Genomic DNA, 115,343 nt, shown 5'->3' with positions numbered 1-115,343 from the left:
TTATTAGCTTTATTGGCTCAGACTCATCACGTGAATCATGTTTAGAAGTTAATAAAAAACTCGAAGGCTATGGCGCAAAGGTATTCTCTCTTGACCATAAAGAGAGTAGTGAAACAACTTTAGTAGTGCCAAAAGTTCATCCACTTTTGCAGCCACTAGTACAAATTACAGCTTACTATAAAGTGATTGAAAAACTTTCAAACCATCGTGGTCTCAATCCTGATATTCCACCAAATCTGAAGAAAGTCACAGAAACACTCTAAGTAGCCTCTTATTTTCAAATAATGCACCATGATTACATTATTATTCATGGTGCTTATAGAACAAAATAGCGAACTTTTAATATGATGATTAATCAATCACAAGCTTACGCATTATTAGCCCCATCGATCTTCGATGGGGTTATTTTACATCCAAATAGCGCACTTTTAGTTCATAAAGATCGTATTATTGACCTTGTACCTCAAGATATAATCCCTAGTGAATATATACAATACAGGCTTGACGGCACCTTACTTCCAGGATTTATTGATCTACAAGTCAATGGAGGTGGCGGCATTCTTTTTAATGATAAACCCAGCGTTGAAGGCCTAAAAGAGATTCTAAAATCTCATCAAGCATTAGGAACAGCAGCGTTACTCCCTACACTCATCACTGCAGATGATCAAACCATCTTATCGGGATTAAAAGCTGTTCAAACGGGTATTCAGGAGAATATTGAAGGATTATTAGGGATCCATATTGAAGGTCCCATGATTAATCCTAAACGCAAAGGGATTCATAAACTTAGTAATATTCGGACCTTATCCCCGCCCATTATTGAGAAAATCTGCCATCACAATTTCACACGACTAATTACATTAGCCCCTGAAATGGTCTCTTTAAAACTTATTGAAAGACTCTCAAACGCAGGGGTGATTGTCTTTGCTGGGCATACCGAAGCATCACCAAGCTTACTTAACGAAGCAGTTGCAGCAGGCGTAAAAGGCTTTACTCATCTCTACAATGCAATGCCCCAAATGAGCTCTAGAGATCCGCAAACAACAGGATTTGCCGTGCAATCAAAAGAGACTTACGCTTCAATTATTCATGACACTTACCATGTTGACCCCCTTATGGTTAAAATTGCCTACCAAAGCAAACCCAAAGGGACCCTATTTCTAGTGAGTGATGCAATGAGCTCAATCGGTAGCAATCAAACAAGCTTTATCTTAGATGATCAAACCATTTACGTAAAAGAGGGACGCCTAACCAATAAAGAAGGAACACTTGCCGGCGCACATGTTGATATGGCAACATCAGTACTTAATTCAGCCGCACTTTTAGATATTCCTCTAGAAGAAGCTCTTGCAATGGGAACCTCTATACCTGCAAAAATCATTCAATCAAATCAATATGGTTATCTTAAAAAAGGCTATAAAGCTGTTATTAATCAGCTCAAAGATGGTAAAATAACGTCAGTTTCTTTAAAAAAATTCCGCTAAGTAAGGTTATCCCATGAATGGTATTATTCTGATTCTTGTATGTTTAATTGCTGGAAAAGTCGTCACACAGATGATTACCTGCAAGACAGAATTTATCTACTCCCTCAATCGAGTAGCCATTACAATAGCACTACCTGCATTAATTTTAGATAAAGTTCACTCTCAAGCCTTCTCTTTAGAGGCTATTTTTCCACTACTCTCTCCATGGCTACTCTTTTTCCTTACCGTGATACTCGTTTATCTCATACGGATTTTTATCCCCATGTCACGGGTAACAATGGGAACTTTGATTTTACTTGCGGGTACAGCAAACACCTCTTTTGTTGGCATTCCCCTTATTCAGGCGATGATGGGAACGGAAGAATATCTCGGTATTGCACTATGGATTGATCAGTCAAACTTTATTCTCCTATTTACACTAGGCGCTTTTATTGCCGACTTCTATAGTGGTGAAAAAGTTTCTATTACAAAAAATTTACGTGTTTTAGCGAAATATCCACCCATTGTAGCCCTGGTGCTTGCATTTTTACTAAAGCCATTCACATACCCTGAATTTATCAGTTTTACCTTAGAATCTTTAGGCGCCCTCATTACCCCTTTAACAATGATCTCTGTAGGGGCAAGCTTAACTCTCCCTAGCAATAAACGCTTGGTAGGCTACCTCTCTATAGGGCTACTTATCAAACTCATTCTGCTACCACTAGCTGCATTTGCAAGTATTATGTTTATCTACGCATCGCCTAATATCTATATTAATCAGATCGTTTTAATGCAAGCAGGAATGGCACCAATGGTGATTGCGGTAATTATTGCGTTAGAAAAAGGCTTAGATGGCGAGCTCGCTTCCATTATGACTGCAATTGGTATCCCGCTCTCTTTCCTCACAGTTCCGCTTTTCTACTACCTCATTATCTAGTAATAATACTTTACGGAGTATTAAAGTCTGTTGCTTTGACTTTACTTATTAACTGCCAATTTCTCTTTACTTTTAACGGCAAGAGATCATTAAACCGAATAAGAAAATTTTTTATAGTAAAATCGGTTCAAAAGAAGCTAACTCAAATATCGGCACATCAGCTATGAGAAACAAGGAGTTGGTCCTATCCGGCACCTTGCAGACCTGTTTAATACACTCTTTTATCAATTAATGCAAAGCTGGGGCGAATATTTCGCGAACTTTCTAAAACCCCGCACCAGCAATTTTTCTTAAACCAAATTTACTATACTACTCACAAATAGAGGATTACACTTCTCTTCCACTTTTAATATAAACGATCATCACTATCATAAGTTAGGATTTCACATACTCACTATTTTTTGTAAAATCTTCAAAATCAAAGAGATCTGTATCGCATAGTTGTGATAGTCGAATATTCTTTGTCGCACGGAAGATATTTTCAATACGCCCTGGCACCCTAGCCTCCCATTCTTGTAATAGCTTCTTCACTTCTTGACGCTGTAAACCATCTTGTGAGCCACAAAGATTACAAGGAATGATTGGGAATTCTTTGATATCAGAATAAGCTTGAATATCTTCTTCACTACAGTAACTAAGCGGTCTAATGACAATATTATCGGCATCATCACTCCGAAGTTTTGGCGGCATTGCCTTCATCGTGCCACCAAAGAACATATTCATAAAGAGCGTTTCAACAATATCATCACGATGATGACCGAGCGCGATCTTATTAAAACCATGCTCTTTTGCATAAGTATAGAGCGCGCCACGACGTAGGCGAGAACAGAGGCTACACATTGTTTTTCCCGCTTCAATTTTAGAAGTCACAATTGAATGCGTGTCTTGCTCAATAATATGAAAATTAACCCCTATACTTTTGAGATATTCTGGCAAAATATGCTCCGGAAAACCCGGCTGCTTTTGATCAAGGTTAACCGCCATAATCTCAAAAGAGATCGGCGCATGTTTCTGCAAAATAAGCAAAAGATCAAGCATCGTGTAAGAATCTTTCCCACCCGATAAACAGACCATAATCCGATCACCCTCTTCGATCATCTTATAATCCATAACAGCATTACCTAATTGATGACGAAGACGTTTTTGAAGCTTTAAAAAAAAAGTATTTTTTTCCTGATCCATTTCATGCTGATCGATCGCAGTAATATCACCTTGTAGAGGATTATCTTCGATTTTTACAGATGCATTTAAATCTTTAATATTGCCCAACATATCTTTCTCAAACTTCCATCATCAACATTATTAAGACAGGGTATTTTACGCTAGAATGCCCCTAAACGGTAGCAAATCTTTCATAAAAAAAGCTACTCTCAAGGAGTAGCTTCTTAACTAATAATATTCGCAATACTGCTTTTTACGACATAATATCAACTTTAGGTGGCGCACTCATATCTAAAGAAGGATCATCATGTTTAACATCCATTCCTCGAACCGGACGACCTTCCATAATATCTTCTACTTGTGCTGCATCAATCGTTTCAATCTCAAGTAAAACTTCTGCCATCTTATGAAGTTTATCTAAATCTTCTTCAAGCACTTGAACCGCACGCGCATAGTTACGATCGATAATTGCACGGACTTCTTCATCAATCTGTCTTGCCGTAACATCCGAAACGCCTGCGGCATGACCTGATGGCCCACCAAGATAAGACTCATTGCTATCAGCATATGATCTAAAGCCCATCTTGTCAGATAATCCCCACTCGGTCACCATCTTCTTCGCTAAACCCGTTGCATGCTGAATATCACTTGCAGCACCTGTAGTAACTGCATCATAACCAAAGATCATCTCTTCAGCGATACGCCCACCAAACACCATTGCGAGCTTATTTTCAAGCCATTTACGTGGCACACTCACATGATCTCGCTCAGGAAGCGTCATCGTAACTCCTAAAGCACGACCTCGAGGAATAATCGTCACTTTATAAACTGGATCTGATTTTAAGCGATATCCAATAATGGCATGACCTGCTTCATGATAAGCCGTTAACTTCTTATCATCATCTGTCATCTGCATTGAATTACGTGCAGCCCCCATCATGATCTTATCTTTTGCTTCTTCTAAATCATACAGCGTCACTTCGCTCTGATTTTTACGTGCTGCAAAAAGCGCTGCTTCATTGACAAGGTTTGCAAGATCAGCCCCAGAGAATCCAGGCGTTCCACGAGCAATTTGCTCAATATCGACATCACTACTTGCTGGTACATTACGTAAATGAACTTTTAAGATCGCCACACGACCCTTCACATCAGGTAATGGCACCACAACTTGTCTATCAAAACGACCCGGGCGAAGAAGCGCTGGGTCAAGAACATCAGGGCGGTTTGTTGCGGCAATAATAATGACGCCTTGATTATCGCTAAATCCATCCATCTCAACAAGTAGCTGGTTTAATGTCTGCTCACGCTCATCATGACCACCGCCCATTCCTGAGCCACGGTGACGACCCACAGCATCAATTTCATCAATAAAGATGATGCATGGTGCGTGTTTTTTCGCCTGTTCAAACATATCTCGAACACGTGAAGCTCCTACCCCAACAAACATCTCCATAAAGTCAGAACCTGAGATAGTGAAGAATGGCACTTTAGCCTCTCCGGCAATTGCTTTAGCAAGGAGCGTTTTACCTGTCCCTGGAGAACCGACCATTAAGATACCACGAGGAATTTTACCACCAAGTTTTTGAAATCTTCCAGGATTACGTAAGAAGTCTACAATCTCTCCAACTTCCTGCTTTGCCTCATCAGCACCTGCAACATCAGCAAAGGTGGTTTTAATCTGATCTTGCGTGAGCATCTTCGCTTTAGATTTACCAAAGCTCATCGGCCCACCTTTTCCGCCACCACCAGATTGACGCATCATAAAGAGGAAGAATCCTAATAGAAGCAAAATTGGCAATAGATTTAAGAATACAGAAAGGAAAAGACCTTGTGTACGAAGTGATTTCCCTGTGAACTTCACATTTTGGTCCATTAAGCTTTGTACTAATGGTCCATTATTAGTTTCAGGGTTAAACGTTGAAAAACGAACGCCATCGGAAGTCACACCTTCAATGCTAGCACTATTAGCGCCACTCATCTGAACTTCCCGAACCTGTCCATTCTCTACTTGTTTTAAAAATTCTGAATAGGGGATTTCTCTACCCCCGCTGCCGCCAAAGCCCTGGAATAGCATAAATACAAAAATACCTATTCCAAGCCATAAAGCTATATCTCTTCCTTTGTACTTCAAAAGATTAACCTCGATTTTATAGTTGAAATCAATTGTAATGTGTAAACATTCTAATGAAGACTTTTATTCACCCTAGCTTCACTAGATAAGCGAATCTTCTTTTCAGAACTTCGTCTTATTTTCGCTTACTCTTTTTACCAAAAAGCCATATAGAAGTCTATCACGCTTTGAGAGTAATTCCTCATAATCTGAGGGCTTTTTTCTCCTTTTCAAGGAAAAAACTGATTAAATATTAAATGAACACGATTTAAAGAATCTTAAAGCTAGAAAACACTCCCTTTACGAGCCTTTATATCCTTTCGCTAAAAGGTAAATTTCTGCACTTCTCGCTCTTGATGCTTTCGGTTTACGTGTCACAACTTTCGTAAAATTCTTTTGGAGCTCTTTGTAATACTCTTGAAAACCCTCTCCTTGGAAGATCTTCATTAAATAATCCCCGCCAGGTTTTAAATTGCCTTTAATAAAATCTAACGCCAGTTCCAAAAGATACATTGATTTCGGTTGATCAACGCCTTTAATACCACTCATATTGGGTGCCATATCTGATAATACAACATCCACCAAGCGGCCATCGAGCTTTTCTAAAAGTGCTTCTAAAACCTCATCTTCACGAAAATCCCCTTGAATAAAGTCAACACCAGCAAGAGGATCGATTGGTAGCAAATCAAGTCCAATCACTTTTCCGTTATGTCCTACACGATGCATTGCATATTGTGACCAACTACCCGGCGCTGCGCCTAAGTCGACAACCGTCATCCCTTGACGAAAGAGCTTATCCTTTTCATCAATTTCTTGTAATTTATAAATAGCGCGTGAACGCCATCCTTCGCGTTTAGAGCGTAATACAAACTCATCATCCATATGCTCTTTTAACCATCTTGTACTACTTGCGCTTCTTTTCTTTGCCATAATCTCTTATCTCAATACTTTAATCGATAGACTTGATATAAAAAGGCTATTTAATAATAACCCTCTTTCTCAAGATCTATAAAATTCTCTATCACTTTTCTTTATCTATTTATCAAGCCTTCAACGACTCTTTGCACCATTTTAATAGTTACTTATCACAAAGATCTTTAAAGAGAGCCTTGCTAATTCCCTTTAAAACGCCTATTCATTAGCCAATCTCATAACACTTAAATTTTTTACTCTCTCGCCAACAGATACAAAGCTTTTCCTAATTCATAAATAGAATGCTTATCCCTATTTTTTAGGGCAAGATCAATATCACTTTATTGATTCCTAAAATAGATTCCTTTAATAACAATTATAGTCTAATGACTATCGTGCTGATATCTCAATTTTCAACCTATCTATTTTACAAGATCCTCCTACTCTTAAAACCTATTTGATAATCTCCTTACAACTTACGCTTCATAAAAGCCAGTAGGATCTTATAAAGAAGAGAGGGACTTTGTTCTTATACCATTGAGATCACTCTTTCTTCTCTTTAGCACTTTCAATCCGAGCATTAACCTCATGATATTGTAATAATATCGATTTTCCTCGCCCAACAAGATAAAGTGCGCCTGCAAATCCAAAAAGCAATAAAACAGCTAACTCAACGCCTGGTGAGAGATCCATAAAATATAAAATTATCAATAAGGTAATACCGGCAAAGAGCATCCCAAAAGCCAATACCTTCAAACTGTTAAAAAGATGACGGAGCTGCTCATTATGTGATACGCTTGTCTCTTTATTTCGAGAACTATTTTCATTATTCATGACACAAATTAAACTCACAATGGAACACATTAAGTTCCTTAAAGGCAAAGCCCATCATCTTGACCCTGTCCTTATTTTAGGAGACAAAGGGGTTACGGAGAGCTTTATTAAAGAAGCGAACAACGCGCTTTCACACCATGAACTTATTAAAATCAAGCTTGCAGGACGTGATCGCGATGAGAGAGAGTCTATCACAAATGAGCTTGTTACGGCATTAAATGCAACATTAATTCAAAAAATTGGCGCAATGATTATTCTCTTTAAAAGAAATCATGAAGAGCCAAAAATCTTCTTTAATTTCAAATAATGAAGCTTTAAAGCTTATTTAGCGATCAATATCTTACAAAAATAGAGGATTCAAAATCCTCTATTTTTTTGTCCTTTTTAAATGCCCCTTAAGTTCTTTAAAAAACTCATGGATCAATAACACCATAATGATAAAATTTTAATGCTATTGAATACGCTAATATTTTTCAACCTAAGAAAAGATCATCTATTTATCTACTATTGATTAAAGATCTAACATCTCTAATCTTTTTACTAAATCTTTTGCGGGTAAATACCCTGCAAGAATAGAGCCATCACCTAAAAAAATTGCCGGCGTTCCTGAAACACCCATCTCAATTCCTAATTGATACTGATCTTGAATAGGGTTCGTACAACTTGCGGCTTTAGGTGCAGCGCCGCCCTTACCTTCTGCAAATGTTACCGCACCATCTAAGGCCGCTTTTCGATCTGAAGCACACCAAATAGAGACTAAATCCGTATACCCTTGTGAAGCTAAGCCTCTAAATGGGAAACCGATATAGCGGATAGTAATCCCTTCTGCCAAATAATCATCCATTTGTGCATGAAGCCTACGGCAAAATGGGCAATCTGTCGTGGTAAATACCGTCACGACATATTTTTCATTAGGGGCTTTATAAATCACCATATCTTTCTCATCAAGTGTGGCAATTTTCTCTTTGTTTTTAGCATTTACATAGCTTTCGCTCAAATTGATGCCTTTCACAAGATCAATGGCATTACCTTCTAACATATACTTACCATCTTTTGATAAGTAGATCGGGTAGAGACTCTCTTTAACAAATACTTCATACATCCCATCTATAACCGATGGTTGTACTTTCTCAACAGTAACCCCTTGAATAAGGTTATTAAAATGTTCAAGATTCGCCTCAGCTGTCGCAACACCTGATAACCCTATGAGCATTGAACTTGCAAGGAGTAATTTTTTCATAAAAGCCTCTATCTGAAATGATCGTCTCTAATAAATGGATATTCTACTAAATAATAATAGGGTGAGTGTATCTGATTCACTTTCAAAGTAAATAAAATGAATAACTATTTAAACATCTTAATCACTTCAATATCAGATCAATACCATCGAAAATGTCCTATTGAGCAATCTCTCACCTATTCTCAACTAATTTTCGATGGTGACCAATAATCATACTAAAAATCATCACTATCGTCACTTATCCTCTAAGATGACTTATCCTCTAGGATGATTTAACGCATGCAATTTCTTCAAGCGCTCTTTGGCAACATGGGTATAAATTTGGGTTGTTGAAAGACTACTATGCCCTAGCAACAATTGCACAACTCTTAAATCTGCCCCATTATTCACAAGGTGGGTTGCAAATGCATGACGTAATGTATGGGGGGAGATTTCGCCTTGAATGCCCACCTCTAAGGCATACTTTTTAATTACATACCAAAAGGCTTGCCGTGACATCGCAGCACCACGATTACTCACAAAGAGTACATCACTCGATCGCCCCTTTAAAAGCACAGATCTAGCATGTGAGATATATTCACGAACAGCTTCCAGCGCTACTTCACCGATAGGTATTAAGCGCTCTTTATTCCCTTTTCCAATCACCCTCACATAACCGACCTCAAAATTAATCTGGCTATACTCTAAAGAGATCAATTCTGTAACACGAAAGCCACAAGAATAGAGAATCTCTAACATCGCATAATCACGAAGCCCTAAAGGCGTAGTTAAATCAGGCGCATTTAAAAGCGCAACAACATCTTCAGGAGATAATGTCACAGGAAGTGGTTTATGAAATTTCGGCAGCTTTATAGATTCAGCAGGATTATCCTCTCGTAACTTTTCTAAAATTAAAAAGGTATAAAAATGCTTATAACAAGAGAGATAACGAGCTAGACTTCGTGGATTGCTACCTTTTTCTAACTCACCCTTAAAAAACTCCTGTAAATGAGATTCTCTAGCCTCCATTAGACTAACCGCTACAGGCCTTGCAGCTAAATAATCGCTTAACTTATTTAGATCTCGCATATAAGAGTCATCCGTTCTCTCACTAGCCCCTTTTTCAAAAAGGAGCGCATCCCCAAATCGATGAATCATCATCAAATCACTTTTGATCGTCATGACTAGGTACTTTACGCCTCCCGGCATCTATCGCTTATCTTAAGCCAACATTATAGAATCTAATATTAAACAAGAATCTAACGCTAAAATCTCTCTTTCCTGATGTTTCAAGCGGAAATAGTGCAAGACATTATAGCAAACTCCTTTCCTTAAAAGGGGCTTCATTATTTAATCTTGAAATTGCTTTACTAAAATCTATCTATCCTCATTAACTATAGATTTAATCTATGAAATAATACTGTTTTGATGGATTATCGGCTATCATAACCTCATTTCTGAACAATGAATATCACTATTAGCGTATTATCTCTATTAATAGAGAAGATATTCTAATATCTTTAATTAATAACCAATATTTTAAGCGCGCCCAAAAAGTGAGGAGCTGTGGTTAAAAAACTACTTCAAAATGCCGGCATTATTACCGTCATTACATTATTACTCTACTCTTTCTATCTCAACGCTAGTTGGCTGGAATTATGTACAGGATTAGCCTTCTTCTTATTTGGCATGCAAATCATGCAAGATGGATTAACAGCGCTTGCCGGTGGTAAATTAGAGAGAATCCTCGCAAAAAGTACAGGCACTCCAATAAAAAGCCTAATCTTTGGCGCTTGCTCCACAGTTATTTTACAATCAACAACTGTGGTATCTATGCTCATTATCGCCTTTATTAGCGCAAATCTCATCACGCTTGTTGCCGGTATTAGCATTATTATTGGCGCTAACTTTGGGGCAAATGCCGGCATTTGGTTATTAGCACTTGCTGGGCAAAATATCAGCTTAGGGCCTTTTGCCTACCCCATTATCGTTATTGGTATTCTCTCTTCCTTTATGGGAAAAACAGCAAAATCAGCAGGAAGAGTCCTCATCGGAATTGCCTTTATTCTCTTAGCCATTGACCTTATTAGAAATGGATTCTCTAGCTTTACACAAGATTTTGATATTCTCTCCTACGATCTCACCGGATGGAGTGGCACCTTTATCCTTGTGGGGATTGGCTTAGTTCTGACAATCATCTTACAATCTAGCCATGCAACCATTATGCTTATTTTGACGATGGTTTCTTTAGAGCAAATTACAACATCTCAAGGCTTTGCCGTGACTATCGGTGCGATGGTAGGAAGCTCGATCGCCACAGGTATTTTAGGATTTATTGGAAGCGATCGATCAGGAATGCGAGTGGCAGCCTCGCACATGATTTATAGCACAACGACTGGCATTATCATGCTATTACTCTTAAATCCTGTAATCTACCTCATTCATAAGATTGTTCTTATCACCCATATCAATCCGTTATTAGAAATTGCCCTCTTTTATACCTTTTTTAGTATCACAGGCTTTCTACTTTTTTGGCCAATTAAAGGCTATTTAGCAAAATTCTTAGAAAGAGTGATTCCTGCCCTACCAGAACCTCAAAAAATTGTTGATTCTACCGAAGAGTATACAGAAACAGATATTGAGATCGATGCAACACAACCTCGATTTTTACTAGAACCTGCTCTCTCTTCAACTCAAACGGCAACCCACGCAGTAATTCAAGAGCTCAGCTACCTCTCACGCATTAGCCTTGAAGTTATTTGTCATATTCTATTTTTAAAAACCGATGTCTTATCCGCCAAAGAGATCTCTAGCCGTAATATCAATGACTATAATGATCTTGAACCTGTCGATGCAGATTTACTTTATCGTAAACATATCAAGAATCTTTATAGTGAATTACTCACCTTTATCAGCAAGGTGGAATACCATGAATCAGATAGTCAATATCAAGAGATTCTATCAACCTCACAAATCATTGCTTTCAAGCTTGTTTCTGCTGTAAAAAATAGCCACCATCTACAAAAGAATCTGCGCTACTACCTCTCTAAAGATCAATCCCCGGCGCAAGCATTTTATATCTCTTTACGAGAATACATTATTTATAATCTTCGAATTGCCTATGAAATTCACTTTGATCAAAGTGAAGTAAGAGATAATCCTGAAATTATCGAAAAGCTCCATACACTACCGCTTAGTGAACTCATAGAAAAATCACGAAAATTTGAAGGTGAGTTTAGATCAAATGTCTATGCGGCTCTCAAAGAGAATAAAATCAATGGCTTTACCACAAGCTCAATCTTAAATGACCTAAATTATTCCACACAAATTGTTGAAAGCCTCTTTAATATTCTTAAAATTGTCGCTATTCAAGAAAATAATTTGTTACAAAATCTAGATGAGATTCTCCAAATTAATGAAGCGGAGCTTTAAAACCACAATCTTAAAACAAATACCGCCTAGATTGATCTCCTTGGAAATAGGGATTAATCCCGAGGAAAGCCTTTATTTTTCAGTACAAAATAGAGTACAATTGCATATTATGGTAAATAAATACCAATAACTATCTACTTTATTGTTATCTACAATAAAGCAGCTATGTTAATAACCCCTATTATTTATAGTAATGCTATGACAAAAAAATGCACATAATAGTGCCTTATACCTGTGATAGTTTTACTACTTCCTATTTTCTCACACCGATCTATAAGGACGTTAGAATGAAAAATATTACTAAAATGCTTTTAATTAGCTCAATTGCTTTTGCAGGATTAGTAGCATGCTCCGATGAATCGAAAGATTCAGTAGAATCTGCAAAACAACAAGCAGAACAAGTTGCTAAAAATGCAGAACATGAAGCAAAAAAAGTAGAAGAAGCGGCGAAAGAAAAAGCGGAAGCTGAGAAAAAAGCTGCTGATGAAGCTGCTAAAAAAGCGGAAGAAGATGCCAAAAAGCTTGCTGAAGCTGAAAAGAAAGCCGCTGAAGACGCCGCTAAAAAAGCTGAAGATGAAGCCAAAGAAAAGGCAGATGCTGAGAAAAAAGTAGCCGATGAAGCTGCTAAAGAGACAGAGAAAAAAGCTGAAACAATCGCTGATAAAACTGAAGAGTTAACAGATAAAGCAGCAGAAAAGGTAGAAGAAGCGAAAGAAGCGGCGGCTAAAAAAGCAGAAGAAAATAAAGAGAAAATCGAAGAAGCAAAACAAGCAGCGCAAGAAGCAGCCGCTGAAATTGCTGAAGAGATGAAAAAAGCTGCTGAAGAAGCAATGAATAAAACGGTTGAAGAGACAAAAAATGCCGCAGATGCCCTGAAAAACTAATTTTAGTCATGGGATCTTATTAAAAAAGCCTCACAAATTGTGAGGCTTTTTTTATCTTTACTCTATGGGAATTTTCCCCTTAAGTGGCTTGACTAAGCCATCTAAACCATCGACCTTTAGCATCAAGGCAAGCTCCATCAATTGCCCAAGCTCCCCTTTAGGAAAACCTTTATCCGCCCTTGTAAACCACAAAAGATACTCTTCTGGCAGATCAATAAGATAACGCCCTGCATAACGCCCAAAAGGCATCTTAATAGTCGCTAGTTTTAATAGATTTTCTTTACTTAACATTTGGGATTCTCAATCATATAACTTATAGTAAAATCGGTTTAAAAGTCACTGAATCAAATTGCCGTCGCATCGGTTATAAGAAGCGCAAGAATCGTTCTATCCGGCATCGTATAAGCTGATTTGATCCGCTCCTGTTTTACTTTTAAGATGGTTTTTCTTAAACCGAATCGACTATAAACCTATTTCACTATACATACCGCCCCTCAAAACCACTTATTTCCCGATACAAAAATTAGAGAAGATCTCCCCTAAGAGCGCATCAGAGCTAAACTCCCCTGTAATCTCCCCTAAGGCAATCTGCGCTAAACGAAGCTCTTCAGCCACAAGCTCAATCGCAACCTCTTCATGAATCAATCTTAATGCAATAGCAAAATGCTCTAAAACAGCTTTTAATGCCTGAATATGGCGCTCTCTAGCACTAAATTGTCCTTCTTGTGACTCAAAGCCTGCATAATTTAAAATTGCCGCTTTCACAGCTTCAATCCCAAGACCTTGCTTTGCACTAATGGCAATATACTCAGCATGCTCGCCAATTGTATTTCCAGAAATATCTGCTTTATTATGGATATTGATCACCGGAATATTTAAGGCAACAATATCATCATCAATACCGGTAAACTCTTGGGAGTCATCATGCATCCACAGCACAAGATCAGCGCCTGCCATCTCTCGTTTCGCTCGCTTGATTCCTTCTGCTTCAATTTGATCTGTTGTTTCACGAAGCCCCGCGGTATCAATAATATAAAGAGGAATTCCCTCAATAATAATACGCTCACGAAGCACATCTCGCGTTGTGCCTTCAATATCCGTGACTATTGCTGTCTCTTCACCAGATAATGCATTTAAGAGGCTAGACTTGCCGGCATTTGGCTTCCCTGCAATCACAACCTTTAATCCATCTGTTAAAACCTTACCATTCCCTGCTGATTTAAGTAACGCCGAGATCTGATCATTGAGACCATTTAACCCCTTAACAACATTACCATCTGAGATAAAATCAATATCTTCTTCACTAAAATCAATCGCCGCTTCAATATAGACTCGCATCATGACTAAAGCTTCTAAAAGCTCATTAACTTTTTTCGAAAAGTTCCCCGTCAAAGAGTTCATTGCCGCTTTTGCCTGCGCTTCACTTTGACTTACGATTAAGTCGTGAATTGCTTCTGCTTGGACAAGATCAAGCTTCCCATTGATAAATGCACGCTCAGAAAACTCCCCACGTCTTGCCATAATCGCCCCAAGCTCTAAGGTTCGTGAAAGAACTCGATTTAAAACCACTAACCCACCATGGCCTTGAAGCTCAATCACATCTTCCCCTGTAAATGAATTAGGCCCTTGATAATAGATCACAACCCCTTCATCGATTGTCTCCCCTTCTTTACCCAAAAAAGGCGAAAAATAGGCATGTCTTGGCTTTAAGTCCGTCAATTTTGTCATCTCTTTGACAATACGAATCGACTCACTTCCAGAAAGCCTTACAATACCAATCCCACCAATCGCAGTGCTTGTCGCAATTGCAGCAATCGTCTGATCTTTTAACACTTTTAATTCCTTATAAAAAACAATCCCCAATAAAGGGGATTGTTAGTTGTTACTGACAAATTGTCAAAACCTATTTTATCTTACATATTTTATGCTGAATGCTTTTTACTATCTCTTTCAACACGTTTCATAATAAATGTCTGTTGTAAGATTGTGAGTAAGTTGTTTGTAATCCAGTATAAAACAATACCTGCTGCAAACCACATAAACATGAATGTAAATACTACTGGTAACCATTTCATGATCTTTTGTTGCATTGGATCAGTTGGTGCTGGGTTTAAACGTTGTTGGAAGAACATCGTGATACCCATAATAACTGGTAAAATAAAGTACGGATCCATCTTCGATAAGTCATGAATCCAGAGAATCCATGGTGCTTGGCGAAGCTCAACACTTTCCATCAACATCCAAAAGAGTGCAATAAATACGGGGATTTGAATCACAATCGGCCAACAACCACCTAAAGGATTGATCTTCTCTTTACGATAAAGCTTCATCATCTCTTCAGATTGTTTTTGTCTGTTATCGGCATACTCTTCACGAATCAACGCAAGTTTCGGCGCAACGTTACGCATTCTTGCCATTGAGGTATAACCTTTATTAGCAAAGTAAAAGAGTGCTAATTTTACCGTTAAGGTTAAAAGAATAATTGACCAACCCCAGTTCCCGACAAATGAGTAGAAGAATTTAAGAAGCCAGAGCATTCCTGCTGAAATTGGGCTAAACCAACCAAAATCAAGCGTTAGATCTAAATATTCCGCAGTTTCTTCTAATTGTTCTTTTAATTTTGGACCAATATAGTAACGGCTCTCAAAGTTATAGCTTTCACCTGGTTTTACGGTTACCGTTGATTGATCCATCATACGAATAACATACGTATTTTGTGATGAATCTTTAAAGTCACCATATTGAAGTGTTTGAATCACGTTTTGCGTTTGTTTTGTTGCATCAATATCTTTACCAGGAATAGATGCAGCTACAAAATATTGCTCAATCATCGCAACCCAACCGCCTTCACCTCTAAACTCTTTCGGGCGATATTGCGTTACTTCATGACCTTGAGCATTAAATCCACGCTCTTTAGTGGTCATCTTGTCGTAAGCAAGTTTTTCATACTTAAAATCATTATTAGGAAGAGAGAATACACTACCATCAAAACTTGATGCACCAATGGCCGCACCTTTTTGTGCTTTTGGTTTTCTTGTTGCGATCTCACGATATTCACCACCAACCCAAACTTGATCTGAATGGTTTTCAAGTGTTTGTGAGAATCCTACATTATAAAGACCACGAGTAAACTCATAAGTTTTAGTAACTGTTAAACCAGTTGCCGGATCAACGTACGTTAAAGGAACAGTTAAATGCTCAGCATCTCCTAACTCATAGCGATTTTTTTCACTATTAAATACGGCATTTGTATGGTTAGGTGTACCTTCGTGAGTTTGACTTGATAATCCGGTACGAGTGACTTGGAAACGCTCTTGCGTATTATCCATCACTTTATACGGTTTATCTTGCTCTTCAAGGCTCTCTGGATATTGAAGAAGCCCAGCTTCGATAATATCTCCACCTTTCTTCGCAATTTTCATCTCATACACATCGGTAACGACCGTGATGTAATCCTCGACATTCATCGCCGTAGGTACTCCTTGATCACTTCCACCGATCACAGGAACAGATCCATCATTTGCGCCACCTTGTTGACTTCCTGGTACCGTTTGCTCTATCGGAGTGATAGGCGCTGGGTTTTTATATTCAACCCATTTGGTATAGAGAAAGTAAATGATGACAGCCAAAATCAATAAGAGAAAAAGACGCTGCTGATTATTCTGCATAAATAGTTTCTTTAATAAATGTTAATACAAATAGAGAGATCTAAGGTACAGGATCTTCTCCACCTTTACAAAAGGGCTGACAACGGACTAAACGCTTAATTGTCAGCCAGCTTCCTTTAATCGCGCCATAACGCGTAATTGCTTCCATTGCATAGGTCGAACAGCTCGGCTCGAACCGGCACTGATTTCCTACCCAAGGACTCAAAAAATACTTATAGCCTTTAATTAGCCAAATTAATATTGTCCGCATGTTTCGATAATCTTTTCCCAATGACGTTCAAGTGACGTATGAAGCGCCGCTCTATCTGCAACACTTGTCGTACCTCGACTCATAACAACAATATCAAGCCCTTTTAAAGAAGCTTGATGTAAACGAAATGACTCTCGAATGATACGCTTAATAAGATTACGATCAACGGCTTTTTTGAAGTTCTTTTTAGAAACAGCAAGCCCTAGTCTAGGCTGACTCTTCTCATGTGTAAAGTCTTCACCTTCGACTAATCGTTTTTTGACTAAAATTAAAAAAGCGCGATCTTTGAAACATCGATTTTTTTCAAACACAGCACTATAGTCTGCGGCAGTTAAGAGCCGTTTATCTCTTTCAAATCGAAGTTCTTTCATTATCAATGCTCATTACCAAAAACAAAAAGGCGCCTATTATTCAACGATAACAAGCGCCTCGAATCTTTAAAAAATAGACTCTATATAATTATGCTGATAAACGAGCACGTCCACGAGCACGGCGACGGTTGATAACTTTACGACCGTTTTTAGTTGCCATACGTGCACGGAATCCATGGTTACGTTTTCTTTTAATTAAACTTGGTTGAAATGTACGTTTCATCCCTAATTCCTTTATTTATATAAGTGACAATACGCGCAGCCAAACAAACTTTTTCTCTGCGAGTATCAAATTCATACTAAGACAACGGATTATTCTAGCTTTTTCCACTCCAAAGTCAAGAATAATTCATTATCTTCGTGTTCTTAATTTGCACAATATCCGGTCATTTAAGCCAGATCAACTGCTAAAACTAACGAGTTAAACCCGCATCTTCCCGAAGAAGATCTGCTTTATCTGTTTTTTCCCAACTAAATGCCGTCGCCTTCACTAACTGATCACTACCATCAAGATATTCAATTTCATAAGGATTACGTCCAAAATGCCCATAACTAGCAGTCGGTAGATAGATTGGGTGTAAAAGATCTAGCATCGTAATAATGCCATACGGACGAAGATCAAAATGCTTACGAACAAGCTCTTCAATCAGAGCTTCTGGCACTTTATTCGTTCCAAATGTCGTAATTGAAATAGATGTTGGCTCAGCTACACCAATTGCATAAGAGACTTGGATCTCACACTTATCAGCAAGGCCTGCTGCAACAATATTTTTGGCAACATAACGTCCAGCATAAGCCGCTGATCTATCGACTTTAGAAGGATCTTTACCAGAGAATGCTCCACCACCATGACGTGCCATACCGCCGTAAGTATCTACAATAATCTTACGTCCCGTTAAGCCGCAATCACCAACTGGCCCACCAATTGTGAAGCTTCCTGTTGGGTTAATATGGTATTTAGTCTCACTTGTGAGCCATTTTGCCGGTAATGTTTTCTTGATAATCAGCTCCATCACGGCTTCTTCAAGATCTTTTGCCTTCACTTCCTCATCATGTTGTGTTGATAAGACGACTGCGTCAATATGGGAAATTGAGCCATCATTATGATAAGCAAATGTCACCTGACTTTTCGCATCAGGACGAAGCCAAGAGAGCTGCTTACTTTTACGAGCTTCTGATTGGCACTCCATTAAACGATGGGCAAATGTAATTGGCGCTGGCATTAAGACATCTGTCTCATTAGAGGCATAGCCGAACATTAAACCTTGGTCACCGGCACCTTGCTCTTCTGGAAGTTTACGATCTACACCTTGCGCGATCTCTGAACTTTGCTTACCAATAATATTAAGTACACCGCAAGTTTTACCATCAAACCCAACATTAGAAGAATCATAACCAATATCGGTAATAACCCCTCGCACAAGATCCTCAAGATCAACCCAAGCATTCGTGCTTACTTCACCGGCAACAATCGCCACACCTGTTTTAACTAATGTCTCACACGCTACTCGTGCGCCTTTATCTTCCTTGATAATTGCATCAAGAACCGCATCAGAGATCTGATCTGCAACCTTATCAGGATGCCCTTCAGAAACTGATTCAGAGGTAAATAAATATGTCATACTACGCTTCTTTTAAATTTATTAGTAAATACAAACGATCATACAATATTAGGCAACGATTTACCCCAAGATCGCTTTTTGGATTTGGTGATTCTACCATTTTATCCCCTCCATTGCTGAATAAAATCATTATATAAAAGTAAAAAAAGCACCCTTTTTAGGGTGCTCTTCTCAATTTAGATAGATTAGATCTATCTAAATATTTTTTGAGAATGTTGAATCTATCCTCACCATTTGATCGCTTATTTCAAAGCAATTAAACCTTTATCAATCGCGCGGTTTAATGCAGAAATCACGGCTTTTAGTGATGAGCGTGAAGTATTGGCATGAGTTGCTGCGCCAAATAGTGTTTTATTATCGATCTGCATCTCTACATATGATACGGCGTGCGCTGATGAACCTTTACTTCTTGCATGTTCATTATAATCCACGACATCCACATCCCATCCAAAGAGCGTATTGACACCATTAACAAGCGCAGAGATAGGGCCATTTCCAGTTGCATCTAAAGATTTATCACCTAATGGGGTTTTAAGGGTTAACTTCATATGCGTATTCCCTTCTGTATCTTCTTCGATATCAATTGGCGTTTGGATTTCAAGCGCAGGTTTTGCATTAAAGTATTCTGCTTCAAAAATCTGATAGAGACGATCTGAAGTAAGCTCCACACCCTCACCATCTGCAAACATTTGCGCCACTTTACTAAATTCAATCTGTAAACGGCGCGGAAGCTCAATACCATGATCCTCTTCAAGCAAGTAAGTTACGCCACCTTTTCCAGATTGGCTATTAACGCGAATAACAGCTTCATAGGATCTACCAACATCAAATGGGTCAATCGGAAGATACGGCACTTTCCAGAATTGGTCAGGATTATCTTTAATATCTGATAACCCTTTACGAATCGCATCTTGATGCGAGCCTGAGAATGCGGTAAAGACAAGCTCACCAGCATAAGGATGACGAGGATGAACCGGAATATCCGTACAATATTCCACTTCTCTCACAACTGTATTCATTTTGCCAAAGTTTAATTTTGGATCAATCCCTTGTGAGTACATATTCATCGCAACCGTCACAATATCAACGTTACCAGTACGCTCACCATGACCAAATAAACATCCCTCAACACGATCAGCGCCTGCCATTAAACCAAGCTCTGTTGCCGCAACGGCGCAGCCTCTATCGTTATGCGTATGCAAGCTAATCACCACCGAATCACGGCGAGTAATATGATCACAGAACCATTCAATCTGATCGGCATAAACATTAGGCGTTGAAACCTCGACAGTTGCCGGCAAATTTAAAATCACCTTATTGTCAGGCGTTGGCTGATAAACATCACACACCGCTTCTGAGACTTCTAAAGAAAACTCTAACTCTGTATCTGAGAAGATCTCTGGTGAATACTCAAATGTCCATTTGGTATCTGGATACTTTAAGGATTCTGCCTTAATTAACTCTGCACCTTTTACCGCAAGCGCCTTAATCTGCTCTTTATCCATATTAAAGACCACTCGTCTAAAGGTTGGAGATACAGCGTTATAACAATGGACAATCACCTGCTTTGCACCTTTAAGGGATTCAAATGTGCGTTCAATTAATTCTTGTCTAGATTGTGTTAATACCTGAATAGTGACATCTTCAGGAATACGATTCTCATCAATCAATTTACGAATAAAATTAAATTCTGTATCTGATGCCGATGGAAATCCTACCTCAATCTCTTTAAAACCACACTCTACTAAAAGATCAAACATGCGGATTTTTTTCTCAACATCCATCGGCTCAATAAGGGACTGATTTCCATCACGAAGATCTGAGCTTAACCAGCGCGGTGCCTCTGTAATCTCTTTATTTGGCCATGTTCTATTTTGGTAATTAGGGGCTACAAAACGTTGATATTTAGTTGATGGATTTGCGATCATAATTATTTTCCTATTTTTAATACGCTCTGCTCTCGAGCTGTTATTCACTAACAATTTGTGTGTTTAAACGGTTTATTATTCTTTAATGCTGCCAGATTTTAGGCATGCGAAAGATCTCTTTGCCCTTTATTTAGGGTGCAAAAAAGAGAGTCGTAGGCTATATATCAAGGCATGCCAACGAACAATTGTGTCAAAAAAGATATTATTTTCTATAAACGAAACTGGAGCTTTCATTAAAATTACACCAACTAGCAAACTTCAAAAATCTATAAATAAGCAGATTTAGGCTGCAACCTTTGCGGTTACAGCAGAATAAGTCGTAGTTGTAGTAGTGTGTAATTTTTCGTATTCATAAAAAAGACCTTAACCCTTTTTTAAAAAACGGTCAAGGTCTTTTCATCTATTTCGATGATTCTTATAAAAATAAAACGTTCTTTATCTTGAAAAGCTCAAGGTAAACACTGATCTACTCAGGCTTAAATGCATCTGGAAGATCTGCACCGGAACCAAAGAAAAATTCATGCATCTGCTTTTCTAAAAATTCACGTGATTTTGGATCTAACGGATTAATACGATACTCATTGATTAAAATAGTTTGCGCTCTTAACCAATCTTGCCACGCTTCATTAGAGATATTTTCAAAAATTTGCTTCCCTAACTCCCCAGGATACATCTGTCTTGGCATTGCATCCGCTTCTTTCTGCAACTTTACACAAAATACTTTACGTGTCATACAAACCCTTTTAAATCTAATTCAATAAAAATAAGAACCTCACCCTAGCAAAGGTAAGAATTTTTAAATGCCTAGATCCATTATATAGAAGCAGTCAAGAGATTGCAGAGCTTTCATCGCTTTTTTAACACGAGAAAGGCGAGCTTCTAGCTTTAAGAGGTTAAAATGAACACACCTTTCGATATTACCCTTTCAAACAAAACTCTTCCTTTGTGTAGTAAAATCGGATGATAGTGAAATAACTTCAAAACAGGTTGATTTAAAGGCCGGCGCATCGGCTATTAACAATAAAAACATGCTCTATCTGGCATCTTGCAAGCGCTTTTTAATACTGCCCTTATAGATTTATGCAATGCTTGAGGAAATGCTCCATGCCCTTTCTAAAATCCTACCAGCTATTTAAGTCTTGTTTTTCTTAAACCGACTTTACTATAAAAACTACTGAATCGTATAAGCTGATTTGAAGCACTCACTAGACTACTTTGCACTGCTTATTAAACAATAATTGATATATTAGTTAGCCCTACAAGCAAGATTATACTTATCGACTTTGAATCATGAATATCACAAATAGCAAAAAGGCATTACGCTTATTACGTAATGCCTTTCTAATATGGCTGGGCTACCAGGATTCGAACCTGGGGATGGCGGGATCAAAACCCGCTGCCTTACCGCTTGGCTATAGCCCAATCAACTCGGATAATTATACTGTTTATTTTTGCTTAATCAAGCGTAAATAATGTACTAACTGACTCTTCTTCGTGAATTCTTAAAATAGTATTCGCAATGATGTCAGAGATTGAAAGCACACGGATCTTATCACATGCAATTGCCTCTTCACGAAGCGGAATTGTATCTGTCACGATCATTTCATCAAGACCTGAGTTCTCGATATTAAAAATTGCTTTACCTGAAAAAATAGGATGCGTACAGTAAGCTTTTACTGTTTTTGCGCCGCGCTCTTTAAGCACTTTTGCAGCCGCTCCTAATGTTCCTGCCGTATCAACGATATCATCAACAATGATACAATCACGACCTTCTACTTCACCAATGATATTCATGACTTCTGATACATTTGGTGCCGGGCGGCGTTTATCGATAATCACTAAATCAGCGCCAGGGATCTGTTTTGCCACAGAGCGTGCACGAAGTACACCACCAACATCTGGTGAAACAACCGTTACATTAGAACTATCATGCTTCATGATATCTGCTTGGATAACTGATGATGCATAGATATTATCTACAGGAATTTCAAAGAAACCTTGAATTTGATCAGCATGAAGATCAATTGTGAGGACTCTATCGCACCCTACGCTTGTGATCATATTTGCGACAACTTTTGCAGAGATCGGTACACGCGCTGAACGCGGACGACGATCTTGACGTGAGTAGCCATAATATGGAATAACAGCTGTGATTCTTCCAGCAGATGCACGACGAAGCGCATCGCAAGCAACCAAGAGTTCCATTAAGTTATCATTTGTTGGGTAGCATGTTGGTTGGATAAAAAAGACATCCTTACCACGGACATTTTCATTGATAGAGATCATGACTTCTCCATCTGAGAAGCGCCCTACTGTCGCATCTCCTAACTCAAGCCCTAAATGCTTGGCCACCTTATTAGCTAACTCTGGATTGGCGTTACCGGTAAACACCATCATCTGGTCTTTGCTGCTCATTACAAAGAATCCTCTATAAAAGTTTGGGTTTTACAATAGAAAAAAGGTATTGCCGCTAATTGTAATCGTTTCTTTGACATAATCAATACTTAATTACAGTGCAATACCTTTTATATATATGGCTGGGCTACCAGGATTCGAACCTGGGGATGGCGGGATCAAAACCCGCTGCCTTACCGCTTGGCTATAGCCCATCAGAAGAACAACTATTATAAACATCTTTTTAGGTTTGTCTAGCGTTATTTGTGAGCTCTTTTTACTCACCTAGACTTCTGTTTATAAGCTAATCCAACGTGTAGAATGTATCCCATCAAAGGCATTTAATCTCGAGCGCTGAATCAACGAGAACAATTCTAACAAACTTTTTTGAAAAAGCTATGAAACGAACAAAAATTATCCCACTTATTTTAACAACATTAACTTTAACTGCTTGTACCGTCCCTATGTATGAGACTTTAGAGGATGCTGAGAGTTATAAAGTTTTTGGTAGAACTGCCATTAAACACCCTTCTCAAAGCGGGCAAGTAAGCTTTGCAATTGAGCAAGCAAAGAATGAATCGGTCAATATTATTATTCAAGGTCCCTTTGCTCAAGGGCGTGTTGATATTGAGGTGGATGATAAAGAGACTTCTATCACTATCAATGAAGAGACCTTTAAAGATAAAAATCCAGATCGCCTCTTTGCCAATCTTACCGGCATTAATTGGCCTGTCTCAAACACGCAGCAATGGATTAAAGGCCGGACTAATAACGCAAAAACAAGAATTCTTTATGATGAGAAAACAGAGCTTCCAAGAACCTTCGTAGAAGATGGCTGGACGGTTACTTATGAAGAGTGGATTGAGAAGAACAGTATGAAGCTTCCTTTAAAAATGACTTTAACGCGCGGAGATGATATTCGTTTGCGCTTCCTTATTGATAACTGGATTATTCGCTAATGCTCTACTTTCCTGCTCCTGCAAAGATCAATCGCATGTTAAGAGTGATCCGCCGAGAAGAAAATGGCTATCACTATCTACAAACTGTCTTTCAATTTACCGATCTCTTTGATGAGATTGGTTTTGAAGTACGAGAAGATAATGAGATCCGCTTTAATTATGAGCATCTTGATTTCTCAAAGGAAGAGGATCTCATCTATCGTGCAATTACGGCACTCAAACACTATAGCAATAGTGATAAAGGGGTTACAATTGATCTTATCAAAAACCTACCAATGGGCGCTGGAATCGGTGGCGGCAGCTCTAATGCAGCAACAACATTAGTTGCACTCAATGCGTTATGGGAACTAAACCTTAGTCAAACAGCGCTTATAGAGATTGGTAAAAAAATCGGTGCAGATGTGCCAATATTTATCTATGGTAAAAGTGCTTGGGCGGAAGGAATTGGCGAGATTCTAACACCGCTTGAAATAAAGGAAGAAGAATTTACGCTTATTAACCCCGGTATTCATATTTCTACTAAGCTCATTTTTGAAAGTAGCGAGCTCCCAAGAAATAGCATGCTTTTCCCTGATAAGTATTTTGATCAAAGCCGAGCGATTAATGATTGCTTACCGGCAATTTATCATCACTATCCGGCAATGCGTTTAATTATGAATGCGCTTAACGAGCTTAACCTAAACCCCTACATCACTGGCACAGGATCTTGCATATTTGTCCCTAAAATGGATGCTGAGCAATCCTTACTTCTCAGCTCTCTTGCCAAAGAACAAGGCTGGGAGCTCTTGCCATTTAAAAGCCTCAATCAATCTTTACTTTATGAGAATGCGCCAATTGCTTTGTAGTGAATAGAGCTTCATTACTCAACATTTAAATAGACTAAAAACATTAAAAGCATAATGATCGTTAAGCTCATTATGCTTTTTTACTATGGCGAGATTGGTTTAAAATTACTGAATCAAATTGTCGACGAATCAGTTATGAAATGTGATAGATCCGTTATATCCAGCATCATACAAGCTGGTTTGATACATTCTTATTATGCCCGATGCTGACGCTGCCTTTGTGGCAATGCTTCATTACCTTCATCTTGCGGACCAAAGAGGCGATCATCGGGTCTTTCTCCTAAATATTTAGGCCAACCCTTAATGCCGGTACGAAGGAAATCTTCACGCATTACGGCGCGAACCTCATCAATAGTGAGCTTTCTCTCTTGTGTTAAATAATCAAAGATTGCTCTAAAGAGTCTATCTAATGCAATACCATAAGCTCTGCCAAAATGCTTGGAGAGCGCTGCGGCTAATGCTCTAAAATTCTCAAAAGGAAGATCGCCTAAAATTAGCGCCAAACTCTCCTTAAATCGCCCTGAATTCGCAATGCTATCCCAAAATTTTGCAAAACGCTCCATCTCCATCACTTGCACAAATGGCATCTCCCGATTTTTAAGAATCGAGTATGGTGGCTCTTGACTAAAGCTATATTGATATTCACTACTATGGCGAATAATCGGCACGCCTTTTAACCGCTTTAAGATCCCCACTTGAATCTCTTGCGGCTCCCAGCTCCAAAGCTCATTAAAACCCTTGGCAAAACTCTCCAAATCTTCATCCGGCAATCCTACAATTAAATCCACATGCAGATGAACATCTGTATGTTTAGAAAGCCACGAAATATTCTCTTTCGCCGCGACTAAATTGGTTTTACGGGAGATCAGATGCTGCGTTGTTGGATTTAAAGTTTGAATACCGATCTCAAACTGAAGTGAGCCATTTGGGAATTGTAATATTTTTGCTTTAAGCTCTTCAGAGAGATAATCCGGTACTAATTCAAAATGCAGAAATAGCGCTTCTTCTGGATTTTCTGCAAGCTTATCTAAGAAGAAATCTAAAATCGCTAGCGTAAAATCTTTCTTTAAGTTAAAGGTTCTATCGACAAATTTAAATTGACGAAGCCCACGAACATAAAGATCATCCATCGCTTCTAAAAATGGTTCAAGTGGAAAGCGCCAAGCTGTTTTATCTAAACTTGAAAGGCAAAATTCACACTTAAAAGGACAACCTCGAGAAGCTTCAATATAAATAGTGCGATGCTTAATATCCTCTTCATTGTAAAGATAATAAGGGAGTTTAATCTCCTCTAAAGGTGGCTCAATTCCTTTGATCACCTTCGTTTCCCAAGGTTTCTCTTCTACTAATAAAGATTTTGCCAATTGGTAGAAACTCACATCTCCCCAGCCTGTGATGAGATAGTCCACTAAAGGATAGATTTCGGTATCATCATACTCATAAGAGACTTCCGGCCCACCAATAGTGATGATTACCTCCGGCATTAATGCCCGAAGATCTTTTATCAGAGACGTAGTTTCTAAAAAATTCCAGATATAGATGCCAAAAGAGACAATCTTGGGGTTACGGCGATAGATCTCTTCTAGCATCGCCTCTTTATTTTGCTGAATGGTAAATTCCACAATCTCCGCCCGATCTTCTAACTCATGAAGATTTGCCTTGAGGTAACGCAGCCCCAATGAAGCATGAGAATATCGTGCATTGAGCGTAATTAATAAAATATCCATTCCTATCCTTACCTAACCACAATTCATACAAAAATCGCTTCCCTCAAAACTTGATACGGATACCAACCTTTGAGCTAGAAGCGATCTGCTTAATCTAAAGGCTATTATGCCATTAGATTCAAATAGTTTATATTTTTTACAATTAATCGATAAATTGCACTTTACCGCCCGCAAGTGAGCCAACGCGCGCTAATGATTGTACATTAATACCAAGATCGACTAAACGCTGATGACCTTCTTGGAAGCTCTTCTCAATGATAAAGCCCATTCCAGAAAGTGTTGCGCCTGCTTGGTCAATCAGTGATTTCACTCCTAATGCCGCATTACCATTTGCTAAAAAGTCATCAATAAATAAGACATTATCATCTTTTGAGAGATACTCTTCGCTCACACAAACATCATAGGTGCGATCTTTAGTGAAAGAGTAAACAGATGAAAGATACATTTTCTCCATTGTTTTTGGTGTTTTCTTTTTAACAAAAACAACCGGCAATTCAAGAAGATACCCCAGCATAATTGCTGGCGCAATACCACTTGCTTCAATTGTAATAATCTTATTAATTGGAAGATTGGCAAAACGGCGAACAAACTCAACCGCAATAGACTTCATTAAAATCGGGTCCATTTGATGGTTAATAAAGCTATCAACCTTCAATGTCCCATCATCGAACGCTAAACCGTCTTGGATAATTCTGTCGTGGAGTAATTTCATGAAAAACCTTCGATATGCATCTGCATGCTATCTGCTATCTGCTATTTAAGTAATATAATGTGGTTTTTTAGAGCATCCGACTCTATGCCCCACATATAAAAAATTTGTGCAATATTATAGCCTAGATCTAGGAAATCTGCCCGTTTTCTTCTGCCTATGGTGAATGTTTTAGCGATCCTTCATCAATGCAATGCTTAATATCCAAAAATCCCATTCAATTAAATTCACTAGCCATTGCCTAGTAAATCCTTTTTATGATTCCCATTATTCAAGGCCTTAAAAACACATAACAATATCTTTAAGAAAGGTTCCGCTAGTTACTGAATTTTAAGATAAGAATACTCCCCATCAACTTCGATCTCACTTTGATAAGGTAATGCTCTTTCATTAAGATAATGATAATCCTTTTGATACTCTCTGCGTTTTAAGGGATCGATCTGGATCTGTAAGGTCATCTCTTCCCTGCCGGCTTCACAAAGCGTTCCCCCAAAAGGATCAACAACACAGCTTCCACCTGCAAACTGATGTCCAAAGCTATCTTGACCCACACGATTGACAAAGGCTGCAAAGAACTGATTCTCCTGCGCTCTAGCCTTAATTGCCGTGCGATGGGTTTCACCATAAGGATCCATATTACCATTCACAACTAATAATAGATCAGCATCTAACAGCGCATTCGCACGTCCCGATTCTGGGAACTCAATATCAAAACAGATTAAAAGCCCAATGCGGATTCCTCGCCAGTCAAAACTAATAAACTGATCCCCTGGCGTAAAAAGCCCTTGGTCGGTTAGCCACATATGGGTTTTACGGTAAGTCGCGATATGGCCTTTCTCAGGATCGATAAAAACAGCGCTATTATAATAAGCACCATTTTGCGCTTCACAAATACCGGCAAGTACGGCAATACCTTTTGCTCTCGCTTCCCTTTCTAAGGTTTGAATAATATTGCCATTTAGCGTTTGTGAATATTCTGGCGCATTCTCATGGGTAGGAAAACCACTAAAGCAGGTTTCAGGGAATATTATAATATCGCTTGTTGCTTGCGCTTTACGAATATATCCAACCACTTTTGCTAAATTGCCGGCAATATCCCCATCGATAAAAGCAATTTGCGCCAACTCTAATGTCACCATAACTTCCCTTCTCCCTTTTTTATCGAAGATTTTTTATCAAATCCTGATGATTAAACTTCCCTCGATAGTAGCATGTTTTATTGCCTAGAAAATTTCCCCCTATAAATAGTTTTCGACTATAAAAAATAGCCGCTAAATAAGCTTTATTATTATCGCCTTAACCTCAATCTCTTTCTTTTTACCCGTAGCGACTTCAGCGAGAATCCTGATTATCTCGTATAATACTTCTTTTAGATGGTTCAAAAGGAGCATTATGAACGTTAAAGAGAAGGTTTGGGATATTCTCAAAGAGGCCATTTCTGTCAATAATCGTGCGTTTCCGTGGGAGCGCGCAATTGGGGCTGGAATCTCTATGGCGCTACCTATCTTTATCGGAATCTGGCTCGACCAATTACAATATGGGCTTATTGCCGGTCTTGGTGGATTTACCTATCTCTATGCTTTTAGATTACCCTACGCTCACCTCTCTAAACGGCTCTTCTTTGTTGCGATCTCTATCGTCATCGCTTCACTTCTCGGCTCGCTACTAGCACCTTTCCCATTAGCTGTTGCGATTGTCATGGGTTTGATCTCTGCCGGCATGCTCTTTATCTTTAATGCACTAAAATTTATCGGCCCATCTTCAATCTTCTTTGTCCTTATCTTTGCTATTACCGCAGATATGCCGACAACAGATATTGCGGGGAGTTTGATGCGCTCAGGATTAATCGCTATTGGCGCTTTTACTTCTTGGCTAATTGCGATGAGCGGTTTTTTAATCAATCCCCATCGCCCTGAAATCCTTGCCGTAAAACGTGCCTACCAACAACTCATTAAACTTACAGAGAGCATTGGCACATCACAATTCTCTCAAGAAAAATATCGCACCATGGGCGCATTTAAAGAAGCCGAAGAAACACTTATTGCCGGAGAATTACCATGGTCTCCTTCTGAAACTTATACCCGATTACTACATCTTGCACTTGAAGGTAATGAGTATTTTCTCTATCTCATGAACCAATATGCTGATGACAACAGCGCTCCAATCCCCAAAGTCTCCGCATTTTTAAAAACTATTGAAAAAGCTCTTTCTAAAAATTTAAAACATTTAGATAAGCTGCATGAAACGTTAGAAGTTCCGACACTTCCTGATCATAATCTCAAAAAGCATCTTGATAAAATGCGCATCGCACTCACGGATAATATTACAGATCTTAAGCCCATCACGCTTGAGAAACGCTACAGTATTCAAGATATTTTAAGTAATGCCTTTGACCGAAACTCGTTAGTATTCCTTACCGCGCTTCGCTTTGGCGTCATTACGACGCTTGCAGCATTGGTTGCTTATAGCTTTGATTTTACTAGATCTTATTGGATTCCCCTTTCCTGCGTTGCCGTGATGTCCGGCGCATCGATGATTGCCACTTTCCATAGAGCCTTACAACGCTCTATCGGCACAGTTATCGGGATTATTATTGCTAGCTGCATTTTATACTTTAAGCCTTCTGGCTATCCTATCGCACTTTTCATTCTCTTTTTTACAGCAACCATTGAACTCTTTATCGTCAAAAATTACGGATTGGCTGTGATTTTTATTACACCCAACGCACTCTTACTAGCAGAAACGATTACCAGCGGTGAATTCTCCTTCTTTCACTTCTCAACAGCGAGAATCATTGATGTAGTTATTGGAAGTGCCATTGGACTTTTCGGCGTGATTTTAATGGGAAAACGTTCAGCCTCTGTGAGGATCCCCAGAATTTTAATGCGAACCTTACGAAACCAATCACAAATGATTTTGCTACTCTTCTCTAAGGAGCGCCAAAGCACCCAAAGCCAGATTGAAGCTCGCTTAGTAAAAATGCGCACCAACCTTGCCAATCTCACAGCGCTTTATGATGCGGCAATTGGCGAAATTCCGAAGGAACGTGAACTTATCGAATATTATTGGCCGATTATCTACTCTATTGAAAAGCTCGCTTTCCTATTAGAACGCGCAGCAGAAACCTCCAATAGACCAGAACTTCCTGAAAACGAATTAGCATCGCTTCTCTATCTTTTTGAAACATTAGCAAACTCCGCTAAATTCTCTGAAATTGAAGAACTAAAACCAATCCCGGAAATTCCTGGATTTCATAGTATTGAGAGAGAGATAGAGACTTTGCAACGAGCTTTTATTATTCCGCAATAATTAAGGGCTAACAAGAAGCCCTTAACTTCAGTGTCAACGTGGGATAAGGCTTACCGGAGCCATCTAGCTCACTACGTTTGATAACTTCAAAGCCCTGATGCTGATAAAATGCTAATGCTTGCCCATTTTGTTCATTCACATCTAACTCGTTAATCCTTAACTGATCTATTCCAAATCGTAATAATGCTTTACCAATTCCTTGCCCCCGAAATGGATCATCAATAAACAACATCTCGATGCGATTTTCTAATACACCTAAAAATCCGGAAATCTCCCTCCCTTTAGTAAAAACTGCTTTATATAATGTTACTTGCGGAAAATATGCCGGAATTAATTGTTTTTGAATTTCTGTAAAATCATCTTCTTGTAAAAAATCATGGGTTGCTAAAACGGCACTCTCCCAGATTTGTTGTAATCTTGGATAATCCACACTACTTACTTTCTCAATTTGAATCTTCATTGTTTCTCACTCTTTTTACAAAGAACTCATCATAAATGGCGATCAGCTCTTGATTCATTTTCCAATCTTGCCAAGTTGGCATCTGATTACTGAGGATCTTCTCAACGATACTCGCTAATTGAGATTCAAGTTGTTGTAGTGCATAAATCTCTGTAGATAACACTCTTAACTGCTGTTTTAATATATTTAAAATCCCTTCAGGGTATGCTTTTAACGCAATATCAACTTCCTGCAAAGGTATTCCGACTCGACTTAAACAAAGAATCTGCATCAGTTTTAACACATTGTTTTCATCATATAGTCGATAGCCAGAAGCCGTTCGCTCAATAGGTATTAACAGCCCAATATCCTCATAGTGATGCAGTGTTCGCACACTGATATTCGCAAGCTTTGCAAGCTCACCGACTTTCCAATACATTTCACAACACCTCAATAATCTAGGGAGAAGGATAATGCCTCACGTAAGGTGAGAGTCAAGAAAATAGTACTTATAATCTTCCTCCCCGATCATTACTCAATTCAAAGAGCCCGTTGCCGGCACTAAACGCGCAATATCTTGTGGTTTTAAAGGAATATTAAAGGCTTCAATCGCTTTTTGGCAAGATGCTGAAAGTAGAATCTCCCTTACAAAGGATTCCCTGTAAGGATGGCGATAAGCAATTTTTTCATCAAAATTATAGTTAATCGTTTGATCAATACAGAAAAGCTCTACCCTTGGAATTGTCGGATGAAGTACCGTAATTGATGCTTCCCCGTAACTATCATATTTTGTTTCTACCACAAAGATAAAAGGCGTCTCATCTATCAGTTTAGGTAAAACAAAAGGTTCATTAGCAATATAATGAACATCTAAAAAATCTCCAGTAAGCGCATCATCAATAGATTTACTGAGCTCTAGCGCTAAAACATTCACAAACTGAAAATCCTCTACCGTCTCTACAAAATCCCCTTTTGTATCATTGCGGTAGATAATCTGACTCTTATCATCTTTCCCGCGGCAACTAAAGTTTGCATTAGCAACCGGTAAATTAGCCGGAAATGGTATCAAGACTTCCATTTCACCATCACTATCATGATCTTGGCAAATATACTCATTCGCCGAAATATTAAGCGCCATCATCAGTAGTAAAATCATACTACTAAGCCATCTATTCATGCATTATTTCCTAAAATATTAGCCAGCAAAATCACTCGCTAGAAAAGGAGCCCCAAGCCTTATTGATCCCTTGGGAATTTAAAAAAAAATCAACTCCCATCATACGATAAGATCTTGATTTCCTCTCTCAATAAATGACTTCTAATAATTTAAATCAAGCTTTTAATTTCCCGCATGATTATATCCCCTAAATCCAAGGAAGCTAAAATCATGATCGCCTTTCACTACACCAAATTAACTGTGTTAAAACCTTATAACACTCTCGCTCTTGGCATTAAGCGAATCCATCTCAATTTAATAGCAAGTAGTACAACAATTAACGCCAATGCTTCAGATAATGGGAAGATTAACCAGATGCTATTTTTACCAAAAAATGCCGGCACAATCATCAATAATGGCACAAAGAAGATCACGACCCTTAATATCACAATCATCGTCGCATAACGTGCTCGCCCGATCGACTGATAAAACTCTAATAGCACCATATTAATCCCTAAAAAGAGATAACCTATAAAGAAGTAATGAATCCCAAGCTCGGCATAATCAGCAATTACAGGATCTGTAATACCAAAGAGCTGCACAATAAAGGTATTGCCAAAGAATCCTAAAAGCATTAATAAGATCCCTAAAATAGTCGCTGTCATTATCGCTAACTTTAAGAAAACTCCCATTCGCTCATACTGCATCGCCCCATAAAGATAACTAGTAATTGGCTGCAGTGCTGCGCCTACGCCGATAAAAAGCATTAGGAAAACCGTATGTAGATAGTTAATCACCGCATAAGCCGCTAATCCTGAATCCCCCATAAAACGGTTAAAGGTAATATTAAAGAGAATCACCACAAGTGCTGCGGCACCTTCCACTAGAAAACTTGGAAAACCGATGATTAAAATAGCGCTTAATTGAAGCTCCTTAAAAAAAGTTAAGGCGATTCCTAAGTTTCGTTGAGGATTAAAAAAATGCGTTGATAATACGCCAATGCCAATCAAACCAGCAATCACGATCGCATATGCAACGCCTTTCATCCCAAATTCAAAGACGAAAATAAAGAGATAATTTAAAATCATATTCGCAATCGCGGTGACGATCAAACCTGCCATCGCTAAATTAGGATTACCATCATTACGAATAAAAATACTCAAGATATTCTCAATCACAAAGACAACCCCAAAAAGTAAAAGGACATGCAGGTAGTCTAATACAAGCTCAATAATCGTATCATTTGCCCCAAAAAGATAGGCAACTTCTCGCTCAAAGATAAGCCCGATGCCTAAAATCGTACCGGCAACAATCACCGTTAAGAGAAGTGATTGCGTAAAGATGGCTTTTGCCTTTACAACATCTCCTTCCCCTAAAGCAATGGAATAAAGCGTCGCACCGCCCATCCCAATCCATAAAGAGATTGAAAAGATAATTGAATAGATCGGTACCGAAATATTAACCGCAGCCAAGCCTTGCTCGCCTAAACCGTGGCTGACAAATAGGCCATCTACCAGAATGTTCACCGACATTAATAACATTCCAAATAGCGAGGGAATCAGGTATCTCATAAAGAGAGCCCTTGGCGCCATTGTTTGAATTATAGAGTGATTTTCTGTCATTTTCTCGTTCTCTTTAAGATCTCATTTCAAAGGAAAAATATGATAAAGTATCCGGTAACCAGATAGTCAAGTTTTCCTCTTAAAAATGCGCCTTTAAAGGATCCTTATGAAACTCTTTAGTACCGGTGAATTTGCCGAAATTTGCGGCGTTAAAAAGCAGACCTTATTTCATTATGATGAGATTGGCCTACTAAAACCTGATTACAAACAGGATAATGGCTATCGCTACTACTCTTTGCAGCAGGTGGAAGTCTTTACCGTCATTGAAATGCTCAAAGAGATTGATATGTCCCTTGCTGATATTAAGCAATTTCTCGAAATAAGATCTCCCGAAGAGACGATCGCTCTTCTTGCAGAAAAAGAGCGTGTAATGGAGGAAAAGATCCGTAAGATGAAGCAGATTAAACGCTCGATTCGTAATAAACGTGAATATCTTAAAAAGGCGATCACCTTAGATTTTACCGCTATCACCATTGAGCAATGTGAAAGTAAACGTTACATTCTTAGTGATTTTATTGCGCAATATTCAGAAAAACCTGTGGCAAAACTCCTTATGCAATTTATTAATGAAAACAAAGAGAGCGGAGTTGATAGCGGGCACCCCATCGGCGTGCTTCTACCTAAAGATGCGGTACTTGCAAATAATTATGATTACTTCTCCCACTTTTATCTACAAATTGATACCGAAACTCAGGCACAAACACATCTTCTAGATGCCGGAGAATATGTCATTGGTTACCATGAAGGGAGCTATATTCATATTCACAAGGCATATCATAAAATCAAAACCTATCTACTCACGCAAAACTATCAAATTACCGGTGATAGCTTTGAGGAGTACTTATTAGATGAAACGAGCGTTCATGGCTTAGACAACTACGTCACTCGTATTATGATTAAAGTAGAGCCTATCCATCATTAATAGATAAACATTAAAGAACTATTTCAGCTATCTCTCTTTTAACCGCCATAACGGTATTTCTTTGTGGCAAAAAAGCAGCAAATTGAACCAATACAAACTAACCCAACCCCTTGCCAGAAACTAAAGGAGAGTACTTCTCCTAACACTACAGATGAGAAAAGCGTTGATAAAATTGGCGTAAAATAAGAAGCCGTGGCAAGCGTAATCACGCTACCATGTAAAATTCCGGTATTCCAAGCTGCATAACCAATGCCTAATGCAAAACAAGTAAAAAAGAGTGCGGTAATAGATTGCCAACTAAACTCCAAACGGGAAAAATCTAAGCCATAAAGAATAAAATATTGCGTCCATAACGTAATACTGACAAAGATAAAGAAGATCGTCACCGCATTATGCCCTTGTGCTAAACGTGCCGTCACCACACAATAAGCCGCCCAAATCACAGCCCCCGTAAATGCTAAGAGATAACTGAAAGGATTTTCTTTAAAATTTGCTAACATTAATGCAGGGTTAAAACCCTCTTCTCCCCCTAAAACCCAGATAATTCCCACAATCGAGATCATCACGCCGGGAATCATCACCCAAGAAGCGCGCTGTTTATTAAAAAGCACACTTGCCACAATCGTAAAAGTTGGCCACAAATAGTTTAGCATTCCCGCTTCTATCGCTTGCCGAGGCGATTTTGAAAGACCAATAGAGAGTGATAAACAGAGCTCATAACTAATAAAGAGCAGACTGCCATAAATCAAATAGCGCTTCGGAAATCCCTTAAGCTTCGTCATCCCCACCGTTAAAAGCAGTAACACCGTAGAAAACGTATAGATTAATGCCGCACCACCAATCGCCCCAAAATAAACACTCACAACTTTAATCAGCCCAACCATCGAGCTCCACAACACAATCGCCGATAATCCGATTAATGTCGCTCTATTTCTATCCATAGAATTTATCCCAACACAAAAAGCCACCCCGTTATCGCTTCACAACAACAAGATGACTCTAAAAAACAGTAACAGTTGATAATTCAAAGACTTCCCCAGAAAGAGTCGCCGTAACTTCCTTTTGAACCTCGCTATCATACTCCTAAATTGAGATTTTTTTACAAAATATTTAAAAGAATATAATAAGCAAAAAGCCCAAGAATCCTTGAGCACAACGCCGATAGGCTTCCCATCTTATTCCTGCCTCTGTTATGCTATTTGTTCTATCCCTTCAAAACAGATAAAACGATGCTTAATACCTCATTCCAACCGATGTTATCCCATCTCTTTAGTAATATAGTGTTTAAAGAGAATATCGGGCAATGTCCGTTCAGTACAAAAGCGCTTACAAAGTGCATCACCACTGAGATTAACGAGCAATTTACAAAACTCCACCAACAGCACAAAGCCGCTTGTGAAGGGAATATTATTACCCTTTCAGAAATCATTGAAGGCGAGAAAAGACTTACAAAGCCTTACCAAATCGCCATCATCGCTTATCCTGATGAAGTGGCAAATACCGAGAAAAGTATCCAAAGCGAGCATAACCTCCTACTCTTCTTCACCAAAGAAAAAGATTCACTTCAAGATTACCTAGAAACATTAGATCACTACGGCGCAGCCTTAAAACCCCATGCCGTAACTATTGAAGGCAAGCCCGCAACTATTCAAATTCTTGAACAATATTATGACTTTAATGTGGGGACTTTTAATGACTATCGTTAATGAAAAGCCCCTTCATTGTTAATAATCAGGGGCTTCTCTACTAATTGCTAATCATTAAAGGGCGGCTGCCACTCCTTTTTTAACCTCATCAACAATACTCTTAAAATCTAACTGCTGAGCCTCTGATAGATCATGTAATGGCGCGCGCGTACTACCCACTGCAAGACCTTCTAAAGAAATACCGTATTTGATCGTTTGCACAAATTTCCCTGCATTCTCTAAAAAGTCCATGAGTGGCATCATTGCTGTCATAATTTTTCGCCCTTTATCAAAATCTTTCTCGATGACACAAGCTTCATATAATGCAATATGCTCTTTAGGCAAAAAGTTAGAACCCGCACAAACCCAACTCGTTGCACCCCAAGCAAAGAACTCTAAGGCTTGATCATCCCAACCACAAGAAAGCTGTAACTCTGGATATTTAATAGCTAGTTGATGAAGATCGGCTGTATCACCTGCGCTCTCTTTAATAGATTGAAAGTTTTTTGAATTTTTTAAAACGATATCAAAAAACTCTTTCTCCATCTTTACACCCATTCTACCTGGATAGTTATAAAGCATAATCGGTAAATCAGCAGCTTTATCAATCGCTAGAGCGTGCGATGCATTTTCCGCTTGAGTCGGTAAAGCATAAGGAGGTGTTCCTACCAAAATCCCATCAGCTTTAATCTCTTTAGCCATTTTAGCTTGAGCTATCGCCTCATCTGTTCTTGTACCTCCTGTCCCCATAAGTAAGGGAATTTTATTACCAATAACCTCTTTAGCTAAACGCCCTAATAAATAGCGCTCTTCTAAACTTTGCGTAAAATACTCTCCTGTTGATCCACCAATAATAATTCCATGAACGTTAGCATCTAATAAATACTCAATGACCTGACGAAATACTATTTCATCAATCTTACCCTCATTGGTGTAAGGGGTAACAGCTGGGGTATAAATTCCATTAAATTTCATTTTATTCTCCTAAAGTTTAAAGTTATCGTTGCAGCGATGCTGCTTTCTCTAAGCTCATTGACTTAGTTTCTGGTGCTAATAAAATGGAAGAAATTAAACCAATAAAGGTAATTCCTGCCGCAATATACATCGTTTGACCAATACCAATACTCTGTAAGGATATAGGAACAAACCATGTCCCAATGGCAGCGCCCACTCGCGATAATGATGCACCTATCCCAACGGCAAATGATCTAATTTCTGTCGGGAATATTTCGTTGGGATACACAAGCTGTAATACCTGTGCACCCCCAATAAATAGGGCATAAGAACCAAATAGAATAAGAATCAATAATCCACCAGCATCTGAGAAATATCCTAATAATAATAAGGCGATCCCTGACCATAAGAAGCTGTGAATTACCATTAAACGACGCCCCATAATATCGATTAACTTTGTCGCAACAATACAACCAACCACAAACAAAACTGTAATAGCCACAGATCCATAAGCGGCCCAATCACCAGTAATATTCAGGGAATCTAGTACCTTCGGGGCAAATGCATAAACAGCAAAAACAGGAATCACAGAGCAAGTCCAAAAAAGAGAGACAAATAACATTCTCGCCCCATAGCCTGACTTTAAAATCGCACTTAAAGATAGTTTCTCCTCAGAATTTTGAGCCGGTATATTTTTTAATGAGAAGGACGCTCCATAGACTTTTTTAATAACCCTTTCAGCATCTTCGTCTTTTCCTTTACTCATTAACCAACGAGGAGATTCTGGTGTACCAAGTCGCACAACTAATAAAAATAGACCGATCAATGCAGGACTTAATAAGACATAACGCCATGCTGATAAATTCCCACTACTTAAGATTAAGTTACCCACAATATAAGCCAGCGCTGCTCCTGCAAACCATAATATGGTTAGTGCAGCCAATCGAGAACCTCGATATTTTTTAGGTAAAAACTCTACTAATAACGCTCCAGCAACAGGATATTCAAACCCCACACCGACACCGATTAATAAGCGATAAATAAATACCTCTAATCCGGAATTTGCCCAAAACTGCCCAACAGAACAGAGTATAAATATGACTGGCCCGACAAAATAGAGCCTGCGCCTCCCTAGAACACCACTTAACCATCCCCCTAAAAATCCACCAATAAAAATCCCGATTAAAGCGGAAGCTGCTACCATCCCCTCCCAAAAACTATTTAGCTGTAACTCAAGAGTGATATACCCTAGTGCAACACCTATAATGCTTAAAATATAACCATCTAAAACCCAACCGCCCCCTGAACGAACTGTCATTAATTGATGAAAACCATTTAACGGAACATCGTCTATTGAAATCATCTTTATATTATTTTCCCTCATTACATCCTCCTTAAAGTAGTGCCTACACAGCTCTCTCCTTGTCTAAATATCATTTCTGATAATTTTAATTTTTATTAACTATCTAAAGTTTTAAGACAAAAACTTCCTATCAAGCATTATTTAATGCTTAATTCTTTATAAAATTTATTGAAAATAATTTAACTCTCTAATCCCGCTTGCCTTTGTCCCCACCACAAACGCGCATTAACACCCATAGATAAAAATGGCTCCATAGGTAATTTATTAGGCCCTGATGTTTCTAATAAAAAAGGAATTAACTCGTGATTTTGTCCTGCAATAAAATCAGCTATCAATGCCCCTGTGGCAGTTCCTCTTGTAACACCTAACCCATTGCAACAGATAGCTCCATAAATATTAGATGCTAATTGCCCAAAGAAACCTTTATGATTTTGGGAAAGGCCTAAGGATCCACTCCAATTAAACTCGAAGTTAACATCCTCTAATATAGGAAAGCGTCTTTTAAAAGATTCTTCATGCCGCTTAATAAAAGATTCTAACTTTTTAGCATTAGGTTGCCCTGTCGGGTTAAATGAAAAACTATTTCGTATCAAGATTCGATTATCAGCCGTTTTTCTTACCGTACTTCCAAAAGGATCAGCAGGAATTACCCCCCAAATAGATTTTCCACCTAATAAATCAAGTTCAGATACTGTTAACTCCCTAGTTAAACTTGCATACAAAAATACGGGAAGCATACTATTTTTTAAATAGCCAAAATGCATGCCAAAAGCATTATTAGCAAGAATCATCTGATCTGCAGTAATCAGACCACTTGCATGCTCAAGTGTAATTTTCTTACCATATTGAAATCCAGTAATAGCTGTATTTTCATATAACGTAACATTATCAGGTAAGGTATCTGCTACCCCTTTAACTAAAGCCGATGGCTGTAATAAAATTGTCCCTGGGGTAAATAATGCCTTTTTATAAAAAGAGGTGCCTAAATGATAAGGAAGATCTTCTCCATCAATAACTTCATAAGGCTGTCTCATTCTATCTAGCCCTTTCTGATAAGCTTCTAGGACCTTTAAGCCTGATGAGCTAACAGCGGCTTGATATTTACCACTTGCACTCATTTGACAATCAATTTGATACTTTTCTACTAGATCTTTTAAAATAGTCTGCCCAAGAACATTGAGCTTTAAAGTCTTGCCAGCAATCTCTAAATCACCAATATAATCCTCAGCGCCTATATCATGCGGTAAATCGATTGCAAAACCTGCATTTCTACCTGCTGGCCCGAACCCCACTTCTTGAGCTTCAACTAAAACAATCTCATCTTGAGGATAATGCTCAGCTAACCTTCTAGCAATTGAAAGCCCTGTAAATCCAGCCCCTACAATAACCCATTTAGCATTAATATCTCCGGTAAGTGAGGGCTTTACATCTCTTTTTTTACTCGTGTGAAACCAACCACAAGATGGGTCATCTTGCGGAATATAACGTACTCTTTGCATGAAACACCTCCAAAGGTAGTGGCTTATTGTTTTTATTATAATTTCTATATTTATCGTATTTTTAAGCCTAACCGATCCACTTTTAGTTTTTAATAACTACATTTTTATTCCATTAAATATCCATAGATACCACTACAGCTTCAGGCATTACATAATCTGCCATTCTTCTGCGAGATAGATCCCAATGTTCATTAATTAGCATCTCCGCCCTTTTCACATCCTTAAACTCTATAGCTTGAATAATTAAATCATGCTGATGAACGGCTAATTCCATATCATGATTCATTTCTGTTGTTTCTGGAGATTTATAAAAGGTCTTAGCAAGGCGAGCATGATCTATTAACAATCGCTTTAATGTCGGCATTAGATAAGGGTTTCTAGCAATTTCACCAATTTTAAGATGAAACTGATCATTATAAAAAACTCGATCTTCTGTATTATTCTCAGCCATTGCTTTTGTAAATTTTTGCTGAATCACTTTTAAAGAAGCAATATCATCATCAGTGGCATTAATTACTGCTAATTGCGTTGTTGCAATATAGATAAGAGGGGCTGCTAAAAAAAATGCCCTCAATGATTGATAATTCATAGCAGTAACACGAGCAGGTCTATTTACTTCTAGCTCAAGGTATCCCTCTGCCGCTAATTGGCGCATTACCTCTCTAACTGGCGACCTAGAAACCCCAAACTCCTGGCTCAAAGAGACTTCATCTAAAACTGCGCCAGGAGCTAGCTCTAAATTAATAATTCGCTTTCTTAATGTCATATCAAGAATCGTTTTTTTATCCCCAGAGATAGCCACTTCTTCTATTTTTTTATTTGAAAGACTATTCATTTTTCCTCCTGTATACAATTTGTATACACTGAGTATATTCATAAAAAAAAAGAATAGTCAAACTAAAAATAAATTTAACTTAATGATTATAAAATGAAATATTTTATAAGGTGCCTCAAACCATCTAAATAATGAAATATATACAAATTAAACCAAACAATAACTGAACTCACTAATAAGATAAATTATAAAAATCGTCACAATGTCGATATTTAAACAATAAAAATAGCCAATAAAATGCAATCAAAATTATAGAGAATTTATGCAACAAAAAACCCCGTATCATTGATACGGGGTTTTGGACCTTTAAGTTGGTGGGCCTTGCTAGCATAATCGGCACAAAACTGCAAATATCTAAAAGCCAGCAAAACTGGCGTTAGCCATCATTTCTGCTATTCTCTTGTTATGTACTCACTTGGAAAAATGTAGAACTCTATACACATTTGTATACCTATGTTCCCGCCATTTTTCCCGCCAATATTTATATTTCAGGAATTATTATTTTTTAAGATGGCCTATTTTAGAAAACGATCAAATGGATGGCGTGCCGAAATTGATATTACAACAAATGAAGGTCGATTTAGAGATTCTAGAACATATCCAACAAAAGCTGAAGCTTTCGCCTGGGCTGTTCGTCGTGAAAAGGAAATTAGACAAGGCCAAACCGAAAGCCTGGATACTTCAAAAACATTAAAAGAAGCTTTGGAAAGATATCTTGCAGAAGTAACGCCAGGGAAACGTTCCGAAAAAAGTGAAAAATTAAGAATCAATTTCTTTCTCAAATGTGAAGCTTTGAATATCAGTGCTCGCTTAAGTGCTCTGTCCCCTTCAGTATTTAATAACTACATTGAGTTTAGATTAAAAAGCGTTAAGCCGGCAACTGTTAATAAAGAGATGAGCATTCTCCGTGGAGTTATAAAAGCAGCTATAAAATGGCGTTGGATCGAACACAATCCTTTTGATGGTGTTGATAAATTAAAAGAGCCGGCACCACGAAATCGCAGAATATCAGATCTTGAGATCTCAAGAATTTTAGATGCTCTTGGCTATGATGAACATGGTGAACTTGATGAAGCTAGAAAAAGATTAGGTTTAATATTTCTATTTGCCATTGAGACTGGCATGCGTCTTGGAGAGATCTGCAATTTAGATTGGAATAATATCCATCTTAGACATCGCTATTTAAAAATTGAAACATCAAAGAATGGTGATGCTCGCGATATTCCGCTATCAAGCCGAGCTGTGGAGCTGTTAGAAAGAATAAAACCATATTCAAGATCCCTTATCCACGAAAGAACGATCATTGATGAATGCGAGAATGAGTTTACATATACTGCTCAGCCTGTCTTTTTTAAAGACTTTGATGAATCTTCAGATCGTACTTCCGCCCTATTTGCTCGCTATATAAAAACAACGGGAATCAAGGATTTAAGATTCCATGATACCCGCCACGAAGCTTGTACTCGATTAGCTAGAAAAATCGATGTTCTGGACTTGGCAAAAATGATTGGCCATCGTGATTTAAAATCATTAATGTTTTACTACAACCCTACAGCAACAGAGATTGCTGATCGATTAGGATAATTTTGGTCGTAAGATAGGTTTATCAAATTCATATGAATTCTCTTTATGAGTCATATCATAAAATTTAATGCCTCTACCTTTTAAAGCTTCTTCCATTTTAGTTTTTAATTCATCATTCATTCTCAGACCAAAATAAACACCTGTCAAAGCCTTTTTATAATGATAACGAATTCCTTGCCCCTCAATGATAATTCTAAATTCTTCCTCATACGCCCAAGGTTTAGCTTTATAAGACCAAAATTTTTCTAAAATATTTTTAGCTTTCATTCCCCGATCTTGCGGATTATTTGCATCAAAAATCAGTTCTCTTAATTTAAAAGAAGGAACTTCATTTCCATATTTAATCATAAAATTATAAAGATCTTTATTAATGATTAAGTTTTGGAGTAACTTTTCTTTATCATACTCTAAAACATATCCCTTATGACTATTTGCATAATGTGCCCACATCAATATATTGTCATATGTTAGAGATAAAGATAAAATCCCATAACTCTTTAAAACCATTGATAAATTTTCATAGACCCCCTGTTTATATTCATCTATAATTCTCATCCTATCCGAAAAATTATTAGTTTTTTCTTGATAAAATTTCTCTAAAGCCTTCCTGGGGCTATTTCTTTTCCTTAGTTTTTTTAATGAATAACGTAGCGTTTTTTCAAGAGGGTAAACCGACCCTTCCGCTGGCTCCATTAGCTTAAATATCTCATTATCTATAGTTTTAGACTCGCCGTTAAGCATAACTTCAATCATTCCTTGTTCGAAATTGTCTAGTTCTCGTTTTATTTCCTCCTTAGAGATATAACCTTCTGTAGGATCGTTTAAGGCCTCATAAGGAGAAAAATATACTTGATTGTTTTTTACGCAGCTTAAATCTCTTTCAAAAATTTCTTTTTCATTATTTTGCTGATTTAATTTTTTCTGAATCTGATCTTCCGTTAGCCCTTCTGGAATATCTACTGGAGTATATCCATACCGATATTTATACACCTTTCCCATAATAAATTTTATCTCCTTACCAAGCAAAAATTAATCACCAAGATTAATATCTCATAAAAATATGCGATCTAACCCTTTAATTATATTAGAGGATATTTCAAAAGAAGCCACTATAGGCTAAACCCATAGTGGCTTCTTTTTAGGCTAACTCATTAGCTGATAATATTGACGAGCTCCTCAGCCTTACCCGTTAACTTTTCCATGTAAGGATGCATTAGTGCATGTAATTGCTCTAAGGGTAATTTTTCTTGATAGGAGAAGCCAAATAACGCTACGATCGTCTGCAAACTAAGCGCAAGCTCTCGCATATCACTAGCATTTGCATTGAGGCGTGTTTCTAATTGGTTGATTTCCTCAATCGTTTCACTTGGTAGATTAAGGGAGAAGAGTTCAGCTTTAAGCTGATAAAGCGTTTGTGCTCTTTTGTGTGTGTTCATGATAATACCTTTGGATTAATTTTTGAAGTTAATACCCTAATAGAATTAGGTGCCGAGAGGTTCAAAAACCAATCCAAAGTATGGCCGGAGTTATTCCCCTTACGGGTATTGTATTCCTCGCCCTCTCGACGTAGAGAATTTTAGCACAAAAAAACCGCGCTGACGGGGCGAATAATATCCGCTTTGGAATCGGCTTTTGAAGACCTTGATAGAAAGGTAACTTAAATCAATTAAATGGTCAAGTTTTACACATTTATAACTCAAAAAATTGCAATAGGACATTTGGTGCTAGAGCAATGGTCATACCTGTACCCAATACAAAGGCTTGTTCACCATTTTCACAAATAATAAAATCCATATTATCTTTTTTGTGAATATTACCTTTAACTAAATATAATATTTTGTTTAAAAAACCATACAATTTATAAATCTGATCTAATTCAGTATCTTCAATTGTTTTTGATTCATCTTGCTTAGGGTGAGCAAAATTATTACGAAGCTTTATTGCTAATAGAAAAACATCCCTACATTTCTTTAATATCTCACTATTCTTGTCAGCAAATTCAGGGTGAGATATTTCTTTCAAAATACTTTCAAAAAGTTTAGCAGACCTAACATCGTTAGATATTGTCGGTCTCTTCCCTGTAACAGGATCTTGCTTTCCTTTTTCATTATATTTAGACAGTTCTCGAAGCTCTGCTTCTGATGTAAAAAAATTCTTGGTTTGCCATTCAAAATTAGCAATAACTATTAATGAAATGAGCAAGATTCGAAATCTATCTATAATTACAGCTTCATTTCCTGGAAGAAAAATTCGAAATAGTCTATTTTGTTCTATAACTTTCAAAAAAAGCCCATACTCGCAACTTAGATCTTTATCTTTTAAAAACTGTTTTTTAAAATCAATCAACTCCAAAAAAGTTTCTTCCGAAAAATGAAAATCATTATTATCAAACAAAGTTCTTGCTTTAATTAATTGATTAAGATCACTATGCGAATAAGCATTTCTAAAATTAATGATTTCCTCCCTTTGGCTTTCAAGCTGCTTCCTTAATTCCAATTTTTCACATAATGCGACAAAAACCAATAAATAGATTCTACATAAAGAAGAAATAGATGGTTTACCATGTTGATATAAGTTATTTAAATCTTCCTCATACGCTTTTCTAAATGGATCCTGAGATCCTACTCCTAAATCCCCTAATGTCTTAAAAAATTCATCTCCAGATAAAGATATGGTGTAGTTAGTCATTTATCACTCCTAAAAGTACTGCAGTTATTAAAAAAATCAAATAATTACATTATATTATGGTACACATTTTTTAAATAAAATTCTCTCATTATTCTATCTTCCGCATCTCAATATAAGCATCAATTTCCTGCTCAACAAAAAAGACATCTCCACCTGCTACTAATCGCACACGTTTAGGGAAACTAGGCTCAAACATGATGGTAGTCTCTAAATGCTTTTTTGAGATTCCTAGCTTAATAGCCGTATCCGCAAGTTTTATTAAAGTTTTACGCTTAGACATTCTTTCCCCCTACTTACCTGACTCACGCTTAAATACATAGCAGCGCACGGCCTTTTTGTTATGAATTGAATGCACATTTTTATTATCAACAAACTCATAGCGCTTGGAATGCGGTAAAAGCTTACGAAGAAGAGAAACATCACCGATATTGGATCCACGATTACGAGCAATTTCTACAATCTCATTAAGATTCACTGCGATTAAAGCCTGATCTGCAGAGTGATTCACTTTTGCCTGTGTGCTCTCCTCTAAGAACTCATAGAGATGCCAGAATTCCATTACCTCATCTGGATCTTGATCAAGGTCTTTCTCACGCTCTTGTGCGATCTTAAAGATATAATCTCTTGTGCGGTTTCTAAATTCATTGGAGATCTTCAGTAACGTACAGAGCGCATCGAGCATGGCCAGTAACGTTGCGTTATTATCAGCAATCCTTACTGTTTTGATACCTTCTAAATTCATAATTTCATCATGATAACGTTCATATACTTTGGCGTGATGTGCTAATACCTCTTTTTCATGCGTGATCGCATGCATTAAGAAACCTGAAACATCCTCCATTCCTAGACTATTTAAGCGTTGAGAAGCATGGCGACCTTCTGAAGTATGATGATCTCTTGTCATGTGTAGGTAAATAAAACGGCTTAATACCGCCGCTTCCCCATAAATCTTTCTATTTTGTGATACTAAAAGAGATCCATAGAATGGCTCATCACTCGTTTCATTACCGGCATTCATAACACCCGTAGCACGAGGAGATATTCCGTTAAAGAGCTGCTTCGCTTCTGTTAACCAAACAGCTTGTCCCTGTTTTGAGTCTTTATCATCGCCCTGGCCTTCAAGATAAACGGTTGGCATATTGGAGAACTGTCGTAAAGTCCTCATTCTTGCCACTCTCGTTGATGTTGCAGGGTTAATCCCTTCGTAATTTTCACGGCCCATTAATAACCAACAGAAATCTAGCACCGATGTTTTCCCGGCACCGGCTTCCCCTGTAAACTCTAAGAAGGGGAATGATTTATACTTTTCGCGAATCTGCACCGCAAAAAGAGAACCAAAATAGTACGTTAAAACAATTAGGCCTTGTGGCCCATAAGCGCTTAAAAAGTCCTCAGTCCACTCATTTTTATATTCGAGTTCCGGCGAAAAGCGAGCCACGTTCAGCGTTGATTTAATACTAAAATTACCAAAGGTATAATAATCCTCATGGTTTTTAAGATGCACTTGCCCATCTTTAACGGCAAATGTTGGATAAATATAGGCTTTTGCTTCTGGGCAATAGCCCACGTAATCTACTGTATTCACGGTTTCTATCTCCAAAGTTTTATCATCATAAATGCGCCCTAATTGTTTGGGCGAGCCGTCAAAGTTTGCACCCGGTAATGTATCGATGATTCGTGCGCCGAAGTCGGATGCGGATTTAATGTGCCGACCATTAAAGGTGCCGGTTGTATTACCCCGATGATTACTGATCTTGACGTAATATTGAGTTTCATCAGTAATGATCGACTTCTCGGCATAGAGGAAATCGATGAGGCAAGTGGCAATCGGAAATACGGATCCACTTTTGGTAAAAGCTTGTTCTCGGATCTCATCAAGCTCTTCCTCTTTAAGTTCGGTGACATCGCCGGCACCAGTGGCAAGTAGTTTCTCTTCTGTGAGCTCTGATTCAGCCCTTCTTTGCGCTTCCATATTGATATCGCACCAATACGTTTTATGCCCATGCTCTAACCAAAAGCCCTGACCACTGCCATTTCGAGCCCACATAATCATCGCTTTCTTGCTCGGTGTTTTTGCAATCTCAAGCGAGCCGTAATAGCGATAATTACGAAGGTCATCACCTGTTAATCGTTTGGCGATATGCTTATCATTCCAGTCATCACCACTATTTGTTAATGCCGCCTTTACCTTAAAGCCAATATCCTCGGCAAGCTTGACCATCTTCCTTGTGCCAAGTCTGCCGGCACTATTGCTATCAAGCGCTATCACAACCGTTGCAAAGGGATTGTCTTGATAAATCTCCCCTAACGTTTTGCCGGGGAAGTTATGGCAGGTCATGGCTGAAATGGCATTAATACCATTTTGCTGTAAAGCCAAAGCATCAAAGATCCCTTCAACAACCCAGATCTCTTCTGCCTTGGGGTCAAACTTCGGTGAAGTCCAACCATATCCCTTATAAGGGCAATCCTTAGAGAACAGCGCTTTAGGGATACCAATATCCTCAATCACTCTTTCCCAATATCCGCCATTTGGCAGAGAAAAACGTACCGTTGCCGAACTCTCTTTGGATTTATGGTTAAAGGCCGTTGCTTGCTCAAACTCCCCAATCAGCGTGATATTTAATCCTCGCTCTTCCTGCAGATAGGTTTTTGCAATAATTTTAGGATCCGTTGATTCCTGCTTCAGAGCCCTTTCTGTCACCGTAGCGAAAGCTTCAGGGTGAAGATCTCTCGTTGACTGCTTATAACCACAATTAGATTCACGATCACATTGAATAGTCCAAGGGTCATTGGCAAATGCCCAAAGTTCTCGACTGCCACAGGCAGGACAAACGCCATACTTATAGCGCTGTCCTCCCCCTTGTGGCCTCATGTGGTATTGGTTTTGAAGAATATTAATCACATTCTGCCTCGTGATCTCATCCATCTTTCTCATTTACGCCACCTTTAATGGATCGTTTTGTTTAATACTTCTATCGTCTTTTTAGAAACACTTCTTCGCAAGGCTCTGATTTCCTGACGAATTGAGATTAATTCAAGCCAAATAATAAACCCAGGCTTACGCTCAATACGCTTAGCAATATCGTTTTGATACTCTTTAATACGACGATTCACCTGCATTACCTCTGGTAAATCAGTCGCCACATCATTTAATTGTGATAATAAAAAGAGATTACGACGCACATTTCGTGAGAAATCGATAGTGTTTAATAGCTTTTGCATGATGATTCCTTTATACTTTCTTTAGTTGATGTTGCGAGCTAAGTCCGCCAAGATAGAGGCCCGCAACGTTGGTAGAGCCACTTCTTTATAGAAGTGGTTTTTTAATGGGAAAAAGATTAAAAAGCGGATATTCCTGATTAGTCTTGTCACGAGGCACTTCCTTCTTCTTCCCGATGTCACTTTCTAAAATTGATTGCACCAAAACCCATTGCAGTGCATTAATACGCTGATATGTCTGTTTAGACTGATAACCGCTATCTGCTTTTAGCTTCAAATCCAAGGAAGCATCACTTTCCAGATCAAAGCCAACTTTACTAATGGCATCCTCCAAAAAGTGTTCTAACAGTTTTTTCGCCTTAGCTTTGCTCATCATTTCCCCCTTTTACGTCTCTTCTTGTTCGTTAAAATATTTAACCGCGTTAAATAAACAGCTTGTTTTTTAAGTTCTTTCGGAAGAGTAGAAAACCCCTTCTTATTCATTCGTGCTAATTCTCCTTTAGTAATTTTCATCAAATTATCAAGAGAGAGATTTTCTCGATTGTTATCCATAAAAAGAATGGCCTCATCAGCTAAAACTGGTGGATTACTCTCTTCCCATATTAAATAATGCTTTGGTCGCCAATGATTTGGCTCTGCAACTTTAATATAGAGATAGCCATCTTCTCTTTTAATAACAGCACCAACTTCTAGCGTGTTATGTGGTCTATTTCCTTTCTTAAATGATCCTGAATTAGCTCCAGTTAGCCCCACTGATCCTTTGTTCACAGGGATGTGCCCTGCAGGAAAATACCAAGTGCTTTTCGGTCTTAAGAACCCCTTTCTTTTGCAAAACCCACGTATTGCAGTGACGGTTCTATTTTTTTTAAAGTGTTGATTAAATTTTTCAGTGAGCTCTTTCCGTGTCATTTTGCTCTGGTTATTTTTAAGAAATTCGATCTCTTCGGCTGTATATTTCATGATTTATCTTCCAATCCTAAAATGCGCTTTTCAGCTGCGTTATCACCCATACCAAACTCTATTTGTGCTTTAAGTACTAGCGCAGCATTATCAATAATTTTTTCTGAAACTTTGCACATGGAATCAGCACGTTTAATCTCACGCTCAAGTGTTTCACTATCAAGATCTTCATTATTTAAGCGCTCAATCTGCTCAAAAAGATGATCATTAAGATTAACTAACTTGTTCTTCTTACCTTTAAATTGACCATTTGCATTACTCATCATCAGCCTCCGTATCATTGCAACACTCAGTCGCACTGTGCACATCGAGATAAACCTCGTTGCATTCATTACACTGCCATCCTTGAGCTTCTAGTCCGTCACAACAAACAGCTGCATCTATGCTGTCTTGATAAAATGTGCTACATCCAGGGCACTTATATCCCCAAATGCTTGTAATTGAGTTATTCATAATCCACTTCCAATCCTCTATATATTTCTAAATACTCTTGTTTAGTTAATGGCTGTAATAATCCCGCTTCAATTTCTGCTTTAACTTCTTCTGTTGAATCATCACCAGCTGCACCAACTAAATAAACATCTTCTGATTCAGAATTTTCAAATGGTTTAATAGATGAAAATCTTTGCTCATTTTCCGTAGTAAAAATAAGTTCCTGGCTACTAACCTTTAAAAGCTTTTCTAAAGCTGGACATCTTTCTACTGCATTTGCTTGATGATCTATAAAGAACTCGCTAACAATTGAACCTTGTTTTGCAATATAAAATTGGCTCATAACGCCAATAATCTCTTGATCTGTCATAACACCCTCCTAAGCCATATCTCGTGGCATGTTTTCCATCTTCCATTGGCTTGCACTCATGCCTAAATTAGTCATGAATGTGCGGCGATTCATATTGAGCGCCTCACTCGCCTGAAAGGCATTACCGTTATGCTCTAATAACGCCTGGTGTGAGAATTCCTTACGAACTAAGGACATAAATGTCACATAAGGCATGTGACTGCTTTCGATTGCTTCTCTGTTTGCAATCAAGGTATTTGCAATGTTGATAATCATCTTGATCTCCTTTTTTAGGTTGCAAAAATCCCTGCCGAAAATTCGGCATGAAAAAATATTCATTCATAAAAGTTAAATTACGATGTAATCGGTCTGAACTGGGCTATCTGGTAAATCTCTTCTATCGATTTCAAATAGTGATTACACTGCCGGCATTCATAAACTATCTGCCGGCTATTGGCACTCACAAGCTTTGTATATCTCACATAGATTGGTTCACCGCACTGATTGCACCGGAATCGCTTACGATTGTCCGTTTGAGTCATCCTTAATGCCCTGCTCTATATATCGTCTTGCCTGTGCGGATAAGCTTCTATCCTCATCTTTCGCAACTTGCTTTAACAGGTCTAGCAAATCTTTTTCGATTAGTACCGAAAAAGGAACCAATTTCTTGTATGTGCCATTCTTTCCCATCTGCTGATAAATCCTCGTATAGAGATGATTATTACTAATAACCCCTATATAATGCCTCTTAGTAATTCTTAGAAGATAGCGCTAACTATTAACTTCTAAGAGATTAAATGAATAACTATGATTCAAATATATCAAGGAAAAGAGTTATTAGCAAACACTATAACGCTTTTGATTGATAGGAGGTGTTTTTATGCTTGATGATTTTGCAAAAAGATTAAAGGAATTACGCTCTTCAAAAAACATGACTATGGGCGAATTTGGGGACTTAGGAGATGTTAGTGCGACAACTCAAGGCACATATGAACGAGAAGATCCCGATGATAGAAGATACCCAGATGTTCGCTATCTTTATAATCTAAAAAATCATGGCATAGACATTCATTATCTATTAACAGGTGAAAAATCTCCTGAAGATGTTATCTCGGCTGAAGCAATGGAGATTATTAGAGCATATGAAAGTGCAGATGATAATCATAAAGCTATTTTTGAAGCTACTGCCAAAGCATGTGCAGTTAAACCTAAAGGGCGAGTAGATAAGAAGAAAGATGATGATCAACCTAAAGGTGGCTCTAGGCATAAAAGTGGAGATATTATCGCTGATGGGGGTTCTATCGGAGATATTATCCAAGGTGATAATAATATTAAAAGTACAATTCATAATTATCAGCCCCCAACTGTAGATGATCTTAAAGAACTAAAAGAGTATGAACGAGTAACCAATAAAAAACGCAATGATAAAATTAAAAAAACTCATCAAAGATACAAACAAATCGAAATGATAATTAAACAAATTATTTTTCTTTTATCCGCTTGCCTTGCTGCTTTTCTTGCAAAAGAAATAGTTTCAGTTCCTGCTAACACTGAGATTGAACAATTTGCATCTCTGTTTTTCATGATCACTATCCCCTCTATTGTTGGTATCTTAACTTATAAAGAGATATCTAATATTGTGACTAAAGGTTTTGATGATATACGAGAAACAACAAAAAATCGTATTCTTTTAGAAACAATTTAAGGAGTAAGATCATGGGTCCATTTATAGTCATTCTCTTATTTGGGGTTATCATCTATTACTTTGTGAAACGTAGCAAACGCAAAGAACAAGAGCTCATTAAAAGACTTGAAGACATCGTTCGAGAAAGTAAACAGCAAAACCCTACTCCTCCTCAAATCGATGAAGAGCTTTATAAAGCACAAGTAAAAGCAGAAACCCAGGACAGAGTAAACTCAGGGTATTTACGAGATTATGAAGAAGATGATGCTTTCGATATCTTCAATGATCCACGTATCGAAACAGAAGCTAAAAACAATCGTAACAATCCAATTATTATTACTTTCATCTACGAAAAACATGATGAGGACGGCAACGTTATTGGCACTCAAGAACGAGCTATTCAGCCCTATTATAAAGATGATGAATATCTAGAAGGCTACTGCTTAGATCGAGAAGAACGCCGCACTTTTAGAATAGATAAAATTGCCGGGTTTACAGGTAATAGTGAAGCGATTTTTGAAGAATTGGATTAATGTGGGATGTGAAATAGTATAGATATATCCGCTAATCAAAGATCTATAAAGTAATTTTCTAAAACATAAATCAAATAATAACTCAAAATTAATCCTACTAATATTTATGGATAATATAAAATTATCCTCTACTAATCATTTAAAGGTTTTATAATATGTCGGAGAACAATTTAGATATCAATAATTTGAAATTTGATATATCAGCAACAGAAAGTGACGTAGAGCAAAAATTTATTACCCCATTTCTAACTTCTAGCGAACCTTATGGTTTAAATTTATCTACTACTAATTTTTTAACAAAAACTAATATCAATCGATATTCTATAGGAAAAGGACAGTCTGAAAAGATTTATTATCCCGACTATATTTTAGTTAATCGGGGATTTCCTATGGCAATCATTGAAGCAAAAAAACCATCTGATTTTAATCTAGATGAAGCTTATAGAGAAGCAAGACTATATGCTCATGAAGTTAATGATAAGTTTCCCAAAGAATTAAACCCAGTTAGGTTTCTTTTAGCAACAAATGGAGTTGACCTTCAATTTGGAGAAGTTGGCTCTAGTACACCATTAATTAAATGTAAAGTACAAGAATTAATATGTGGGTCAAAATACTTAATTACTATATCTGACAGTATAGGCATTGTAGGATTAGAGAATCACTTTAATACTATTTCTAAAACTTTAGTACCTCCATTTATAAAAAAACCTAGAATGGTTCTAGGAGGCAAAGCTTTTCAAGAAAAAGAAATTAAAAAAAATCCATTAGGTGAAACTATAAGCGATACATATCAATGGATATTTAATCCTGATAATAAAACGCATCGCCAATATATAGTCAGTAAGGGATATATATCAACTGATTTAAATAAAAGAAATAGATACGAAGTTGATCAACTAGTGAGACTATCAAGTTCTGCAAGTGAAATAATATCTCAAGAAATACAAAGAACTGATAGACCAGTTGAGATATATAAGGCCCTTTCAGAACATGCATATAATCAAATAATTTTATTAATTGGCAAAGTAGGGGTCGGAAAATCAACTTTTATTGATTATTTACAGTATACCAATACTATTCCTAAATCTATTCAAGATAAATTAATATGGGTCAGATTAAACTTAAATAATGCTCCTTTGGAAAAGGAGAAAATTTACAGTTGGATTCAACAAGAAATAATTAATAATCTACAAGAACAATTTAAAGATGAGTTTGATTTTGAAAGTCTTGAATTTTTATTAAAGTTATATTCTGTTGAAGTTAATAGCTATAAACGTGGCATAGGTTCTATTTTCTCAGAAGATTCCGAGCAATATAAGATAGGTTTAGCCAATAAGCTACGGGAGTGCGAAAGTGATCTTGAACAAACCTTAAGGTGTTATATAAGACATTTAGCAAATGAAAGAGCTAAATCAGTAATAATTGTCTTTGATAATTGTGATAAGAAAAATAAAGACTCTCAATTATTAATGTTTGAAGTAGCTAACTGGGCAAAAGATACTTTAAAATCAATTATCTTTTTACCTTTACGTGATGAAACTTATGATAACTATAAAGATCAAAAACCTTTAGATACTGCAATAAAACAATATAGCTTCAGAATAGAAGCTCCAAGATTTCAAACAGTTCTAACAAGAAGAGTGCAACTAGCATTAGACTTAATATCAGAAGAAAGTAGTGAATCAAAACCTCAACAAAGTAAAATTAGATTAAAAAATGATATGTATGTCATGTTTGACCCTAATAACGATGGGTCAACTTATCTACTATCTATGTTGAATTCTGTTCTGAATAATGAGAACTCTATTAGAAGACTACTAACGGGACTATCCGGCGGGAATATAAGAATAGCTTTAGAAATGTTTCTTAACTTTTGTAGTAGCGGGCATATTCCTAATGAAGAAATAATTAAAATAAGAAAATCATCCAATAGTTATACAATGCCTGGACATATTGCAGTTAGGGCATTAATGAGAGGAAATCGTAGATATTATATAAGTAAGTTTTCCCATATAAAAAATTTACTTGATGCCGAAATGGATGAGAAAGATATACCTATCTACCTAATACGCTTATGCATACTCCGCTGGTTAAAAATGATGGTACGAAGTGATGTAAAACGAAGTGCAAAAAAAGGATACTTCACTGTTGAAGAATTACTAAATACACTTGGTAAATTTGGATTTCAAAAAGACCCCGTCATTAATCAAATAGGTTATTTAGGTAAGGCAATGTGTATTACAACTGAAGACTTTGAGTATGAAAATATTAATTTATATACGAACATAAAACTAGCTCCAGCTGGGTATGCGCATCTAGAGTTATTAGAAAATGATATAACCTATTTAGCCACAATCGCAGAAGATACAAGAATTACTGATGAAAATCTTGTTAATGATATAAAAAGACTTATCGTAGATCCTGAGCAAAGTTTTAGATTACCAGAAGTATATTATATTGCTTCAAAATTTATCGAATACATCGATGATATTGTTCAAGGAATATTAAATAACTATCGCACATACTCTAAACTTGAAGAGTTAGAGAACCTAATCTCCATGGAAAAACCAAAAGGTACTATAGAGAGATTTAAAAGTTTATTCTCTAACGATGAATCTATAAAATGGATTCAATTCTGTCATGAGTATCCTATTGGAACAAAATTAAAAGGAACTATAAAAAATATAGTTCCTCACCTTGGTATTTTTATTACTCTTGATACAGATAATAAACTTTCAATCGATGGACTAATTCATAAATCTAAAATCTCTATTCGTAATTATTCTTTAGGGGATAAAATATGCGTAACTATTGATCATCATGACCCACATATTAAAGATAAAGTTCGTCTTAATTTTGCTAATTAACCCAATTAGCTGTATGCAATAGTTTAAGACTAATGCAATAAAATAAAAAATGCAAGTTTCTAAAGTTATATTTTAACCTCTCCTTGAAACTCCGTAACCAATCCATTGCCACTGGTTAAGTTGTGGGTGGTAGTAACCACAATCCAGTTTTCAGCATCAAGTTCTGATTTAAAGCCCGCTAATTTTAGTGGGCTTTCTGCGGTTAGGTTCGGGTTCCCTCTGGCTAAACTGACAGTTAAGGAGGCCTTACCCCGGTTAAGCTTTAGTAGCTCTTTCTCTGCTGCTAGTTTGGCTTGCTCTTCATCCACAAAGACGGTTCTTAGACGATGGACTCGCCCTTCCTTACCCACAAGGGTTTTCTTCCGTCTGGCTTTCCCTGGTAACAGGTACCTTGCTTCTACGCCCGTATAATGATCCCGATCATTCACAGAATAGCTATGCTTATCCCCTTCTGAGCGATGATGCGTGATCGTTGGCATCTGTTGTCCGCTTGCGGTTTTCCCTGTTCCACGCTCTAAAAAGAGAAGCTTCCCCATTTTGATCGTTGCTACGGCATCATAATCCTCAGCAAGCCTTGTAAGAAGGTTCGCATCCGACTCATCTGCTTGCTGCTTCCCCTTAATCGCAATCGATTTTAAGCTATCTGCCACGACATATTCATACTCATATTGCGCTGCGATCTTTTGTACGAGCTCTTCTAACGTCATCGCATCATAAAGCTTGCTTTTACGCTCTAAGAACTCCTTTTTAAAGTCGGCTGAATGCGCCCCAATCGTAATAACATCCGGTGGGCCAGAATGTGCCACAGCATCCACGATAAACTTGCCCTTATCCACTAATAACATACCAAAGCCAAGTTTTAGCGTAATCTCTGCATCTCGATTCGGTAGTATGATATTTCCTAATGAATCATCCACGGTGATCCGCAATGTATCGGCATCAAAGCCACGATTCTCCGTTAAGGAGATCTCCATAATATGATTATTGAGTGTTAATGAATTCGCATCATTAATCGTTAAGAAGTAATTCGGCTTATTATTAAAATTATCAAGCGCATCAAGGATCATAGAAGCCCTCCCAATCCTACGGCAATCTGTGAAAAATCAATCTTGTCATTCCCTACCCGTTTTAAGGTGATCGTGTAGTCAATGATCTTGGGCCGTCCATCTGCTAAGTGATACTTTGAGTTCTCCTCAATACTCGTTAACACATAAAAGCCATGTGCAAGCCCATTCCCTTCGATGAGTGGATACGGCAACCCTGTATCTGCCTGCGCTTTTAATATCTGCAGTGTCGTTCTACCGCCGGTAATAATCGGCGCAAGCTTGCCGGGAATCGTAATAATCTCATCCCCAGGGCCCAAGAATTGATTAGCCGCACGCTTGCCGATTCGCTCATTTTGCACATGCTTGTAGTTTGTGCTTTTATTAAGTTCGTTATAGATCAATGAATTTGCCTGAAAGAGTACAAATCCCCAAATAAGCTGTGTCATCGCATATCTCCTATTAATCCTGTGCTTCGTAGCTGATTCACCGTTTCTGTGGCAATAATAGCCGCCGAGGCATTCGTTTGAGCCGTTACATTAATCTCAACGTGGTTTGTCTGATTATTGGTATTCGTTACAGGGCTTGCTGCAACAATCGAAGCACCGCCGATAAGGGCGTAATCTTTCATTAACGAGGTCGCATTACGGACTGCAGTTTCATCTCGATCAAACACAAAATCAGCAATTGAACCAAAGGTGTATTTCATACTATCGGCAAAATAATCATAGGTGCTACTCGTAGCATCACCGATAATACTCCCCGTTTTCTTCATCCACTCAGGGGCTTCAAAAGAGAATAACTCTTTAATGCCATTAATCATCTGTGAAATAAGATCTATCAACATCGTAAAAAGCTCAACAACCGGTTGCATCGCACTTTTAACATTCTCCCAAAGTCCTACCAACCAGCCTTGCATGATGTGCCAGTTATCACCAACCCACTCAAACATCTCCATCACTTTTTTTATCGCTTGCATTAATAAGGCAAAGGGGAATGTTAGAAGATCAAATACAAAACTCAAAGCGGGACCAATCAGCGGAATCTCATTTAATAAATCACTGACGTTATTACGAAGATCCAAAAGATAATCGATACAAGATCTTATAAGATCAAAGAACCCCGTGATCCCTGATAAATCAAAGCTAGGGGCGACAAACATATTCCCGATCCACTCTAAGCCATCAATCACGTAACCCATTAAACCACTCATAATATCGAACATGAATGTCATTTTTTCAAATACAAATCCGAGCACCGGCCCAATGACAGGAATATCTAATAACAAGTGAATAATGCTCTGCCTAAAGTCCTTGATATAAGCAAGCCCTTCTCTCAGGAAGCTTGTAAAACCTGTCACATTTTTAGTCTCAAACTGTGGAGCTATCCATCTATTATTAATCCATTTAATGGACTCCATCAGCCATTCAAAAGGCTTTGTTGCATATTCAAAAACAGCAGCAAAAATAGGTCCAATAAGCGGAATTTCTTTTAAAAAGCCAATAATGGTACTACGTAAATTCAGTAGGAAGGAGATTGCTTTATTAATGTAGACTCTCGGCGCTGCAGCAAAGGATTTAAAGAAACCCCAGATCTCCTTGCGATACATAAAAAGTGTCGTTAATCCGACAATCACAGCCCCTATCAGAGCGACAACGGGGTTTGCCAACACAACAAGATTAAATGCTCCCATCGCTAATTGTAATGAGCCAATCACGCCTAAAAGTGTCATTCCCCCTGCTGCAGCCATACTTAATACAGCAACAATTCGCGGATTCTCTTTGACCCATTCCCCAATTTTATTCACGATCTCCGTGATGAATTGGACCGTTTTTCTTAAACCCTTATTATTGATTTCAAAGATCGCAATACGGATATCCGACCAACCAGAAGAGAGCTTTTGATAATCACCGGCAAGGTTATCTGCCATCTTTTCTGATACTTCTCGGCTTTCCCCTTGGTTATTGGAGATTTCCTCATAGATCCGCTTAATATCTTCTAAGCTCGATTTCTCTGTCAAAGCCATAAATGCCGTTGCAGCTTCCTGTCCGGCAATTGCTTTAAGCACTCGTAAGCGCTCAGTATTTCCCATCTTCTGAGTCTTTTGGATCACTTCCCCTAAAAGCTCTATCGGATTTTTAAGGTTGCCATCTTTATCACTCGTCTTAATCCCAATCTGTTTTAAAGCTTTTGTGGCCATGCTTGGACCTGCCGCTAATCTACTGAAGATTGCTCGCATTGCAGTACCCGCTTGCGTGCCTTGAATACCGACGTTCCCAAGTATCCCAGTCATTGCCGCTGTTTCTTCTAATGAAACGCCTAAGCCCTTGGCAATCGGCGCAACATAACGCATCGTATCGCCCAACATCTCCATGTTAACGTTAGTACGAGTAAATGTACCGACCAGAACGTCACCAACCCGATCCATCTCCGATGCATCTAAACCAAAGCCTTGCAAAATGTTAGAGCCAATATCTGCCGCTCTACCAATCTCAAGCCCAGAAGCTCTTGCGAGATCCAATGTTCCTGGCATCGCTTTCATAATGTTTTCTGGCGTAAATCCTGCCATAGCGTAAAAGGCTTGCCCTTCTGCCGCTTGCGATGATGTAGCCCAAGTCGTCGCCCCTAGATGTTTTGCCTGATCTCGTAATGCTTTTAATTCTTCACTATCTTTATCCAGGCGTGTTAAGGCATGAACTCGACTCATCGTAGAATCAAAATCAACACCTTCTGCTAAAAATCTTGCACCGGCATATCCCATTGCCCCTGCTTTAGCGATATTCATCGCTCCAGATCGCATTTGTGATTGTCCACGATCTAGTGCTTCTTGCCGTTTTCTAATCGTTGCAATTTCACGATCCATCAAGCTCTTTCGCTGTGCGATTGCTGCATTAGTTTGTTCAATGCGTTGTACTAATGCTTGCTCTGCTTTTATGGTTGCGCCGGTATTGTGGTTCCCTGCTGCCACCATCTTTCTTTGAGTTTCACGGACACCTTTTAGGGCTGTTTCCGTCTGCTTCAAAGTCTGATTGTAGCCACGCATATCCTCGCGATATCCTTGGCTCAATCGTTTGGATTGTTGCCCAATACCTCGAAGTGGTCCTGTCATCTTATCAATTGCAGATAAGACAACTTTTAGTTCTAAATTCTTGGCCATAAACTCCACCTAAAAAAAGAGCGCCGGCTTGGTGGAATTGGCGCTCTTATTTTTGATTATTCTTATTTCGCTCTGCTTCGATTCTTTCGTTGTGTTCAATAGCTTTAAAGTTCCAGAGTAAAACCTCTGAGATGGTCATTTCCAAAATATTGCCAAAAGAGACAAAGGGAAATGTTAAGCCAATACCAACGGCAAGATCCTCGATGTAGATTGAGATAACTTCTTCTATGCGATTGTGATTTCGCTTCCGCCCTGTTTGATGCCTTCCAAAATATTTTGCATTTGCTTCGGAAATAAAAACCCCAAGATCACATTACTGAGCGTACTAAAATCAGAAACTGATAAGCGCTGTAAGTTCTCTTCATGAATATCGGTAACACGCTCTAACACACTAAGAACGGCATCTCCCTCACTCATCTGTAACTGCGTAATCGAGATCCCACGTAAATCGTTGGCGATTGGCTCACGCACTGTAATTTCTGTGAACTCCTTATCCGCAATCATTAATGGCTGCGATAATGCTACGGTGATTTTCTTTGCTCTGCTAATAACTTTACTCATAACTGATTCCTAAATAGATTGATTGATGTTATTTGAACTACGCGGTAATTCCGCGCTATTCGATTCACTAATTACATGCGGCCCATTGCTGCATTCTCTTCTGCTTTGAGGTCTTTACCGTTCACGATTAAGACATTCTCAAGCACTCGCTCTTCATAAATAGAAGCACCATTGACGATATACTCGGCGGTCACGGCCTTAAATGTAATCGTTGCCCCAGTGACTTCCCCTTTCTTCATCGCATCAAGCTCTGTACCAAAGCGGCCGGTAAAGTTCGCGGTAAAACTAATCTTGTCGCAAGTACCTGGATCCTCAATAAAACCTTTAAACTGCAAAGTCGTACTATTCAAACCACAGCCTTGCGGGACGATCAGATCAAAGTTAATCCCTTTGGTAGCGATCTCTAACTCCATAGAATTTTCAAAACCTACAGGAATATCAACCGGACGGCTAAATACACCTGTTTCAATGGTTTCATACTTCATCGTGGTGGATGGAAGCTTTACCGTTTCGGTCTCTCTTCCGACTGAATCCCCATCGATATACATGTCAAAGTTCTTGAGAACCTTGGGAAATTGTTCACTCATAATGTCTCCTTACTTAATTACATCGACTTTTTATACAAGGTTAGTGATAAATTCGTCCGTTAAGACGAGCTCAATGCCAGGACTTTCTGCAGGTGGTACCGGCGTGACTTTTAAAAGCCAATCTGGACGACCTTCCATCAGATCATTCGTCCCATTTTTGCCAGGATGAAGATCCACATAACCACCAATAATTCTGCCTGCTCGCTTATGCTCATCAAGGCGATTGTTATAACGCATGGAGAACTCTTCGAGTAGAACACGAGTCATTGGCTTATCTTGGGTAATGCTTTTGAGCATGATTGCCGCTTCTTCCCCTAGGAAGTTCATCGTGCGAGTATAAACCTCAAAAATATGCGATGAATCAATCGGTGCACAGGTACGGTTTCCCCAAACTTTAATACCGCCATCATCACGAATCAGCACGCTGATATTCTTTTTATTGAGCTCGTTAGCTTCTGTGCCTGCAGGGTTAATCGGGGCGAAAGTCACCTCTTTCGTTGTGCCTGTTACTTGGCTTAAAACATGGTTAGAAATCGAATGATGCCATCCTTTCTCATAATCAATTCTTGCTCTAAGCCCTGCTATTTGTGCAACAACGTATTGCTCCGCTTCTACTTCCAGATCTTGATCATAGGCAATCGCATTGTTATAAATCAGCATGAGATTATCGCTCGAAACTTTATCCGCAAGCTTTAATGCTTTCTGCACCGTATAACTCGTTTCAATCGATGCGTAGACAAATCCTAAGAACTTATCAGCAAGTGCGACTAAGCGTAAACGCACCACTTCTTCAGTATCATACTTAGGGCAGATCCAAATCTTGGGCTGTACGCCAGTTTGCGTTCTAGCAAGTTCCAAAGCTTCATGCCCTGTTCTACTACCATTAGGATTGATCTTTCCCATGATGTTAGGAATCGTTGCATCAAAGCTTTCGGCTTCATCCACTCGCACCACAACCGTTGGTGTAACTGCTTCTTTTTTAATATTACGAAGCGCCTGGCCTAATGTGCCTGTGGATCCTGCTTTCGCAATCGCAACATCAAAATCAGTGACTAAAACACACTGATCAAGCGGAAACATCTCTTCATCAGCATCATTTGCGGTAACAACCATGCCAATGACAGCCGTGCCCACTTTTGGTAATTGTGTCCAACCAGACTTATCAAAGGTCTGACGAACACCATGTTGTAATTCTGTACTCATTATTTACCATCCTTCTTCGCTGTTTTCGTTGCTATTTCCGTTTTAGCGGTATCTTCAACAAAGCCCGCATCAACCCATTTTTGAGCATCTTTCTCTGTGTAATGCTCCCCTTTTTCAAATCGGCGATTGCCTTTCCGAAATTCTCTAATTACGATCATTTGAGTTCTCCCCAATATTGAATGACTCCGCCATGGACATTTTTTAAGACACAAATACTTCCCGGCGGAATTGGTAAGTACAATCCGTATTGCGCATGAAAGCCCACTTTCACACCATCTATAAAAAATTCGTTTTGGTTTGCAGTATCAATGATGATAAAAATCGTTCTTCCCGTATCATTGACATATTCAGTGTCGTATTCACGTTCATCTGTAACGTCATGCCACTTTTGATTGTGCCCAATCGTTTGATCTTGTAGTAAGCTCAGCGGCACAAGTGTATTTCCGTTTGATCCCATACTTGCTGCAACATTTCTCGTAGAAGCATCACCGTGGCCCATATTTTTACGGCCTTGCGCTGCAGTCGTAGCGCCGTGACCACCTTCGGTAATGGGCTTTACTCGTGAGAATGCGGCATCCGCTCTTGCTTGTGCTTTAACTGCTTTATCGTCTGCTGTTTTTGCATTGGCTACGCCAGTATTGGCTGTTTTTTGGGCGTCATCTGCTTTGCTGATTCCGAGTAATGCGTTGATGTTTGCATCGTAAGCAGACTTTGCACTAGCTACAAGATCTGATCGGTTAACTTTAAGATCTGAGTTTAATTGGTCTGTTGTGAGTGGGATTAAATTCCCACTAACTCTAAGAAAACCTTTTATATTAGTAGTGTTATAAGTAGTCCATTCTTCAGCCCACTCACCGTATACCTCGTTTTCTTTCATAACTCTAAGAGCTCTGCGAGGTTCTGTATAAGCTATCGCTATCTGCTTTCTTCTTGTTTTGGATCGATACAGATAAGATGTCTCAACCCAGTTATAGCCAGGAAAAGGTAAGTTTGTTGTTGGATATGTTGAGCTATGGGCGGCATATAAACCTATAGATCCGACTTCAAGATCATCTGCTGATCCTTTAAACAGGTAAGCACCTAACGTTTTTAAATATTCTGAAGCAACTTCTTCAGGAAGCACTTTTTTCTGTGCTACATTCATCGCTTCGACAGCATTCGCATTAGCTGTATTTGCTGTTTTCTGAGCGATGACAACATCGCGATTAAGTTGATTAACAACATAAATGGATGCGGCTCTATCTTTATAATCACCTAATGTGCTTGTTAGTTGATCCTCCGTTAAAGGAATAAGACTTCCGTTAACTCTTAAAAATCCTTTAATCGGTTTCGTGTTAGCAGTTGAATAGAATTCAGCCCATTCAGAAATAACGCCATTTCTAGAACTAATCATTGCTAAACGATTATCAGTACTTAGATGGAGAGATGACCACTGAGAACTCCCCCAACCAGAAGAAATTAATGAATCCCCAGAGGCTTTCCAACTAGGAAAGCCTGTTGAACCTCCAGCGACTTTATAAAAGCCGTTAGGAAGCCTTTCTGAAATATCATATTCTATTGATAAAGTAGGAGCATTACCTATAGAGCCAAGCCCAAAAGAGTAAAGATCCATTTTCTTTAATGCTTCATTCATCGCATCAACAGCATTGGCATTCGCAGTATTTGCTGTCTTCTGTGCATTTACAGCAGCACGGTTTACTTGATTGACTGTAAAGATCGATGCAATTTTTGTTTTATCATCACTGAGCGTTGATGTGATGGGTACATTGAGTAGCTTGTTGTAATCAAGTGAGCTATTACTTGTTAATACATCAATCCAGCCACTCCATGTTTTCGCATCAAGCGCATTACGATAGCTGATCGCTATATCTGTATAGAAAAACTGCTTAATGGCATATTTACCAGAAGCATCACGCCATTGACCAAATACTGCGAGAATCCCATTGCCCTTCAAGCTTGAAATTCCTGACATAAAGCCTTTCCCAAAGTAATACTCTGGTGGCTCATTTTGTATTTTTCTTAAATCAGCATGAACGCCGATTCCCATCTCATGGATGTTGGCGATTGTACAAGCAAGATCCAAGATCGGATTATTGGTATTGGGTTGATCCTTTTCATGAGTCGGCTGATCACCCACAACAGGATGCAATAGAGCCATAATGCGGATGGCATCAAGCTTATTTTCTGGAATGATCAGCTTTTTATCTAAGAAGAGATCTTCTTTTCTGGCTGTTTCAATCATCTATAAACTCCCATATAAGTACTCGCCGTTATACAGCGCTTTGTTGTTATAAAGTAAGGTTTGCTCATACTTCACTATTCTGAGCTTGTTACGTGCTGAACTTGTGTAATAGAGAAGATTGACGGCATTGTTGTATTGATCAATCGTGAAATGGTTCTCAAAAGTCACATCATATTCCGCCCAATGCCCGGAGTTTTCGACAAATGTCATCTCTCCAAGTCCTGCCGCTCTTATGACTCTTCGCATCGATTCAATCGTACCTTTCTTGCGATTCACTAAAGGGGCTGCCGCAATCACTTCTCGTTTTCTTTGTATTGGCCAGTCGTGATTAAATTCATCAACGTCGAGTGACCAAGCAAGCCATGGGAGCAGATCAACCGGGCAAAACCACGGGTTCCAGATCCACTGAAATTTAAAATCTTCCGGCGGACGGTTGGCAAAAAAGCCAGTCTGTTCAAGATCGATCTCAAACTGTGTTGAAGTGCGAGGTAATAATGATTGTTGCTGAACACTATTTGGCATTACGCTTCCTCCACCTTTCTTGTAACAACCACATCTTTAATGACGATGTAGGCAAAAGGCTCTGGCATTACGTCACTCTTTGGCATTATGATTTCAATATTCTGAATGCCTGGCACTCGTGCTGTTGCGTGGATCAAGTTATAAGTAAGCGGATCGCCAAAGCTCAATCTGTCATTTAGTTTTAGCAGCGATTCTTTCACGGCTTTATTCACTGATTCCTCAAAATAGCCGTTGTAATAAGTCGCAATGAGTTCAATTGTTACTTCGTGAATCTTGCCACTTCTCACAATGAGCTTGTCATTGAGAGGCCTCTTATCATCTGGTGTGATGAAGTCATTAACCTGCTTAATCAGTGATTGATTCGCTTGGCCATTTCCTTGTCGGGATCTGATATACAAGTGGACTTCTCCCGGCACTGGGGTTGGTAACATTACGAATGATTCTTTGACTTCTTCACTCGCTTCAATCGCTAAACGCTCATACCCTGATTTTGGGCCCGCTACTTGTGCAAGTCGGTCTGCAGTTTGTGCACGAAAGCGTAAGCTCTCATCATCTTCTAATACTGCAGGTGTCGGCGGGCTTGTTGAATCATCTGCAGGTACTAAGACTCGGCGATGTATCAAAAGGTTTGCGGCCAACACATCAAGATTATTGTGCGTTGCATATTTGAGCATCGATTGCTTTAAATCTTCGTTATATGCATTCTTCATATTGATGCGATCATAAGCCCAGGACTCGAATGCTTTTTTAAGCGGATCACTCTCAAGCACGATCTCTTGATAGCTCGGATGTCTACTCACAAAATTAGCAATGATCTCTTCGAGCTCTTTCTCAAAATCAATGACTTTAAAAACCGTAGGTTCAGGAAGATCAACAAGATATTGACTTGCTTTAAATTGCATCATTTCCTCCCGTAAAACTTCTATTAAAATTTAAGACTTCATTACTACGTTTCTTAACCGCTTCAATCATGAAACTTGGCTTTCCGGCGGTTTCAATATTGACGTTAATGCGACGAACTTCGACACGAGGCTCAAATTCTGCAAATGCCGTCATTAATGAGCTCATCAACATCATTCGATATTCATCGTTCATTGGTGCATCAATTTTCGGTACTAAGATCGTGCCGTAATTGCGGCGCATAACTCTTGTGCCTTTTGCAGTAAGTGCGATATCTAGCATCGACTGGATGATGTGCTCATCTTCTGTAATCGGCAATCCTGTTTCTCGACTAATCATTTCGCCCCCTCAGGAACATCACTCATACCTTCCGGCGTATCATGTTTATGACCAATAAATGAAATGCCGTTGATCGTGATATCGTTATTCGCTTGTGCATGTGCTTGAAAGACAACTGGATAATTAAATACAGCTCTTACCACGTTTCTTCCTGCACCACCGCCGGCACTGATTCCTCCGGCAATAAATACGTTTCCATTTAAATTAATAGTCGGTGCATTCACTGTGAATTGGTCTGTATTTGTCGTCGTATTACTTGAATTCACGGTTGTTTTTTCTGCATTAACCGTCGCATCTTGTGTATTCACTACCACTGTAGAAGCGCTATTAATCGTAAGATTCCCACTGTTATGATGGATAAAATCCCCATTCTCAAAGAGAATCTTAAAGTCAAACTCCCCAAGCCCTGCAAACTGCTGACTTGTATCAAGATTCGGGATAAAAACATTAATGTTGTTTTCCCCACCTTCAGACATCACCCGGCCACCTTGCCCAATTCGCGGATAACAAAAGATCGATGTACCACCCACAAATGGCAACGCATAAGGCATCCATGGCGTTTTTGCATCATCTTCAAACTCACATTGCACTTCGATAATTCCGCTTGTTACACGAATACCAATGACTTCACCCGTTTTAAAGACTTCATTTGTTTTACGTAATGAATCCGTTGGTAATTGCATTAGAGCACCTCCGCCATAAATTCATAAAGATGATCTAACACGATTCTCTCTTCTCGCTTTGTAGCGCCCATTAGAGTACGAACGGGATATTTCACCTTTGTATATTGGTTTACCTGAACAGATCGCCCTTCCTGGTGATTCTGGGCAATCTTTCGATGCTTATGAGGGAATGAGATAGATGCAAAGTTAGCATTAGCTCTGATTTGCATACTGCTTCTACGTCCCATTTTGGTAAACATCAGCCCACCTTTATTCTTTTTACGAGGGAGAGTCTTCTGCTTTTTACGTCTTTCCATCGGCTTACCGTCAACATCCCGGTTCGCAAGAATTTCATTACTTCTATACGCTCTTAAAGCCAGTGCCACTCCTCTACCAAACTGTCTACGTTTAGCGGGGTTCACTCGCTTTAACATCGTGTTAATTTGGTCATCAAGAACATTCGTTTGCACTTAAAACTCCATTTTCATCAACATCCGTAATAAACTTTCGTTTCATTTGGAACACGAATTGGATCTCGTACTCATCTTCATTAATAATCGAGATGTCATAAGTGATTCCTGCATCTCGTTCCTCATCAGTGATCAATCCTGCATTTTCTGCATACCACTTTGCCGCAACCGCAACGACAGCATGTTCATTAGCTGTAACCTGCTTTAAGTTCACAACAAATTCTTCACTGGTCATGAGGGTTTTTCCCCACATATAAGGCTTACCGTTATCGACCCAAGCATCAATATCTGCTTCAGATCTCACATAAGGTTTAAAGACTTTCTTAAGTTGATGAATCATATCTTTCCACTCACTTTTTCATCGATGCGCTCAAATCTGATTTCTAAGCTATTTACCCTTGCTTCTAACGCTTGGATAGACCGATCAGATCGCATCAGATGCCTTTCAAAGTTCTCTAATTTAATAAAGAGTTCACGTTGTTGAATCACGGACTCGTTAACTGCGACCGTTAATGAACCAATCTGCGTTGATTGGCTATTGATGTGCCATGTTCCGATCGTAATTAAGATCGAAACCATTGCTGATAAAATTCCGATCACGATCTTTAGTAATCGCTGATCCAATACTGCATTAGTTGTTTGAGCCACTTGTGTCATTGCATACTCTTTTATAAATATCGTTGTAATCTTCTAACTGAGAAAGCGTTCCCAGAGTGTCTTGGCTAGATCCATAGATCGGATCAAATACCAAACAGAGATTAGGATTAATCTCGTAAATGACCTTTGCGGCGCATCCGTTCAACACGATCGCTAGGATCACGAATATTGTTGTTTTTAACATCTCGTTTTATCTCCAAGGCTTTCTCATTTACTTTTGCAGCACTATTTTCTAATTGACTCGCTTCGAGCTCTTTCTCAACAGCTTCACGTTTTGATTGCTCACGCTTAAAGAGCCAGAGGAAGACCACAGACAAGGCAAAGGCTAAAGAACTCAGCCATTTCTTCATTCGCTCCATCAGCAGCCCTTTATATAAATCAGCGTTGCGACACCTATGAATATCGCTAGTAAGATAGCAATCACAATATCCATCACGACTGTTTCGGGCCTACTAATCTTCATGGCTTTCCCCTTTCTTTAACTTGATTTCAGCTAAATCTCGCAGTCCTTTACTCGGCAATTGCCCGATTGTTGCAACTAAAAAGACGGATAAAAGCCATTCGATGCCAGGATATTTCTGCAATGCTGAGATAATCAAAACGATTGCCCCAACAATTGCCCCAAGGAATGCAAGAGTTTTATTGCTATCAATGCGCTCGTTACTATTCTTCAAGCACTCAAATAACTGCTCTCTCATGAGCAAACTCCTTGGAAGTACGTGTTATCCCGTAGCTTCTTGAGTCGTTCATCATTGCTATCACTCGATAAGATCTCTTTCATCTCGTAGTTTTCGCAATAGCCTGATTCTGCTTTATCGCCGTAATTGATATCCGGACGAGGATTGCTACAAGCTGAGACAACGATCGCAACGGTTGCCAGTGCAAAAGTCATTAAAATAACTCTAAAGTAATCTTTCATATTCATTGATACGCTCCTTCCATTGAATGCTACGGCTTGCTTGCAAGCGATTTCGCCATCCTTGCAAGTATTTATAGCGAGTTTTTGGCGAGATAATGACGTAGAAATCTAACGTCCAGTAACTTAATGCTTCGATCAGTAATGCTTGATTTGCCTTTGAAATAGCATTGAGGGTGTCAACGCCGGCAACTCCATCATCTTTCACACCCACAGCACGTTGCAGAATCAAAATCGCTTGCTTATGCCCGGAGTGAATTGAGAGCAGATAGATATTGAACGCCGCATCATTCATGATGTTTGAGGCAAGAGAATCGTTCCAAAAAGCTAAACGATAAATCTCTTTCGCTTCATTCTTTGTCATATCAGTCATCGGCTTTGTATAACCATATTGATTGGCTAAACGCTTTGTGATCCCATAATTCGTTTCACCGCCTGGATCATCTGGATCATTCACGTAACCGCCTTCAATCTTGATGACTTCATCTGTAAAGGCTTGAAAGCGTGCTTCTTGATACTTGCTTAAATTCATTTCCATTTTCCAATTCCCATCAATCCCATAGATTCACTGTTTCTTTAACAACTGGCTTATCAAGGGGCACATTTATCACGGTTCTTGCCGGTACAATATTTGGCAAACCTGCTAAATGACGGTTACTCTCAAGCTTCAAGACATCTTCTAAGCTTGCATTTATCTGATGCCGATAAAGACAACCATCAATCGTTTCAAAACCAGATGCCACAACCTTTCTCATGTCAAACCTACAAATGAAGTGGGCTCATTAAGAAACATCCGTACATTCTTCAAATATTCTGCACTCCAAGCACTTGCTGAGTTATCAACCTCTTTGAGCTTGTCTTCACCCGCTCTACGAGTGAGATCGATATCTTGATAGTGGTCCACAATGAGTTTTTTCGTATAGGCAAAAATAGCGGCTTCAAAGAGGATCTCTTGCTTTGTTTGCTCTCCGATCATTTCTGAGGGCACTTCTGCTAAGGTGTTATAGCCCTGCTCTCTTTGATTCAGTGCGTATAATCCAACATCATTGAAGAAGACAAGCGCTGCTCGTTGTAAGAAATGAAATGCGGCCTCATCATCTACAAAGGTCGGTACACGAGCTTTCTGTTTAAAGTCTTGAATATCAATGGATGGCCAGAAGCTTCCAAGATGTAATTCAAGATTCTTTTTTGATTCAGACTTCGCAATAAACCCCATTTCATTCCTCTCTTAATTAGGTTTGGGGGTGGATGCGCATCGAGCCTTTAAGTGAATACTCGTCAGCTCTTGCGCAAGCCCCCAAGGCGCGCGAGACGCGATAAAACTATTCAGCAGGTTCGGCCTTTAACTCGATAAGCTTCTTATCAAGGCTTTCAAGACGTTTTTTAATGCCAATGTCTGCTTTTAACTTTACTGCTTCATGCCAATAAGTACTCACCTTTTCAGCCTGTGAAATATCATCGGTAGTTAAGTCATCAAGCTCCTTATCATCTAAGATTTTTTCACCTAAAAGACGTAAGAATGTCGCATGAGAATTTTGCTGCACATCTTTGCCATCTAAGAACTGAGCGATACTTTCCGCATCTGTAATAGAGAGGCTTTCGATATTATCGCGAGCATTATCCGAAACAAAAGTTGGTAGTTTTGTTTCAAAAGGTGGCTGTAACTGGTGCTTTTCCATATAGTTTGCAATCTGCAAGAAATGGGTAATATCACCAATATCAATGGACCAAACAAGCATGTATTGGAGGATCTTATCCTCAAGACCACTATCCCCTTCAATCAGTCCACTCACCCACGGCAAATAGTGATTAATACGCTCTTTTTTATAAGCGATCTTATAAGCTGTTGCATCAAACCCTTTCAAAACGATTAGATCTGCTCTTAAATCACGTAGCAAGGAATTTGTCTCAATATCAGCTTCAAGGGCTTGCTGCGATCTAGTCGCAGCAGCTTTACGTTCTTTGATTTTTTTTAATCGAAAAGGCATGATTAACCCCCAGTCTTCTCATCTGCTTCACTGACAACTTTTACATTCACAAGTACCACTGCTTTTTCGTAATTCTTAACAGCAAAGAATTCATTAGATTCGTGATAGAACTCTTCACGAGAACGGGGATGATTCTTCACCATACCAATATGGACTGAGCCTTCCTGAGTTCTAATCGCGAGGTTTTTAGGCGATGTTAATAACAGCGTTCCCTCGGGGAAAAATGGTGGTGTTTCGGCATGAACACCGCCGGCAACTGTGGTAAATACTTTTTGTAAGCTCTGATTACCTGCTTCTGTAATCGTCACTTTCTCAACCATCTTCATATCACGGTCAACAAAGAACTCTTCACTTGCATAAAGCTCTAACCCATCACGAAGATGCTCTGGAATCATTGCTCGCATGGCAATTAATGCCGTATCTAATGATTCATAAGTACCGCCTTTTCCGATAGTGATCGATTCAGCAGTACCATCGATATAATTTTCTGGAAAATGAGTTTTAATACGGTGGAGGAAGCCGATATTAACGTCTTGGCCTAATGGATTGGCTTTTTTATCAGTTTTCTTCGCAACCTTTTCACCATGCCAAGCGATCTTCATCATATCGTTTCCTTTTGATGCTGCACGCTTCTCGCTGATATAACGTTGGAACAACTTACGATTGCGTCGTGCCCAATTGTTATATTCTTTAAACGAGATATGCGTATCATGTTGCGTTGTTTCGGCGGTATAACGAATATTAGACAAGCCTGCAAGATTCGTCGTTTGACGATCTTCACTCTCCGTATCAGTACGGCCAGAAGCTAAATCCATATCCTCAGCACCGATATTATCAACAACTTGTGCTTCACAAGTATCAACATCAATCTTGGATAAGAAGGCATTACTATTTTGAACCGCTGTGACCCATTCCACCTCTTTATCAGGCTCAAGGGTAAAGTGCGCACCAGATTCGATTGCTTCCACTGAAACACCGTGTAAATCAGATTGCGTTTCATAATATTGGGTAGAAAGCTGTGTCGCTTCCTTAGATAAAATTATTTTTGCCATGTTTTCTTTCCTTAAAATGTGGCTTCTTCAACATCTGACTCATCGCCAGAAATTTTAGGAGTATTAAACTTGTTAACTGCCGGCGTTTGGCTGTAGCTTTCAACTTTTGTAGAAAGCTCATCATGGGACTTTTGCAGTGCATCAAACTTCTCTTCAAGCGCCTTAAATTGCGTGACTCGATCCGCATCATGCGTTTCAAATGCTTCGGCAATCTGAGTAAATGCCTGTTCGAGATCCGCACGAGCAAAAGATTCCTTTTTCTTAAAAAGGTTTTTTACAAGATCAGTAAAAAAGTTCTTTTGCATTTCTGAATTCTCATTAGAAGCTTCGGCTGATTCAAAAGATAATTCAGACTCAAGCGCATCCGTTGTAAATGTTGAGACATTAAAGTTTTTAGAAAACTGTAAGGCTTCAGTGCCAAGCGATGCAGGGGAATCCGTCACAGCCAAACCAATACAATAGGCTTTTTCAGTTCCTGCAAAATTAGGGATCATCTCAATAGATGAATAGATCTTCTGGGATTTCTGATTAATCTCAATCAGGTTTTCAGATACCGCAAACTGCGCATATAACCCACGGCGCTTCTCACCATTAATCACCACATCTTCGGCTTTTAGGGCAATCACATCACCATACATCTTGAATTCAGAATCAACCATATAACCGCGAATATGTTCGATATTCACGCGTGCACCATACGTTTCAGGATTGTAGGTACTTGCCATTTGGTCAATCTGATCAGCTGTAATTTCACGGCCATCAACCGTTTTACCAGACACAGCTACGCGGAAAAACTTCGTTTTCTTTAGTCCGTGTCGAATTGCTTCACTCATGAATTTGTCTCCAAAATTGTTAATAATCTGTGCTCACCAAGCCTTGAAGCACATATTCATCGTTTTGCAATACTTTTTCCATCTATCTAAGCTTGGATTATTTTGTGAATAAATGTTCTATTCCCCTGATTAATGGGAGATTTGAGAGATTTTCTAAAAAATAATCCAAGATTCATTCAATTCCGTTCTTTTAGTTAAACGCAGACAATGATTTTCATGATTGATAAATGAGATAAACAAAGAGAACGCCTGTGATTGATTTACCCCCTTTAACCCTTCCCAAAGACCACCAAGCAAGAATTCTATTCTTTGCCGGTTGGACATTGAGCGATATTGCAAAACGGCTAGATACCGCCGTGAGTACTGTTGCCTATTGGCGTGATAATCAAAAATGGGAGAATCAAACAACATTTGATAGGCTTCAATCCTGTACTGAGCTTCGCTATATGTATCTGCTCTTTAAAGAGAATAAGAGCAATGCTGATTACAAAGAATTTGATCGAGTTTGTAAGACCTTAAAGAACCTCTTTTTTCCTGTCCGTGAAGAGGAAAAGGAAGATAAGAAACGCATTAAGGCGTTTATGAAGATCGATCCTGAAGAGTTTAAAGAGAAGATCAATGCCTACTGGGAGGAAAATGCCTTCCAATATCAGAAAGACTTTATTTATGAAACAGAATCTATCCTTAAACTACCAACCTCAGATGGACAAGCGGTTGTTCTAAAAGGTCGTCAAACTGGCTTTACTTGGGCACTTGCGATAGGTAGAGCGCTACGAAGAGCGATTAATCTTGGGCATGATCAGGTTTATATCTCTTCATCACAACGCCAGGCATTTAAAGCACGTGATGATATTAAGCGTTTGATTCATGAAATCTTTGGGGTAAAAGTCCAAGGGGTTGAACGGATCCAATTACCCAATGGGGCAATCATTGATTTCTTAGGTGCAAACTATCGTACCGCGCAAGGCTTCACGGGTGATGTTACTGTTGATGAATACGCATGGATGCTCGACTTTGAGGATTTAACAGAAGTCGTAAAAGCCTGTGCAACGCTCAAACAATACAATATTGTCATGAGCTCAACACCAAGCCATGAATCACATCCTTCTTACAACTTTTGGATGGGAATTACTGAAGGGCGAAAAGGAGTTGAGTTTACCTACGATGAGGCAAGAAAAGGGATTCTTTGTAGCGATGGGATCTATCGTAAAATCATCACGCTTGAAGATGCTGTTGCACAAGGCAACAATCTCATTAGCATTGAACGCTTAAAACGCCGGCATCCCGAAACTTACCCGATGCTCTTCCAAGGTATTTGGATGAAGCATGGTAACTCGGCATTTGATGCAAGACAGATCATGCGCTGTATGATCGATCCATTTGAAGATTGGCCAGATGTTTGGATCTCTCAAGGATTAGATAGACCTTACGGTAATAAAGATGTTGTTATTGGCTTTGATCCGGCAAAAGAACTCGATATCTCTGCATGTGTCGTCATCGCACTTCCTACCAAAGATCACCCTTACCATAGAGTGATTGAGAAGTTTAACTGGTTTGGGGAAGACTACGACGATCAAGCGGACAAGGTCATTGATCTTACCACTCGTTATAACGTCAAACACATTGCTATTGATGGCAATGGGGTTGGTGCAGCAGTCCATGCACGAGTTGAAAAACAGCTCATTGGCAAAATGATTCCTGTTAGAAAGATCGATGGTAATCCGACACTTAAGGGCTTCCTCGTCCTGCAAATGCGCAATTTCTTTAGAGATCAATTATTACGATTCGATAAAGATTGGACAGATGTCTTTGAATCATATCTCGCAATCAGACCAAAAGCAGGTCGAAATATCATTCTTTATGAAACAGTAAGAACCTCTCAAACGGCTCACGCAGACTTCTCGTGGGCAATCATGTATGGACTTAGCTATATCAACTTAGACGGCACAACAACAGAAGACAATCAAGCAACTGGAGCATGGGTATAATGACGCAAGCAGTAACTAATGAAAATCAGGTATTTACCTTCGATACACAACAAAAAATTAGTGATAGAGAGTTTTATGATTTCTTAATTGGAGGGGATCATTATCATCATGATCTCTATTTCCCGCCTAGATACAGTTATGAACAACTGAATCTGGCAATGTACTCCGCCTCTTTACACGAATCATCTCTCAATTTTAAAGCCGGCATTATCACTTCTATTTTCAAAGAAAATGAATATCTCTCCGTGATCGACTTTAACCGCTTTATCACGGATTATTTAATTTATGGCAGCGCTTTTTTATTGAGGATTCCGTCTAAACTCGGTAATACCCTTGCCCTTCAACATCTCATGACTTACTACATGCGAGTCGCTCGAAAAGAGGGATACTATTTTGTTCGCCCTAATGAATATGATAATCCGAAATATTTTGAGAAAAAAGATATCGCCCTATTTGCCAGTTACGACTCTATCCAAAATATCTATGGCCGCCCTTCTTACCTTTCCGCAATTCGTAGTACCACGCTTAATCGTGAAGCGACTTATTTCCGCATTAAATATTATAAAAATGGCTCTCACGCAGGGTTTATTTTGTCGATTAATGGTAAAATTGATCAAGGATTAATGAAGAATATTCGAGAAAACCTTCAGAAGACAAAAGGAGATGGTAACTTTAGGAACCTTGTCCTTAATATCCCTGAAGGGAATGATAAAAGCGTTCAGTTAATCCCGATTTCAGAAGTGGCAGCAAAAGATGAATTCTTTAATATCAAGCGCATTACAGATGAAGATATTAATACTGCTCATCGTGTACCACCTGTATTAATGGGGATCACTCCTAAAAATGCCGGCGGTTTTGGAGATCCAGGCAAACATGCTGCAGTCTTCTATCAAAATGAGATCCTCCCACTTCAAAGGCTCTTAGAAAGCTTTAATAGAGAACTTGGCATTTCAGCCTTTCAATTCAATAAATATGAGATACCTGCTTAAAAAAGACTTGGGGTCATCGCAGAGGCGTAATATCGTAATGAAATCGTCAAAAAGCCTCTGATTAGCACTGTTTCATCATTATAGTAGAGCGTAATAACGCATTATGGACATAATACAGTCTTTCAAAAGGCTCATTCTTATCGAGTTTCAATAATCTAAACTATGACTTAAAATTACATAATATTATTACTATCTATTACACTAAAATTACGTTTACTCTCCCTCTTAAAAGCATTGATACAACTAAGATTTAAAAGAATAAAATAAAAAATTACGCATATTACGCTCTTACGATGACTCCCCACCACCTTACTTATATAAGAGAAAAGGCTCTCTAAAAGCTTCTTGATAAAGTGATAGATAATGCTTAATGTACTTACTGTAAAAGCTCGTAATACTCTGTAACACGCAATAATAAGAACAACGCAGCGCAATAGAAGCTCCAGAGCCATCCTCCCTTTGTAAAAAACAGCCCTATACTAACCGCCGGAGCGCGAGGAGGAGGATTTTTATTGCAAAATATTTCTCGTCTTTATTTTTGGATCGGATCCTGGCCAACTGCTCAGATCTAAATACCTCAGTTTGAAGTATCAAAAGCGGAAGCTCATCTTTGATTAAGTTGTGCCTATTAAATTTAAGTTATTTCTATTAAAAGTGTATGCAAGTTACGCAAAAGCACATCTTTTTTAAGTTAAAAAATCTAAGAAATTAAAAGCTATCCCGCCAAATCTCCCGCCATTTTTATTTTAGGCAATAAAAAACCCCGCTATAATGCGAGGTTTCGACCTTTAGTTGGTGGGCCTTGCTGGGCTCGAACCAGCGACCGCTCGATTATGAGTCGAGAGCTCTAACCAACTGAGCTAAAGGCCCTAAATTTGGTAGGCGTAATTGGATTCGAACCAACGACCTCCACCATGTCAAGGTGGCGCTCTAACCAACTGAGCTATACGCCTGAAGTAAAGAAGCATATAATGCAATATTAACTTGCCTTTGACAAGCGCTATTTACAAATTTGCTAATAATTAGTCACTCACTCCCATTAAGATCATGAAAGCGCCCGCAGGTTGAAGCATCAAAGCAAACTTTGCAAGAAACTGATAGAATATCCCTTGAATTTTAACCTGAACAATTGTCCTCATTTAAAAAGATAAAAATTATGGCAGAGAAGAAAAAAAGTTGGTTTGGTCGATTATTTGGTGGCAAAAAAGATGATGCTCCCGCCATCACAGAAACTCCTGATGTAACACCTGAATCAGTGGATTCTGACAAAATTGAAACATCAGAAGAAGCTGTTTCCGTTAGTAGTGAATCACCAGCGACGCCACAAGAGCCTACCACTATTAAAGAGGAGATCGTTCATGTTGCTGAAACAGTTGTTGAAGCCGTTAAAGAAGAGATCCATGAATCCTTTACGCGTGAACATCATGAAGAGTCTTCTGATGAAACCTTAGACAATACAAACGAAACAGAAGCAAAAACCCTTCAACCCCAACACGGATTCGTTGAAGAAATTGCCCATGATGCTAAAACCGAAGTTGACGCCGCGAAGAGTGCTTCTAGTACTCTTGAAGAATCAACAAAAACATCAGAGCCTGAAGCGGAAATCATCATTGAAAATGAAGAAGAAGCTCCAACAATTGTAGTAGAAGTGCCCTCTTCTACTGTAGAGATCGAAAAAGCGATCAATACTGAAGATAGTATTGCTGAAAGTGCTACTGATACAATCGAAGAAAGCGTTATTAAGGCAATACCGGAAGTTGAAGAGACTATCGTAGATGCTCAAGTTAGTAGCGAACCAACAATCAGTGAACCTATCATTAATAAGCCAATTGCTGATGAAGAAGTTATTGAAGAAGTAGCTGACATCGAAGTCATTGCCGATGAACCTGTTGCTGAAGAAATTGAAAAAAAAGAGATTACATCAGAAGAAGTTACTACTGACGTTGCGACAGAAACTATCGAAACTCAAGAGAAACCAGAGAAAAAAGCAGGATTCTTTGCTCGCTTAAGTAGTAAATTAAGTAAAACCCGTAATAATCTTACAGAAGGTATTGCGGATCTTTTCCTCGGTAAAAAAGAGATTAGTGAAGAGATCCTTGAAGAGCTCGAAACTCGCCTTTTAATGGCGGATGTCGGCATTAAAGTCACCGATCAGATGCTTACAAGTATTCGTGACTCTGTGTCTCGTAAATCGCTCTCTAATGTTGATGAGCTTTTTGCTGCGCTCAAAGTGCAGATGAAAGATATTTTAGAGCCTGTTTCTAAGCCTCTAGTGATTGATAGTAACCATAAACCTTATGTTATCTTAATGATTGGGGTTAATGGCGTTGGTAAAACCACGACGATCGGGAAACTTGCAAAGAAATTCCAAGCTGAAGGCAAATCTGTCATGCTTGCTGCCGGCGATACTTTCCGCGCAGCTGCTGTTGAGCAGCTTGAAATTTGGGGTGAACGCAATAAAATCCCCGTTATCTCTCAAAAAGAAGGAGCTGATCCTGCTTCTGTAATCTTTGATGCGATGGAATCTGCAAAAGCACGAAAAATGGATATTTTAATTGCCGATACTGCTGGCCGTTTACATACAGACTCAGGATTAATGCAGGAACTTGCCAAGATTAATCGCGTGATCAAACGCCACGACGAAACCGCGCCACATGAAGTGATGCTTGTTGTTGATGCTTCTACAGGGCAAAATGCGCTTAATCAGGCACGACAGTTTAATACCACCGTTCCCCTTTCTGGTATTACATTTACTAAACTAGATGGTACAGCAAAAGGGGGAATTATTTTCGCCATTGCTGAAGAACTCAATATTCCTATTCGTTTTATTGGTGTTGGAGAAAGTATTGACGATCTTCGCCCATTTAACGCAGATGAGTTTGTTGATGCGCTAATCTCTACTGAAAAAGCGTAATCAATATAGTCCTATGCAAGTTTTAGCTTCCCTTTTGGGGAAGCTTTTTTTGCGCTAATTTCCCATAATTTTAAGGGAAACTCTTTTCTTACTAATCTTAAAATCAAACTGACTTATAAAATGCAGGAAAGAGCAATTATAGGCTTCTGAAAGATCAATTGCCGGCATTAACAATGTGCTTATACGGCTGATACATTATTTTCAATAATAGCGATTTTACTTACTAACTTTGACTTCCTATTCACCTATAAGATGCATAAGCCGATTTATTTAATACAAGGACTTTACTGATCCTGATTCATCATGAGCCACAAAAAAAAAAGAGATCTCGAAAGATCTCTTTTCATATCGAATGACACTATCAATAAAATGTGTAGGATTTAATTAAACTCAAATCCACCAAAATCATTATTATTACTATTTTCATTAAAATTAAAATTCATTGCTGGCTGCTTTGACTGCTGCTCCATACGCTTTTCGAGCTCTTGTAAGGGGCGATGGTTTGGCGCAACTTTTAATCCAATCATCAAATATTGCTTAGCAATATCTTGATTACCATAAGTAAAAGCATCATAAGCACTGCGATAATAGATATCCGCAATCGAAGCTAATCCCTGCTCTGCTTTACGATTTTTAGCGTCTAATTCTAATGCTTTTTGATAGAGAAAATAAGCATCGGTCTCATCAACGCCGACATAGTTACCCTGCATGAATGCGATCTCAGCTTGTTGAATAAATGCTTCTGCCTTCTCTAAATCTTCACGAGCAATTCCATCTGCATTATGATCTACTGACAATAAGGTAAATGCCGGCTCTGAGCCTTGCTCTGTCTCAATACTAACAGCCGCTTCATTGGAAGAATTCTCATCACCACTTTGTAATTCTACTTTAGTAATTCTTGTTTCTTGATCTGCAGTATCTAGAACTGGACGATCTTGCAAAATATGCTCTTCATCTACACGCTCGACTTTTGGCACATAAATATATGCCTGACGCTCTTCATCTGGAATCGCTGGGTTTAATGCCCCCATTGATCCTAACTCATCATTCTCAATCACAACATATTTAGGGAGCTTGCCGGTATAAAGAGGCTTTTCCCCAAAAATAAAGTAAGCAAAAATCGCAAGCCCAACAAAGATTAGACCACAAATAAATAGATTAAATCCTTGGAACCAGCCCATACCTAATACACTCCCTTTTCGTTGCTTTTTAGGCGGCACTGCAGCAGCCTCTTCTTCGCGCTCTTTAGTTTCTGAAGCACTCTCATTATCCGTTGCTGCAAAGTGTCCCTCTTGTTCTAGACTATTGCCATCACTCATTACCGGTTCTTGGCGTGTCTCTAAGATTTTTTGATCTGCATGCATTGCCGGCACGGCTGAAAAACTTGCAGGATCCTCAAACTCCTCATTTAAGACATTAGCATTAAATGAGACTCCCGCATCTGATTTGGCATCAACATCTTCTACCTTAAAATCAAGATCTTGATCCAATTCAGAAGCGTCGATTACGACATCGTTATAAAGAAGCGGTGCATCAAGGGGAGTTTCTATCGTATTTTCTTCCACTACTTCTGGCTTTTCAAGCGCTTTTTGCGGATCTTCTTCTAGTTTTTTCTTATCGTCTAATGAATTCATATATGTACCAAGTGCAATCCTTATCAGGTATTGTCGCACTTTTCATTTTTAATGATTGAACAATATCTTCTCTTAATCGTTTTACTACCTAATTACTTTATAATATTTAGCTCATTATAAAGTAATCGAATTCTTCTAATGCTTTTCGCAGTTCAAATAAAGGCAATCCCATAATGCCGGAATAACTCCCGCTAATAGATTGAATATAACCTGCCATCATTCCTTGAATAGCATAGCCACCCGCTTTATCGCAAGGTTCGCCACTAGCCCAATAATTTTGAATAAATGCTTCTGGCAAAATTGAGAAAGTCACCTCACTTTCACTTAACATCGTGACAAAACGTTCTTTACCATTTTGCATCCCAACTAATGTTAATGCTGAAAAAACCGTGTGTGTCTTATTAGAAAGTGTACGCATAATATCAAAAAAATGCGCTTGATTCTCAGGCTTACCAATAATATTCCCAGCATAACTTAATGTGGTATCTGCCGTTAATAATAATCTCTTATCAGTAAGAAGATGCCCAAATTCACTTAAAGCTTTAATCGCTTTTTGCTCAGACATTTTTTTTACATAAAGCTCAGGCAACATCGGTGTTTTTACAGATTCATCAATCTCAACATCTACGCTTTCGTAGTCAATTGCCAGTTGCTCAAGTAATTCTCGGCGACGAGGTGACCTTGATGCTAGTAATATTTTTAAATGACTCATGTGCAGATTTCCCACTTAGAAACACTAAACTCTATCATCTTTAAAGAACGATACAAAAAATGATTCACCTCATAAAAGCTTATCAGCATTTATAAAGCAAATCATTTTAATCCCTTAGTATATACGCCAAGCTACTCAGCTTCTACACTAGCGGTATCGATGGGAGCACTATTACCAATATCCCCATTATAGTATTGATAACGCCCATCACGATCGAAATGAACTTGAATCTGTTTAGATTCTTTCACTTTTCCATCAGAATCTGAATGGAAGAAGACGTAATACCAAACACTTGGATCATAAACATCTTGAACTAATGGTGTTCCGAGTAGAAGCTGAACTTCTGATCTTGTCATCCCAGGCTTTAGGTTTTCCAGTCGCTGTTGCTCGATATAGTTTCCTTGGTATACATCAACGCGATGCATTGAAAACTTCGAACAGCCAACTGCTAAAATTGCAACTCCTAATAGCATGAAATATTTCATTTTTTTCATTTTAATCTTTCTCCTAGAAGAATAGAGGTAAATCATACCCTTTTTTGCAAAAAATTCTATTGATTATTTTCAAGTTCCAGCCAACGCTCATACTTTTCTTCTAATAATTGATTCTTATCGGCTAATTCTGTTAACTTTTCAGATTGATACGCATGATCTTCCTGATAAAATTCCGCTGATTGAATCAGTGCTTCTAAATTCTCAATTGTGGTCTCTAATTCACTAATGAGTTTTGGAAGTTTCTCTAATTCACGCACCTCATTGTAGCTGAGCTTTTTCTTAACTGTTGATTTTTCTGTTGAGATACTCTCTTTCGGTGTAGCAGCAGCTGGTTGATCGGCCTGTTTATCCGCAATCTTCACTGATGATTGACGCTTTGAATGATCAGCCTGAGCCTTAGCAAGCGCTTTCATGCGTTCATGCCAATCGCTATAACCCCCGATATACTCCTCAACGCGCCCTTCTCCTTCAAATACTAAGACAGAAGTCACAACACTATCTAGAAATGCACGGTCATGAGAGATTAAGAGCAATGTCCCTTCATAATTAGAAACAAGCTCTTCTAAAAGCTCTAAAGTTTCAATATCAAGATCATTCGTCGGCTCATCCATTACTAAAAAGTTAAATGGCTTTGCAAAAAGTTTAGCTAATAAAAGACGATTACGCTCTCCACCTGAAAGGGATTTCACAGGGCTTCTAGCTCTCTCTGGCGTAAACATAAAGTCTTGCAACCAACTAATCACATGACGTTTTTTACCATGAATCTCGATAAAATCACTGCCTTCGCCCACGTTATCAACCACGGTTGCTTCTAAATCAAGCTTTGTACGAAGCTGATCAAAGTACGCGATCTCAAGCTGTGTTCCCATCTCCACTAAACCACTATCTGGAACTAAATCTCCCATCAGTAATTTAACAAGAGTTGATTTCCCAGCACCATTTGGGCCAATAATCCCGACTTTATCACCGCGCATTAAGGTGAAACTAAAATCTTTAATTAAGGGTTTATCACCAAAACTTAAAGAGACATCTTCCGCAAGAATCACGCGGCGACCTGATTTTTTTGCCTCTTCATGATGAAGTGTTGCCGTTCCTTGTCGATTTAAGCGCTCAGAGCGCTCCTGGCGCATTGCTTTTAATGCCCGAACACGTCCTTCATTTCGAGTACGTCTTGCTTTAATCCCTTGACGAATCCATACCTCTTCTTCTGCTAAGCGCTTATCAAAAAGTGCATTTTCCATCTCTTCATTATGAATCTCAATCGCTTTATTACGTTGATAATCACTATAAGATCCTGGGTATTCTGTTAGATTCCCCCGATCTAATTCAATAATCTTGGTCGCAATTTGATCTAAAAAGTGTCTATCATGCGAAACAAATAGTAACGCGCCTTGATAAACATCGACCAAAGTCTTCTCAAGCCATTCAATCATCTCAATATCCAGATGGTTTGTCGGCTCATCAAGAAGAATTAAATCAGGATTACTCACCAATACACGCGCTAATAATACGCGGCGAATCCAGCCTCCAGAGAGCTCATTCATCTGTTTTTGCCCATCTAACTCTAAACGGGTTAAAGTCTCTGAAACACGAGAATCAATAGTCCAAGCATCTAAACGATCAAGCTCTTGCTGCACCTTTCCTAAGGCTTCTAAGTCAACATGATCTCCTGCTTCTAAAAGCGCATGATACTCTTGTAACTTAGCACCCACAGCACTTAAACCACTTGTCACAACTTCATAAACACTATGATTTAAATCTTCAGGAATCTCTTGATCGAGCTTGGCGATTTTAAGATCACTACTTTGGACAATTTCGCCATCATCAGGGATTACTTCTTTAGAAACCACTCTTAAAAGTGAAGATTTCCCTTCACCATTACGTCCTACTAAACAGACTCTTTCTCCTTTAGAGATCGCAAAATTCACATCTTTTAAGAGTGGTCTTGCGCCATAGGATAAAGAGATATCTTGTAAACGAAGTAGAACCATATCATTCCTCAATTATTTAAAATGTTCTATTAGCACTTTTATCAGCTAATTTTGAATGTTCAATTTTTTTTATTAAAACGTGAAAGTATTTTTCCAAAATGATTTGTATAATCTAACAACCTTCAAAAAACCTCTCACAAATCCCCTTAAAGAGACTCATTTTGCTGTGTTTCATCTAATATCTCATCGATAACATCATCTAACAATTGATCCTGCATCTCGATATTATCTGAATCTTGGATAATGATGATCCCTTGTGAAATATCCTCTTTCGTCTGCTCTGCCTCTTCAATCATCTCCTCTATTGCTGGGAAATAACTGGGCGTAATCGCAGAATCATGAGTAATCACTGATGATTCCGTTATTGGTAATTCAATACCGAGCATAGGTAGTAGCGTCTTATAATAAAGGGCAAAATATCCCCCAAGAGCCATCAATAATACAAAGAAGATTCCCCAAAAAGCATGTTTTTTCTTAAAGACAAAACGTGGCTCTAAATCAGGCGCAATCAATCTAGCAATGCGCCCAGGATAGCCATAAGAGAAAGCGTGCAACTGCTTAAGCTCTGTTAAAGTATAGTGCGGCTCTTTACCAAAATAACGGTAGATATGGGCGATAAACTCCCGAACTTGCGTGAGGTTAATCGGCCCAATCGTAAAGCTATTAGAATGAAGCAATAGCTCTTTAGAGAAGATATCCTGATTATTTAAATCCATAAAGAGCACAATGACAACATTCGCTTTTCGATTAATCTTATTAATCTTCTCTTTAACACGGTAAAGAAATGAGAGCTCTTCATTACTAAGGTAATCCGCATCATCGACAAGTAGTACCATTTTAAGCCCAGTAGGCGGCACTTCCTCTAAACGAGCGATAATTTCCGCTTCATCCTCTGTTGTTTCGAGCATTCCGGCAATTTGCGCTAATACTGAGTCTTGACCGGCAGTAATGTTTCTCGCAACGATATGATCAAAGCTATCTAAACGTTTACTAAGCTCAAGCATAAAGCGGGTCTTTCCACAGCCTGATGGGCCATAGACTGAGTAGAAATCACCGCGATTTGTACTAATATGTTGTTCAATTCTTCCCATGACCTCTTCGGTTGGCCCAAGCTCTAGCCACGGAAGATCATGCAAAAGATCTATATTTCGCATCTATGGGGTACCAAATTCTATAGCTTCTATAATATATGCCTCTGGAATATCATCTGTGATCATTGCTTTACCAACAGACTCCAGTAATACAAAACGGATTTTTTGCGTTAGATTTTTCTTATCTAATCGCATCACATTTAAGAACTCTTGAGGAGTAAAGGATTGTGGTGCCTCACAAGGTAGATCAAAAAGATGAAGGAGCGAAGTAATATAGAGTTGATCTTTTTTACTAATAAGCCCCATACGGCAAGATAAATAACCTGCCATATTAATCCCGATCGCCACAGCTTCACCATGCAAGATCCCTTGATATTTCATCAACTTTTCAATTGCATGCCCAAAAGTATGCCCAAGATTTAAAGTGGCTCGAATACCAGATTCCCGCTCATCTTGATCGACAATCCATTTCTTACAAGCACATGAGCGATAGATCATCTCCGCCATTACTTCTGGATCTTTTGCTAAAATCGCCTCGTAGTTAATTCGCATCCATTCTAAAAAATCGGCATCTTGAATAAAGCCATACTTTAAAACTTCTGCTAAACCACTCACATATTCACGTTGTGGCAACGTTGAAAGAAGGGAGAGATCAATCAATACTCTTTTCGGCTGATAGAAAGTCCCAATCATGTTTTTACCATGAGGATGGTTAACGGCTGTCTTACCGCCAACAGAGCTATCAACTTGTGCTAATAAGGTTGTAGGAATTTGAATGAAATCAATGCCTCGTTGATAGGTGCTCGCCACAAATCCAGCTAAATCACCAATCACGCCACCACCAAAAGCAATTAGTAAGCTTCGGCGGTTAAACTCAAGCTCAAGCAGTCTTGTATGAACTTGCGCAAAAGATTCTAAATTTTTATAGCGCTCGCCATCTTCAATAATCACAATACGATCACGATCGCCATCTACTAGTGATAAAATCCGATCAGAATGCAGTGCATAAATCGTATTGTTCGTCAGCACTAATCGCTGCTCATAAGGAAACTCTTCAGCAAAACGAATAGAAGCCAAGAGATTTTTATCGATCTCAATATCGTATGAACGATCTGCTAAATCTACGGTTAAAGTTTTCATCTTTTTATCTATTTCCTACTAACCATTCTGGGCATGGCAATTTATTTTGAACAATACTCTCTATAATACCACTAACAACGACTTTCGGGGGGATATTGTCTGAAAAAACAATGTAATCGGCAACATCCCGATAAAGTGGGTCACGCACTTCATAAAGGGCTGTTAATACCGCTTTAGGGTCATCATTTTTTAAAAGGGGTCTTTGATTATCAAATCGTACTCGTTCATATTGAGATTCTGGCGGCACATTGAGATAAATGACGATCCCATTTGCGGCTAATGCGGCTCTATTTTCAGGGCGAATAACAGCGCCGCCCCCAGTTGCTAGTACGATATTTCTTCGCTGTGTCAGCTCTAAGATCGCTTTCTCTTCACGATCTCTAAATCCTATCTCCCCTTCCATCTCAAAAATGTAGGGAATTGTGACACCTGTAATAGATTCAACATGCTGATCACTATCGACAAAATCGTAGGCTAAGGCTTTGGCTAAGATTTTACCAATCGTTGATTTTCCAGAGCCCATTGGCCCAATTAAGATAATATTAGATTGCTGCGATGGCTCCACGAATTCCCCCGGATAAAATACTCATCTTGTAATACATCACTCTTCCCAATCATGCATTACAAAACTACTGATAGATTGATAACAATATCAATCTATCAGTGTATCAACTATCCGTGGGCTAATAAATATGAGTAATTCAGCTTTTTTATGTTGCTCTGTCTCTTTTTTGAACAATCTCCCCAAAAAGGGGAGCTTACTTAAAAAAGGAACCTCTTGAGATCCTTCGAGGGTTTCATATTCATAAATTCCTCCAAGTACTATTGTTTCCCCATGTCTAACTATCGCTTGAGTGCTCAGCTCCTTTTTACTAATCACAGGCTCCCCTTTATTGGTATATCCTGATACTTCATCTTTAGAGATAAAAATATCAATCATAATTTTATGATCTGGCGTAATTTGTGGCGTCACATTGAGCTCCATCACCGCTTCCTTAAATTGGGTGTTAGTCCCTTCGTTAGAGCTCGTTGAATAGGCAATTTCACTTCCCTGCTTAATGTACGCAGCTCTTCTACTGGTAGTCAGTACAATAGGATTAGAGATAATCTCCCCTTGCCCTCCTGATTGCATTGCCGATAACTCTAAGCCCAAATTAAGCCCATTTCCAAGCACCATATAGGCCATAGAAAAAGTAGGAAGTGATACACCTAATGATGTTAGCGCACCTAAATTACCACCAAAATTTCCTGTGCCTTGCTGTTCTGATGAGATATTTCCGCCAATAGATTGAGATCCTCTTTGGTAATTTAAACCCCAATTTGCCCCTAATTCCTTGGCAAAATCATCGAACGCCGCAACAATATATGCAGCTATCTCCACCTGTTTTGCCGGTTTATCTAACTGTTTAATAATCGCCTTAATCTTTCTTACCTCCAAGGCTTGATCGGTAATAATCAGCTGATTTAAACGTTTATCCACACCAATTGAGGCTTGGTATGAACGCTCAATCCCACCATCAAACGCATGGCTATTTAACATATCTAATAACTCTTGAGCTTCGGCATAATCAAGCGTCACCACTTTTGTTACTAATTCTCCTTTCTCTAAACGATGGAATTCTCGTTCATTCGTCAAAAAGATCACACCATGTCTTTTTACCTGATGTAAGTTGGTATAGAGCAAGATCACTTCTAACATCTCATCAAACGTCATCTCGTTTAAATTTAATGTTAGCTTCTGCTCAGCCGAAGGATGCACCACAATATTTCGCCCACTCTCTTTGGCAAGTAGCATCATTAAATACGTTAAGCTAACATCTTGAAAGGAGAGGCTAAAAGTATCCGCCTTTATCTCCGAAGTTGAGATTAAGGATATCCCCTCATTTTCAGGTTCGCCCCCATCAAAAGCTGAACTCATTTTTGCCAAAAGAGGTGATGAGAATAAAAACAGACTCAAAAAAAGGCCATAATATAGCCAATAATGATGCATCTGTCTTAACCCCTTAAAAATAATAGGATTCCATCTTAGTGATATGACTCTTTGCTCTCTCATCTAAATACCCCCATAAAATCTCATTCAAGGTAGACTTAGCTCTAAATATTGTGACGTAATGGTTAAGACATCATTCTCTCCCTCTTGCCATGTTTCCCAGGTACCATTTTTCTTCTGAATAATCGCTAGCGGTTTTTGATCTCGAATAATAATTCCTGCTAAATACAGTCCTTGATTTGTCTCTCCCACCTGCCAATAGCGCTTTTTCTCTTTTGCCTCTACGGATAAATAGGTATTTTTATCCGGCGCTACCTCCCCCTTATTTTCCTGAAATAAAGTCCTTATCAATGCCACCATCTCCTTAGATTCACCAAGGGTTAGAGTCTTATTTTTATCTAATCTGATTTGAGCTTGTAAAACCTCTGATAATGCCGGCAATGATCTCGGCACTTGTGGTAAAACTTCTTGATACTCCTCTTTTTCTAGTGCCTTTTCTAATGCCAACTCAAGCGCTAAAAAATCATAAAACTGTAGCTTTAACTCAAAATGCTTAAAAGATTTAGAGTCTAAACTCTCAGCAATACAGCGCTCACTATTATCACCAACTGTTAATTGCTCAAGAAATAACAGCGTGGTTGATGCAGATAATTGCGTCTGTATAGTTGCCAAAAAGGAGAAGAGAGCATGATATTCACCACAAATATTAAGGCGGATCTCCAACATCGAGATCAAAGGCATATCAACATCGTGACTATTTGCTAACAAGAGATCAGAAGAGATCGGCTGCAGATAAGATAAAAGAGTCCTTTGTGATAGGGGTAAAGGCTTACTTCGTAAATTTTGCCGTTTAGGCACTCTTAACTGCATCTGCGCTTTATGAGGAAGAATCTTGAGAAGTATTAATTGATTGTCCGTTAAGCTTGATTCTAATAGTTGCATCAATTGAACTTCAGAAATAATCGTTTTTACAGAGCTTTCTAACGCTCGTTGCTTCTGAAACAAGATAACAGCATCACTTTCTAAAAAATTGGCTCTTTCCTTAATATTTTGGGACAACTCTATTATTTTTTGATTAAAGCCTTTTTGCTGCCCTTGATATCGCGTTAATAACGTATGACCAAAAAAATAACGCCAAATAATAAAAAATATAACCACTAAAACAGATAACGTAATCACTAATAAGACTCGCCGGGCTTCACGACTCAAAGCACAATAATCTGCCCAATGATCATCTTGGAGATCTCGTTTTAAAAAAACGATTAGCTCGTTACATATTGCTCTCAAGCGAATAAAAAAGGCGTGATTCATCATCTATCCCTCACTCCTTTTGTAACGCAATCTGCACATGATAATGGTAATAATCTGTCTCTTTTGCCGACAAATTAACAATCGCTTGCCACTTTTTAGCGGCCAATAGAGTCTCTAATTGATAAATGCGCTCATAAGTTTTCACTTTTCCATTAAGATATATATGAGGATCTTGGGGATATTTTTGTAAACTCGTGACGATTAATGGATCTTTAAATTCAGAAGATAAAACGGTTATAACCTCTAAAATATCCGCTATATTCTCTTCATAAGTCCGAAGCCATAAGGCTTGAAGCGCCACCGATAAAGGCGCAAATACTATTTGTAATTGTTGCTGTTGTTGCGATAGCGCTCTAATATTTGTATCTAATGACGCAAGTTCAGCTTTTTGCCTTTGCGCTATTAGTACATCACGCCCTATCAAAAACAGTAGACAAAGGATCATCGACAATCCAGCAAGCCAAAGCTCTTTTTGAATCGTCATATTCGTAAAATAGCGATCAACCTTGTCTGTTATCCACGCTTTAAATAATTGAATCTTGGGGATGCGTTTTTTATTTTTTAAGGCTGATTTTGAGCTTTCAATCTCTTCAATGACAAACTCCATCTCTTCCATCCTTTATTCTCAGCATCTGCCTAATGCTAATCCTTAGAGGCTCATAAAAACATAGTGGAAAAGGGAGATAGATTGGGATTTATCAAAAATAGAGTACCTAATAAGCCATAATTTATAGTTAAGTCGGTAAAAAACCACTAAACTAAATTGCCGGCGCATAGATTATAGGAGGCGTAAGAATCGTTCTATTTGGTATTTTGCAAGTACTATTTAATACGTACCTTTATAGATTTATGCAAGGCTGGAGGGAATGTTTCGTGTTCTTTCTAAAATCCCGTGCCAGCTGTTTTAGACTTGCTTTTCTTAAGGCGAATTGACTATATAGTGAAATAGGCTCAAAACAAGCTGATTTAAATGTCGGCGCATCGGCTATTAACAATAAGAGACATGTTCTATCCGGCACCATGCAAACTTGTTTAATTCACATTCTGTACTGTTTGACTTTTAAAAACGGTGTTTCTTAAACTAAGTTGACTATAATGACTACAGATCGTTTTTTATGATGACTAATAAAAAAGCGCTATCTCTACGACAGCGCCCTTTACTAAAACTTTATAACAGATCGATAATCCACCTTATGGCTGATCAATAATATAAAGATCTTTCGTATAGTAATACCCCAATTGATTTTTACCGTTATAACCGCCGACATGCGGTTTTACTAAACGTAAATTGGCATAGTAATAGATCGGCATCACCACAGAATCGGCATCTAATTTCTCTTCTGCTAATTGATAGAACTTAGAGCGCTCAGCCTCATCTTTTGCGGTTAAAGTACGCGCCATCATCTCATCAAATTCAGCACTCTTATAATGCACGGTATTAACGCTACTATCGCCGATCATCATATTTAAAAAGCTCGATGGCTCATTGTAATCAGCGCACCAAGAAGCTCTGACAATATCGTAATCCCCTTGTCTTCGGCTATCGGCATACGTTTTCCACTCCCGATTATCGAGCGTCATTTCAATGCCGGCATTTTGCTTTAAGAGCGAAGCTGCTGCTATTGCCATTTTTTTATGAAGATCTGAAGTATTGTAAAGTAGTTTAATTTTGAGTGGATTATTCTCATCATATCCGGCCTCTTTTAATAGTGCTTTTGCCTTTGCGCTCCGCTCTGTCATCGGCATATCGAACCACTTTGGAACGGTTAATGCCTCTAACCCTGAAATATAAGGCGGTGTAAAACTATAGGCCGGCAAATCACCTTGTGCTTTAACCTTATTCGTTAAGATATCTTGATCAAGTGCGAGCTTTAGTGCCTCTCTCACACGAATATCGGTAAAGGGCGCTCGGCTATTATTAATGCCGTAATAATAGGTACAAAGATATGGGCTTACCTTAATCTCATCGGGAATCTCTTTTTGTAGTTTTTTAAAAAGATCGATTGGTACATTTGCCGTAATATCAATCTCCCCAGCACGATAACGCTGCGCTTCCGTCACTTCTGAGGTAATAGGAAGGAAGGTTACCTCATCAATCACCGTATGCTCGTTATCCCAATAATGGATATTTCTCTCTAATAAAATATACTCATTCACTTGCCAGTTTTTAAGCTGATATGCGCCATTACCTACAAATTTCCCAGGATTAGTCCATTGATCTCCATACTTTTCAATGATCTTTTGTGGTACCGGCGCCATTGCCGTGTGCGCTAATAGTTTTGGCAGATAAGGAACCGCTGTTGATAACGTGATTTCAATCGTCACATCGTCAAGCGCTTTAACGCCAAGTTCATCAGGAGAAACATCGCCGGCAATCACTTCATCCACATTGGCAAAATGTGCATATTGCAAATAGCTGGCATAAGGAGAACCGGTATTAGGATCTACTAACCGCTTCCATGCATATTCAAAATCATGAGCGGTTAATGGATCCCCATTTGACCATTTAAGATCAGGCTTTAAGGTAAAACGCCAAGTGATAAAATCATCACTCTCCCAATTTTTCGCCACTCGAGATTCCATCTCACCATCAACATTAATAATCACCAGCCCTTCAAAAAGATCTCTTGAAAGATGCGACTCTGCTACGCCTTCAATTTTATGAGGATCTAATGATTGAGGCTCTGTCCCATTATTACGAACTAATGTCTGTTTCCCTGCAAGTTTTACCCCATCTGGCACATTAGCAGAAAAAGCTTGCGTCATCATTAATGCTGTACTCAATGCCACTGTCAGCAGTGCTGGCTTCAACATTTTCTTATTCAATAATTTCATCATTCCATCTCCCTTAATATCCATTTTAAAGAATACCTTTGATATTCTTTGCAAGCCAAGTATCCATCCTAGATCTTGGCATAGCCTTCCATAGGCCATAGTGTGAAGCTTATTTTATAGTCGATTCGGTTTAAGAAACACTATCTAAAAAGAAAAATATCACAGTGTACGAACCTAATTAGCTTGCATGATGCCGGATGAAACGATTATTGCGCTTCTCATAATCGATGCGCCGGCAACCTAATTTGATCATTTTTAAACCGATTTTACTATATAGTCACTATAATGCGGCACTATAAATAACCATTATAAATTTAGACAAAAAAGCAGCTTTAATAAGCTGCCTTTAAATATTTTATTTTAAATCTTTTATTTTAAATCTCTTAACTATCTTCTGATATTAGCGGAAAAGATAACATTCGGTAAAGCCCCTCTTTGTATAAAATGAATGCCTTATTCACAGTTATTAAAAAATAACGATTAGCTATATTTTCTAACCTTTCACTCAATACTAATATCTATTTTGATGCTTAATGCTCAATAATATAGAGATCTTTTGTGGTCGCATATCCCATTGGGTTCTTAATGCTATACCCCCCAACATAAGGTTTTACTAAACGAGGACTTACATAGTAATAGATAGGAATAATCGCACTCTCTTCATCCATAATACGCTCTGCATCTTGATAGGCTTTAATACGATCGGCTTCTGTTTTCGCAGTAATACTACTACGCATTGCTTGGTCAAACTTTTCGCTCTTATAGTGCGATGTATTATTACTACTTGTTGAAAGCATAATATTTAAGAATGTTGAAGGCTCATTATAATCAGCGCACCATCCGGCTCTTGCTACTTCATAGTTTCCTTGGTGGCGACTATCTAAGAAGGTTTTCCACTCCTGATTTTCAAGTTTGACTTCAATTCCCGCATTTTGCTTCATGATGGAAGCTGCCGCTATTGCGACTTTTCGGTGTGATTCATTTGTATTATAAAGAAGCGTGAATGTTAAAGGATTCCCCTTACCATAACCCGCCTCTTCTAATAACTTTTTAGCACGTTCATTACGCTCTTTTTGTGTCCATTTACTAAACCACTCAGGTTCAAGCGCATCCATATCTTGCGTTGATGGCGGCGTAAATCCGTATGCCGGCATTTGTCCTTGCGCCATCACTTTATGGGCGATAATATCGCGATCTAATGATAACTTTAGAGCTTCACGAACGCGTGGATCATCGAAAGGTGCTTTTTGATTATTGATCTCATAATAATAGGTACAAAGGTAAGGCGAGATCTTCACTTCATCTGGCATATCACGCTGTAAACGCGCAAACATATCTGTCGGGAGTTGATTATAAGTCATATCTACTTCCCCACTACGATAACGATTCACATCCGTCACTTCTGAAACAACCGCTAAAAACGTGACTTCATCGATCACTGTTTTATCATTTGCCCAATACTGTGGGTTTCTCTCTAATACAATGCGTTCGTTGACGACCCATTCTTTAAGCTTATAAGCACCATTACTCACAAAATTCTTTGGATTCGTCCATTGATTGCCATATTTCTCAATCGTCCCTTGATGCACAGCCACAACAGAAGTATGCCCCACTAACTTCTCTAAATAAGGAATTGGCTCACTTAACGTGACTTCAAAGGTGTAATCATCTAAGGCTTTAACACCTAACATATCTGGATCAGCTTTACCATTAATAATATCGTCCACATTCTCAACATGTGCATATTGCAAATAGCTTGCATAAGGTGATGCTGTCTCTGGATCTACTAAACGTTTCCAAGCATAGACAAAATCATGAGCAGTTACAGGATCGCCATTAGACCACTTAGCATCTTTACGTAAATTAAAACGCCAAACTTGGTCATCTTCATGCTCCCAACTCTCGGCAACCCCGGGTTTAATCTCTCCATCAACGCCGACATTCACTAACCCTTCAAACTGATCACGAATAAGGTTTGCTTCAGGAACACCTTCACTTTTATGAGGATCCAAAGATTGTGGCTCTGCACCATTATTGCGTACTAACTTTTGCTCCGAATGAAGCTTCACCCCCGCTGGCACTTCAGCTGCATATGCAGCGCCTAATCCTATTACGCCAATAATGGCTGCTGCTAATATATTTTTTGCCCATACTTTCTTCATAAATCCTCCAATAGATCTCAATGTGAGAGATATTAATTTTTAACCTAAAAATTCAGATAGATAATTGCTATTCCTAAGCGCTACAAAATAATGATCGCTTTTATAAGGCTTTTTATTCTCATCTTATAAAAATACCTATGTATTTATCTAAATGCCGCTTCAATGTGAGAAACGATTGTTTTTCTAAGTCGTTTTTAAAATTTAGATAAAATTCACTATAACATGGGAAAAAAAAGATAGAAGCCAATGGACTAATAATTCTATTTTTTAATATAACGAAAGCTGATTTAAATATGGGTTTATTTAAAAATAATTTTTATTAAAGGAGTATTTAAAACCCTATATGAATTCCAACTCATAAAAAAGCACTGCTATCTCTTTATAGAAGTGCTCTAAAAAATACTCAAAATTACTTATATGAATTCCCAATATGGATCTTACTTCGTAACCTCAGCCGGCTTTACGCCGATTTTTTTTAATAATTCAGGGGTGATTTTAAGGTTTACGCCGCGCTTACCACCATTAATAAAAAAACTCTCCATCTCAAAAATCGTGCTTTCTGCATAGATCGGAATATTTGCTTTAATACCAAAAGGAGAAGTGCCTCCAAATTCATATCCCGTCCATTTATGAGCAAACTCATAAGGCGCTGGGCGAACATTTTTCACCCCAAAAAGCTTTCGAAGAACCTTCGTATCAATAGTCTGATCACCATGTTGCAAAACCATATAGCCTTTGTTTTTTTCATCCATAAAGACTATGCTTTTGATGACTTCGTGCACAGGAACGCCGAGAAAATCTGCCATAAATTCAGCAGTCCCTTCAATCTCCCCCGTACATTCAAATATTTCATACGGTAATTTCTGACGATCTAAAAAGAGCGTTGCCGGTGTTTTCACAGAAGATTTATCTGGCTTTTTCATCATTGATCCTAAATCGAAAACTATAAAAAGTGCTTCAATCATACCATTTTGCTGGCATTTCCTAAAACTAAAGCCTAAATAACTGCTCACTGTAACATTTTGTTATCAATGATTTATTCAAGACATATCACCCTATTCATTGACTAATAAAGCATCAATATATGTTACATTGTAAAGAGAACTTCTTAAGTTAAAGGGGCTAAAAGATGCAAACATTTAAACGCATTATCTTCACGCTTATAGCAGTTATTGTGCTTTTGATTCTTACCATCACGGTTCTACTCTTTGTGATTGATCCTAATCGATACAAGTCGCGTATTGAAGCCTTTGCCCAAAACAGGGCGAATATCTCGCTCCAAATTAAAGGGGATCTCTCTTGGAATCTCTTTCCTCAATTTGGCATTTCCATTAAAGAGACTCAAATATCTGCCCTTGATGACACAAAAAATCCTGTAGCATCTGTAGATAATCTCACCCTTTCGCTTAAACTCATTCCGCTTATAAAGGGCGATATTGATATCAAGCAGCTCCATGTTGATGGCTTAATGTTAGAGATTTTAACCTATCCTGATGGCTCACAAAATATTGATAGCTTCCTAACTCCTAAACCCCAAAACCCAGCCCTAAATCAGCCTGAAACAATTTCACCAACTAAAGATCAAAAAAGCGAAAATCACGCTGAAAAACCCACACAAAAACCGCGAGCGCTGGCTATTGCCGCCATGAGCTTTACTAATGCTCGGTTTAACTTTGAGAATCAGCTGACAAAACAGCAATTTCATGGAGATAATATTGATTTTATCATCGAAAAAATTCAGCTCAATGCCCCGAATTTTTCTATCGATGCCCTGAAATTTAACAAGGGAAATCTATATTTTAGTGATGCTTTGTTACAACAAACTTTTGATTATCAAGAAATCAATTTCAATCTACAAAAGTTAGAACTTCACCGAACCTTTGTAGATGATCAGAGAATTTTTGCAACAAACCTAGGACAATTTGACCTTAAAAAAGGAGAGATAAAGGCAGTTAAAAATGATCAAACACTGCTACTCAAACCACAAAATATTACTATAGAAAATTTTCACTATAGTAATAGCCCTGATTTAGATCCGTGGAATCTGACAAAACTTGAGGTTCAAGATCTTCAAATCTCATCGCAAAAATCAGCAAAAATGCCGGCATTGATTCTTGATAAAATCACAATTAATGCTAAAAACATCAGCCCTTTAACAACAGGGAGCCTTCAATTTAAGCTTTCAGCTTCTCAAAAAGATCATCTTCATTTTGATCTATCAGGTCAATCAACGATTACTTTTACCCAAGTGTCAAAGAGTTGGAATTTTAAAGATAATCTCCTTAAAGCCAATATTAATAGATGGCAAAACTTCATCCCTTCAAAAACGATAGCGCTACAATTAGAGGCTGATCTTGCACTTAATTTAACGCAAGATACTCTCTTAATCTCGCCATTAACCTTACTCCTTGATGAACAAAAAATTACAGGAGATATCGCCTTCACAAGTCTCCAGCAGCAACAAGGAAGGATTACCTTAAAAGGGAAAAAACTCGATTTAAGCCCTTACCTTCCTGAGCAATCAACAACATCGCCCAATATCCCCAATAATAGCAATGCCAAGGAAGAGACAAATATTAAGCCTTCCACTTCAACCAATCAACGTGCTTTAACAATTAATACAAAGCTACAAGAACTTAAAATTAATACATTTGTCGCACAAAATATCGGCATTGATGCGCTTTTACAAAATGATCTCATCACTATTTCAGAAGCAAAAGCGATGCTTTTAGGCGGGAATATGATGGTAAAAGGTCATGTTAAAACAGCAAATGAAACGCCTATCATTGATGGCAATATCACTATTACCGCCTTACCGCTTACAAACCTACTAACTGCGCTACAAAAATCATTACCCATTACCGGCAATCTCAATCTTAATGGGCAACTACAAACTCAAGGCTTCGATAAAACCTCTATCATGAAGCATCTTCAAGGAAATGTTCAGGTCAATATCAGCAATGGTCAACTTATTGGCATGGATTACGAGCAATTGGTATGTGAAGGTTTTGCCCTCCTTAAAAAGGAGAATTTCCGTCAAAATAGCGCAAAGCCTACCACGAATTTTAATAAGCTCAATGCCAATGCAACCATCCGAAATGGCGTAATCTCCAACAATAGCCTACAGATGGAAATCCCAGGCTTAGCCGCAACAGGAAATGGCACTATTAATCTTAATAATGAAACGCTTGATTATCGAATCAGTCTATTACTTAAAGAATCTACCGGCGTTGCACATTGTCAGATTGACCAATATCTTAAAAATGTAACAATTCCCCTACACTGCCAAGGTTCTTACATTAATGCAGGCGCAAATCTCTGTGGGATTGACCAAAATGCCATAGGTAAAATGATTGCCAATCTTGCTAAAGGAAAAATTGAATCCACTATTAAAGAGAATATTCAAGATATTTTACCGCCCGTTCTACAACCAAAAAAAGAAGAAAGCCGCCAGGCTCCTAAACCAAAGGATGTGATTAAAGCTTTTGAAGGGCTATTTAATCGTTAGCAAAATTGCCCATTGATAAGTTTATTAATTGATTTTGTTAAGAGAGGCATTAAATCAAAACTTACAAATATATTCGCTTTCTAAACTTCGATATAATAGGAGTGATCATTTATTCACTTTTCAACTTACCAACCATTTCATTGCAAAGGAATGCCCCATGAAAAAAATGCTTCTCTCACTTGTGACTCTTTTTCTACTCACGGCTTGCGCACAAGGCGTTGATGCTGCAAAGCGCTTAGAAACATGCGTCGTTGATGGTAACCAAAATGGCAATTGTGAGATCTCAACACTAGAAGGCAATCCTCAAAAGTAAACTGTAAAGCATCACCAATCATAAAAACAGAAAAATGCCGAAGCGCTCAATTTAAGCCTTCGGCATTTTGTTGCTAATGATCGTATTGGTAATAATCACTCATAACTCATGGAAATTGTATGCGTTAAATGTGCTATGAATGACTCCAATCTCACTCATTAACGACCAGACATGATCTCGCTTTCATCAATTTTTGAGATCTCAAGCCCACGCATCGGCGTTCCTAAATTTCTTGAAAGTTTGGCAAGCAGTTCAAAATCTTCATAATTTTTAGTCGCTTCCACAATTGCACGTGCAAATTTCTCTGGGTTTTCTGATTTAAAGATTCCTGATCCTACAAATACACCATCAGCGCCTAGAAGCATCATTAATACGGCATCAGCAGGTGTTGCAACGCCGCCTGCTGCATAGTTTACAACAGGTAAACGTCCAAGCTCTTTAACTTGCTTCACAAGCTCATAGGGCGCTTGAATATCACGAGCAAAGACCATTAACTCATCATCTGATTTTGTGGTTAATGCACGAATTTGCGCATTGACTTCACGCATATGACGAACCGCTTCGACGATATTTCCAGTACCAGGCTCCCCTTTTGTACGGAGCATTTTCGCCCCTTCACCAAGGCGGCGAAGCGCTTTACCTAAATTCCGGCAACCACACACAAAGGGAACTTTATAATCACTTTTAAGAAGGTGATATACATCATCTGCCGGCGTTAATACTTCACTCTCATCAATATAATCAATATTTAATGCTTCTAAAATTCTCGCCTCGGCAATATGACCAATGCGCACTTTAGCCATTACAGGAATAGAAACAGCTGCTTGAATCGCCTCAATTAGGGCTGGATCAGTTGTTCTAGCAACTCCGCCTTCTTTACGGATATCAGATGGAACACGCTCAAGCGCCATAACAGCGCAAGCACCTGCAGCTTCTGCAATTTTTGCTTCTTCAACATTCACAACATCCATAATGACGCCACGTTTTGGCATTTCAATAAAATTACTCATGATTCAAGCTCCTCTTTATTTTAGAATCGTTTTTAAAGTTGTCTCTTTTGTTTGAATAGTGTTTAATTTATCTCTTACGCTTTTAGTAGGATAAACGTAAAAGTTTATTTCTATTTCCCTGCCACCCATTTTGAATCGTCTCCAGTCCTCAAAATGGATGGTCAAGGCATAAACCATCGCAAAACGTCAGGTTCTACGAGTGCTTATGAAGGATTAAATCCTCAGCATCAAACAATACACTCTGTTATCATCTCTCAAAAGAGCCATTTGGATGATAAATCACCCATCCATTTTGAGACTTTTTCACAATAAGAGATAACTCCTTTATCTTGAAGCATTATTTTTTTATTGAGCTAGACGAAATATGCGTTACACCTTACCTAATGATTCTCAAAAGCCCCTCTATCAACAAATTATCGAGATGATAGAGGCAGCCGCACTCTCAGGAAAACTCCAACCTGGGGAGAAACTCCCCTCTGAAAGAGACTTAAGCCAATTCTTTAAGGTGAATCGCTCAACCGTAGTACGCGCAATGGACGAGCTACATGAACGCAATATTATTATCCGTAAAGTGGGTTCTGGCACCTTTATCAACCCCCAAAAATGGGGACTATTTTCAGCGCCTCGCATGCAATGGAATCAAACGGAGCAACCAAGGGCCTTTGAAGAAGAGTATCGATATAATCTGGCTAATGGTGATTTACCGCTTGATCTCTACCCTTCCCTTCAGCTTCCGGAGATCGATTGGCAGTTACTTTTAGAAGCAGAGCAAGAAAATAGTGCTTCTCGCTTTGGCACAAAGCAGTTAAGAAAAGCGGTGCAACACTATCTCAAAGAGAGCCACCATTGGGATGTCGATCTTCATCAAATTCTGATCACTTCCGGTACGCAGCAAGCCATTTCTCTCATTGCGCTTGGCTTACTAAAAACGGGGGATGCTGTGGCAATTGAAAATCCCTCTTACTTCTATTCGCTCTCTATCTTCCAAGCTTTAGGAATTAGAATCTATGGAATTCCTATGGATCATGAAGGGATTATGATCGACAAACTCGATGAGCTCACGCACAAGCATTCCCTTAAAATGATCTTTATTAACCCTATTTTTCACAATCCTACCGGCAAAGTCATGTCACCAATGCGCAAAAAAAATCTTCTCGATTATTGCGAGCGAAAGCGGATTTTAATCATTGAAGATGATGCTTGTGCCCAGATAAAATTTGAAAACCATCTCAATACAGCGCCCCTAAAAATGCAAGATCGCCATGATAATGTCCTCTATCTGAGCTCTTTATCTAAATACTTAGGGCGCTCTATTCGTATTGGCTGGATGATTGCACCGCCGGCAATTACAGAGCACTTAGCCAATATCCGCCAGCAACTTGATTCAGGTTTAAGCTCTTTACCCCAATTTATGGCTGAGTTTTACCTACAACACCATGCAAAGCACCATGAAAAAACATTGCAACAAGCCTTAAAAATGCGAGCTTATCAGCTCCATGATTGGGTTTCTGAGCACTTTAATCACGCCCTCTACTTTGAAAAACCGCAAGGCGGATTTCATCTTTATGCCACTCTCAAAGATCCTAAAACGCAGAAAAAAGTAGAAGCAAAATTTGCAAAACTCTCGGCAAAAGCAACTAAAAGTAGCTATTTTGGCGGTGATGATACTGCCTTTCGTTTAAGCTTTGCAAACTTTCCGATCTCGGAGAATAAAGAGAATTAAAAAACTAAAAGGTAAAACAAAAAGTGTGGGGCTTTTATAAGGGTGTAATTCTTCAAATCCTAATATATTCACCCAAACAGTATTACTAGAGATAATAAAGAGTAAACTCCCAACAGCGCCCACTAAAAGCGAATAAAATGCACCCTTCTCATTAAAGCCTTTTAAGTAAAATCGGCAAAACATTACGGGGAAATGCGCACTTGCCACCCAAGCAAAAGCAATTCCAAAGAGAAAAGCTAAATTTACCCCTTTAAAAAGATAAGCAAGCCCAACGCCGGCAAGAAAAACGATGACGACAGAGATTTTGGCAATAAAAATATTACTTTGTTGCTTTGGGAATAAAATCGGAATTAAATCATGGGTAATGCTTGCACTTGCGGCCATTACTAATCCTGCAATCACCGCAAGCACTGTAATAAAGACTAAGATTGCTAAAACCCATTGAAAATTTGACCCAGCAAGAAGTTTTGCTAAATGTAGTAATGCCATGTTATTACCCCCTTCTAATACTTCACCATGAAGAAGGACAAACGCGCCAAAACCAATAATGAGATTTAAGATAAAGAAAATCGCGATTAAAAAGGTGGTTCCGGCAGCTGAGTAAAGCGCTGTTTTCTCATCTTTTACGGTAAAAAAGCGCATTAATATATGGGGCAATCCCAACAATCCTAATACTAATCCTAAAATCAACGATATCTGCTCAATCCCCGAACTAATCGCAGGACTTGGCTTTAAGGCATTAAAACTCGATAAGCTCGCAACTCTTACAAAAAGCTCTGAAAATGAGAAATGAAAGGATTTTAAGACTAAAAAAGTCATAATGCCGGCAAAGATAAAAAGAAGTAATGCCTTAATACTTTGCACCATCGTGGTTGCTTTCATTCCCCCAAGTAACACTAGTAATCCCGTTAAGCCACCAATACAAAGTAATGACACTGTGTAATTAATATCAAATAACAGTGACAAAAGAGTGCCGGCCCCCATCAGTTGTACTAATAGATAAAAGATCGAGATCAAGATACTGGTAGAAGCACTCAGTGCTTTAAGCCGCTGGCTATTAAAGCCTTGATTAATCACATCTGAAAAAGTAAAAGCTTCAGTTTGACGAAGCTTATCGGAAAAAAGAATCAGTAATAGAGTCCAACCAATTAATGTCGCTACGGCATAAAAAAGTGAATCCATACCTTGACTAAAGTACATTGCAATAGAGCCTAAAAATGCAGCAGCAGAGAGATAATCCCCCGCTAAAGCTAAAGCATTTTGCGTACTTCCAATTGAGCGCCCGGCAAGAAAATATTGTGCGGTACTTTTCTGTATCTGCGTCATATAACAATAACCTTTCAATCTTTAATATTGAGTCTTTGAGCTATTTTCTATCTCTTTTTGAGATGCCTTTTGATGAATCATGACATAAAGAATTGCCATTAAAACGCCCCAAATCATTACGGCAATGCCCCAGAAAATCGATCCTGGAATCCCCATGACAAAATAGGTTGCCAATGTTTTAGGGGCAAATCCTAATTGCAGATAATAAAAGATCATTGGCAGTAGCGTTGCTACTGTTAATAACAATCGATAACTCACTCTTAAAGCTCCCTAGTCACTTTCTAACTCTCAGCTATTCGCTGCCCTCTTTAATATTTAATATTCTTAGCTCAATAAAAAAGCAGGTATTTCAACCTGCTTATCCTATCACGATTATTTTGATCTTTTAAGATGATCTCTCATGACCTGTTGTTATCAAAAGTTAAATTCTTTCAAAATCAAAAACTAATCTCCTCAATCCTCTTTCTGCGAAGATTGCTTCTGCTGATGTAGCATCGTAAAATCCCACTTCGCAACGGCATCTAATGCTCTTTTCTCCCCATACTCCATCGATAATAATAGAAGATCAAAAGCTTTTTGATAATCCTCAAGAGTGGGCTCTTTAATCAGACCTTGATAGATGATCTCTGCTTGCTTAAATTTCGCAAGCGCATGATGATTGCCCTGCTTTACATCTGTTAATCCATAATATTTGGCAGCTTTTGCATAATCTTTATCAATTCCGCCTTCACCAAAATAGAGCATATCGCCGGCAAGATGCGCGGTATTACTATCATTAAGCGCCGTGCCCTTCTCATAATAAGCAAGTGCTCTTGGGTAATCAGGCTCTATCCCATCTTCATTTTTCCGAAACATATATCCCAAACGATTATAAGCTGTTGCATTGCCTCTACTACCGGCAAGCTCGTAATACTCAATTGCCTTTTCTAGATTTTGACGTGTGTATTGCCCCTCACGATAGTGATCTCCTAATATTAACGCGGCTGTCGCACTTCCTGCATCACTCTCCTTTTGCTGCGTGATCATCACCCATTTATGACGTCCATAATCTCTCTCATCTTGATAGCTGATCGCTTGCTGCATCAGTACCTTTTTTTGTAATGATGTTAAGCGATCAAACATCGGCATTGATCGATCAATATTGTCATTAATGGAACCATATAGATAAAGCTCTGCAAGATAGGTTAAGTTTTGAGGGTTTTGAAAAAGCTGACTTGCAACAATTGATCGCAGATTTTCGGCATTACTATTGGTCACTTTAAAATCTAGCGCCTGTTGATACCATCTTTTCGCACGGACGGGATCTGCCATAAAATCAGCGCCATTTTGTTGCCATAAACTTGCAAGTAATGCGCTCATCTCAGAACGCGCATCATTATCAAGAACGCCTTCAGCATCATAGATCTCAAAAAACTCTTCATAATCACTAGGTCCTACCGGAAATGCCGGGGCTAATGATAAATATTGCGCCGTTAAAGCATCAAGCTTTTCAAGTTCTGCTAAAGTCACAGTGTCATAACCCCGTGGCATTAATTGTCGGTAGATTCTTAATACGGCAAAGTGATCTCCATCATCAGCCCCTTCTTGCCACAACTGCATAGCGCCATCTAAATCACCTTGTTCATAAAGCGCATCCGCCACTAACCGTTTAACGGCGGGAATTTCAGTACTATACGAAAGTGCTAACTGATAGCTCTTCTCAAAACCGGGGGCTTGAATCCTCTCCCCATTGGTAAGAGTATAACGTTGATGGTAAAGTGCTAATAGTTGCTCAATAACGTTACTACGGAGCTTTGTATCAATAGTTTTATCTTCAATAATAGCGATAAGATTATCAACAGCTAATTGTAAGTTCTCTAATGTTAATGTAGCCGAGCTTTGGGCAGCGATCTCTTTGGAGAGTTGCATTTTAAAAGCTAGATCACCGGTACTATTTATAAGATCTTGCAGATAGCTTCCTTGCTTCTCTTCTGGCAATAATTTCATTAATCCAAAATGGGCTGAGAGATTGCCGGCAGCTAAAGCTTTGTCATACCAACTTTTAGCCATTTTTAAATCATAAGGGTGTGCTTTAGAGCGATATCTTTTCTCATAAAGATCGCCAAGCTTCACCATTGCATTAGCATCGCCATTTTCAGCGGGTTGATGAATTGTTTCATATTCTTTTACACGCCCAGAGATCGCATTTTTAAAGCGTGGAGAGGCTTTTTCATACCATTTAAGAGCGATCTCCCAATTTGGCGCAATAATGATATCCCCATTATCTGCAAATAATCCTTTTTGCGCCAAAACACCAAAGTAGAATGCCGCATCGCTATTGCCGGCATTTGCCGCCTTTTCTAACCAGTAGTAAGACTTTTCAAGATCTTCTTTAACCCCTCGCCCACCTTCATAGCCACGTCCAATGATAAGCATTGCTTCTGCATTTCCACGTTCCGCTAAGGGTAGGTTCTGATCAAAACGATTCATATACCCTAAATCATAAGAAGCGCTACTACTAGGATCATTTTCTAAGGCAAACTCATAATATTCTCGCGCTTTTTGGCGACTCTCTGTAATACGATCCCCTATTAAATAACGATCTGCTAATCGCTGCGTCTCCCAATCCCCTTTAGCGCCATGAACATAACCAATGTGATAACGGTTAAAGCGCGTTAATGTCTCTCCTTCAATAGTTTTATCATCCCGATATTGATCATAATAAGCTCTCATTGCTCTTAAATACCCCATATCCGCGGCTTTAATGAGATACTCTTCTGCTTTTTGGAGATTCTGAGTTTCGCCATATTTCCCATAACGATAAATTTCTGATTGCTGATAAAAAGCTTCTGGATCCTTATCTTGAAGCCCCTTTTGAATGGCTTGATAGGCTTCTGCTCGCTCCTTGGCTTCGTTTAAATGATATTTAGCAAAACGATAATCAGGATCTTGGAGCTGCTCATATAACGCAATGGCTTTTAGATCACTTTCGCCGGCAGATAAGTTAAATCCAAGCTGATTTTCATAGTAGAGTTCAGCTAACTCATAAATAGAATCTTCATCTTTTAAGGCAATCCCTTTCTCATACCAATTAATCGCATCATGAGAGGTTCCTCCTAAATGCGCTATTAATAACTCCTCTTGCTGAGCATACGCTTTTCCAAGATAACGAATTGCCGGCAGATACGCTTGCTCAGCGGCCTTAATGATTTGATCGTATCCTGTTGCTTGCTGCTCTTTAACCGCTTTTTTGCCTAAGTAAAAAAGGGCAAAGTGAGAAGCATCTCGATCTTCTCCATCAATCAACTTTGTTAAAAGCTCAACAGCCGCAGGATTATTGACAAGCACTCGATCTCCAAACCAAACTTGAAAATCTTCAGAATGATTAAGTAGTTCAATCGCTTTTTTTATCGCCCTAACTTGTTCTTTTTGACTCAAAAATCGTGGATGATTCTCCGGCAATTGCTCACGGGGTGTGGATAGGGAATCAATATGCATTAACGCGCGAAGCGCTTCTTCTACATAATGATCTGCTTGAATCTTATTACCCTCACTCTTTTGAGATAAAAAGATTAGCGCCTCCACATAATGCAGCTTCGCTTGTTCACTATTATCATAGGCACTCTGATAGTAACCCATTGCGCGATCCACTATTTTAGCTCGTTCTTCTACCCAATCTGGATTAATTTCTAGTCCGGATTTTTGCTGCTCTTCGATCTTTTCTTGTAAGTGAAAGTATTGTGAAAAATAACGATCTGCTAAAAGATACCCATAAGTGGTTTCTTGATAACTTTTCGTCAGCAGAATCTCAAGCTCATCTAACAGCTGATCTAAAATCGTAAAATATTGGTTTTGATTAGCGTACTCATCAAGTTCAACTTCTAATATTTGCGATTGTAATTCGCGACTACCTTTAAAACCGATAGTCTCCTGATTTAATCTCAGTAACCCTTCTATCGCCGTAAGGCTTTGATAGAAAGAGTTCACTTTTAAGTAATAATGAGCGGCGGCATCAGTATTCTTCTCTGTGCCATAACCTTCCAAATTCATGATCGCTAATGTAAGTAAAACCTCTTCATTATTGGGTACCGATTCGTAAGCCGCTAGCATATATTCATACGCTTTTTGAGGATTCTCTTCGATCCCCATTCCTAATTGATAAATATTAGAAAATAGAATCTGTGTTGATGCCATTTGTGGTGCAACTTTTTGTAATCTCTCGGCCCACTCATAGATCTCTTGCTCTATCAAAAGGACAGGTCTTGCATCTTCATTCCACCAACCTCGATTACTTCTCTCCGCTTTTAATCGCTCAATCAAGGCTAAAATAGAGTGAGGATCCCCTAAATTTGCGCCTTGTAATACATATTGCTCAATAAGATAATCATCAGGATTCCAACCATGATGGAGAGGATCACTCAACCAAATCACCGCAGGGATATGATCTCGCTCTGCAGCAAGCTCCATATAATGTAATGCTTGTGATTCATCCCCTGCCTTAAAAAACGCACGCCCTAAAGCAAATAAAGATTCACCACTATTAATGGTTTCTAGTTGCTCAATATATTGACTAACCTTAGCAGGATTTTTAGCTACGCCAAGCGTCCCAAGCTCATAATGCCGAATCAACTGCACAATGGCCGGCACAGAGTTTTTTTGAGCATCCTTTTCTAACTGACCAAGCATCTGTTTTTGCTCTTTAGGCGTCATCGCACTATCAACGGTTAAGAGCCCTGGAAGATAATCCTCTAACCCTCCGAGAATATGCATATTCTCAAATACAAATTGCTCATATTTTTCAGCCTTCTCTTGATCTGCAATAAGCCCGTGACCACCTTCTGCATAAAGTGAGGCAAGCCCCATTGCTGCTGGTAAAAATCCATATTCATAACTTTTTTCTAGATAGTCAATCGCTTTAAGATAATTACTCTCTGCAACCCCAAACTTTTCTGCCTCCACCCAATAGGCGCCTAGAACAAAGCCTGCAAAACCATTTCCCTTCTGAAAAGCAGTCTCTAGCTGTTGATTAATGGTCTTAATGATCTCTTCGGTAAATAGCTCAGAAGATGCACCTTCACTACTCATTAGTTCTATTCCTAAACGAATAGATGCTTGCGCTAAATTCTGCTCACCCGCTTGCAATAATAGGCTTAACCATGAAAGATCGCCTTTATTCGTTGGCAACTCCTCATCTAAGCGTAAAACACCTAAATTATAAATCGCCTCGACACTACCAGCATCAATCGCTTTTTCGAGCCTTTTTTGTGTTTCAACAAGATCTTTTGAAGTCCCTAAGCCTTCATAACTCATCATTGCGAGTGCAAAATTAGCCTTTGCATTATTTTTAGACTCTTTTAAGAATAAGTGATACGCATCTTGATGATCTCCCTTTCCTAAAGCGCGATATCCATCAATCATGGCAGCAAAGCTGAAATTGCCACATAATAAAATACTACTTAGTAGTAAAGAGAGAGGAAGCTTTTTCATTATAATCCTTATTATTAAAGAGGTTTCAAGACAAACTTGAAACATTTTAAAAAATTACCTTATCAACTAATAATTCTCAATCAAATATTCCTATATCATTTAATGAGATCTATTAATGAAAAGCTTTAGTGATATTTATCTATTTCGCACAAATATCAATCTATTTAAAAACCCATTGCATAGTTGCCACTTTTTTCAATATGTTTTAGTAACATTAAAAAAACATCTTTTTTCACAAGCCTTGCACAACTTTTCCCATAAAATCATTAAACTATTTTTTTCAATTAAAACGTTCTTAGGGTAGCATAAGCTTAGGATTTCACTTAAAAATCCTCTTGATATAGGTCAGATTATCTTGAGGATTCTAGATAAAGAAAGTGGCTGTTTTCTTGCAAATCCACTCTACTTATGCAATAACTAAACCATACTTTCTATTGCATGCAACATATCAGTCATAGAAAGCATATATAAAAACTTCTAACAACTTCATATAAAAAATAGGAAACTTATCACGCACTTTGTAGCGTCTCAAGTGATGTCTTACCGTTACTGACTACAGACCGTGAAGGGGGAAATTATGAATAAAAAAATATCATCCATGGATGTACTATTCCTAGCGATGGGAGCGATGCTTGGCTGGGGCTGGGTGATTCTATCAGGAGAATGGGTTGCAACAGCAGGCTTTATGGGGGCAACAATCGCTTTTGCTGGCGGTGGTTTACTCATCATTCTCATTGGTTTAACTTACGCAGAACTTGCAACAGCTATTCCTGAAACAGGTGGCGGAGTTGCCTTCGTTCAAAGAGCTTTTAACACGCCGCTTGCATTCTTAGCTGGTTGGTCTGTTCTTTTCGGTTATATGTCAGTCATTGCTTTTGAAGCAGTTGCACTTCCTACCGTTCTAGATTATCTAACACCCATTCAACATAAGGTTCGCCTTTGGGAAATTGCTGGCTCTGAAGTCTATTTAACATGGGCAATGATTGGGTCATTAGGCGCAATCTTCTTAGGCGCACTTAACTATCGTGGTATTCGCTCTGCAACGATCTTCCAAACAGTTTTCACAATCGCTATTGTATCTGTCGGTTTTCTCCTTATTTTTGGAGCCGTTAAAAATGGTGATAGTGAGAACTTAAAGCCATACTTTAATGGTGGAATGGATGGGATGATGCAAGTATTAATCATGGTGCCGTTTATGTTTGTAGGATTTGACGTTATCCCACAAATTGCATCAGAGGTTAAGGCGACAAAATCTATCGGTAAAATGCTAGTAATCTCGATTCTTTCTGCACTTCTCTTTTATGTTTTAATTATCTATGGTGTATCAATTGGCTTACCAGAAGCACAATTACTTACTTCAAAATTAGCAACCGCAGATGCAATGACAAACTTATTTAACAGCGCACTGCTTGGTAAAATTTTAGTTGTAGGGGGAATTGCGGGAATTATCACAAGCTGGAACGCCTTTGTCATTGGTGGAAGCCGTATTATGTATGCGATGGCAATTCGCGGCATGTTACCAGCGTGGTTTGCAAAAATGCACCCGAAATATCAAACACCATCCAATGCGATTATCTTCTTAACCGTTTTAGCATTCTTAGCACCTCTTTTAGGTCGTCAAGCGCTTAACTGGTTAGTCAACGCGGGAAGTATCGGAGTTGTTTTAGGCTATCTCATCGTAACTTTAGCATTCCTTCAACTTCGTAAGCTTGAGCCAAATTTAGAGCGCCCATATGCCGTTAAATGGCCTAAAACAATTGGTTGGTTAGCAGTTCTTTTAAGTATCGGTTTCTTATCACTCTATTTACCTGGAATGCCTGCTGAATTAAGCTTCCCTATTGAGTGGAGCCTTGTCATTGGCTGGTACTTAATTGGTGCATACTTCCTCTTCATGCACAAAAATCCAGCTCAAGAACTCGCTTTTAAAAATGCGAATTTAAATAAAAGATAATGAATTGCTAAGAGATAAAACAGATAAAAGTTTTATCTCTTACCTATATCTACTCATCGAGCTTTAGAACAGGTAAACTATCAGAAGATGAACCCTATTCATCGATGAGTTTTGATAACAAAATATAAAATAAAACTCTTGTTATTCATCAGGATAATCCATTTTCAAAGAAGGAATTTAAAATGTCATACAATACAGAACAGCTTCAAGAAATTCGTAATAAATATGTTGCTCGTGGTGTTAGTAACGGCAACCTCAATATTGCTAAAACTGCTAAAAACTCAACAGTAATTACTGAAAAAGGTGAAGAGTTTATCGATTTTGCAGGAGCAATCGGTGTCATGAACGTCGGTCATAGCCATCCTAAAGTTGTTGCAGCAATCAAAGCGCAACTCGATAACTTTACTCATCCTGGCTTTAACGTCATGATGTATGAGAGCTATCTTCAGGTTTGTAAACGTCTTTGTGAAATCACCGCAGGTGATCACGATAAAAAAGCAATTCTCTTCAATACAGGTGCTGAAGCCGTTGAAAACGCCGTAAAAATTGCTCGTAAATTCACAGGTCGCTCTGGCGTTGTCTCTTTCTATCGTGCATTCCACGGTCGTACTAACCTGACAATGGGAATGACAAGTAAAGTTAACCCATATAAAGTTGGCTTTGGTCCATTTGCATCAGATATCTACCAAGCACCATTCCCTTATACCTATCAGCGCCCAGCTCACATGAGTGAAGATGAGTATATCGATCTTACGATTGCACAATTTGATGAGTTCTTCAAAGCAACTGCATCACCAGAAAATATTGCCTGTTTAGTGATGGAGCCTGTTCAAGGTGAAGGTGGTTTTATTGTTCCACCAAAACGCTTTGTACAACACGTTTATGATTTCTGCCAAAAACACGGTATCCTTTTTGTTGCAGATGAGATCCAAGCAGGTTTTGCTCGTACTGGTAAACTTTTTGCAATGGAACACTTTGGGATCGTTCCAGATCTTATGACAACTTCAAAATCACTTGCAGCAGGTGTTCCTTTAAGTGCTGTTGTAGGTCGTGCTGAAGTAGTAAATGCACCAAATCCAGGCGAGCTTGGTGGTACATTCTCAGGAAGTCCACTCGCATGTGCTGCTGCACTTGCTGTAATGGATGTCATTGAAGAAGAGAACTTAAACGAAAAAGCTGAAACGCTTGGTCAAAAACTTGAAGACTATCTTAAAGAGCAACAAAAATCACACAAATTTATCGGTGATATTCGTCGCTTAGGTGCAATGGTTGCCGCTGAAATCGTTAAAGATCCAGAAACTCGTACACCTGATAAAGATAAAACATCAGCAATTACTAACTATGCAAACGCAAATGGTCTCTTACTCCTCTCAGCGGGTATCAATAGCAACGTCATTCGTTTCTTAGCACCATTAACAATTACTGATGAAGAACTCAAAAAAGGTCTTGATATCCTGACAAAAGCTTTAAACGCTTAATTCAACTTAAACGTTTATCACTCTTAAAAAGACTAAATAAGAAATCCCCACCTTATGTGGGGATTTTTTTATGCCTTGATTCGCAAATAAATGCTGAAATTATGAATATACTCTATTAATTGATACTTCTATTGCAGTTGATGCCATAAGGCATAAAGATCGACATATTTTTCCTTCTCAGCCTTGGTTACTTCCTGAAAAGTAAATCCCGTTCGATCTTGAGGATCTTTTTTCATCTCCTCTGCTATTGTCTTAGTTGAAAGGTTATAAGGTTCACCATCATCATTAGAAAATACAAAATAAGCTTCCCGAATACCCGCCATATACATAGCCGCTTGACACATTGGGCAAGGCTCACCACTAGCATAAACAACGCAGCCTGTTAGATCGACAGATTCAAGCATTTTCCCTGCCTTACGAATAGCAGACATCTCCGCATGAGCAGTCGGATCATGATCATGCAACATTGTATTCACAGCACGAGCAATAATCTTCCCCTCTTTCACAATAACTGCACCAAAGGGTCTTCCCCCTTCTCTAATATTCTCAAGGGTAATATTCACAGCTTCTTCTAAATATTTCTGATGCATTATATTTCTCCACTAACAATATTCTATTTTTATAAAAGGCTTTAGTAATACCTTAAATAGCAGCCTAACTGATGTCAAAAACTTTACGAGAGTTTTAATATCTCAGCACTCACCGAATAGTCTTTATAAATATTAAAAAAATAATAATGCTTTGGTCCTTATAACTTCATATCAATAGATAAGCACTTGTAAAAGTTCAACCATCGCCGGAGTTAATATCCCGTATCTCTTTTTGGCTTGCATGCCGGCAAGTTAATCAGCTTCTATTTCTATCATTTATTCTAAATTATCTTAAGAAAGAGATGCTTCTTCTAAGGAAGAGATTCTTCAATAAATAAAATATATTGCTCATTAAGCATCACTATCGTTGCTTTGTTTAATATCTAAAAAACTCTAAAGAACTAAGGTTCCCCAAATTGCCGCAGCTCAGCTGTAAAAGAAGTTTGCACGTTACTCCGGCAACTTTATAGACTTTCTAACCTCGCATTACTATAAGGCTAAATAAAATGTGCTTATCAAGGCTCAACCGTCGCCGGAGTCAATATCCCGTCTCTTTCTGGTCTGCATGCCGGCAGATTATTAACTTCTATTTCTTCTCATTTTTTCTCATTTTTTCTAAATCACTCTAAGTAAGAACAGGCTCATCTCAGTACCAAAATAATTACTTATTAAGAGTCTCCTTGGCTTTGTTTAATATCTAAAACTCTAAAGAACTAAGGTTCCCCAAGTTGCCGCGGCTCAGCCTTAAGAGAAGTTCAAGCATTACATCGGCAACCATGAGATCCCTCTAACTTCACAGCGCTTTCGGAGGGGATTAATGCTACTTATTAAGGCTCAACCATCGCCGGAGTTAATATCCCATCTCTTTCTAGCTTGCATGCCGGCAAGTTAATCAGCTTCTATTTCTATTCTTTGTTCTAAATTATCTTAAGAAAGAAATGCTTCTTCTAAACTAAATAACTACTGCTTATTAAATTTTTATAGTCCCATTTAGCTGTTCTTCTAAGGAAGAGATTCTTCAATGCTTACTTTTCTTCAGGCAAAAGAAAAACCTCTAGCTCGTCTGAACTAGAGGTTTCCTATATTAAGCCCTGGGGGTGACCTACTCTCACATGGGATCTCCCACACTACCATCGGCGCTACTACGTTTCACTTCTGAGTTCGGGATGGGATCAGGTGGTACCATAGTGCTATTCTCCCCAGGAAAACTGGTTCGCGCTTGAAGTCTTTTTTATTGTGACTCCACTCACTGAATAAATTTGATTAGTTGGTATTGTAACAGCAAACTTTCGTTTTATTTAAGCTTTATTGTATTCATTTTGAACTTTAGTGAAACAGTCTTTTATCATGTTTCGTATCAAAATTGTCTAAGACCTATTATATGGTCAAGCCTCACGGTCAATTAGTATTGGTAAGCTCAATGCATTACTGCACTTACACACCCAACCTATCAACGTCGTAGTCTTCGACGGACCTTTAGAGGGGTTAAACCCCTAGGGAAATCTAATCTTGAGGAAGGCTTCCCGCTTAGATGCTTTCAGCGGTTATCCCGTCCATATGTAGCTACTGGGCAATGCCATTGGTATGACAACCCAAACACCAGAGATATGTCCACTTCGGTCCTCTCGTACTAGAAGCAGCTCCTCTCAAATTTCCAACGCCCACGGCAGATAGGGACCGAACTGTCTCACGACGTTCTGAACCCAACTCGCGTACCACTTTAAATGGCGAACAGCCATACCCTTGGGACCGACTACAGCCCCAGGATGTGATGAGTCGACATCGAGGTGCCAAACTCCGCCGTCGATATGAACTCTTGGGCGGAATCAGCCTGTTATCCCCGGAGTACCTTTTATCCGTTGAGCGATGGCCTTTCCATACAGAACCACCGGATCACTAAAACCTACTTTCGTACCTGCTCGACGTGTCTGTCTCGCAGTCAAGCACCCTTTTGCTTTTGCACTCAATAGCCCGATTTCCGACCGGGCTGAGGGTACCTTCGTACTCCTCCGTTACTCTTTCGGAGGAGACCGCCCCAGTCAAACTACCTACCATACAATGTCCTTAACCCGGATAACGGGTCTAAGTTAGAATTCCAAAACTTTCAGGGTGGTATTTCAAGGATGGCTCCACTAAAACTAGCGTCTTAGCTTCAAAGCCTCCCACCTATCCTGCACAAAAAGATTCAAAATCCACTGTAAAGCTATAGTAAAGGTTCACGGGGTCTTTCCGTCTTGCCGCGGGTACACCGCATCTTCACGGCGATTTCAATTTCACTGAGTCTCGGGTGGAGACAGCCTGGCCGTCATTGCGCCATTCGTGCAGGTCGGAACTTACCCGACAAGGAATTTCGCTACCTTAGGACCGTTATAGTTACGGCCGCCGTTTACTGGGGCTTCGATCAAGAGCTTCGCTTACGCTAACCCCATCAATTAACCTTCCAGCACCGGGCAGGCGTCAGACCCTATACGTCCACTTTCGTGTTTGCAGAGTCCTGTGTTTTTGATAAACAGTTGCAGCCAGCTTTTCACTGCGACCTTCCTTAGCTTACCGCGTAAAGCGTTCACCATGGAAGGTGTACCTTCTCCCGAAGTTACGGTACGATTTTGCCGAGTTCCTTCACCCGAGTTCTCTCAAGCGCCTTAGAATTCTCATCCCAACCACCAGTGTCGGTTTGGGGTACGGTTCTCATATCACTATAGCTTAGAAGCTTTTCTTGGAAGCATAGCATCAACCACTCCGGAGGTCGTAACCTCCTCGCATTCACATCTCAGCATTAAGATCCCGGATTTGCCTAAGATCTCTGCCTACCTGCTTACACTGGTATACCAATAACCAGCTGGTCTAGCTTTCTCCGTCCCTCCATCGCATGATACGAGAGTTCAGGAATATTAACCTGATTCCCATCGACTACGCATCTCTGCCTCGTCTTAGGGGCCGACTCACCCTGCTCCGATTAACGTTGAACAGGAAACCTTGGTCTTTCGGCGTGCGTGTCTTTCACACGCATTAACGTTACTTATGTCAGCATTCGCACTTCTGATACCTCCAGCAGCTCTTACGAGTCCACCTTCACAGGCTTACAGAACGCTCCCCTACCACATATATTTTAAAATATACATCCGCAGCTTCGGTATATCGCTTTAGCCCCGCTAAATCTTCCGCGCAGGCCGACTCGACTAGTGAGCTATTACGCTTTCTTTAAATGATGGCTGCTTCTAAGCCAACATCCTAGCTGTCTATGCCTTCCCACATCGTTTACCACTGAGCGATAATTTAGGGACCTTAGCTGGCGGTCTGGGTTGTTTCCCTCTCCACAATGGATGTTAGCACCCACTGTGTGTCTCCCATGATAATACTTTCCGGTATTCGGAGTTTGCATCGGGTTGGTAAGTCGGGATGACCCCCTAGCCGAAACAGTGCTCTACCCCCGGAAGTAAATTACATGAGGCGCTACCTAAATAGCTTTCGGGGAGAACCAGCTATCTCCAAGCTTGATTAGCCTTTCACTCCGACCCACAGCTCATCCCCATCTATTGCAACAGATGTGGGTTCGGCCCTCCAGTCAGTGTTACCTAACTTTCAGCCTGGCCATGGGTAGATCGCCTGGTTTCGGGTCTATACCCTGCGACTTGACGCCCTATTAAGACTCGGTTTCCCTACGCCTCCCCTATTCGGTTAAGCTTGCCACAGAATATAAGTCGCTGACCCATTATGCAAAAGGTACGCAGTCACCCTAAAAAGGGCTCCCACTGCTTGTACGTACACGGTTTCAGATTCTATTTCACTCCCCTCACAGGGGTTCTTTTCACCTTTCCCTCACGGTACTTGTTCACTATCGGTCGATTACGAGTATTTAGCCTTGGAGGATGGTCCCCCCATGTTCAGACAGGATTTCACGTGTCCCGCCCTACTTGTTGATACGCTTAGTACCACTATCGATATTTAAAATACGGGGCTATCACCCTCTTCGGCCCACCTTTCCATGTGGTTCTTATATATTGATAGTTATTACGTATCGGCTCTTCCCGGGTCGCTCGCCACTACTGCGGGAATCTCAATTGATTTCT

General features: G+C 38.8%; 106 protein-coding genes, 4 tRNA genes and 2 rRNA genes (2 of these 112 cut by a window edge). 23 read left to right on the top strand and 89 right to left on the bottom strand.

The window, feature by feature from the left end; all coding sequences use genetic code 11:
* From MMG00_RS02775 to MMG00_RS02765, 3 genes are all read left to right on the top strand, one after another.
* A protein-coding gene (locus MMG00_RS02775) for an SIS domain-containing protein (protein WP_242151081.1) crosses the window boundary here: on the top strand, window positions 1–263 show its final stretch. The gene continues 757 nt to the left of window position 1, outside the view; 263 of the gene's 1,020 nt are visible here — the last part of the coding sequence; its start codon lies beyond the left edge, outside the window; its stop codon occupies window positions 261–263.
* An 81-nt stretch (window positions 264–344) separates the two neighbouring features.
* The gene (gene nagA / locus MMG00_RS02770; RefSeq protein WP_242151078.1) at window positions 345–1,484 is read left to right on the top strand and encodes an N-acetylglucosamine-6-phosphate deacetylase; all 1,140 of its coding nucleotides are present in this window, start codon (window positions 345–347) and stop codon (window positions 1,482–1,484) included.
* Between the two features lie 13 nt (window positions 1,485–1,497).
* On the top strand, window positions 1,498–2,400 hold the full coding sequence (locus MMG00_RS02765) for an AEC family transporter (protein ID WP_242151074.1): 903 nt from the start codon (window positions 1,498–1,500) through the stop codon (window positions 2,398–2,400).
* Window positions 2,401–2,775: 375 nt separating this feature from the next.
* Here MMG00_RS02765 and ttcA read toward each other — a convergent pair whose 3' ends face one another.
* The 4 genes from ttcA to MMG00_RS02745 form a co-directional block, all read right to left on the bottom strand.
* Window positions 2,776–3,582, bottom strand: a complete 807-nt coding sequence (gene ttcA, locus MMG00_RS02760) for a tRNA 2-thiocytidine(32) synthetase TtcA (RefSeq protein ID WP_242153252.1) — start codon at window positions 3,580–3,582, stop codon at window positions 2,776–2,778.
* 232 nt (window positions 3,583–3,814) lie between these two features.
* The gene (ftsH, locus tag MMG00_RS02755; RefSeq protein ID WP_255837386.1) at window positions 3,815–5,692 is read right to left on the bottom strand and encodes an ATP-dependent zinc metalloprotease FtsH; all 1,878 of its coding nucleotides are present in this window, start codon (window positions 5,690–5,692) and stop codon (window positions 3,815–3,817) included.
* Between the two features lie 279 nt (window positions 5,693–5,971).
* Window positions 5,972–6,601, bottom strand: coding sequence for a 23S rRNA (uridine(2552)-2'-O)-methyltransferase RlmE (rlmE, locus tag MMG00_RS02750; protein WP_242151067.1), 630 nt, complete (start codon window positions 6,599–6,601; stop codon window positions 5,972–5,974).
* A 525-nt stretch (window positions 6,602–7,126) separates the two neighbouring features.
* A complete protein-coding gene (locus MMG00_RS02745; RefSeq protein WP_242151064.1) occupies window positions 7,127–7,417 on the bottom strand; it encodes a hypothetical protein in 291 nt (96 codons plus the stop codon).
* On the opposite strand from MMG00_RS02745, the gene yhbY reads away from it, so the two are divergent.
* Window positions 7,416–7,724 carry a ribosome assembly RNA-binding protein YhbY gene (gene yhbY, locus MMG00_RS02740; protein WP_242151061.1) on the top strand — a complete coding sequence of 103 codons (309 nt, stop codon included), beginning with the start codon at window positions 7,416–7,418 and terminating at the stop codon, window positions 7,722–7,724. The genes MMG00_RS02745 and yhbY overlap by 2 nt on opposite strands.
* A gap of 204 nt (window positions 7,725–7,928) precedes the next feature.
* Here the strand turns inward: yhbY and MMG00_RS02735 are convergent, their stop codons facing one another.
* Both MMG00_RS02735 and xerD read right to left on the bottom strand, forming a co-directional pair.
* Entirely contained in the window at window positions 7,929–8,657 is a 729-nt protein-coding gene (locus tag MMG00_RS02735) for a thioredoxin fold domain-containing protein (protein ID WP_242151059.1), read from the bottom strand.
* Window positions 8,658–8,912: 255 nt separating this feature from the next.
* Window positions 8,913–9,818 carry a site-specific tyrosine recombinase XerD gene (gene xerD / locus MMG00_RS02730; RefSeq protein WP_242151056.1) on the bottom strand — a complete coding sequence of 302 codons (906 nt, stop codon included), beginning with the start codon at window positions 9,816–9,818 and terminating at the stop codon, window positions 8,913–8,915.
* 384 nt (window positions 9,819–10,202) lie between these two features.
* On the opposite strand from xerD, the gene MMG00_RS02725 reads away from it, so the two are divergent.
* Both MMG00_RS02725 and MMG00_RS02720 read left to right on the top strand, forming a co-directional pair.
* The gene (locus MMG00_RS02725) at window positions 10,203–12,068 is read left to right on the top strand and encodes a Na/Pi cotransporter family protein (RefSeq protein ID WP_242151053.1); all 1,866 of its coding nucleotides are present in this window, start codon (window positions 10,203–10,205) and stop codon (window positions 12,066–12,068) included.
* A 287-nt stretch (window positions 12,069–12,355) separates the two neighbouring features.
* Entirely contained in the window at window positions 12,356–12,952 is a 597-nt protein-coding gene (locus MMG00_RS02720; RefSeq protein WP_242151051.1) for a hypothetical protein, read from the top strand.
* A gap of 57 nt (window positions 12,953–13,009) precedes the next feature.
* Here the strand turns inward: MMG00_RS02720 and MMG00_RS02715 are convergent, their stop codons facing one another.
* The 12 genes from MMG00_RS02715 to MMG00_RS02660 form a co-directional block, all read right to left on the bottom strand.
* Window positions 13,010–13,243, bottom strand: coding sequence for a DUF3820 family protein (locus tag MMG00_RS02715; protein WP_242151046.1), 234 nt, complete (start codon window positions 13,241–13,243; stop codon window positions 13,010–13,012).
* Window positions 13,244–13,456: 213 nt separating this feature from the next.
* Complete coding sequence (gene mnmE / locus MMG00_RS02710; protein WP_242151043.1) at window positions 13,457–14,785, bottom strand: tRNA uridine-5-carboxymethylaminomethyl(34) synthesis GTPase MnmE; 1,329 nt, start codon at window positions 14,783–14,785, stop codon at window positions 13,457–13,459.
* Window positions 14,786–14,874: 89 nt separating this feature from the next.
* Window positions 14,875–16,620: a membrane protein insertase YidC gene (yidC, locus tag MMG00_RS02705; RefSeq protein ID WP_242151041.1), complete on the bottom strand. Its 1,746-nt coding sequence runs from the start codon at window positions 16,618–16,620 to the stop codon at window positions 14,875–14,877.
* Between the two features lie 40 nt (window positions 16,621–16,660).
* Window positions 16,661–16,870, bottom strand: a complete 210-nt coding sequence (yidD, locus tag MMG00_RS02700) for a membrane protein insertion efficiency factor YidD (protein WP_242151037.1) — start codon at window positions 16,868–16,870, stop codon at window positions 16,661–16,663.
* Window positions 16,855–17,241: a ribonuclease P protein component gene (gene rnpA / locus MMG00_RS02695; RefSeq protein WP_242151034.1), complete on the bottom strand. Its 387-nt coding sequence runs from the start codon at window positions 17,239–17,241 to the stop codon at window positions 16,855–16,857. Before rnpA ends, yidD begins: the two co-directional genes overlap by 16 nt.
* 88 nt (window positions 17,242–17,329) lie before the next feature.
* Window positions 17,330–17,464, bottom strand: coding sequence for a 50S ribosomal protein L34 (gene rpmH / locus MMG00_RS02690; protein WP_026878661.1), 135 nt, complete (start codon window positions 17,462–17,464; stop codon window positions 17,330–17,332).
* 190 nt (window positions 17,465–17,654) lie between these two features.
* On the bottom strand, window positions 17,655–18,863 hold the full coding sequence (metK, locus tag MMG00_RS02685; protein WP_242151030.1) for a methionine adenosyltransferase: 1,209 nt from the start codon (window positions 18,861–18,863) through the stop codon (window positions 17,655–17,657).
* Window positions 18,864–19,105: 242 nt separating this feature from the next.
* Window positions 19,106–20,791 (bottom strand): 2-isopropylmalate synthase, encoded by a 1,686-nt coding sequence (leuA, locus tag MMG00_RS02680; protein WP_242151027.1) that lies wholly within the window; start codon window positions 20,789–20,791, stop codon window positions 19,106–19,108.
* A 466-nt stretch (window positions 20,792–21,257) separates the two neighbouring features.
* Window positions 21,258–21,524 carry an oxidative damage protection protein gene (locus MMG00_RS02675; protein WP_242151023.1) on the bottom strand — a complete coding sequence of 89 codons (267 nt, stop codon included), beginning with the start codon at window positions 21,522–21,524 and terminating at the stop codon, window positions 21,258–21,260.
* A gap of 614 nt (window positions 21,525–22,138) precedes the next feature.
* A tRNA-Gln gene (locus MMG00_RS02670) sits at window positions 22,139–22,213 on the bottom strand.
* A 33-nt stretch (window positions 22,214–22,246) separates the two neighbouring features.
* The gene (locus MMG00_RS02665; protein WP_242151017.1) at window positions 22,247–23,206 is read right to left on the bottom strand and encodes a ribose-phosphate pyrophosphokinase; all 960 of its coding nucleotides are present in this window, start codon (window positions 23,204–23,206) and stop codon (window positions 22,247–22,249) included.
* A 119-nt stretch (window positions 23,207–23,325) separates the two neighbouring features.
* Window positions 23,326–23,400: transfer RNA gene (locus MMG00_RS02660), tRNA-Gln, on the bottom strand.
* 183 nt (window positions 23,401–23,583) lie between these two features.
* Between MMG00_RS02660 and lolB the strand changes: the two genes are divergently transcribed.
* Window positions 23,584–24,144 (top strand): lipoprotein insertase outer membrane protein LolB, encoded by a 561-nt coding sequence (lolB, locus tag MMG00_RS02655; protein WP_242151012.1) that lies wholly within the window; start codon window positions 23,584–23,586, stop codon window positions 24,142–24,144.
* Window positions 24,144–24,989, top strand: a complete 846-nt coding sequence (gene ispE / locus MMG00_RS02650) for a 4-(cytidine 5'-diphospho)-2-C-methyl-D-erythritol kinase (RefSeq protein WP_255837370.1) — start codon at window positions 24,144–24,146, stop codon at window positions 24,987–24,989. Before lolB ends, ispE begins: the two co-directional genes overlap by 1 nt.
* Window positions 24,990–25,183: 194 nt before the next feature.
* Here the strand turns inward: ispE and MMG00_RS02645 are convergent, their stop codons facing one another.
* From MMG00_RS02645 to MMG00_RS02635, 3 genes are all read right to left on the bottom strand, one after another.
* Window positions 25,184–26,716, bottom strand: coding sequence for a B12-binding domain-containing radical SAM protein (locus MMG00_RS02645; protein ID WP_242151001.1), 1,533 nt, complete (start codon window positions 26,714–26,716; stop codon window positions 25,184–25,186).
* Between the two features lie 142 nt (window positions 26,717–26,858).
* Complete coding sequence (xpt, locus tag MMG00_RS02640) at window positions 26,859–27,428, bottom strand: xanthine phosphoribosyltransferase (RefSeq protein WP_242150996.1); 570 nt, start codon at window positions 27,426–27,428, stop codon at window positions 26,859–26,861.
* A gap of 317 nt (window positions 27,429–27,745) precedes the next feature.
* Window positions 27,746–28,564: a nitrilase-related carbon-nitrogen hydrolase gene (locus MMG00_RS02635; RefSeq protein ID WP_242150992.1), complete on the bottom strand. Its 819-nt coding sequence runs from the start codon at window positions 28,562–28,564 to the stop codon at window positions 27,746–27,748.
* A 253-nt stretch (window positions 28,565–28,817) separates the two neighbouring features.
* Between MMG00_RS02635 and MMG00_RS02630 the strand changes: the two genes are divergently transcribed.
* Window positions 28,818–30,734: an FUSC family protein gene (locus MMG00_RS02630; protein ID WP_242150989.1), complete on the top strand. Its 1,917-nt coding sequence runs from the start codon at window positions 28,818–28,820 to the stop codon at window positions 30,732–30,734.
* A gap of 7 nt (window positions 30,735–30,741) precedes the next feature.
* Here MMG00_RS02630 and MMG00_RS02625 read toward each other — a convergent pair whose 3' ends face one another.
* The 4 genes from MMG00_RS02625 to MMG00_RS02610 all read right to left on the bottom strand — a co-directional run bounded on the left by MMG00_RS02625 (window position 30,742) and on the right by MMG00_RS02610 (window position 33,951).
* Window positions 30,742–31,194, bottom strand: a complete 453-nt coding sequence (locus tag MMG00_RS02625) for a GNAT family N-acetyltransferase (protein WP_242150986.1) — start codon at window positions 31,192–31,194, stop codon at window positions 30,742–30,744.
* Window positions 31,178–31,612: a MerR family DNA-binding transcriptional regulator gene (locus MMG00_RS02620; protein ID WP_242150982.1), complete on the bottom strand. Its 435-nt coding sequence runs from the start codon at window positions 31,610–31,612 to the stop codon at window positions 31,178–31,180. The genes MMG00_RS02625 and MMG00_RS02620 overlap by 17 nt, the downstream gene beginning before the upstream one ends.
* 96 nt (window positions 31,613–31,708) lie before the next feature.
* Complete coding sequence (locus MMG00_RS02615; RefSeq protein ID WP_242150979.1) at window positions 31,709–32,350, bottom strand: hypothetical protein; 642 nt, start codon at window positions 32,348–32,350, stop codon at window positions 31,709–31,711.
* A gap of 251 nt (window positions 32,351–32,601) precedes the next feature.
* Window positions 32,602–33,951, bottom strand: coding sequence for an MATE family efflux transporter (locus MMG00_RS02610; RefSeq protein ID WP_242150972.1), 1,350 nt, complete (start codon window positions 33,949–33,951; stop codon window positions 32,602–32,604).
* Between the two features lie 106 nt (window positions 33,952–34,057).
* Between MMG00_RS02610 and MMG00_RS02605 the strand changes: the two genes are divergently transcribed.
* Window positions 34,058–34,873, top strand: a complete 816-nt coding sequence (locus MMG00_RS02605) for a MerR family transcriptional regulator (protein ID WP_242150970.1) — start codon at window positions 34,058–34,060, stop codon at window positions 34,871–34,873.
* A gap of 38 nt (window positions 34,874–34,911) precedes the next feature.
* Here the strand turns inward: MMG00_RS02605 and yddG are convergent, their stop codons facing one another.
* Window positions 34,912–35,814, bottom strand: a complete 903-nt coding sequence (yddG, locus tag MMG00_RS02600; protein ID WP_242150967.1) for an aromatic amino acid DMT transporter YddG — start codon at window positions 35,812–35,814, stop codon at window positions 34,912–34,914.
* A 288-nt stretch (window positions 35,815–36,102) separates the two neighbouring features.
* Here yddG and MMG00_RS02595 point away from each other — a divergent pair, with 288 nt between their 5' ends.
* The gene (locus MMG00_RS02595) at window positions 36,103–36,579 is read left to right on the top strand and encodes a hypothetical protein (protein ID WP_242150964.1); all 477 of its coding nucleotides are present in this window, start codon (window positions 36,103–36,105) and stop codon (window positions 36,577–36,579) included.
* Between the two features lie 54 nt (window positions 36,580–36,633).
* Here the strand turns inward: MMG00_RS02595 and MMG00_RS02590 are convergent, their stop codons facing one another.
* The 4 genes from MMG00_RS02590 to MMG00_RS02575 all read right to left on the bottom strand — a co-directional run bounded on the left by MMG00_RS02590 (window position 36,634) and on the right by MMG00_RS02575 (window position 41,209).
* Complete coding sequence (locus tag MMG00_RS02590; RefSeq protein ID WP_242150962.1) at window positions 36,634–37,533, bottom strand: dihydrodipicolinate synthase family protein; 900 nt, start codon at window positions 37,531–37,533, stop codon at window positions 36,634–36,636.
* 22 nt (window positions 37,534–37,555) lie between these two features.
* The gene (locus tag MMG00_RS02585; protein WP_270049340.1) at window positions 37,556–38,875 is read right to left on the bottom strand and encodes an MFS transporter; all 1,320 of its coding nucleotides are present in this window, start codon (window positions 38,873–38,875) and stop codon (window positions 37,556–37,558) included.
* A gap of 179 nt (window positions 38,876–39,054) precedes the next feature.
* Window positions 39,055–40,374, bottom strand: coding sequence for an NAD(P)/FAD-dependent oxidoreductase (locus tag MMG00_RS02580; protein ID WP_242150956.1), 1,320 nt, complete (start codon window positions 40,372–40,374; stop codon window positions 39,055–39,057).
* Window positions 40,375–40,486: 112 nt separating this feature from the next.
* Window positions 40,487–41,209 carry a GntR family transcriptional regulator gene (locus MMG00_RS02575; RefSeq protein WP_242150953.1) on the bottom strand — a complete coding sequence of 241 codons (723 nt, stop codon included), beginning with the start codon at window positions 41,207–41,209 and terminating at the stop codon, window positions 40,487–40,489.
* A 453-nt stretch (window positions 41,210–41,662) separates the two neighbouring features.
* On the opposite strand from MMG00_RS02575, the gene MMG00_RS02570 reads away from it, so the two are divergent.
* Entirely contained in the window at window positions 41,663–42,793 is a 1,131-nt protein-coding gene (locus MMG00_RS02570; protein WP_242150950.1) for a tyrosine-type recombinase/integrase, read from the top strand.
* Here the strand turns inward: MMG00_RS02570 and MMG00_RS02565 are convergent.
* The 13 genes from MMG00_RS02565 to MMG00_RS02510 all read right to left on the bottom strand — a co-directional run bounded on the left by MMG00_RS02565 (window position 42,785) and on the right by MMG00_RS02510 (window position 51,131).
* Window positions 42,785–43,792: a DUF2971 domain-containing protein gene (locus tag MMG00_RS02565; RefSeq protein WP_242150947.1), complete on the bottom strand. Its 1,008-nt coding sequence runs from the start codon at window positions 43,790–43,792 to the stop codon at window positions 42,785–42,787. The genes MMG00_RS02570 and MMG00_RS02565 overlap by 9 nt on opposite strands.
* A gap of 152 nt (window positions 43,793–43,944) precedes the next feature.
* Complete coding sequence (locus MMG00_RS02560) at window positions 43,945–44,229, bottom strand: hypothetical protein (RefSeq protein ID WP_242150944.1); 285 nt, start codon at window positions 44,227–44,229, stop codon at window positions 43,945–43,947.
* 253 nt (window positions 44,230–44,482) lie between these two features.
* A complete protein-coding gene (locus tag MMG00_RS02555; protein ID WP_242150941.1) occupies window positions 44,483–45,481 on the bottom strand; it encodes a hypothetical protein in 999 nt (332 codons plus the stop codon).
* Between the two features lie 88 nt (window positions 45,482–45,569).
* Window positions 45,570–45,761 carry a hypothetical protein gene (locus tag MMG00_RS02550; protein WP_242150938.1) on the bottom strand — a complete coding sequence of 64 codons (192 nt, stop codon included), beginning with the start codon at window positions 45,759–45,761 and terminating at the stop codon, window positions 45,570–45,572.
* Between the two features lie 9 nt (window positions 45,762–45,770).
* Complete coding sequence (locus MMG00_RS02545) at window positions 45,771–48,416, bottom strand: toprim domain-containing protein (RefSeq protein ID WP_242150935.1); 2,646 nt, start codon at window positions 48,414–48,416, stop codon at window positions 45,771–45,773.
* 11 nt (window positions 48,417–48,427) lie between these two features.
* A complete protein-coding gene (locus MMG00_RS02540; RefSeq protein ID WP_242150932.1) occupies window positions 48,428–48,703 on the bottom strand; it encodes a hypothetical protein in 276 nt (91 codons plus the stop codon).
* A gap of 85 nt (window positions 48,704–48,788) precedes the next feature.
* Window positions 48,789–49,076 (bottom strand): hypothetical protein, encoded by a 288-nt coding sequence (locus MMG00_RS02535; protein WP_242150929.1) that lies wholly within the window; start codon window positions 49,074–49,076, stop codon window positions 48,789–48,791.
* Complete coding sequence (locus MMG00_RS02530) at window positions 49,073–49,660, bottom strand: HNH endonuclease (protein ID WP_242150927.1); 588 nt, start codon at window positions 49,658–49,660, stop codon at window positions 49,073–49,075. The genes MMG00_RS02535 and MMG00_RS02530 overlap by 4 nt, the downstream gene beginning before the upstream one ends.
* Window positions 49,657–49,926, bottom strand: a complete 270-nt coding sequence (locus tag MMG00_RS02525; protein WP_242150924.1) for a hypothetical protein — start codon at window positions 49,924–49,926, stop codon at window positions 49,657–49,659. Before MMG00_RS02525 ends, MMG00_RS02530 begins: the two co-directional genes overlap by 4 nt.
* Before the next feature lie 179 nt (window positions 49,927–50,105).
* Window positions 50,106–50,462 carry a hypothetical protein gene (locus MMG00_RS02520; protein ID WP_242150921.1) on the bottom strand — a complete coding sequence of 119 codons (357 nt, stop codon included), beginning with the start codon at window positions 50,460–50,462 and terminating at the stop codon, window positions 50,106–50,108.
* Window positions 50,463–50,471: 9 nt separating this feature from the next.
* Window positions 50,472–50,717 (bottom strand): hypothetical protein, encoded by a 246-nt coding sequence (locus MMG00_RS02515; RefSeq protein WP_242150918.1) that lies wholly within the window; start codon window positions 50,715–50,717, stop codon window positions 50,472–50,474.
* 77 nt (window positions 50,718–50,794) lie between these two features.
* A complete protein-coding gene (locus tag MMG00_RS14335; RefSeq protein WP_432805926.1) occupies window positions 50,795–50,983 on the bottom strand; it encodes an ogr/Delta-like zinc finger family protein in 189 nt (62 codons plus the stop codon).
* Entirely contained in the window at window positions 50,961–51,131 is a 171-nt protein-coding gene (locus MMG00_RS02510) for a hypothetical protein (protein WP_242150916.1), read from the bottom strand. The genes MMG00_RS14335 and MMG00_RS02510 overlap by 23 nt, the downstream gene beginning before the upstream one ends.
* Before the next feature lie 190 nt (window positions 51,132–51,321).
* Here MMG00_RS02510 and MMG00_RS02505 point away from each other — a divergent pair, with 190 nt between their 5' ends.
* The 3 genes from MMG00_RS02505 (at window position 51,322) to MMG00_RS02495 (ending at window position 55,525) form a co-directional block, all read left to right on the top strand.
* Window positions 51,322–52,146 carry a helix-turn-helix domain-containing protein gene (locus MMG00_RS02505; protein ID WP_242150912.1) on the top strand — a complete coding sequence of 275 codons (825 nt, stop codon included), beginning with the start codon at window positions 51,322–51,324 and terminating at the stop codon, window positions 52,144–52,146.
* An 11-nt stretch (window positions 52,147–52,157) separates the two neighbouring features.
* Window positions 52,158–52,658, top strand: a complete 501-nt coding sequence (locus tag MMG00_RS02500) for a WYL domain-containing protein (protein ID WP_242150909.1) — start codon at window positions 52,158–52,160, stop codon at window positions 52,656–52,658.
* 155 nt (window positions 52,659–52,813) lie between these two features.
* Window positions 52,814–55,525: a type I restriction enzyme HsdR N-terminal domain-containing protein gene (locus MMG00_RS02495; protein WP_242150906.1), complete on the top strand. Its 2,712-nt coding sequence runs from the start codon at window positions 52,814–52,816 to the stop codon at window positions 55,523–55,525.
* A 65-nt stretch (window positions 55,526–55,590) separates the two neighbouring features.
* On the opposite strand, the gene MMG00_RS02490 is transcribed toward MMG00_RS02495, so the two are convergent.
* The 24 genes from MMG00_RS02490 to MMG00_RS02375 all read right to left on the bottom strand — a co-directional run bounded on the left by MMG00_RS02490 (window position 55,591) and on the right by MMG00_RS02375 (window position 72,657).
* Window positions 55,591–56,592: a contractile injection system protein, VgrG/Pvc8 family gene (locus MMG00_RS02490; RefSeq protein WP_242150903.1), complete on the bottom strand. Its 1,002-nt coding sequence runs from the start codon at window positions 56,590–56,592 to the stop codon at window positions 55,591–55,593.
* Window positions 56,589–57,017 carry a phage tail protein gene (locus MMG00_RS02485; protein ID WP_242150900.1) on the bottom strand — a complete coding sequence of 143 codons (429 nt, stop codon included), beginning with the start codon at window positions 57,015–57,017 and terminating at the stop codon, window positions 56,589–56,591. The genes MMG00_RS02490 and MMG00_RS02485 overlap by 4 nt, the downstream gene beginning before the upstream one ends.
* Complete coding sequence (locus MMG00_RS02480; RefSeq protein ID WP_242150897.1) at window positions 57,014–59,725, bottom strand: phage tail tape measure protein; 2,712 nt, start codon at window positions 59,723–59,725, stop codon at window positions 57,014–57,016. Before MMG00_RS02480 ends, MMG00_RS02485 begins: the two co-directional genes overlap by 4 nt.
* Window positions 59,726–59,950: 225 nt before the next feature.
* A complete protein-coding gene (locus MMG00_RS02475; RefSeq protein WP_242150894.1) occupies window positions 59,951–60,286 on the bottom strand; it encodes a phage tail assembly protein in 336 nt (111 codons plus the stop codon).
* Window positions 60,287–60,357: 71 nt separating this feature from the next.
* On the bottom strand, window positions 60,358–60,873 hold the full coding sequence (locus MMG00_RS02470; RefSeq protein WP_242150891.1) for a phage major tail tube protein: 516 nt from the start codon (window positions 60,871–60,873) through the stop codon (window positions 60,358–60,360).
* Window positions 60,874–60,903: 30 nt separating this feature from the next.
* The gene (locus tag MMG00_RS02465; RefSeq protein ID WP_242150888.1) at window positions 60,904–62,076 is read right to left on the bottom strand and encodes a phage tail sheath subtilisin-like domain-containing protein; all 1,173 of its coding nucleotides are present in this window, start codon (window positions 62,074–62,076) and stop codon (window positions 60,904–60,906) included.
* Window positions 62,076–62,234 (bottom strand): hypothetical protein, encoded by a 159-nt coding sequence (locus tag MMG00_RS02460; protein WP_242150885.1) that lies wholly within the window; start codon window positions 62,232–62,234, stop codon window positions 62,076–62,078. Before MMG00_RS02460 ends, MMG00_RS02465 begins: the two co-directional genes overlap by 1 nt.
* Window positions 62,231–64,318 carry a hypothetical protein gene (locus tag MMG00_RS02455; RefSeq protein WP_242150882.1) on the bottom strand — a complete coding sequence of 696 codons (2,088 nt, stop codon included), beginning with the start codon at window positions 64,316–64,318 and terminating at the stop codon, window positions 62,231–62,233. Before MMG00_RS02455 ends, MMG00_RS02460 begins: the two co-directional genes overlap by 4 nt.
* A complete protein-coding gene (locus MMG00_RS02450; protein ID WP_242150880.1) occupies window positions 64,319–64,840 on the bottom strand; it encodes a phage tail protein I in 522 nt (173 codons plus the stop codon).
* Window positions 64,840–65,745: a baseplate assembly protein gene (locus MMG00_RS02445; protein WP_242150877.1), complete on the bottom strand. Its 906-nt coding sequence runs from the start codon at window positions 65,743–65,745 to the stop codon at window positions 64,840–64,842. Before MMG00_RS02445 ends, MMG00_RS02450 begins: the two co-directional genes overlap by 1 nt.
* Entirely contained in the window at window positions 65,732–66,079 is a 348-nt protein-coding gene (locus tag MMG00_RS02440) for a GPW/gp25 family protein (RefSeq protein ID WP_242150874.1), read from the bottom strand. The genes MMG00_RS02445 and MMG00_RS02440 overlap by 14 nt, the downstream gene beginning before the upstream one ends.
* Window positions 66,076–66,762 (bottom strand): hypothetical protein, encoded by a 687-nt coding sequence (locus MMG00_RS02435; RefSeq protein ID WP_242150871.1) that lies wholly within the window; start codon window positions 66,760–66,762, stop codon window positions 66,076–66,078. Before MMG00_RS02435 ends, MMG00_RS02440 begins: the two co-directional genes overlap by 4 nt.
* A complete protein-coding gene (locus tag MMG00_RS02430) occupies window positions 66,762–67,211 on the bottom strand; it encodes a phage virion morphogenesis protein (RefSeq protein WP_242150869.1) in 450 nt (149 codons plus the stop codon). Before MMG00_RS02430 ends, MMG00_RS02435 begins: the two co-directional genes overlap by 1 nt.
* Window positions 67,192–67,551, bottom strand: coding sequence for a phage tail protein (locus MMG00_RS02425; protein ID WP_242150866.1), 360 nt, complete (start codon window positions 67,549–67,551; stop codon window positions 67,192–67,194). The genes MMG00_RS02430 and MMG00_RS02425 overlap by 20 nt, the downstream gene beginning before the upstream one ends.
* Window positions 67,548–67,868 (bottom strand): hypothetical protein, encoded by a 321-nt coding sequence (locus MMG00_RS02420; protein ID WP_242150862.1) that lies wholly within the window; start codon window positions 67,866–67,868, stop codon window positions 67,548–67,550. Before MMG00_RS02420 ends, MMG00_RS02425 begins: the two co-directional genes overlap by 4 nt.
* A gap of 107 nt (window positions 67,869–67,975) precedes the next feature.
* Window positions 67,976–68,218, bottom strand: coding sequence for a hypothetical protein (locus MMG00_RS02415; protein ID WP_242150859.1), 243 nt, complete (start codon window positions 68,216–68,218; stop codon window positions 67,976–67,978).
* A 102-nt stretch (window positions 68,219–68,320) separates the two neighbouring features.
* Window positions 68,321–68,566 carry a DUF2644 domain-containing protein gene (locus MMG00_RS02410; RefSeq protein WP_242150856.1) on the bottom strand — a complete coding sequence of 82 codons (246 nt, stop codon included), beginning with the start codon at window positions 68,564–68,566 and terminating at the stop codon, window positions 68,321–68,323.
* Window positions 68,563–68,793, bottom strand: a complete 231-nt coding sequence (locus MMG00_RS02405; protein ID WP_242150853.1) for a hypothetical protein — start codon at window positions 68,791–68,793, stop codon at window positions 68,563–68,565. The genes MMG00_RS02410 and MMG00_RS02405 overlap by 4 nt, the downstream gene beginning before the upstream one ends.
* Window positions 68,771–69,322, bottom strand: coding sequence for a glycoside hydrolase family 108 protein (locus MMG00_RS02400; RefSeq protein ID WP_242150850.1), 552 nt, complete (start codon window positions 69,320–69,322; stop codon window positions 68,771–68,773). Before MMG00_RS02400 ends, MMG00_RS02405 begins: the two co-directional genes overlap by 23 nt.
* A 13-nt stretch (window positions 69,323–69,335) precedes the next feature.
* Entirely contained in the window at window positions 69,336–69,539 is a 204-nt protein-coding gene (locus tag MMG00_RS02395; RefSeq protein WP_242150848.1) for a tail protein X, read from the bottom strand.
* Window positions 69,536–70,000 carry a head completion/stabilization protein gene (locus MMG00_RS02390; RefSeq protein ID WP_242150845.1) on the bottom strand — a complete coding sequence of 155 codons (465 nt, stop codon included), beginning with the start codon at window positions 69,998–70,000 and terminating at the stop codon, window positions 69,536–69,538. The genes MMG00_RS02395 and MMG00_RS02390 overlap by 4 nt, the downstream gene beginning before the upstream one ends.
* Before the next feature lie 106 nt (window positions 70,001–70,106).
* Window positions 70,107–70,772, bottom strand: a complete 666-nt coding sequence (gene gpM / locus MMG00_RS02385) for a phage terminase small subunit (RefSeq protein ID WP_242150842.1) — start codon at window positions 70,770–70,772, stop codon at window positions 70,107–70,109.
* Window positions 70,773–70,774: 2 nt separating this feature from the next.
* Window positions 70,775–71,824 carry a P2 family phage major capsid protein gene (locus MMG00_RS02380; protein WP_242150839.1) on the bottom strand — a complete coding sequence of 350 codons (1,050 nt, stop codon included), beginning with the start codon at window positions 71,822–71,824 and terminating at the stop codon, window positions 70,775–70,777.
* Window positions 71,825–71,835: 11 nt separating this feature from the next.
* Entirely contained in the window at window positions 71,836–72,657 is an 822-nt protein-coding gene (locus tag MMG00_RS02375) for a GPO family capsid scaffolding protein (RefSeq protein WP_242150835.1), read from the bottom strand.
* Between the two features lie 251 nt (window positions 72,658–72,908).
* Here MMG00_RS02375 and MMG00_RS02370 point away from each other — a divergent pair, with 251 nt between their 5' ends.
* Together MMG00_RS02370 and MMG00_RS02365 are read left to right on the top strand one after the other, a co-directional pair.
* A complete protein-coding gene (locus MMG00_RS02370; protein WP_242150831.1) occupies window positions 72,909–74,645 on the top strand; it encodes a terminase large subunit domain-containing protein in 1,737 nt (578 codons plus the stop codon).
* Window positions 74,645–75,634 carry a phage portal protein gene (locus tag MMG00_RS02365; protein ID WP_242150828.1) on the top strand — a complete coding sequence of 330 codons (990 nt, stop codon included), beginning with the start codon at window positions 74,645–74,647 and terminating at the stop codon, window positions 75,632–75,634. The genes MMG00_RS02370 and MMG00_RS02365 overlap by 1 nt, the downstream gene beginning before the upstream one ends.
* Window positions 75,635–76,427: 793 nt before the next feature.
* Here MMG00_RS02365 and MMG00_RS02360 read toward each other — a convergent pair.
* A tRNA-Ile gene (locus MMG00_RS02360) sits at window positions 76,428–76,504 on the bottom strand.
* A gap of 6 nt (window positions 76,505–76,510) precedes the next feature.
* Window positions 76,511–76,587 (bottom strand) — tRNA-Val (locus tag MMG00_RS02355).
* Window positions 76,588–76,790: 203 nt separating this feature from the next.
* Between MMG00_RS02355 and ftsY the strand changes: the two genes are divergently transcribed.
* Window positions 76,791–78,548, top strand: a complete 1,758-nt coding sequence (gene ftsY / locus MMG00_RS02350) for a signal recognition particle-docking protein FtsY (protein ID WP_242150825.1) — start codon at window positions 76,791–76,793, stop codon at window positions 78,546–78,548.
* Between the two features lie 380 nt (window positions 78,549–78,928).
* On the opposite strand, the gene MMG00_RS02345 is transcribed toward ftsY, so the two are convergent.
* The 13 genes from MMG00_RS02345 to MMG00_RS02285 form a co-directional block, all read right to left on the bottom strand.
* Window positions 78,929–80,182, bottom strand: coding sequence for a tetratricopeptide repeat protein (locus MMG00_RS02345; RefSeq protein ID WP_242150822.1), 1,254 nt, complete (start codon window positions 80,180–80,182; stop codon window positions 78,929–78,931).
* A 106-nt stretch (window positions 80,183–80,288) separates the two neighbouring features.
* Window positions 80,289–80,894: a Maf family protein gene (locus MMG00_RS02340; RefSeq protein WP_242150820.1), complete on the bottom strand. Its 606-nt coding sequence runs from the start codon at window positions 80,892–80,894 to the stop codon at window positions 80,289–80,291.
* A 131-nt stretch (window positions 80,895–81,025) separates the two neighbouring features.
* Window positions 81,026–81,388: an outer membrane protein assembly factor BamE gene (locus MMG00_RS02335; protein WP_242150816.1), complete on the bottom strand. Its 363-nt coding sequence runs from the start codon at window positions 81,386–81,388 to the stop codon at window positions 81,026–81,028.
* A 56-nt stretch (window positions 81,389–81,444) separates the two neighbouring features.
* Window positions 81,445–83,379 carry an ATP-binding cassette domain-containing protein gene (locus tag MMG00_RS02330; protein ID WP_242150812.1) on the bottom strand — a complete coding sequence of 645 codons (1,935 nt, stop codon included), beginning with the start codon at window positions 83,377–83,379 and terminating at the stop codon, window positions 81,445–81,447.
* A gap of 146 nt (window positions 83,380–83,525) precedes the next feature.
* Window positions 83,526–84,533: an ATP-binding protein gene (locus MMG00_RS02325; protein ID WP_242150810.1), complete on the bottom strand. Its 1,008-nt coding sequence runs from the start codon at window positions 84,531–84,533 to the stop codon at window positions 83,526–83,528.
* Complete coding sequence (aroB, locus tag MMG00_RS02320) at window positions 84,534–85,610, bottom strand: 3-dehydroquinate synthase (RefSeq protein ID WP_242150808.1); 1,077 nt, start codon at window positions 85,608–85,610, stop codon at window positions 84,534–84,536.
* A 4-nt stretch (window positions 85,611–85,614) separates the two neighbouring features.
* Window positions 85,615–86,175, bottom strand: coding sequence for a shikimate kinase AroK (gene aroK / locus MMG00_RS02315; RefSeq protein WP_255837340.1), 561 nt, complete (start codon window positions 86,173–86,175; stop codon window positions 85,615–85,617).
* An 87-nt stretch (window positions 86,176–86,262) separates the two neighbouring features.
* Window positions 86,263–87,600 (bottom strand): type IV pilus secretin PilQ, encoded by a 1,338-nt coding sequence (gene pilQ / locus MMG00_RS02310; RefSeq protein WP_242150805.1) that lies wholly within the window; start codon window positions 87,598–87,600, stop codon window positions 86,263–86,265.
* A gap of 87 nt (window positions 87,601–87,687) precedes the next feature.
* Window positions 87,688–88,914 (bottom strand): hypothetical protein, encoded by a 1,227-nt coding sequence (locus MMG00_RS02305; RefSeq protein ID WP_242150801.1) that lies wholly within the window; start codon window positions 88,912–88,914, stop codon window positions 87,688–87,690.
* A gap of 7 nt (window positions 88,915–88,921) precedes the next feature.
* Window positions 88,922–89,518, bottom strand: coding sequence for a hypothetical protein (locus tag MMG00_RS02300; RefSeq protein WP_242150798.1), 597 nt, complete (start codon window positions 89,516–89,518; stop codon window positions 88,922–88,924).
* Window positions 89,519–90,102: 584 nt separating this feature from the next.
* A complete protein-coding gene (locus MMG00_RS02295) occupies window positions 90,103–91,749 on the bottom strand; it encodes an ABC transporter substrate-binding protein (RefSeq protein ID WP_270049339.1) in 1,647 nt (548 codons plus the stop codon).
* Window positions 91,750–92,276: 527 nt separating this feature from the next.
* Window positions 92,277–93,908 (bottom strand): ABC transporter substrate-binding protein, encoded by a 1,632-nt coding sequence (locus tag MMG00_RS02290; RefSeq protein ID WP_242150796.1) that lies wholly within the window; start codon window positions 93,906–93,908, stop codon window positions 92,277–92,279.
* 437 nt (window positions 93,909–94,345) lie between these two features.
* Window positions 94,346–94,834, bottom strand: coding sequence for an aminoacyl-tRNA deacylase (locus tag MMG00_RS02285; protein ID WP_242150792.1), 489 nt, complete (start codon window positions 94,832–94,834; stop codon window positions 94,346–94,348).
* A gap of 203 nt (window positions 94,835–95,037) precedes the next feature.
* On the opposite strand from MMG00_RS02285, the gene MMG00_RS02280 reads away from it, so the two are divergent.
* Complete coding sequence (locus tag MMG00_RS02280; RefSeq protein ID WP_242150790.1) at window positions 95,038–97,416, top strand: AsmA family protein; 2,379 nt, start codon at window positions 95,038–95,040, stop codon at window positions 97,414–97,416.
* A gap of 157 nt (window positions 97,417–97,573) precedes the next feature.
* On the top strand, window positions 97,574–97,729 hold the full coding sequence (locus tag MMG00_RS02275) for a hypothetical protein (RefSeq protein WP_242150787.1): 156 nt from the start codon (window positions 97,574–97,576) through the stop codon (window positions 97,727–97,729).
* A gap of 158 nt (window positions 97,730–97,887) precedes the next feature.
* On the opposite strand, the gene pdxS is transcribed toward MMG00_RS02275, so the two are convergent.
* The gene (pdxS, locus tag MMG00_RS02270) at window positions 97,888–98,739 is read right to left on the bottom strand and encodes a pyridoxal 5'-phosphate synthase lyase subunit PdxS (RefSeq protein WP_242150784.1); all 852 of its coding nucleotides are present in this window, start codon (window positions 98,737–98,739) and stop codon (window positions 97,888–97,890) included.
* 364 nt (window positions 98,740–99,103) lie between these two features.
* On the opposite strand from pdxS, the gene MMG00_RS02265 reads away from it, so the two are divergent.
* The gene (locus MMG00_RS02265) at window positions 99,104–100,462 is read left to right on the top strand and encodes an aminotransferase-like domain-containing protein (RefSeq protein WP_242150781.1); all 1,359 of its coding nucleotides are present in this window, start codon (window positions 99,104–99,106) and stop codon (window positions 100,460–100,462) included.
* On the opposite strand, the gene MMG00_RS02260 is transcribed toward MMG00_RS02265, so the two are convergent.
* From MMG00_RS02260 to MMG00_RS02250, 3 genes are all read right to left on the bottom strand, one after another.
* Window positions 100,418–101,788: a solute symporter family protein gene (locus MMG00_RS02260; protein WP_242150778.1), complete on the bottom strand. Its 1,371-nt coding sequence runs from the start codon at window positions 101,786–101,788 to the stop codon at window positions 100,418–100,420. The two genes, MMG00_RS02265 and MMG00_RS02260, sit on opposite strands and share 45 nt — an antisense overlap.
* Window positions 101,789–101,809: 21 nt before the next feature.
* A complete protein-coding gene (locus MMG00_RS02255; RefSeq protein WP_242150775.1) occupies window positions 101,810–102,046 on the bottom strand; it encodes a hypothetical protein in 237 nt (78 codons plus the stop codon).
* A gap of 195 nt (window positions 102,047–102,241) precedes the next feature.
* Window positions 102,242–107,254 carry a tetratricopeptide repeat protein gene (locus MMG00_RS02250; protein WP_242150772.1) on the bottom strand — a complete coding sequence of 1,671 codons (5,013 nt, stop codon included), beginning with the start codon at window positions 107,252–107,254 and terminating at the stop codon, window positions 102,242–102,244.
* Between the two features lie 598 nt (window positions 107,255–107,852).
* Between MMG00_RS02250 and MMG00_RS02245 the strand changes: the two genes are divergently transcribed.
* On the top strand, window positions 107,853–109,205 hold the full coding sequence (locus MMG00_RS02245; protein ID WP_242153242.1) for an APC family permease: 1,353 nt from the start codon (window positions 107,853–107,855) through the stop codon (window positions 109,203–109,205).
* A gap of 182 nt (window positions 109,206–109,387) precedes the next feature.
* On the top strand, window positions 109,388–110,683 hold the full coding sequence (gabT, locus tag MMG00_RS02240) for a 4-aminobutyrate--2-oxoglutarate transaminase (protein ID WP_242150768.1): 1,296 nt from the start codon (window positions 109,388–109,390) through the stop codon (window positions 110,681–110,683).
* 128 nt (window positions 110,684–110,811) lie between these two features.
* On the opposite strand, the gene MMG00_RS02235 is transcribed toward gabT, so the two are convergent.
* The 3 genes from MMG00_RS02235 to MMG00_RS02225 form a co-directional block, all read right to left on the bottom strand.
* On the bottom strand, window positions 110,812–111,273 hold the full coding sequence (locus MMG00_RS02235; protein ID WP_270049337.1) for a nucleoside deaminase: 462 nt from the start codon (window positions 111,271–111,273) through the stop codon (window positions 110,812–110,814).
* Window positions 111,274–112,362: 1,089 nt separating this feature from the next.
* A 5S ribosomal RNA gene (gene rrf, locus MMG00_RS02230) occupies window positions 112,363–112,477 on the bottom strand.
* A 177-nt stretch (window positions 112,478–112,654) separates the two neighbouring features.
* Window positions 112,655–115,343 (bottom strand): 23S ribosomal RNA (locus MMG00_RS02225) (it continues 223 nt past the right edge of the window).

This window comes from Ignatzschineria rhizosphaerae (assembly GCF_022655595.1).
In the GTDB taxonomy this organism is placed as follows: domain Bacteria; phylum Pseudomonadota; class Gammaproteobacteria; order Cardiobacteriales; family Wohlfahrtiimonadaceae; genus Ignatzschineria; species Ignatzschineria rhizosphaerae.
This window is presented reverse-complemented; position numbering and strand designations above follow the sequence as displayed.

Excerpts from the sequence above, each read along its gene's own strand:
- pdxS (WP_242150784.1), bottom strand. The coding sequence starts at position 98,739 with ATGAGTAATTTTATTGAAATGCCAAAACGTGGCGTCATTATGGATGTT.
- MMG00_RS02630 (WP_242150989.1), top strand. The coding sequence starts at position 28,818 with ATGAACGTTAAAGAGAAGGTTTGGGATATTCTCAAAGAGGCCATTTCT.
- MMG00_RS02505 (WP_242150912.1), top strand. The coding sequence starts at position 51,322 with ATGCTTGATGATTTTGCAAAAAGATTAAAGGAATTACGCTCTTCAAAA.
- MMG00_RS02325 (WP_242150810.1), bottom strand. The coding sequence starts at position 84,533 with ATGCGAAATATAGATCTTTTGCATGATCTTCCGTGGCTAGAGCTTGGG.
- MMG00_RS02720 (WP_242151051.1), top strand. The coding sequence starts at position 12,356 with ATGAAAAATATTACTAAAATGCTTTTAATTAGCTCAATTGCTTTTGCA.
- MMG00_RS02475 (WP_242150894.1), bottom strand. The coding sequence starts at position 60,286 with ATGAGTAAAGTTATTAGCAGAGCAAAGAAAATCACCGTAGCATTATCG.
- MMG00_RS02435 (WP_242150871.1), bottom strand. The coding sequence starts at position 66,762 with ATGCAATTACCAACGGATTCATTACGTAAAACAAATGAAGTCTTTAAA.
- MMG00_RS02675 (WP_242151023.1), bottom strand. The coding sequence starts at position 21,524 with ATGACACGTAAAGTATTTTGTGTAAAGTTGCAGAAAGAAGCGGATGCA.
- MMG00_RS02610 (WP_242150972.1), bottom strand. The coding sequence starts at position 33,951 with ATGACAGAAAATCACTCTATAATTCAAACAATGGCGCCAAGGGCTCTC.
- MMG00_RS02545 (WP_242150935.1), bottom strand. The coding sequence starts at position 48,416 with ATGAGAAAGATGGATGAGATCACGAGGCAGAATGTGATTAATATTCTT.
- MMG00_RS02300 (WP_242150798.1), bottom strand. The coding sequence starts at position 89,518 with ATGGAGTTTGTCATTGAAGAGATTGAAAGCTCAAAATCAGCCTTAAAA.
- MMG00_RS02625 (WP_242150986.1), bottom strand. The coding sequence starts at position 31,194 with ATGAAGATTCAAATTGAGAAAGTAAGTAGTGTGGATTATCCAAGATTA.
- MMG00_RS02305 (WP_242150801.1), bottom strand. The coding sequence starts at position 88,914 with ATGATGAATCACGCCTTTTTTATTCGCTTGAGAGCAATATGTAACGAG.
- MMG00_RS02365 (WP_242150828.1), top strand. The coding sequence starts at position 74,645 with ATGACGCAAGCAGTAACTAATGAAAATCAGGTATTTACCTTCGATACA.
- MMG00_RS02285 (WP_242150792.1), bottom strand. The coding sequence starts at position 94,834 with ATGATGAAAAAGCCAGATAAATCTTCTGTGAAAACACCGGCAACGCTC.
- rpmH (WP_026878661.1), bottom strand. The coding sequence starts at position 17,464 with ATGAAACGTACATTTCAACCAAGTTTAATTAAAAGAAAACGTAACCAT.
- lolB (WP_242151012.1), top strand. The coding sequence starts at position 23,584 with ATGAAACGAACAAAAATTATCCCACTTATTTTAACAACATTAACTTTA.
- MMG00_RS02565 (WP_242150947.1), bottom strand. The coding sequence starts at position 43,792 with ATGGGAAAGGTGTATAAATATCGGTATGGATATACTCCAGTAGATATT.
- MMG00_RS02595 (WP_242150964.1), top strand. The coding sequence starts at position 36,103 with ATGCTTAATACCTCATTCCAACCGATGTTATCCCATCTCTTTAGTAAT.
- MMG00_RS02540 (WP_242150932.1), bottom strand. The coding sequence starts at position 48,703 with ATGCAAAAGCTATTAAACACTATCGATTTCTCACGAAATGTGCGTCGT.
- MMG00_RS02450 (WP_242150880.1), bottom strand. The coding sequence starts at position 64,840 with ATGCCAAATAGTGTTCAGCAACAATCATTATTACCTCGCACTTCAACA.
- MMG00_RS02330 (WP_242150812.1), bottom strand. The coding sequence starts at position 83,379 with ATGGTTCTACTTCGTTTACAAGATATCTCTTTATCCTATGGCGCAAGA.
- MMG00_RS02460 (WP_242150885.1), bottom strand. The coding sequence starts at position 62,234 with ATGATCGTAATTAGAGAATTTCGGAAAGGCAATCGCCGATTTGAAAAA.
- MMG00_RS02585 (WP_270049340.1), bottom strand. The coding sequence starts at position 38,875 with ATGATTTCAATAGACGATGTTCCGTTAAATGGTTTTCATCAATTAATG.
- MMG00_RS02620 (WP_242150982.1), bottom strand. The coding sequence starts at position 31,612 with ATGTATTGGAAAGTCGGTGAGCTTGCAAAGCTTGCGAATATCAGTGTG.
- MMG00_RS02455 (WP_242150882.1), bottom strand. The coding sequence starts at position 64,318 with ATGATTGAAACAGCCAGAAAAGAAGATCTCTTCTTAGATAAAAAGCTG.
- leuA (WP_242151027.1), bottom strand. The coding sequence starts at position 20,791 with ATGATCGCAAATCCATCAACTAAATATCAACGTTTTGTAGCCCCTAAT.
- MMG00_RS02405 (WP_242150853.1), bottom strand. The coding sequence starts at position 68,793 with ATGAATATGAAAGATTACTTTAGAGTTATTTTAATGACTTTTGCACTG.
- aroB (WP_242150808.1), bottom strand. The coding sequence starts at position 85,610 with ATGAAAACTTTAACCGTAGATTTAGCAGATCGTTCATACGATATTGAG.
- yddG (WP_242150967.1), bottom strand. The coding sequence starts at position 35,814 with ATGGATAGAAATAGAGCGACATTAATCGGATTATCGGCGATTGTGTTG.
- MMG00_RS02400 (WP_242150850.1), bottom strand. The coding sequence starts at position 69,322 with ATGGAAATGAATTTAAGCAAGTATCAAGAAGCACGCTTTCAAGCCTTT.
- MMG00_RS02715 (WP_242151046.1), bottom strand. The coding sequence starts at position 13,243 with ATGTTAAGTAAAGAAAATCTATTAAAACTAGCGACTATTAAGATGCCT.
- MMG00_RS02390 (WP_242150845.1), bottom strand. The coding sequence starts at position 70,000 with ATGGGGTTTATTGCGAAGTCTGAATCAAAAAAGAATCTTGAATTACAT.
- MMG00_RS02535 (WP_242150929.1), bottom strand. The coding sequence starts at position 49,076 with ATGATGAGCAAAGCTAAGGCGAAAAAACTGTTAGAACACTTTTTGGAG.
- MMG00_RS02745 (WP_242151064.1), bottom strand. The coding sequence starts at position 7,417 with ATGAATAATGAAAATAGTTCTCGAAATAAAGAGACAAGCGTATCACAT.
- metK (WP_242151030.1), bottom strand. The coding sequence starts at position 18,863 with ATGACATATTTATTTACCTCTGAATCAGTTTCTGAAGGGCATCCTGAT.
- MMG00_RS02560 (WP_242150944.1), bottom strand. The coding sequence starts at position 44,229 with ATGAACACACACAAAAGAGCACAAACGCTTTATCAGCTTAAAGCTGAA.
- MMG00_RS02295 (WP_270049339.1), bottom strand. The coding sequence starts at position 91,749 with ATGATGAAATTATTGAATAAGAAAATGTTGAAGCCAGCACTGCTGACA.
- MMG00_RS02440 (WP_242150874.1), bottom strand. The coding sequence starts at position 66,079 with ATGATTAGTCGAGAAACAGGATTGCCGATTACAGAAGATGAGCACATC.
- MMG00_RS02485 (WP_242150900.1), bottom strand. The coding sequence starts at position 57,017 with ATGACACAGCTTATTTGGGGATTTGTACTCTTTCAGGCAAATTCATTG.
- MMG00_RS02525 (WP_242150924.1), bottom strand. The coding sequence starts at position 49,926 with ATGATGAGTAATGCAAATGGTCAATTTAAAGGTAAGAAGAACAAGTTA.
- MMG00_RS02735 (WP_242151059.1), bottom strand. The coding sequence starts at position 8,657 with ATGAAAAAATTACTCCTTGCAAGTTCAATGCTCATAGGGTTATCAGGT.
- MMG00_RS02260 (WP_242150778.1), bottom strand. The coding sequence starts at position 101,788 with ATGACGCAGATACAGAAAAGTACCGCACAATATTTTCTTGCCGGGCGC.
- MMG00_RS02445 (WP_242150877.1), bottom strand. The coding sequence starts at position 65,745 with ATGATGCAATTTAAAGCAAGTCAATATCTTGTTGATCTTCCTGAACCT.
- MMG00_RS02515 (WP_242150918.1), bottom strand. The coding sequence starts at position 50,717 with ATGATTATCAACATTGCAAATACCTTGATTGCAAACAGAGAAGCAATC.
- MMG00_RS02265 (WP_242150781.1), top strand. The coding sequence starts at position 99,104 with ATGCGTTACACCTTACCTAATGATTCTCAAAAGCCCCTCTATCAACAA.
- rnpA (WP_242151034.1), bottom strand. The coding sequence starts at position 17,241 with ATGAAAGAACTTCGATTTGAAAGAGATAAACGGCTCTTAACTGCCGCA.
- MMG00_RS02340 (WP_242150820.1), bottom strand. The coding sequence starts at position 80,894 with ATGAGTCATTTAAAAATATTACTAGCATCAAGGTCACCTCGTCGCCGA.
- MMG00_RS02345 (WP_242150822.1), bottom strand. The coding sequence starts at position 80,182 with ATGAATTCATTAGACGATAAGAAAAAACTAGAAGAAGATCCGCAAAAA.
- MMG00_RS02530 (WP_242150927.1), bottom strand. The coding sequence starts at position 49,660 with ATGAAATATACAGCCGAAGAGATCGAATTTCTTAAAAATAACCAGAGC.
- gpM (WP_242150842.1), bottom strand. The coding sequence starts at position 70,772 with ATGCCTTTTCGATTAAAAAAAATCAAAGAACGTAAAGCTGCTGCGACT.
- MMG00_RS02235 (WP_270049337.1), bottom strand. The coding sequence starts at position 111,273 with ATGCATCAGAAATATTTAGAAGAAGCTGTGAATATTACCCTTGAGAAT.
- MMG00_RS02510 (WP_242150916.1), bottom strand. The coding sequence starts at position 51,131 with ATGGGAAAGAATGGCACATACAAGAAATTGGTTCCTTTTTCGGTACTA.
- MMG00_RS02555 (WP_242150941.1), bottom strand. The coding sequence starts at position 45,481 with ATGACTAACTACACCATATCTTTATCTGGAGATGAATTTTTTAAGACA.
- xpt (WP_242150996.1), bottom strand. The coding sequence starts at position 27,428 with ATGAAATTACTCCACGACAGAATTATCCAAGACGGTTTAGCGTTCGAT.
- MMG00_RS02410 (WP_242150856.1), bottom strand. The coding sequence starts at position 68,566 with ATGAGAGAGCAGTTATTTGAGTGCTTGAAGAATAGTAACGAGCGCATT.
- pilQ (WP_242150805.1), bottom strand. The coding sequence starts at position 87,600 with ATGCATCATTATTGGCTATATTATGGCCTTTTTTTGAGTCTGTTTTTA.
- MMG00_RS02575 (WP_242150953.1), bottom strand. The coding sequence starts at position 41,209 with ATGAATAGTCTTTCAAATAAAAAAATAGAAGAAGTGGCTATCTCTGGG.
- ispE (WP_255837370.1), top strand. The coding sequence starts at position 24,144 with ATGCTCTACTTTCCTGCTCCTGCAAAGATCAATCGCATGTTAAGAGTG.
- MMG00_RS02415 (WP_242150859.1), bottom strand. The coding sequence starts at position 68,218 with ATGAAGAAATGGCTGAGTTCTTTAGCCTTTGCCTTGTCTGTGGTCTTC.
- MMG00_RS02425 (WP_242150866.1), bottom strand. The coding sequence starts at position 67,551 with ATGATTCATCAACTTAAGAAAGTCTTTAAACCTTATGTGAGATCTGAA.
- MMG00_RS02290 (WP_242150796.1), bottom strand. The coding sequence starts at position 93,908 with ATGAAGAAAGTATGGGCAAAAAATATATTAGCAGCAGCCATTATTGGC.
- ftsY (WP_242150825.1), top strand. The coding sequence starts at position 76,791 with ATGGCAGAGAAGAAAAAAAGTTGGTTTGGTCGATTATTTGGTGGCAAA.
- MMG00_RS02605 (WP_242150970.1), top strand. The coding sequence starts at position 34,058 with ATGAAACTCTTTAGTACCGGTGAATTTGCCGAAATTTGCGGCGTTAAA.
- MMG00_RS02250 (WP_242150772.1), bottom strand. The coding sequence starts at position 107,254 with ATGAAAAAGCTTCCTCTCTCTTTACTACTAAGTAGTATTTTATTATGT.
- MMG00_RS02275 (WP_242150787.1), top strand. The coding sequence starts at position 97,574 with ATGAAAAAAATGCTTCTCTCACTTGTGACTCTTTTTCTACTCACGGCT.
- MMG00_RS02420 (WP_242150862.1), bottom strand. The coding sequence starts at position 67,868 with ATGACACAAGTGGCTCAAACAACTAATGCAGTATTGGATCAGCGATTA.
- MMG00_RS02645 (WP_242151001.1), bottom strand. The coding sequence starts at position 26,716 with ATGGATATTTTATTAATTACGCTCAATGCACGATATTCTCATGCTTCA.
- MMG00_RS02580 (WP_242150956.1), bottom strand. The coding sequence starts at position 40,374 with ATGCAAAGAGTACGTTATATTCCGCAAGATGACCCATCTTGTGGTTGG.
- MMG00_RS02245 (WP_242153242.1), top strand. The coding sequence starts at position 107,853 with ATGGATGTACTATTCCTAGCGATGGGAGCGATGCTTGGCTGGGGCTGG.
- MMG00_RS14335 (WP_432805926.1), bottom strand. The coding sequence starts at position 50,983 with ATGACTCAAACGGACAATCGTAAGCGATTCCGGTGCAATCAGTGCGGT.
- MMG00_RS02520 (WP_242150921.1), bottom strand. The coding sequence starts at position 50,462 with ATGACAGATCAAGAGATTATTGGCGTTATGAGCCAATTTTATATTGCA.
- rlmE (WP_242151067.1), bottom strand. The coding sequence starts at position 6,601 with ATGGCAAAGAAAAGAAGCGCAAGTAGTACAAGATGGTTAAAAGAGCAT.
- MMG00_RS02635 (WP_242150992.1), bottom strand. The coding sequence starts at position 28,564 with ATGGTGACATTAGAGTTGGCGCAAATTGCTTTTATCGATGGGGATATT.
- MMG00_RS02500 (WP_242150909.1), top strand. The coding sequence starts at position 52,158 with ATGGGTCCATTTATAGTCATTCTCTTATTTGGGGTTATCATCTATTAC.
- MMG00_RS02335 (WP_242150816.1), bottom strand. The coding sequence starts at position 81,388 with ATGAAAAAAATGAAATATTTCATGCTATTAGGAGTTGCAATTTTAGCA.
- MMG00_RS02615 (WP_242150979.1), bottom strand. The coding sequence starts at position 32,350 with ATGAATAGATGGCTTAGTAGTATGATTTTACTACTGATGATGGCGCTT.
- MMG00_RS02380 (WP_242150839.1), bottom strand. The coding sequence starts at position 71,824 with ATGGCAAAAATAATTTTATCTAAGGAAGCGACACAGCTTTCTACCCAA.
- MMG00_RS02495 (WP_242150906.1), top strand. The coding sequence starts at position 52,814 with ATGTCGGAGAACAATTTAGATATCAATAATTTGAAATTTGATATATCA.
- ttcA (WP_242153252.1), bottom strand. The coding sequence starts at position 3,582 with ATGGATCAGGAAAAAAATACTTTTTTTTTAAAGCTTCAAAAACGTCTT.
- MMG00_RS02465 (WP_242150888.1), bottom strand. The coding sequence starts at position 62,076 with ATGAGTACAGAATTACAACATGGTGTTCGTCAGACCTTTGATAAGTCT.
- yidD (WP_242151037.1), bottom strand. The coding sequence starts at position 16,870 with ATGCGGACAATATTAATTTGGCTAATTAAAGGCTATAAGTATTTTTTG.
- MMG00_RS02480 (WP_242150897.1), bottom strand. The coding sequence starts at position 59,725 with ATGGCCAAGAATTTAGAACTAAAAGTTGTCTTATCTGCAATTGATAAG.
- yhbY (WP_242151061.1), top strand. The coding sequence starts at position 7,416 with ATGACACAAATTAAACTCACAATGGAACACATTAAGTTCCTTAAAGGC.
- MMG00_RS02665 (WP_242151017.1), bottom strand. The coding sequence starts at position 23,206 with ATGAGCAGCAAAGACCAGATGATGGTGTTTACCGGTAACGCCAATCCA.
- MMG00_RS02375 (WP_242150835.1), bottom strand. The coding sequence starts at position 72,657 with ATGAGTGAAGCAATTCGACACGGACTAAAGAAAACGAAGTTTTTCCGC.
- MMG00_RS02470 (WP_242150891.1), bottom strand. The coding sequence starts at position 60,873 with ATGAGTGAACAATTTCCCAAGGTTCTCAAGAACTTTGACATGTATATC.
- MMG00_RS02395 (WP_242150848.1), bottom strand. The coding sequence starts at position 69,539 with ATGAGAAAGGTTGTGGCATCTGGTTTTGAAACGATTGATGGTTGTCTT.
- nagA (WP_242151078.1), top strand. The coding sequence starts at position 345 with ATGATGATTAATCAATCACAAGCTTACGCATTATTAGCCCCATCGATC.
- MMG00_RS02550 (WP_242150938.1), bottom strand. The coding sequence starts at position 45,761 with ATGTCTAAGCGTAAAACTTTAATAAAACTTGCGGATACGGCTATTAAG.
- MMG00_RS02490 (WP_242150903.1), bottom strand. The coding sequence starts at position 56,592 with ATGATCCTTGATGCGCTTGATAATTTTAATAATAAGCCGAATTACTTC.
- MMG00_RS02590 (WP_242150962.1), bottom strand. The coding sequence starts at position 37,533 with ATGAAATTTAATGGAATTTATACCCCAGCTGTTACCCCTTACACCAAT.
- MMG00_RS02280 (WP_242150790.1), top strand. The coding sequence starts at position 95,038 with ATGCAAACATTTAAACGCATTATCTTCACGCTTATAGCAGTTATTGTG.
- MMG00_RS02570 (WP_242150950.1), top strand. The coding sequence starts at position 41,663 with ATGTTCCCGCCATTTTTCCCGCCAATATTTATATTTCAGGAATTATTA.
- xerD (WP_242151056.1), bottom strand. The coding sequence starts at position 9,818 with ATGACGATCAAAAGTGATTTGATGATGATTCATCGATTTGGGGATGCG.
- gabT (WP_242150768.1), top strand. The coding sequence starts at position 109,388 with ATGTCATACAATACAGAACAGCTTCAAGAAATTCGTAATAAATATGTT.
- yidC (WP_242151041.1), bottom strand. The coding sequence starts at position 16,620 with ATGCAGAATAATCAGCAGCGTCTTTTTCTCTTATTGATTTTGGCTGTC.
- MMG00_RS02765 (WP_242151074.1), top strand. The coding sequence starts at position 1,498 with ATGAATGGTATTATTCTGATTCTTGTATGTTTAATTGCTGGAAAAGTC.